This window comes from Polaromonas sp. P1_F2, assembly GCF_056405735.1.
This window is the reverse complement of sequence record NZ_JBFUBN010000001.1, coordinates 1-112,132: the sequence shown is the minus strand read 5'-3', so window position 1 is coordinate 112,132 and position 112,132 is coordinate 1. Positions and strand designations below refer to the sequence as shown.

Here is a 112,132-nt window from a genome sequence, read left to right as displayed (position 1 = left end):
CCGCAAGACCCGCAACGCGCTTTTTTCCAATATGAGCGACTTCGAATCGTCCGGCGAGGACGGAGATTTCGATCTTCTGGAAACTTTAGAGACCCTGACCAACTCAGAGGGTACGGAGAGCGCCCAGGATGCCACGGAGCGGGCGCAAATATTGCATGAGATCGAGCTGCAGGTAAAGGAATTGCCGGGCCGTCAACGGGAAGCCTTTCTGATGCGTTACTGGGAGGAAATGGACGTCGCTGAAACAGCAGCCGCCATGGGCTGTTCAGAGGGTAGTGTCAAAACGCACTGTTCACGCGCAGTTCACGCTCTCAGCAAAGCCCTGAGCGCCAAAGGTATAAAACTATGACTAATTCACTACAAAAAAGAGCCGCCATCCTCCAGGACCGCTTTGGCCTGAAAACCGCCTCCTACCTGTCCGCAGGTGCGGCAGACCTGCCTTACGACATTTCCGAGCGCTTGCGCGCCGCGCGCTTCCAGGCTATCTCCAGCCGCAAGATCGCAAAAACCGAAACCGCCGGCGGTGTCGTCGGCAACGGCGCCAGCGCCGCCCTCACCTGGGGCTCCGACGACGGACTGAGCTGGTGGGCACGTATTGGTTCAGTGTTACCGCTTGTTGCGCTGGTCGTGGGGCTGCTGGTCATCAATTCGATTCAGAACGACAACCGCGCCCAGGAGTTGGCCGAAGTCGACGTGGCGCTGCTCACCGACGAACTCCCACCCGCGGCCTTTGCCGACCCCGGTTTTGTCCAGTACCTCAAAGTGACTCGCCAAGCCCCTACGGTCCAATGAGCCGCCCAGCAGCCGCCCGACTCATCCCCCTGCCTCTTGACCCTTCAACCCGGTTGAAGTTGCAATGGCTGTCGCTTGGGCTCGTGGTGGCCGCCCTGCTGGCACTGCCGGTTTTCAGTTTTGCCCAGGCGGCCAAGCCCGCAGCCACTGCTAGCGCTCCCGGCGCCGCCAAATCGGCCGCCAGCGCGCCTGCCAAAATCACCGTCTCCAAGCCTACCTGGGCTGAGCTCAGCCCCATGCAGCAAAAGGCGCTCGCGCCCCTAGCCTCAAGCTGGAACACCATCAGTGAGCAGCAAAAACGCAAATGGCTGGAAATCTCCAAAAACTACCCTTCGCTACCCCCTGAAGGACAGGCCAACCTGCACAGCCGCATGAACGAATGGGTCACGCTGAGCCCCCAGCAACGCGCCCAGGCACGGCTGAACTTCGGCAAGACCAAAGAGCTCTCCAAGCAGCTCACGCCTGAAGAGAAAAAAGCCAAATGGGAAACCTACCAGGCCCTCAGCCCAGAAGAAAAAGAAAAGCTGGCGGCCAAGGCCAGTCCCAAGCCCGCCGGGGCCGCGACCGCCGTCAAGCCGGTGGCGCCCCAGAAGCTGGCGCCCGTTCCGCCGCACCCGGTCAAGGCCAGCAGCAAGGCTGCGCCTAAAATCAATGCTTCCACCCCGGCGGCAGCCGCCCCCGCAGCATTGCCTGCCAGCGCCCCAGGCGCAACGCCCCAGCGTTGACATACCGCCGGCGGGCAAGCCGGCCGGATTTATTGGCCGCTCCGGCAGTCCCCTGCCAGCGAGCACTGAAGAGCAACACATTTGACAGCCACCAATCCCCCCCCAATACCGTCCATCCCCAGGCGCATGGCATGCTGGATGTACGAAGGCATGCTGATGTTCGGCGTGGTTTTCCTGGCCGGCTACCTCTTCAGCACCTTGAGCCAGACCCGCAACGCACTGGACAACCGCCATGCGCTGCAGGCTTTCGTGTTTGTGATCTTCGGCATCTACTTCGTATGGTTCTGGGCAAAAGGCCAGACACTGGCGATGAAAACCTGGAACATCCGCGTGGTCGACGTCCACGGCGCCCCCATCTCCCAGAAGCGCGCCCTGCTGCGCTATGTGCTGAGCTGGTTATGGTTCCTGCCGCCACTGGCCGTCAGCTGGATGCTGGCGTTGCCGGGCCGCGAAGGCGCCGTGCTGGTGCTGGGCTGGGTCGCCATCTGGGCGATCCTGGCGCGCTTTCATCCGCAAAAGCAGTTCTGGCACGATGCCTGGGCGGGGACCCGGTTGATCACCTGGGTGGCGCCTGAAAAGCCCCGCCGCAAGGAAAAGTCGAAGGTCACGGCCGGTAATGATGTGGCCGAGCAGCCCTAACATCAACATGCCATAAAGCTGCGCGACAATCGCCCCATGCCCGAACAAGTCCCGCTTTCCGCCTCCGTGCCAGCCTCCGTCCATGCCGCCTCCCCGATACCCCTCGATGAGCCGGTCAATCCCCAAAAGCACCGCAAGGGCCTGAGCCGCGTCTGGCACGCCACGGGCTATTCCATCGCCGGCCTGCGCGCCGGCTGGCATGAAACCGCGTTTCGCCAGGAAGCCATCGCGTCCATCGTGCTGATCCCGGCCGCCTTCTGGCTGGGCCGGAACTGGGTGGAAACCGTGCTGCTGGCCGGGACGGTCATCCTCATCATGATCGTGGAACTGCTCAACACCGGCATCGAAACCGCCATAGACCGCATAGGCCCCGAGTGGCACGACCTTTCCAAGCGCGCCAAGGACATGGGCAGCGCCGCCGTCCTGCTCAGCCTGCTGCTCTGCGCCGGCACCTGGGCCCTGGCGCTCTTTCAGCGATTTTCAGCATGAACAACGACAGCACCGCAGTGACAGAAAACTCCAAGCCCGCCTTCTCCCTTTGCGTTTATTGCGGCTCCCGCCCGGGCGACAATCCCGAATTTGCCGCGATCGCCGCCCTCGTCGGCACCTGGATAGGCACCCACGGCGGGCAACTGGTCTACGGCGGCGGCCGCAACGGCCTCATGGGCATCCTGGCCGATGCCGCGCTGGCCGCGGGCGCGCGAGTCGTGGGCGTGATCCCCAAGGCGCTGGTCGAAAAGGAATGGGCCCACACCGGCTGCACCGAATTACACATCGTGGAGAACATGCACGAACGCAAACGCCTGATGGCCGAGCATGCCGACGCATTCCTCGCCCTACCGGGCGGCATAGGCACGCTGGAAGAGTTCTTTGAGGTCTGGACCTGGCGCCAGTTGGGCTACCACGACAAGCCGGTCGGGCTGCTCAACATGGGCGGCTATTACGACAGCCTGCTGGCCTTCCTGGCCTCATCGGTCAAAGCCGGCTTCATGAACGACTGGCTGATGGACCTGATACGCACCGGCAGCGAAGCGGAGCCTCTGCTCGAAATCCTGGTGCAGGCCGCCGGCATGACACCCGCCGCAATGCGACTGGACCAGATTTAAGCGGTTTGGCGGCGCTCAGACTGCCGCTTCGTCTTCCTCGCCCGTACGGATACGCACCACGCGCTCCACGCTGGTGATGAAAATCTTGCCGTCGCCGATCTTTCCGGTGCGGGCGGCGCGCACGATGGCGTCCACGCAGCGCTCCACATCCTCGGTTTTCACGACGACTTCGACCTTGACCTTGGGCAGGAAGTCGACCACGTACTCCGCGCCGCGGTACAGCTCGGTATGGCCCTTCTGGCGGCCGAAGCCCTTGACTTCAGTGACGGTCAGCCCGGTCACGCCGCATTCGGCCAGCGCCTCGCGGACTTCTTCGAGCTTGAAAGGCTTGAGGACGGCGGTAATTTGTTTCACTGAATATCTCCGTTGGTTTTAAATCTCGTCATAAAGCATTTGAAGTCTGCGAGGAGCTCCCCTACCAGCAGGGGCCGCGGAACCGGCTTTGCCGGGCCGCAGGCGCAACGGCCCCCTCGAGGGGCAGGGAGCTACGCGAAGCGAGCGACCGTGGGGGCCATCACTGTCGAAATCTGCTGGTTATAGGATAGCGCCAATCTTTGCCAAAGCTCCTGTGGGTGACCCTGATACCCACAGGCGCCTGCCGCCGCTTGTATTCGTTGATGCGGATCAGTCGCGCCACGCGCTCCACCACCGCGCGGTCAAAACCGGCGGCGATGATGCCTTCAGCGCTCTCGTCATTTTCCATGTAACGCGACAGGATGGCGTCCAGCACCTCGTAGGGCGGCAGACTGTCCTGGTCGGTCTGGTCGGGGCGCAGTTCGGCGCTGGGTGGGCGCGTGATGATGCGCTCGGGAATCGGGTTGCTGCCGGTGCCATACGGGTCGTTGGCATTGCGCCAGCGTGCCAGCCGGAACACCGAGGTCTTGAGCACGTCCTTGATCACCGCGAAACCACCCGCCATGTCGCCGTAGAGCGTGCAATAGCCGGTGGCCATCTCGCTCTTGTTGCCGGTGGTCAGCACAATGGAGCCGAACTTGTTGGACAGCGCCATCAAAAACACCCCGCGTATACGCGCCTGGATGTTTTCCTCGGTCGTGTCTTCCTTCAGGCCCTTGAACTCGCCGGCCAGGGACGCCTTGAAGGCCTCGAACTCGGGCACGATGGAAATCTCGTCGTAGCGCACCTTCACACGTTCGGCCATCTCGCGCGCATCTTTCCAGGAGATGTCGGCTGTATAGGGTGAAGGCATCATCACCGCGCGCACCTTGTCCGCGCCCAGCGCATCCACCGCGATCGCCAGCACCAGCGCCGAGTCGATACCGCCCGACAGGCCCAGGATGGCGCCCGGAAAGCCGTTTTTGCCCAGGTAATCGCGCACACCCAGCACCAGTGCATCCCACAGGTCCGCCTCGTGGCTGCGCTCGGGCGCCGTTTCCGCCGTTAAGGTGACGACGTCCTTGACGCGCTCGGCGCCGATGGCAAACAGCTTTTCCCTGAAGCTCTCGGCCCGACCAGCCAACGCGCCGTCGGCCTGCAGCGCAAAGGAGCGTCCTTCAAACACGATTTCGTCCTGCCCGCCCACCAGGTGGGCATAGACCAGCGGCAATCCGGTGGCCAGGCAGCGGTTTTGCATCATCTGCTCGCGCTCGCCGCCCTTGCCGACGTGGAAAGGCGAGGCATTGATCACCACCAGCAGCTCGGCACCGGCCTCTTTGGCCAGGCGCGCCGGCTCTTCGAACCAGGCGTCTTCACAGATCAGCAGGCCTATGCTGACGGCCTCATCCCCCTCCCCCGCCTGGAACACGCAGGTGCCCTGGCCGGGCGTGAAGTAGCGGCGCTCGTCAAACACCTGGTAATTGGGCAGCTCGCGCTTGGCGTAGCTTTCGATGACACGGCCCTCGCGCAGCACCCGCGCCGCGTTGTGGCGCTGCTGCACTTCCACGCTTTTGGTGCGCAGGCCCTTGCCGTTGTCGCCGTGGGTGGGTGTGCCCACCACCACCGTCAGGCCTTTTAACCCGGCCAGCTCGCGGGCCACTTGATTCACGGCATCATCACAGGCCTGGATGAAAGAGGGGCGCAAAAACAGGTCTTCGGCCGCGTAGCCGCAAATCGCCAGCTCGGGCGTCAGCACCAGCCGCACACCGTCCTGGTAGGCGGCGCGGGCCGCCTCGATGATTTTTTGCGAATTGCCCGGCATGTCTCCCACGCAATAGTTCAACTGGGCAACGCAGATTTTGAGTGGCATGTAGAAGTAAAACCCCGAAAAACACGTGAAAAACGACTCAAACGATTATGTCATCCGCGTGCTGGATTCGCCGCTGAAGGTCAATGCATCCGAGTGGAACGCCCTGCTGGCGGCGCAAAGCCCGGGCGAGGCCGCCAACCCTTTCATGCGCCATGAATACCTCGCCGCACTGCACGAAAGCGGCAGCGCCAGCCCCGACACGGGCTGGACGCCCTGTTTCGTCACCCTCTGGCAAGGCGGTAGCCTGGCCGGCGCCTGCCCGCTTTACCTCAAGGCGCATTCCTACGGCGAATACGTGTTCGACTGGGCCTGGGCCAATGCCTACCAGCAGCACGGCCTCGACTATTACCCCAAGGCCGTTGCCGCCGTGCCCTTCACGCCCGTCCCCGGGGCCCGGCTGCTGGCGCGCAACGCCGCCGAACGCGCGCTGCTGGTGCAGGCACTGCTCGCCTGGTGCGGGCAGGAAAAGCTTTCGTCGCTGCACCTGCTGTTTACGGCCGATGAGGACGTGGCCGCCTGCGAAGAAGCCGGCCTGATGCGGCGCCACACGGTCCAGTTTCACTGGAAAAACAGCGGCTATCGCGATTTCGACGATTTCCTGGCATCCCTCAACCAGGAAAAGCGCAAGAAAATCCGCCAGGAGCGCCGCAAAGTCCACGACGCCGGCATCACCTTCCGCTGGTCGCTGGGCAAGGACATCAGCCGGGCCGACTGGGATTTCTTTTATCGCTGCTATGAACGCACCTATTACGAGCACGGCAACGCGCCCTACCTTAGCCGTGATTTCTTCCAGCGCATGCAGGACACCATGCCCGAGAACTGGCTGCTGTTCATCGCCGAACACACGGCCGACGGCGGCAAACCCCGGCCCATCGCGGCCAGCCTGATCGCCGTCAGCGCATCACCGGCCGGCGCATCGGACACAGCCAATCCTCCGCTGACCGCCTACGGCCGCTACTGGGGCGCCCTGGCCCGCGTCGACTGCCTGCATTTCGAGGCCTGCTATTACCAGCCGCTGGAATGGTGCATCACGCATGGCTACCAGCGCTTTGAGGGCGGCGCCCAGGGCGAGCACAAAATGGCCCGCGCCCTGCTGCCCGTCAAGACCACCAGCGCCCACTGGCTGGCCCATCCCTCTTTCGCCGACGCGGTCGAGCGCTTCCTGGAGCGCGAGGGCGCCGGCATTGAAAGTTATATGGAAAACCTCGAACGGCGCAACCCGTTCAAGGCGCACCCTCCAAATGGATGAGATACCCTCTCCTTCCTTGCACTGCAGACATTCAAAGCGTTGCAAATAGGTGAATGTTGGCCGCGACGATGTCCTTGGCGTTGCCCGGCTTCAGCCATTTCAGTATCCTCACCGTTCCAAATGTTTCCTATTGAAAGAATTTCGATGAAAAAAGTTTTCTTGGCCGGCGCAATCGCCGCAGCGTTCGTGGCGATGCCGGCTTCGGCCCAGTGGTATGTCGGCGGCGGCGTGGGCTCGTCCAAAATCAGCGGTGCCGATGGAGTTTCCGCGCCCCTGCAGCTCACCGGCGCCGACTCGAGCAAGGCCTCCGTCAAGATTTACGGCGGCTACCAACTCACCCCCAACTGGGGCATCGAAGCCCAGTATGCAGACCTCGGCAATCGCGATTTCGCGATCCGCAACCTGGCCGGCGTCCAGCTCGCCACGGGCAGCCTGAAAGCGACGCAGTTCAGCATCGCCGGCACCGGCACGCTGCCGCTGGCAAACAATTTCTCGCTTTTCGGCAAGCTGGGTATCTCCAACAACCACGGAAAGATCGCGGCCGTCGGCGTGTCCGACCGCGGCAGCAAGACCTCGCCCCTGATCGGCGTGGGTGCGGTGTATAACTTCACCCCGAAGCTGGCGGTGCGTTTCGAATACGAAGACTTCGGCAAGTTCTCCAATGACGGCGGAGCAAGCGGCGGTGCGATCCGCGCCGACAATTTCGGCCTCAGCCTGCAATACGCATTCTGATCTGGTAATCTTGCTGTCCTGAAAAAGCCGGGTGAGTCCCGGCTTTTTTCATCCAGCCGCCCCTTCATCCTTCACGTCACGCGAGGAATCCAAATGGCCCCCGCTCCCACTTACATCGTCAACCTGGTCGAGTGCCCCACCCTCAGCGCCGAACAGCGTGCCGCCGCCGAACTGCGCTTTCGCATGGCGCTTGAATTCGCCGTCGGCGGGCCGGAATACGTGCTGCCTTCTCTTCAGGCCTATATGCTGGCCCAAACTTTGAACGAAGGCCTGCCGCTGGAGGATGCCTCCCAGGCGGAAGAGCAGGTCATTGCGCTGTGGCAGAACGCCGAAACCGACGCAATTCTGGCCGCCATGCGGCCGCTGGGCGACAACCTGGACAACGCGCGCTTCGAGATCCTTCCGATCTGAAACCCCGCCATACCGACCTCCGCACCATGAGCAGCGCCGCCATCCCGCTTCCAGTCCCTTCCGCAACCGGCGCGCCTGCCGCCAACGACAGCGCCGTTGGAACGCCATCATTGCTGGGCCGCCCCCACGCCCGCCGCCTGCGCGAGGTCTACCGCTCCGCCGGCTGGCCTTGCCAGGACCTGCTGGAGATCGAACTGCTCGCCACCGGCATGCTGCAGCGCGTGGCCGGGCCCGCGGGCCATGAGACCTTGCGCGTCACCGACGCGGGCATTGCCTACCTGGCGGCCACGCTGTTGCGCAACCGCTCGGCCCTGTCCAAACATGAAGCGCTGGTCGAACAGGTCGCCTGCGAAATGGTGCGCGCCGGCCGCATCGCCTGGCGCGGCCTGGGCTTGCGCGCGCAACTGCCGCCGGACACCGAAGGCGGCAAGGCGCGCTGGGGCATCGTCAGGCCCGACGTGTTTTCCATCCGCAACACCACGGTGCAGGAATACGTGGACCCCATCGTCCATGAGATCAAGGTGCATCGCTCCGACCTGCTGGGCGACCTGCGCCGCCCCGAAAAGCGCGCCGCCTACCTGGACCTGGGCGGCGAATGCTGGTACGTGCTGGGCTGCGATGCCAAGGGCCGGTCCATAGGCGCAGCTGATGAAATCCCGCTGGAATGCGGCGTGATGTTGATGGAAAACAATCGCCTGGCCGTCGTTCGCGCGGCGCCCCGGCGTGCGCGGCAGTCCTTGCCGCTGGGCGTGTGGATGGCGCTGGCCAAGGCAACGCCTGTCGCCGGGCTCAATGACGATGAGCAAGGCATGCTGGGCGACTGCGAAGCTTGAACGCGATCACAGCCGTACGCTGAGCCCGGCGCGACACGCCCGGCTACGGCAAACCCTAGTGCCGCGCCTGCTCCCGCTCGGTTAAGGTCTCCCCACGGAGACAATAACCATGAAATCCCTGACCGGCCTGGACGCGACCTTTCTCTATCTTGAAACCCCCGAGATGCCCATGCATGTGGGCTCGCTCAATCTCTGCGAATTGCCGGCGGGCTTCAAGGGCAGCTTCCACAAGGCCGTCAAAACCCACATTGCCAAACGCATGCACCTGGCGCCGGTGTTCAGCCGCAAGCTGGTGTTCATGCCGCTGGACCTGGGCCACCCGCTCTGGGTGGAGGCCGATTCGGTCGACATCGACTTTCACATCCGCCGGGCCGATCCCACCAAAAGAGGCGCGGCGCCCATGACGCTGGCCGAGGTACACAAGCTCTGCGCCCAGTTGCACGGCGAGGTCATAGACCGCGACTACCCGCTGTGGGAGTTCTATATCTTCGACCGCATCCAGCTGCCCGAATCCCAGGGCGGCGGCATCGTGGCCGGCTTTTTCTCCAAAATCCACCATGCCGCGCTCGACGGAAAAGGCGGTGTCATGCTGGCCAATGCCATGCTGGACCTAAGCCCGACGCCGCGCGAAGTGGCCCCGCCCGACCCTGAACGGCGCCGCAAGCTGGAGTCCGACCTCAAGCTGGGCAAGATGATCGGTTCGGTGTTTTCCAGCTCGCTTGGCCAGTTGGCCAAGGTCGCCAAGTCGCTGCCTGCCGCGGCCACCACCTTCGGCAGCACGCTGGCCAGACAGTCCATGGGCAGTTCGGCCACCGGCGTCAAAGCCAAGATGCCCATGAAACTGGCGCCGCCCACCCCCTTCAATGCCGGCATCGGCACGGGGCGCGTGTTCGTCACCGCAACCATCCCGCTGGGCGAGACCAAGGCCATGGGCAAGGCGGTGGGCGGCTCGTTCAACGACATGGTGCTGTGGATCTGCTCGACCGCGCTGCGCAACTACCTCACGCAGCACCACAGCCTGCCGAAGAAATCGCTGGTGGCCGCCATGCCGGTGTCGCTGCGCGAAGCCGGCGCCACCGATGCCAGCAACCTGGGCAACCAGGTCAGCATGAGCCTGGTTGAACTCGGCACGCACCTTGCGCACCCGCTCAAGCGCATGAACGCCATCATGGCCTCCACCGCCAAAGTCAAGACCTCCATGCAAAGCCTCAAGGGCCTGCTGCCGACCGACTACCCTTCGCTGCTGGCGCCCTGGCTGGTGGGCGGCGCCGCCAAAATGGCGCTCAATGCCTACGGCAAAAGCGGCATGGCCAGCCGGCTGCCCATGGTCGCCAACCTGGCGATTTCCAATGTGCCGGGCCCTCCGGTGCCGCTGTACCTGGCCGGCGCCAGATTCCTGACCTTCCACCCGCTGTCCATCATCCTGCACGGCCTGGCACTCAACATCACCATCCAGACCTACGCCGGCCATGTGGATTTCGGCATCATTGCCGACAAGAAGGCGCTGCCGCATGCCAAGGACCTGGCCAAGGCGATTGAGGAGGCCTTCACCGAGGCGCAGTCCTTGATGGCCAGCTCGGCGCCTGCCGCTGTTGCGCCTCAAAAACCCGCCAAGCCCGCGGCGAAAAAGACCACCCGCAAGGCGCTCCCGGTAAAAACCCGCAAGGCCGCTGTCACGAACGTGACGAAATCCCGCGCGAAGCCGCCAAAGTTAGAGGCGCCTCCCTCTGTAAACAAGCGTAAGCGCCTCCATACTGTTTGAGTCAGAACTCCAAAAGACAATCAATGCCCCACGCCATGGCAAGCCCGTCATCCAAGCGAAATTCTTCCGCCTTTCAGGACTCCCAAAAACCAGCCCCGCACGATGTTCCGCCCAGCGCCTGGCTGCTCGCACTCGAGCTTCGCGCGTTCTGGGAATTCGGCGCCCTGCTGCCCGCCTGGCCGCTGCTGGCCCGCGCGCCGCGCGGCGACGGCCATGCCGTCATGGTGTTCCCCGGCCTCTCGGCCAACGACGCCACCACCGTGCCGCTGCGCCACTACCTGCAATCACTCAACTACAAACCCTGGGGCTGGGAACAGGGCTTTAACTTCGGCCCGCGCGCCGGGGTGCTCGAAGAGGCCCGCGACAGCCTCAGCCGCACGTTTGAGGCCACAGGCCGCAAGGTCAGCTTGATCGGCTGGAGCCTGGGCGGGGTTTATGCGCGCGAGCTGGCCAAGGAAATGCCGGACAAGGTGCGCTGCGTGATCACGCTGGGCACGCCCTTCGCGGGCTCGCACAAGGCCACCAATGCCTGGCGCATTTATGAACTCACCAGCGGCCGCAGCGTGGAGCGCGAATCCGACAACTACGACCTGCCCGCCGCCCCGCCGGTGCCGACCACCAGCATCTATTCACGCAGCGACGGCGTGGTGGCCTGGCAGGCCAGCATCCAGGCGCCCAGCGCCGCCAATCCGCAAACCGAGAACATCGAGGTGCTGGCCAGCCACATCGGCATGGGCGTGAACCCCAGCGCCTGGTGGGCCGTGGCCGACCGGCTGGCCCAGCCCGAAGGCCAATGGAAGCCCTTCGCGCGCGAGGACAAGGGCCGGCTCCACGGCCTGGTCTATCCGGAGCCGGCGCAAGGAACTTGAAACCGCGCCGCTGGAATAAAAAAGCGCCTGCAGGCGCTTTTTTTGTTCAACCCGGAAGGGTCTGGATCTTAGGCCTTGGCGTAGTTGGCGATGCCGTCGGTGATTTCCTTCTTGGCCGCGTCCGGGCCTTCCCAGCCCAGCACCTTGACCCACTTGCCTTCTTCCAGGTCTTTGTAGTGCTCAAAGAAGTGGGAGATGGTTTTCAGGCGCAGCGGGTTCATGTCTTCGGGCTTTTGCCACTGGGTGTAGAGCGAGCATTTCTTGTCGATGGGCACGGCCAGCACCTTGCCGTCTTCGCCCGCCTCATCTTCCATCTTCAGGATGCCGATGGCGCGGCAGGTCACCACCACGCCGGGGATCAGCGGCACCGGCGTGATCACCAGCACGTCGACCGGGTCGCCGTCGCCGCTGATGGTCTTGGGCACATAACCGTAGTTGGTCGGGTAGTGCATGGACGTGCTCATGAAGCGGTCCACAAAAATCGCGCCGGACTCTTTGTCCACCTCGTACTTCACCGGGTCGGCGTTCATCGGGATTTCGATGATCACGTTAAAGGATTCGGGAACGTTTTTACCGGGGGAAACTTTATCGAGGGACATGGTCGCTTGAGGTTTGTGTTGAAGGGAAAGAAATGAAAGGAAAGGAAAGGAAATGAATGAAGACTTCAGGCCGCATGGACAGGCGCTTGGAGTAATAAGCAATCGCTACCGTTAGCTCGGTATTTACCCTCATTTTACTGATTCAGGGCTGACGCATCGCGAACTTGTCACGTTTTCGCGTTAAATTTCCCGAGTTGGCCAATCGACCTTGTCTCCATACGTGACACAGGCAACGAGGAAGCAACGCAGCGGGGGCACCGCTCGCGTGGCACCCCCTCCAAGCGAAAAACAACGTAGGAGAATTTCAATGTCAGCTATGACAGGCAACTCGGCGCTCATTCTTGCGCTGGTCTGCGGACTGATCGCCGTCGGGTACGGCATCTGGGCACGCAGCTGGATTCTTTCCCAGGACGCAGGCAATGCGCGTATGCAGGAGATTGCAGCCGCCATCCAGACCGGCGCTGCCGCTTACCTTGCGCGGCAATACAAAACCATCGCCATCGTCGGCGTCGTCCTCACGGTGCTCATCGGCTTCTTCCTTGACGGCAAGACCGCCATCGGCTTCGTGGTGGGCGCGGTGCTTTCGGGCGCCTGCGGCTTTATCGGCATGAACGTCTCGGTGCGCGCCAACGTGCGCACCGCGCAAGCCGCCACCAAGGGCATAGGCCCCGCCCTGGACGTCGCCTTCCGCGGCGGCGCCATCACCGGCATGCTGGTGGTGGGCCTGGGACTGCTGGGCGTGACCGGTTTTTACTGGTTTCTGGTGGGCAACGGCAACTACACACCTGACCTGAAGCTGGCCAACCTGCTGAATCCGCTGATCGGCTTTGCCTTCGGCTCCTCGCTGATCTCCATCTTCGCCCGGCTCGGTGGCGGCATCTTCACCAAGGGCGCCGACGTCGGCGCCGACCTGGTGGGCAAGGTCGAGGCCGGCATCCCCGAAGACGACCCGCGCAACCCGGCGGTGATTGCCGACAACGTCGGCGACAACGTGGGCGACTGCGCCGGCATGGCCGCCGACCTGTTTGAAACCTACGCGGTCACGCTGATCGCCACCATGGTGCTGGGCGCCCTGTTGCTGTCCAGCGCGGGCGCCACCGCCGCGGTGTATCCGCTGGCGCTGGGCGGCGTGTCCATCATCGCCTCCATCATCGGCTGCTTCTTCGTCAAGGCCTCCCCCGGCATGAAGAACGTGATGCCGGCCCTCTACAAGGGCCTCGCGATCGCCGGCGTGCTGTCGCTCATCGCCTTTTTCTTCGTCACCAGGTGGCTGATGCCCGATGACGCCGTGACGGCCACCGGCACCCAGATGCGCCTGTTCGGCGCCTGCGCGGTCGGCCTGGTCCTGACCGGCGCGCTCTGCTGGGTGACAGAGTACTACACCGGCACGCAATACAAACCCGTGCAGCACATCGCGCAAGCCTCCACCACCGGCCACGGCACCAACATCATTGCCGGCCTGGGCGTGTCCATGCGCTCCACCGCATGGCCCGTGATTTTTGTCTGTATCGCCATCCTGACGGCCTACGGGCTCGCGGGCCTCTACGGCATTGCGATTGCCGCCACCTCCATGCTGAGCATGGCCGGCATCGTGGTCGCGCTGGACGCCTACGGCCCTATCACCGACAACGCCGGCGGCATCGCTGAAATGGCCGAACTGCCCAGCAGCGTGCGCGACATCACCGACCCGCTGGACGCTGTTGGCAATACCACCAAGGCCGTGACCAAGGGCTATGCCATCGGCTCCGCCGGCCTGGCCGCGCTGGTGCTGTTTGCCGACTACACGCACAAGCTTGAAGCCTATGGCAACGTGATCAGCTTCGACCTGAGCAACCCCAAGGTCATCGTCGGCCTCTTTATCGGCGGCCTGATTCCCTACCTCTTCGGCGCCATGGCCATGGAGGCCGTCGGCCGCGCCGCCGGCGCCGTGGTGGTTGAAGTGCGCCGCCAGTTCCGCGACATCAAGGGCATCATGGACGGCACCGGCAAGCCCGAGTACGACACCGCCGTCGACATGCTGACCACGGCCGCCATCAAGGAAATGATGATCCCCTCGCTGTTGCCCGTGGTCGTGCCCATCGTGGTCGGCCTGGCGCTCGGCCCGCAAGCCCTGGGCGGCCTGCTGATGGGCACCATCGTGACCGGCCTCTTTGTCGCGATCTCCATGTGCACCGGCGGCGGCGCCTGGGACAACGCCAAGAAGTACATCGAAGACGGCAACCACGGCGGCAAGGGCTCGGAGGCGCACAAGGCCGCCGTGACCGGCGACACCGTGGGTGACCCCTACAAGGACACCGCCGGCCCGGCCGTGAACCCGCTGATCAAGATCATCAACATCGTGGCGCTGCTGATCGTGCCGCTGGTGATGAAGTTCCACGGCGGTCCCGCGCAAGCCGCGCCCAGCGCTCCCATGGCCGAACCCGCCGCCGTGAGCGCACCGGCCGCCACTCCCACGGCTCCTGCCATGCCGGCCCCGGCGCCCACGCAAGCGCCCGCCGCAGCTGCCACGCCAACGCCGGCTGCACCCGCTTCCCGCTAACCGGATAAAGCGGCTGCGGCCCCAAGCAAAAAGCCCTGCACTGCAGGGCTTTTTCTTTATACGCACACAGCAGGCTGCAGCGGCGTGGCCGCCAGCCGGTCAAGCCGGCATCAGTTGGCCCGCCCCTTGTCCAGCCTCCAGCAACGCCGGCGCCGCGAGGAATTCAAAGCGGCGAATCTCGCTCAGCGCTTCGCTGAGCGTCATCTCACCGGATCGCATCAGGCACCCGGTCAGGTGCTCCGTCAGGCCGGTGTATTGCGCCAGGACAGCCTTGGTTTCGCTGAAAAGCCGTTCGCTCTGGGCTTCCATGATGCTGCGTGTTTCCTCGTCCGGCGGCGCCGTGCCGCCGTCCTTGACGAGCGCGGCATAGTTCAGCCGGGTCTTGCGGTACATGCCCATTTCCGCCACCGCATGGTGCAGCAGCCGCGTCACGCGCGTGATGTCGTTGTGGGCGCCGCCCGTGGTGCCGTCCTCTCCGAAGAAAAGCTCTTCATTGGCCATGCCGCCCAGCAGCACGCGCACTTCATGCTCCATGTCGCCTTTGGTCTTGAGGAGATTGCTGTCCTGTTTGTGCAGCACAAAGCCCAGCGCGTTGTTGCGCGGATTGGCTTTGAGTGAAATCTTGATGGTGTTCATGTCGGCTTGCAGGGCATCCCAGTTGCCGCCTGCCAACTTGCGCTGGTGGTGAAAGTCCATCAGGAAGTGGCCCCACTCGTGCACGGCGATGATGCGCCGGTCCCGCTCGCGCTCCTTGGTGGTGTTGTCGTTGACGTTGCCGACCAGCACGCGTTCGGCGGCCTGCATCAGGGTGTGCGCGCCTATCATCTGGCCCGACTGCACGGCGATGATGCCGGCCTGGTTGACCATGGTCTCGAGGTCCGCCGGGCTGCAGCCTTCCGTCAGCTCGACAAAGTGTCGCAGGTCCATGTCCGGCAGCACCTTTTCCGCGCGCTGGCGCAGGTAGTGGCCGGTGATGGCCAGGCGCTCCTGCTGGTTGGGCATGCGGAAGTCGACCTTCATCTGGAAGCGGCGCAGCATGGCCTCGTCCATCTGCAGGTTGGCCGAATTGAAATTGGAGGCCACGATCCAGATGATTTCGGCATCCGACTTGGTGCGCACGCCGTCCAGGATGGCCAGCAGCATGTTCTGCGTGTCGTCGTCGTATTTCCGGTTGCCGCCGCGCCGCATGAAAAGGTCTTGCGCCTCGTCGAGGAACACGATGCAGCGCTTGCGCCGCGTGGCCAGCGCCAGGATGCGCGACAAGGTGTTGGAGCCGCCGGCGACATAGCCGGTTTCCAGGTTGGCAGCCGAATGGAAAAGAATCGGCAGGTTCAGCTCCTTGGCCAGGTAGCTGGCCAGCTTGGTCTTGCCGGTGCCCGCCGGGCCGCTGAACATCACGTTGAAGGGCTTGTTCACACCATACGCCGCATATTCAAGGCGGCGTTCGTACTGGTCGCGGATCTGCGCGACCTCGGCCTTGATGTCGTCCATGCCGACCAGGTCCTCCAGGTCGCCGCTGATTTGTTGCGGGGAAATGAACTTGAGGGACTTGCGTTGTCCGCCCACCTGGAACCACAGGAAGGCCAGCAGGCCCACGGTCAGGGCGGCCGACACCAGCGCGCTGGCGCCGCCTTTCCAGGCGTCCTGCTCGGATTGCGGACGCGCCTCGCCGAAACGCTGCTCGAGGCGCGCCAGCATCTCCTTGCTGGCGCCGTCAAGCGCGGCCTGCGGTACAAAAGCCAGCTTGCCGCCCCAAGGCGCCGTCACGGCTTTGTCAGCCAGTATCTTGGTCTCCATGTCCGAAGGGTAATAGGCGTATTGCCGGCCCTCCGACTCGACCAGCACAAAGCGCTCGGAAACAGTCCAGAGAATCGGACGGTAAATGATGGTGATGCGCGCGACCGGGTGGGTCTCGAGAAAACTCAGCACCGAGCCGCTTCCGAAGACCACCGGCAACGTGGTGTTGTAAGCCCAGGCCGCCTCGGCGCCTTGCCCCGCCGCCGTCATCGCCTTGACCTCCAGGCTCAGCTTCTCCTGGCGCTCCAGGGTGGACCAGGCGTAGTAGCCGCTGGCGGGAATCATCAGGGCAACACCCAGCACGGCCAGCTTCATGCCCAGGGTCTGGATTGCCAGCCAGTCGCGCAGGCGGGCCGCCAGGGCTTTCAGCCAGGCTTGCACGCCGGAGCCGGCGGTGGGTGCATCGCCGGCGGGAGCGGCTTCGGTCGCGCATGAGGTGGGATCGGTCATCGCAGTGTGTGTCCAGATTGTGGCCCGCAGTTGCCGGCTGCGGCCGCGGTTTGCGCCCGCGGGGCGCAATGTGGGCACCGTTCCCGTTTGTAGGAATTGGCGAGGTGCGTGTGTAGGTTCAATCCTACAGAAAAGCCCATTTCCTCACAGCAAAAATGTTGTAAACGGGGCGTCCGCGCACCACGCCAAGACGTGAAAAACACACGCTTTTTTTAACCGTTACCTTCGGCCGGCCGCGAAGGTCTCGGCCGGCGCCCGCGCGGCCGGTTTCAAGCAAAATCAGGCGATGCAGCTCAATTACATCGCCAACGCCTCCCTCCCCTCCGTCTCTGGCAAGACCATTCCCGTCATCGACCCGTCCGACGGCCAGGTGTTCGACGAAATCCAGCGCAGCAACGCCCACGACATCGACACCGCCGTGCGCAGCGCGCGCGAATGCCTGGAACTGGTGTGGAGCCGCTTCAACGCCGCCGAGCGCGGGCGCCTGCTGATGCGCCTGTCGGCCAAGGTGGCCGAACACGCCGAGGAACTGGCCCAACTGGAGCAGCGCGATTGCGGCAAGCCGACCAAACAGGCGCGCGCCGACGCGGCGGCCCTGGCGCGTTACTTCGAGTTTTATGCCGGCGCCTGCGACAAGCTGCACGGCGACACCATTCCCTACCTGGACGGCTACAGCGTGATGACCTGGCGCGAGCCGCATGGCGTCACCGGCCATGTGATCCCCTGGAACTACCCGATGCAGATTTTCGGCCGCAGCGTGGGCGGCGCGCTGGCCGCGGGCAATGTCTGCGTGGTCAAGCCGGCCGAGGATGCCTGCCTTTCCCTGCTCCGCGTAGCGCAACTCGCCGCCGAGGTCGGCTTTCCGGCCGGCGCCATCAACATCGTGACCGGCTACGGCCATGAGGTCGGCGACGCGCTGGCGCGCCACAAAGGCATAGACCACATCAGCTTCACCGGCAGCCCGGCCGTGGGCACGCTGATCCAGCAGGTGGCGGCCGAGCGGCATTGCCCGGTCACGCTGGAGCTGGGCGGCAAAAGCCCGCAGATCGTCTTTGCCGATGCCGACCTGGACGCCGCGATTCCCGCCATCATCAACGCCATCGTGCAGAACGCCGGGCAGACCTGCTCGGCAGGTTCCCGCCTGCTGGTGGAGCAGGCTATTTACGAGCCGCTGCTGCAGCGCCTGGGCCATGCCTTTGAAAACCTGCGCGTCGGCCCCGCCGCCATGGACCTGGACGTGGGCCCGCTGATACGCCAAAGCCAGCAGCAGCGCGTCTGGGATTTCCTGAGCGACGCGCACGTCGCCAACATCGCCATGGTGGCCCAGGGCCAGATCGTCGACGAAGCCCCCGAGACCGGCTTTTACCAGGCCCCCACCCTGCTGCGCGACGTGCCGGCCACACACCGGCTGGCGCAGGAGGAAGTCTTTGGCCCGGTGCTGTGCGCCATGAGCTTCAAGGACGAAAACCACGCCGTGGAACTCGCCAACGCCACCCAGTTCGGCTTGGTCGCCGGCATCTGGACACGCGACGGCGCGCGCCAGTTCCGCATGGCCAGGCGCGTCAAGAGCGGCCAGGTCTTCATCAACAACTACGGCGCCGGCGGCGGCGTGGAGCTGCCCTTCGGCGGCGTGAAGTCCTCGGGCTACGGACGCGAAAAGGGCTTCGAGGCGCTATACGGCTTCACGACCTTGAAGACCGTGGCGGTGCGGCATGGATAAATTAAAACTTTGGGCGATGGCCGGTGCGATGCTTGCGTCACTTCTGGCACAGCCTGCACATGCAAACGACTCCACCGCCAGGGTCGGCGCCGGCGGCCTCGAGCTGGTCAGGTCGGACGCCATTCGTATGGCGGAAGAAATACTCGAAATTTCTCCCACACGCATACGGGTTCGCTATAAGTTTTTGAACGACAGCCAAACCGATGTGAAAACCATCGTGGCCTTTCCAATGCCGCGCTTTGGCTGGAACCCGGGAGAGGCGCAGCTGGACGCGAACGTGGGCCCCATGAGTTCGTTCGAGACTCGCGTCGATGGCCAGAAAATCAGAACAAGTGTGGATACCAAGGCGTTCCTCAAGGGAAAAGACATCAGCGCATTGCTTCGAGCCCAGGGTTACACGGAAAAAGACATGGTCAACGCGATGAGTTGCAACTTTGGCGCAGTCGGCGGGCAGCAGTGCGTCGCGGACTCCGTCGTCAAGCGGATTCCGGGCATTACAGAAGGTGGCAGCCCCCGTTTCAGCGTCCAGGAGACCGCCTGGTGGGAACAAAATTTCCCCGCAGGAAAAATGGTGGAAATTGAACACAGCTACCAACCCAAAGTGGGCCAGGTCTACCAAATCCACACCTACAACGGTAAGCCGGATGACAGCGCTTTGCTCAGGCCCTGGGTGCCGGGCGGCAACTCAGGCACTGAAGACGGCCGCAGGGCATGCACCCATGAAGGCGGCGACGACGCCGTCATCTCCAAAGCCAACCGGCTTCAGAAATTAAATGACGGCGAGGTCTGGGTGACCCTGAATGATCTCGAGTATGTGCTGGGTACTGGCCGTAACTGGAAAGGGCCAATAGACAGTTTCACGCTCCGGATCGAAAAGGCGTCACCAGACCAGATCGTCTCGCTTTGCTTCCCAGGAAAATCGCGACAAGTGGATAAACGCACGCTGGAATTCAAAGCTACGCGATTTGTACCGCAGGATGGCCTGGTCGTTTACTTCTACACGGTCAAAACCGCCGGTCAAATAAATCGAGAGCCACAAAAAAAATGACCTGACTGTCCCGGTGTGTCCCGGTGCCGGGATGTAATAAGCTCACGTATCAGTTCAATAATTCAAAACACCTGGAGACAAACCCATGCGGGTCAAAGACAAATCCATCATCGTGACCGGCTCCGGTGGCGGTATCGGTGAAGGCATCGCCCGGCGGCTGGCGGCCGAGGGGGCCAAGGTCATCGTCAACGACATCAACGTCGCCCTGGGCGAAAAAGTGGTGGCCGCCATCGTCAAGGCCGGCGGCACGGCTTCCTTTTTTGCCGCCGATGTGACGAAATCTGCCGAGGTCAAGGCGCTGGTGGACGCCGCCGTGCAGCGCTACGGCCGGCTCGACGTGATGGTCAGCAACGCCGGCTGGACGCACCGCAACCAGCCTGCGCTCGACGTCAGCGAGGACGACTTCGACAAGTGCTATGCCATCAACGTCAAAAGCATTTACCTGGCCACCATCCATGCCACGCCGGTGTTCCGCAGCCTGGGCGGCGGCAGTTTCATCAACATCGCCTCCACGGCCGGCGTGCGCCCGCGTCCGGGCCTGACCTGGTACAACGGTTCCAAGGGCGCCGTCATCACCACCTCCAAATCGCTGGCGGCCGAACTGGGGCCTGACAACATACGCGTCAACTGCATCAACCCGGTGTTCAACCCCGACACCGGCCTTTCCGCCGATTTCGCCGGCGGCCCACTGGACGAGGAGCGCAAGGCGCGCTTTCGTGCCAGCATCCCGCTGGGGCGCTTTTCGACCGCGCTGGATGTCGCCAATGCGGCGCTTTACCTGGCCAGCGACGAAGCCGATTTCATCAGCGGTGTATGCATAGAGGTCGACGGCGCCCGTTGCGTCTAGCCAGGCCGTCCCGTGATACCGCCTATCCTTTGGGGATAAGGGCTGAACTTTGCCGCCTGGGCTAGCCAATGGAGTAAATTCTCCCCTTGGGCCCCTCACGATGACGACCGAAAAAATCATTCCGCTGGCAGATATCCGCTACGCAAGCCGCGTGCCGCACATCCCTGCCCGGCTGGCGGCGCCCACCGGCCTGTTGAGCGACACGCGGGGCCGGCCGCTGCGGGATTTGCGCATCAGCGTGACCGACCGCTGCAATTTCCGCTGCAGCTACTGCATGCCGCGCGAGGTGTTCGACAAGGACTACGCCTTCCTGCCGCAGACCTCGCTGTTGAGTTTTGAGGAAATCACCCGCCTGGCCAAGGTCTTCGTGGCGCACGGGGTCGAGAAAATCCGCCTCACCGGCGGCGAGCCGCTGCTGCGCAAACACCTCGAGGTGCTGGTCGAAATGCTGGCGAAGCTGCAGACGCCGCAGGGCAAGCCGCTGGACATCACCCTGACCACCAACGCCTCGCTGCTCGCCAAAAAAGCCCAGTCGCTTAAGGATGCCGGCCTGCAGCGCGTCACCGTGAGCCTGGACGCCCTGGACGACGCCACTTTCCGCCGCATGAACGACGTGGACTTCCCGGTGGCCGACGTGCTCAAGGGCATCGAAGTCGCGCAAAAAGTCGGCCTGGCGCCGCTCAAGGTCAACATGGTGGTCAAGCGCGGCACCAACGATGCGGAAATCCTGCCCATGGCCCGGCACTTCCGCCACAGCGGCGCCGTGCTGCGTTTTATCGAATACATGGACGTGGGCGCCACCAACGGCTGGCGCATGGACGAGGTGCTGCCGTCAGCGCAGGTGGTGGAGCGACTGAACGCCGAGTTCCCGCTCAGCGCCATCGACCCCAACTACACCGGCGAGACCGCCGAGCGCTGGCGCTACGCCGACGGCGCGGGCGAGATCGGCGTGATCAGCAGCGTGACCCAGGCTTTTTGCGGCGACTGCAACCGGGCGCGGCTGTCCACCGAAGGCAAGCTGTTTTTATGCCTGTTCGCCAGCCAGGGCCAGGATTTGCGCGCCCTGCTGCGCGGCGGCTATGCCGACGAGCAGATCGCCGCGGCCGTGGCCCACATCTGGCAAGGCCGAGACGACCACTATTCAGAGCTGCGCGCCGCGCTGCCCGCGGATACCAGCATGCCCGACAGCAGCGGCAAGCGGGTCGAGATGAGCTACATAGGCGGATAACGTGACCAGCAACAGCCACAACGCGACACTGCACGCCGAAGCCATCACCGGCCTGATCCTGGCCGGCGGGCGCGGCTCGCGCATGGGCGGTGTCGACAAGGGCCTGCAGAACTTCAACGGCGTGCCGCTGGCCCTGCACACGCTGATGCGCCTCTCCCCGCAGGTCGGCGAGGTCATGGTCAACGCCAACCGCAACCTGGCCGCCTATGAATCCTTCGGTGTGCCGGTCTGGCCCGACAGCACCGGCCTGGGCGAATTCGCGGGGCCGCTGGCGGGTTTTCTCACCGGCTTGGAACGCTGCGAAACGCCCTACCTGCTGACCGTTCCCTGCGACACGCCCCTGTTCCCCGATGACCTGGTGGCGCGCCTGGCCGAGGCTTATGTGCGCGATGGCGCCGACTTCGCCGTTGCTTCCGCGCCCGAGGAAGACGGCCAGCTCAGGCCGCAGCCGGTGTTTTGCCTGATGGGCACCCACATGCTGGAAAGCCTGGTGCGCTTCACGCACGCAGGCGGCCGCAAGATAGACGCATGGACGGCGCAGCACAAGACCGTGGCCGTGCCCTTCGACCGGCCCGGCGATGACGCGCACGGCTTCTTCAATGCCAACACCCTGGCCGAGCTGCACCAGCTCGAATCGCGCCTGCCGTGAAGACGCTGGACCAGATCGCCGCGGAGCTCCAGGGCTACGACCCGCAAGCCCTGTCGGCCGGCCAGGTGCTCGACTTCCTCTCCCAGCTGGTGGTGCCCGTCCAGGACGCTGTCAGCCTGCCGCTGTTCGAAGCCCTGGGCCGGGTTCTGGCCGAGGACGTGGTCTCGCCCTTTGACGTCCCGCCCCACGACAACTCGGCCATGGACGGCTTTGCCTTTGACGGCAGCCGGCTGGCCCCGGGCACCACGCTGGAACTGCGGGTGGCCGACGGCACGGCGCTGGCCGGCAAGGCCTGGCAGGGCAGCGTCCAGCCCGGCCAGTGCGTGAAGATCATGACCGGCGCCATCATGCCGCCCGGCCTGGACACTGTGGTGCCACAAGAGTTCGTCAAACAGCTTCAAGACAGCGAAGGCACACGCATCAGCATTCCGCCCGGCCTGCTGCGCGCCGGCGACAACCGCCGCCTGCGTGGCGAAGACCTCGCGCAAGGGCTGCCGGCGCTGCGCAAGGGCGAGATCCTTACGCCGGCGCGGCTGGGACTGGCAGCGTCGCTGGGCCTGCCCACCCTGCCCGTCTGGCGGCCGCTGCGCGTGGCCTACTTTTCCACCGGCGATGAAATTCTCTCGCTCGGCGAAGCACCGCGCGAAGGCGCGGTCTACGACAGCAACCGCTACACCGTCTTCGGCATGCTGAGCCGCCTGGGCTGCCAGGTCATCGACATGGGCGTGGTGCGCGACGACCCGGCCCTGCTCGAAGCCGCTTTCACCGAGGCCGCCGCGCGGGCCGATGCCATCATCACCTCGGGCGGCGTCAGCGTCGGTGAAGCCGACTTCACCAAGGCCATGATGAAAAAACTCGGCGACGTGGCCTTCTGGCGCATCGCCATGCGGCCCGGCCGCCCCATGGCTGTGGGACGCATCCCGCCCGCAGAAGGCCAAGGCGGCAAGCCCAACGGCGCCATCCTGTTCGGACTGCCCGGCAACCCGGTTGCCGTGATGGTCACCTTCTTGGCCTTTGTACGCCCCGCCCTGCTGCAGATGATGGGCGTCAGCGCCGCGCCGCCACCGCTGCTCAAGGCCCGCAGCACGGAAACGATACGCAAAAAAGCCGGCCGCACCGAATACCAGCGCGGCTGGGTTTCAACAGCGCCCGACGGCTCTTTGCAGGTCAAGACCACCGGCAGCCAGGGCTCCGGTGTGCTGCGCTCCATGGCCGAGGCCAATGGCCTGATCGTGCTGCATCATGCGCAAGGCAACGTCGCAGTCGGCGACGAGCTTGATGTGCTGATGTTTGACGGCGTCCTGTAGGTCCAGTCGAATGCCGCGGCGCCGGCGGCCCTAGTCGTTCCGCGGCTCCGGTAGCGGCGGCAAGTCTTCGTAGCCGAAAAAATAGGGCACCACCCGAAAGCTCATCAGCAGGCCGCCGTTTTCCGGCGTGGTGCTCAGGCGTTCATAGTCATGCGCGGCCAGGTGCTGTATTTTTTCGGCATCGCGTTGCCGGCTGAAAACACCGTGGCGCCACTGATAAACCTCATCGAGTTTTTCCTGGTAGGTGTAGTGATGCTGGTTGTCGTTGTAATAGTCGTCAAACCGGTTACCGCCCAGATAGATCGCGTTGGAGCCTTCATAGCCTGTCTTCTGGCTGGTGCCCGGGTCGGTGTTCAGGAAATATGCCCAATCGCCCGGGACAAAGTTGCCGGCCGCAACACCGCCCACCATGCGCAGGACCTTGCCCGGCCGTTCAAGCTCCAGCGGATCAAAATCAGCTTCAAAACTCCACATGCGGCCGGGTTCCAGGTCGACCAGCGGCTCACCGTCGGCCAGCAATCGCCGCTCCACGGTGCGTGCCCTGCCAGCGTCACCCTTGACACGGCGAAAGTAATCCAGCGCGCCTTGGGCAAAGACCACCTTGGTCGCGGCGTAGCAGCCTATCTCGTACTTCCCCTGCTCAAAAAACATGTCATTGAGCGCTTGATGCAAAGGGGTGCGGAGTTTGGGCGTTCCATTGACCCAATAGCGGGAATTCCACTTGGCAGGACCGCCCTCGGGCCAGCCCCATTCCAGCACCTCGGCCCAGATCACGGTGTTCTGGCGGATGCCAACGTGGTCGACCAGGGCCTGCACATCGCAGGCCCTTCCCCTGAACTCGGTCAAGCGGCCCGGGTGCAGCAAGGCCAGCAGGATCTCTTTCTTCGAGACTGTCTTGAGCTTGCGTGTCTTGTTGTTTTTCACGGGCACCAGCACCGTCTCGTCCTTGATGGCCAATTCCGGACGTTGCGCCAGCAACAAAGTGCTCACGGCCGCGCCTGAGCCCAGCAGGGAATACGTCATGCTCCCTCGCGGCTTGTCGAGGGTTTCCTGGACCAGCCGGGCCGGAATGCCGAGCCGCTGGAGATACCGGAACATGTCGGGGCTGAGTTGCGCCAGCTGGGAGGGTGAACAGAAAAACTGCAGGCCATAGGCCCCCGCGACGGCCGTCTCCTGCGCCCGCGCGGAAGCCGCCAGGCCGGCCGCCAGCAGGAATGGAATCAGGAAAGAAGCAAGGGTACGGATTCGGCCCGCAGGGTGTGCGGTCAAACCGGCTTTCTCATCACCATGCCAGGAGCCCTGTGCGGCGTGTGCGGCGTGTGCGGCATCTTGGGGTCATTTCGCCACGTACTCCGGGTGCTCAAGGTGTTCATCGGGCTGCTCTTTGGCAATGGTCTTGTTCGCGCCCGGAATGGCCTTGCGGGCAAACAGGGTGTACATCGTGGGCACCACGAAGACGGCCAGCAAACTGCCCAGCGACATGCCGCCCACGATCACCCAGCCGATCTGCGTACGGCTTTCGGCGCCGGCACCGTGTGACATGGCCAGCGGCAGTGCCCCCAGCACCATCGCGCCGGTGGTCATCAGGATGGGGCGCAGGCGCTGGGACGAGGCCTTGACCACGGCGTCTATCATCTCCATGCCCTGCCCGCGCAGCTGGTTGGTGAACTCGACAATCAGAATGCCGTGCTTGGTGATCAGGCCGACCAGCGTGATCAGCCCGATCTGGGAATACACATTGAGCGAGCCGCCCGTCCACTTCAGCGCCAACAGGGCGCCCAGCATGGACAAGGGTACCGACAGCATGATCACCAGCGGGTCGATAAAGCTCTCAAACTGCGCGGCCAGCACCAGGAAAATAAACAGCAGCGCCAGCACAAACACGATGGCCAGGGCGCCCTGCGAGTTGCGGAATTCGCGCGAGGTGCCGTTGAGGTCGGTGCTGTAGCCGGTCTTGAGCACCTTGGCGGCGGTCTGGTCCATGAACTTGAGCGCTTCGCCCAGCGAGTAATCGCCCGAGAGGCTGGCGGTAAACGACACCGAGCGCCGCTGGCCGAAGTGGTTGAGTTCGCGCGGCGAGACACTTTCACGCACCTTGACCAGCGCCGACAGCGGAATCATGGCGTCGTTGCGGCCGCGCACATAAATACGGTCGATGTCGTCGGGCGTGGTGCGGCCGCTGGCCTGGGTCTGCACGATCACATCGTACTGCTCGCCGTCGCGCTTGTAGCGCGTCACGTTGCGCCCGCCCAGCAGGGTTTCGATGGCCTTGGCCACCACCTCGACGCTCACGCCGAGGTCGGCGGCCTTGTCGCGCTCGACTTCAATCCGAAGCTCGGGCTTGTTCAGGCGCAAGTCGACGTCGACCGAGACGATGCCCGGGTTCTTGGCGATCTCGTCCTGCATCTGGCGCGTGACGGCATTGAGGTTCTGGTAGCTGTCGGAGGTCTGGATCACGAAGTTGACCGGGCGGTCGCGAAAGCCCTGGCCCAGCGAGGGCGGCGTGATGGTGAAGACGTTGACACCCGGCAAGGCATTGAATTTGGGCTGCAGTTCGCGCGCCATGTCCATGGTCGAGCGCTTGCGTTCGTCCCAGTCCACGGTGCGGTAGACCACGCTGGCCTGGGCCACGGTCGGGTTGCCGACGTTGCCGAAAATCCGGTCGAACTCGGGAAACGGCTGGCCCATTTTTTCGAGGGCCTGGGCGTAGCGGTTGGTGTAGTCCAGCGTGGCGCCGTCCGGTGCGGTGACGTTGGCCAGGATGACCCCGCGGTCCTCCATGGGAGAGAGCTCCCGCTTCATGCCGGGAAAAACCAGCGCGATGGCCAGCGCGCTGAGCGCCATGACACCGATGACGATCCAGCGCGCCTGGAAGGCAAAGGCCCTGAACTTCTGGCCCCAGCCCGGGGTGTCGCCCGAAGGTTCCCAGCGCTTGGTGACCACCCATCGCAGCACCGAGCCGTACCGGTCTGAGATTGACGTCAACACCCGCTCCATGAAGCGGTCAAAACGATTCGGCTTGGGGTTGTGCTTGAGCAACTGGGTGCACATCATGGGCGTGAGCGTGAGCGCCACAAAGCCCGACACCACCACCGCCCCGGCCAGCGCCAGCGCGAACTCCACGAACAGCCGCCCGGTGCGGCCCGGCGTGAACGCCAGCGGTGCGTACACGGCGACCAGCGTGGCCGTCATGGTGACCACCGCGAAGCCGATCTCGCGCGCGCCCTTGATGCCGGCCGAGAACGGGTCCATGCCCTCCTCGATGTGGCGGAAGATGTTCTCCAGCATCACGATGGCGTCGTCCACCACCAGGCCGATGGCCAGCACCAGCGCCAAGAGGGTCAGCGTGTTCACGGTAAAACCCGCCAGGGCCATCATCGCGAAGGTGCCGATCAGGCTCACCGGGATGGTGATGATGGGAATGATGGAAGCGCGCATGGTGCGCAGGAACACAAAAATCACCAGCGCCACCAGGATGATGGCCTCGGCGATGGTGCGGTAGACGTTCTTCACGGACCGGTCGATGAACACCGAGTTGTCGTTGGCGATATCGATCAGCACGTCGGGCGGCAAATCGGCCTTCAGCTTGGGAATGGCCTCGCGCACGCCTTTGGACAAATCCAGCGGATTGGCGGTGGCCTGCCGGATCACGCCGATCGCCACGGCCGAGCGGCCATTGAGCCGGACGGCCGTGCGCTCGTCGGCGGCGCCCTCTTCCACCCGGGCCACATCACGCACCTTGACCGAAAAGCCGTTGACGTTCTTGACCACGATGTCGCTGAACTGGCCGGGCCTGACCAGGTCGGTCTGCGAGGTCACGCTGAATTCGCGCTGCTGCGACTCGATGCGGCCGGCCGGCAACTCCAGGTTGCTGCGGCGGATGGCATCCTCGACGTCCTGCGTGGTGAGGCGGTAGGAGGCGAGCTTGTCGGTGTCCAGCCAGACGCGCATCGCGTACTTGCGCTCGCCGAAGATGCGCACGTCGGCCACGCCGGTGACGGTCTGCAGGCGCGGCTTGACGATGCGGTTCACCAGGTCGTTGATCTGCAGCGGCGTCATCGACTCGCTGGAAAACGCGATCTGTATCACCGGAAAGGCGTCGGCCTCGACCTTGGCGATCACCGGCTCTTCGATAGCTTGCGGCAGGCGGTTGCGGACACGCGAGGTGCGGTCGCGCACCTCGGCGGCGGCGGAATCGGCGTCCTTTTCGAGGCGGAAACGCACGCTGATCTGGCCCTGATCGGCGCGGCTGATCGAGGTGATGACATCCACCCCGTCAATGCCGGCGATGGAGTCTTCCAGCGGCTTGGTCACCTGGGATTCGATCACTTCCGCGGACGCGCCCACATAGCGCACGCTCACGGTCACGACCGGCTCGTCGATCTTGGGGTATTCGCGTACCGTGAGGCGGTTGAAACTGACCGCCCCTATCAGCACGATCAGCAGCGACAGCACGGTGGCGAAGACCGGACGGCGTATGGAGACTTCAGCGAGTTGCATAGGGTGTCTGTGAAAGCTTCTGGCCGGCCGGCGCTCAGGCCGGGTCGCGCGCCGGCGGGCCGGACGGGCCGCGCTCGGCCGGTGCCACGCCGCGCACCGGGACCAACGCGCCGGGAGCCTCCGACACCACCACGCCGCAGGGATTGGGGCCGGCCAGGGGGGCTTGCTGGGCTGCGGGGGACGCCGCGGTCGCGGCAGTCTTCACCGGCGCGGCGGCCTCGGGAGCTGTGGGGGCGGCTGTTGCCGGTGAAGCGGGGGACGCCGCCGATGCGGCTGAAGAAGCGCCGGCGGCTGGTTTTCCATTGCCCGCGCGGCTGGCGGCATTCGCGGCCAGGTCCACCACGCTCACCACCGTACCGTCGCGCTGCACGCGCTGTTGGCCGGTTGCGACCACGATGTCACCGGGCTCCAGGCCTTCGAGAATTTCGACCTTGCCTGGGCTGCGCAGGCCGACCTTGACTTCCACGCGTTTGGTGATGCGGGTCTGCCCGTTCGGGCCCTCCAGCAGCTTGATGACGAACTGCCGGCCACCCTGCGGAACAATCGCTTCCTCCGGTATCACCCGGGCGTTCTCACGCACGCCGAACACGGTGTTGACGCGGGCGAACATGCCGGGGCGCAGCTGCAACTGGCGGTTGTCGATGCAGCCGCGAATGCCGATGGAGCGGCCGTTGGCGTCGATCAAGGGATCGATGGCCTGGATCTGCGCGTTGTACTTGCGGCCGGGCAAGGCGTCGATGTCGAGCATCGCCGTCTGGCCGCGCCTGACCTTGTTCTGGAAGCGCTCCGGCAGGCGGAAATCGACAAAAATCGCTTCGATGTCCTCGATGTTGACGATGTCCGCGCCGTCCTTGAGGTAGTCGCCGACGTTGACCAGGCGTATGCCGGCGATGCCGTCAAAAGGGGCGATGATTTTCAGGCGCGCCGCCGTGGCCTTGGCCAGCGCCAGCTTGGCTTCGGCCACCTGCAGGTTGGCCGCGCTTTCATCGAGGGAGCGCTGGCTGATGAAATTTTGCGCCACCAGTTCCTGGTTGCGCTTCTGGTTGGCCAGGGCGATCGAGAGTTCGGCCTGGCTTTGCTGCACCTGGGCCAGCGGCAGCTGGTCGTCGAACTGCACCAGCACCTGGCCCTTGCGCACACGCTGGCCGTCGGTGAAATTGAGCTGGGTGATGCGCCCGCTGACCTCGGGCCGCAAGACCACGCCGCGGCGCGAGCGCAAGCTGCCCACGGCCTGCGTGTCGTCCGACAGCCTGGCGATTTCCACCCTGGCGGCTTCCACCGTGACTGGTTTTCCTGCATTGGCGCCATTGCCACCGGCACCACCGCTGCCGGCAGCCGAAGGCGCAACCCCGGCGGCATCCAGCGCCTTGGGTTTCTGGAGCCACCAGGCGGCCCCCGATGCGACCGCTATGCCCGTGACGGCGACCGCTGTGTAGAGTGCTTTTGATGCCATGGGGAGGAAAACTTGTTATACAAAGAGATACAAAGTTCCAATGTAGCAGGACACCATGGCGCGCGCAGCCTTTTCCGTCCTCTGCCAGGGGCAAGCGCGGTAGCTTTACAACGGCTTTACGAATCGGCCGGCGCGGCCGCGAAGCCGTGGATGCTACGTACGCTTATGGTGCGTGCCCGGGCACGGGGATGTACGGCGGCCGTCCCTGCTTGGTGCCTGTTTTCGCGCGCATGTTCCCGCTGCGCTCCCTGGCCCGCGCAAGCCGTTGTTACAAGCGGCCCAGCGCGCGTTCCACGCCCTTGTTCGCCAGCGCGTCGGCGCGCTCGTTGCCGGGATCGCCGGCATGGCCTTTGACCCAGCGCCAGTCGATCTTGTGGCCGCTGCCGCTCACCAGCGCATCCAGGCGCTGCCACAGGTCCACGTTCTTCACGGGCGCCTTGGCCGCCGTGCGCCAGCCTCTAGCCTTCCAGCCGTGGATCCACTCGGTAATGCCTTTGCGCACGTACTCGCTGTCCAGGTACAGTGTCACGCTGCAGGGCCTCTTGAGTGCCGTCAGCGCCTCGATGACGGCCATCATTTCCATGCGGTTGTTGGTGGTGCCGAGTTCGCCGCCGAACAGCTCTTTTTCGGTGCCGCCCTGGGACAGCAGGACACCCCAGCCGCCGGGTCCGGGATTACCCTTGCATGCGCCGTCGGTGTAGATCACGACGGGCTGGGGTGTGGCTGCTGGGCTGGTGGATAAATCGGTCATGCGTTGGGTTTGCTTTGTAAAACGAAAACGCCGGGCCCATGCCCGGCGGTGAGAAAAGAAGAATCAGCTCAGGCCGGAGGCCGCAAGCGGACAGCCGGCTCCTTGTTGGCCACCGCGGCCGGCGCCGCGGCCGGCGCCTTGCGCGTTTTCCACGCGGGCTCCAGCAGCCGGACGCCCCGCACGCGTTTGACCGCCGCAAGAAAGTACACCGCGCCGAAAATCGGCCACCAGCGCTCGCCTGCCGCGTCCATCCATTCGAAGCGGTCCAGCCAGGCCTGGCTGGTCAGCGCCGGTCGGTAGCAGCCGAAGCGCCCCGACTCTACCTCAAAGTCCAGCAGCCTCAGCCAGTCGCGCAGCCGCCAGTAGCCGATGAAGTCGCCCGTGCTGGGCAAAAACAGCTTGTCGTAACCCCAGCGCTGGTACAGGTGGCCGCGCCGCTGGCGCAGGCCCCAGAGGCTGGTGGGATTCAGCCCGCTGATGACCACGCGGCCCTCGGGCACCAGCACGCGGCTGACTTCGCGCAGCGTGGCGTGCGGGTCGCGGCTGAGTTCCAGCGTGTGCGGCAGCACCACCAGGTCCAGGCTGCTTTCGGGAAAGGGCAGTGCGCCCGAGTCGGTCAACAGGGCCGCGCGCCGGGAACTTGCCGCGGGGGCGGCAGTCGCACCAAGGGCCGGTGAAGGCGCGGCGGCAGGAGCAAGGGACTCGAGCGCCAGCCATTTGTGCGGCATGCGGTTTGCTTGCAGGGCATCGAGTTCCGGCAGACCCAGCTGCAGGGCGTGGTAGCCAAACACGTCGCTCACGGCCTCGTCGAAATGCGTGCGCTCCCAGCCCAGCAGATAAGCGCCGGGCGGCGTCTTCAGCCAGTCGGTCAAACCTATAATTTCAGAGCTCATCGAACCACCGCATGTTCATCGAAACCACCGCATGTATTTGATTCCCATCCCCGCCTTTGACGACAACTACCTCTGGTTATTGCATGACGGCAAACGCGCCCTGGTTGTGGACCCGGGAGATGCGGGGCCGGTGCTGCGCGCCCTGGACGAGCACGCACTGCAACTGGAGTCGATTCTAGTCACGCACCACCATGCGGACCACACAGGCGGCGTGGATGCCCTTCGTGAAGCCACGGGCGCCCAGGTCTGGGGCCCGGCCACCGAGCGCATTCCCCAGCCTTACACACACCTCAGGGGCGGCGATACAGCACAAGCCCTCGGCCTCAGTTTCGAAGTCATCGACGTGCCCGGCCACACAGCGGGCCACATCGCCTATTACACGCAGGACGTCAACGGCCAACCCCTGCTGTTCTGCGGCGACACGCTGTTCTCGGGCGGTTGCGGGCGCCTGTTTGAAGGCACCCCGGCGCAGATGCTGGCTTCGCTCGACAAGCTCGCCGCCCTGCCCGGCAACACCGTGGTCTGCTGCACCCATGAATACACGCTCAGCAACCTGCGTTTCGCGATGGCGGTGGAGCCCGGCAATGCCGACCTGGCGGCCTACCAGGCCCGATGCATACGCCTGCGCGAGCAGGGAGTGCCGACCCTGCCGAGTTCGATAGCGCAGGAATTGCGGATTAATCCCTTCTTGCGGACGCGGCAAGCCACTATCATGGCGGCTGCCCGGCACTTTGATGCGTCGGCCCGTGACGAGACCACCGTATTTGCCGCCATCCGGCAGTGGAAAAACCAATTCAAATGACGCCACATTCCCGCATCACTGCCGCTTCAGCCTCTTCCTCCTTGTCTTTTTTCCGCATTGTTTCGCTGGCCGCCATCCTCGTCACGGCGCTGCTGGCGGGCTGCGCCACGCAGCAAGCCCCCGGCTTGCCCAGCGACCCGGTGCTGATCACCGGCGGTAGCCCCGCCGCCAAACCTCTGCTGCCCAGCGGCCCGCTGCAGGCCATCACGCCGGGCCAGGCCGGTTCGCACCAGAATGTCGCCTCCACCGAGCCGCCCAAGGAGCTCTGGGACCGCATACGCCGCGGCTTTGCCATGCCCGACCTGCAAAACGAACTCGTCACCGACCGCGAGCAGTGGTATGCAAGCCGGCCCGACTACATCCAGCGCATGACCGAGCGCTCCAGCAAATACCTGTTCCACATCGTTGAAGAGCTGGAGCGCCGCCAGATGCCCACCGAGCTGGCCCTGCTGCCCTTCATCGAGAGCGCCTTCAACCCGCAGGCCGTCTCCAGCGCCAAGGCCGCCGGCATGTGGCAATTCATGCCGGCCACCGGCAAGTATTTCGACCTGAAGCAGAACGCCTTCCGCGACGACCGCCGCGACGTGCTGGCCTCCACCCGCGCCGCGCTGGACTACCTGCAAAAGCTTTACGGCATGTTCGGCGACTGGCACCTGGCGCTGGCCGCCTACAACTGGGGCGAAGGCAGCGTGGGACGTGCCATCGCCAAGAACCAGAGGGCTGGCCTGGGCACCACCTATGCCGACCTGAACATGCCCGCGGAAACCCGGCTCTACGTGCCCAAGCTGCAGGCCGTCAAAAACATCGTCGCCAACCCGCAGGCCTTCCGCACAGAACTGCCGCTGATCGAAAACCACCCCTACTTCCAGCAGGTGCTGATCACGCGCGACATCGACGTGGCTCTGGCCGCGCGCCTGGCAGACGTGAAGATCGAGGACTTCAAGGCGCTGAACCCCTCGGCGCACCGCCCCGTCATCATCGCCGCCGGCACACCGCAGATTTTGCTGCCCTGGGACAACGCCACGGTGTTCCAGCGCAACTTCGAGGCCTACACCCAGGGCCAGTACGCGAGCTGGACCGCCTGGACGGCCCCCAGCACCATGAACCCGGCCGAGGCGGCGCGCCGCACCGGCATGAGCGAGGCTGACCTGCGCGGCGTCAACAACATCCCGCCGCGCATGCTGATCAAGGCCGGCTCCACCCTGCTGGTGCCGCGTTCGGCCAAGGTTGAAAACGACGTCACCTCCCACATCGCCGATACCGCCCAGGTGTCCTTCGCGCCCGAAATCGTCACGCGGCGCACCACCGTCAAGGCCCGCAAGGGTGAATCGGTGGCCACCATCGCCAAACGCTACGGCCTGAGCGCCGCCAGCGTGGCCGAATGGAACAACGTCAGCGCCTCCAGCGCCTTCAAGGTCGGCCACCAGGTGGTGGTGTTCCTGCCGGTCAAAAGCCATGCCGCTTCGGCCGCCCGCGGCAAAGGAAAAAGCAGCGTGAAGGCCGTCAAGCGCAGCACGGCCAAGCCCATCGTGAAATCCAAAAAACGCTAAGGCCTCAAGAGCGGTTCAGGGACGCCACGGCTTGCAGGTCCACCGCCTGCGCCCTTAGCGCAGCATCTTCCCGCAGCTTGAACTTGGCCACGCGGTGCGTCGGCGTATGCGGCAGCGATTCGACCAGCGCCACATAACGCGGCACCTTGATCGCGGCCAGCCTCTCGCGGCACCACTGGGCGATCTCCTCATGCGCCAGCGCCATGCCGGGGCGCAGCACCACGGCCACCAGGATTTCGTCTTCGCCGAGCTCGGAGGGCACCGGGATGGCGGCGGCCTCCAGTACGCTGGGATGGTTGCCGATCACACGGTCCAGTTCCGCGCCGGAGATGTTTTCACCGCGCTTGCGGATGATGTCCTTCTTGCGCGCGACGAACCAGAAAAAATTGTCTTCATCGACATAGGCCAGGTCGCCCGTCAGGAACCAGCCGTCGCGAAAAGCCGCGCGTGTCTGCGCCTCGTCGCGGAAGTAGCCCTGCATGACGATGGGCGTACGCACCACCAGCTCGCCCACCTGCCCCGGCGGCAAAAACTGCCCGTCGTCGCCGGCGATACGCAACTCGGCCAGCGACACGGCCGGATCCGGGTGGCGGCTGGGCCGGCCCATGCTGCGCACCTTGTGCGGCCCGGGAAAGGGGTTGTTCAGCGCGCCCGGGATTTCCGACATACCGTAGCCTTCGATCAGGGTCGGCACATGGAACTCGTCCTGGAAGACCCGGAAGGTTTCCTCGTCGAACGGCGCGCCGTAAATTTTCCGTAGCTTGTGGCCCGGCACATATTCGCTGCGCGGCCGCCGCATCAAAATGCTGCTGGCCGCCGCGATGGTGTTGACTTCGGTCGCGCCGGTTTCCTTCACCGTCTGCCAGAACTTCGATGCGGAGAATTTCGGCTCCAGAATCAGCGTCGCGCCCGCCGCCAGCGAGCCGGCCAGCGAATAAAAAATCGCATTGATGTGGAACAGCGGCAGCACGCACAGCAACCTGTCGTCGGGCTGCAGATACATGCGCGCGACAAAACCCTCGCCGGCCGTCAGCAGGCTGCGCTGGCTGTGCATCACGCCCTTGGGGAAACCGGTGGTGCCCGAGGTGTAGATGAACACGCAGGTGGCGTCCGGGTCGTCCAGCGGCTCCGGGGCTGCTACGGACGCCGGCACATCCGCAAAACCGGTTTCGTTCAGCATCAGCCAGGGCGTGGCGGCAGGACCTGTGCAGGCGACCTGCACGGTCGGCAAGGCGGCCCCTGAACAGATGACGCCGCAGACCTCCGCATGCTGAAGCACATAACGCGCCTCTTCCACGCCGTAGTCGGGATTGACCGGCACCATGATGGCGCCCAGCCCGGCCAGCGCAAAAAAAGCGAACACGCTGGACGGATGGTTCAGCGACATCACGCCGACCCTGTCGCCCTGTTTCACACCCTTGCCGGCGAGAACGGCCGCGGCACGCCTCACTTCTTCAAGCACCTGCGCATAGCGGAAGGAGCGCCCCTGGTAAACGACGAATTCGCGGTCGCCGGCGACGGCCGCGCGGCTTTGCAGCATGGAGGCCAGGGTGCCGCCGTGCGGCGGGTAGAGCTTCAGGACTTCAAGCGGTGGCAACATGGGTCAATCACCCTTGCCGCCAGCTGTGCCGTCGGTTTTTCCGCGAAGCTTGCCGCGCGCATGCGCCGTGGCCTCGTCCTCGGCCCGGTGCCAGAGCTCCATGGCCATGGGGTGCAGGGCTTCTTCCAGCACATGGCCGACCAGCCCGACCGCGCGGGCCATCACGCCCAGGCCGTGCGAGACATTCCAGGACAGGCCCATCTCGCAGCACAACGCGCCTATGGCGCCGGTGGCGTTGACGGGTAGCGGCTTGCCATAGGCCGCGCCGGCCGCATCGGCGACGCATTGCATCAGCGCCACGTAGCGGCCATGGAAACCGGTCTGCTGCGCAATCGCAAACAGCCGCAAGGTGCGCGGGTCCACCGGCTTGTGGATGGGGTGGCCCAGGCCGGGGATGATTTTTTTCTCGGCCCTGTGGCTTTGCACGATCTCTTCGGCCAGGCCGGCCAGCGACGCATCAGCAGCCGCGCCCTGCCCGCCACGTCCCTCGGGCAAGGCGGCAGCCAGCATGCGGGCCGAGCCTTCTGTGGAACCTACAAAGACGCTGCCCAGGCCCAGCAGGCCGGCCGCGACGGCCGCCTGCAAAGCTTCGGGCGCGCCCGCATAGGTCATGCGTGCAGCCAGGGTGGACGGCACGATGCCGTGCTCCACCAGCGTGACCAGGATGGCGTTGAACATGCGCGACTCGTTCGCGTCGGGCAGGCGGCCCGTGACTTCGAGGAACGCCATGTCGCCGAAGTTGACCTCGCCCATCAGGTCATTGCAGAGGTCGTAGCCGTGCACGCCTATGGCGTCGGGCGAGGTCCAGGCGATGTCGGAGCGCAGGGCGGTGGTTTTTTTCATCGTGGGGTTCCCAGGGGTAGCTGGAGTTATTCAAGTTTGGCGCCGGAAACCTTGACCTTTTGCGCACCGAGTTCGCGATCGGACTTCAGGAAGGCCGCGAACTGCTCGGGCGTGTCGCCCACGGCCTCGAAGCCCAGCGGCTGCAGGTATTTGCTCTTGAACTCTGCGGTGTTGATGACCTGGCTCAGGTCGCGCGCGAAGCGGGCGCTGATCTCGGGCGGTGTGCCCTTGGGCGCGACCACACCGAAGTAATAGGACGCGTCAAACGTCGGGTAGCCGACCTCGGCGAAGGTCGGCACATTGGGCGCGGCCGGCTGCCGGTTGCGGCCCGACACGGCCAGCGCCTTGATCTTGTTCGTCTCCAGGAAAGGCGCGACACCGCCCGTCACCGCGAACATCGCGTCGATGCGGCCGGCCATCAGTTCCTGCACGGCGGGCGGCAGGCCCTTGAAGGCCACGTGCTCCATCTGCAGGCCGTTGATGCTGTTGAACCAGGCCGAGGCCAGGTGGTTCACGCCGCCCGCGCCTATGGAGCCGTAATTGAACTTGCCCGGGTTGCGCTTGACCTGCTCAATGAACTCCTTGACGTTGGCGGCCGGGAAGTCGGGTCGCGTCACCAGCATCAGGTTGCCGACGGCCAGCTTGGCGACCGGCACGAAGTCCTTGACCGGGTCGTAGGGAATCTTGGGATAGAGGTTCTGGTTCAGGCTGTAGGCGCCGTCGGAAGCCACCAGGAAGGTATAGCCGTCGCCCGGGCTTTTGGCCACGATGTCGGCCGCGATGATCTCGTTGGCGCCGGGCTTGTTGTCCACGATGAAGGGCTGGCCCCAGCTGTCGCCCAGCTTCTGGCTGATGGCGCGCACCATCACGTCGGCGGGCCCGCCGGCGCTGTAGGGCAACACAATGCGGATCGGCTTGGTGGGGTAGCCCTGCGCCTGCGCGGCGCCCGCAAAGGCAAGTCCGGCTACGGCGCACAGCAGGGTCAAACGGCGTCCTGAGTTCATGTCATGTCTCCTGGTTTTTGTCGATGTGGGTTATTTCTCATCAAAATAAGTCCTATATATGAACTTACTTTTCAGTCCCAATTCTAAAAATCACCAGCATTAGAACCAAACAAAAGCCAGCCATGGGCAGTCCACTTTCAAGAGAAAGTGATTTTTCGTACGTTATTTGGACTTCTTAGCTAGCACCCTTTATGCTCCACCCATGAAGCACGAAACCACCGACACGGACAGTACCGCCGGCGCACAGACCGTCGACAGGGCCTGCGAACTGCTGCGCGAAATCGCCCGCACCGGCGTGGGAGGCATCCGCATCCTGGACCTGTGCCATGCCACCGGCCTGAGCCGGCCCACGGCGCACCGCATCCTCCAGTCGCTGCAGCTGGCCGGCCTGGTGCGACAAAGCCCGGAGACCCGGCGCTATGCGCTGGGCAGCGGTTTGTTTGAACTGGGCATGGCGGCGCCCAACCCGGTCACGCAGTTTCCGCAGGTGCGCAGCGTGGTGGAAGAACTTGCCGCAGCCACCGAAGACACCGTCTACCTGATGTTGCGCAGCCACGATGACGTGCTGTGCCTGTGGCGGGCGCAAGGCGCCTACCCCATCAAGGCCAATGTGGTTGCGCTGGGCGATCGCCGCCCCATAGGCGCCAGCGTGGCGGGCCTGTGTCTGCTGGCCGCCCTGCCCGAAGCCGAGTCGGGCCGGCTGGTCACGGCCAACAGCCCCTACCTGCCGGCGTTTTGCCGCATGACGCCCGAGGACGTGACCCGCCACGTCAGCGAGGCGCGGGACAAAGGTTATTCAGTGGGGGTTAACGCCGTAATGGAGGGCGTGACGGCGGTGGGCATGGCGGTGCCCGGAAGTTACCAGCGTCCCTGCATGGCGCTCAGCGTGTCGGCGATTTCCTCGCGCATACCGCCGGAGCGCATTCAGGCGCTGGTGGGCCAGCTCAGGCGCAGCGCGGCCAAAATCGCCGCCATCACGGGCAGCGACAGCGCGGCCCGCCAGGGGCCTGCCGCTAAAGCTTGAGGGTGCCGACGCCGAACAGGCCTATCAGGCCGATGACGATCAGGTAGATCGCCACGATGTAGTTGAGCAGGCGCGGAATGATCAGGATCAGGACGCCCGCGATCAGGGAAACAAGCGGGCCTATGCTGAGAGAAAGGTTCATGGCGTTTTCCTTGGAGTTTTGGATGCCGGCCTGCCCGCCTCCCCTTGCGCGGCGGCAAGCAGGCACGGAATGGCGCAAGTCCGGCCTTGACTGTAAGCAGGCAAGCAGCCGGAGACTGTAGGACGACAGGAACTTGCGCTACAGGGAAAGGGGATGCGCAAAGCGTCAGAGCTTTTCCGTCTCGCCGCTGCGCGGCTGCCACTTCATGAGGCGTTTCTCGAGCCGGCCCACGATGCCGTCCAGCACCAGCGCGAAGGCCGTCAGCACCACGATGCCGGCGAACACGGTGTTGACGTCGAAGGTGCCTTCGGCCTGCAGGATCAGATAGCCCACCCCGCGCGCCGAGCCCAGGTATTCACCCACCACCGCGCCGACAAAGGCCAGTCCCACCGAAGTGTGCAGGCTGGAGAACACCCAGCTCGTGGCGCTGGGCAAATACACGGTGCGCAGCAGCTGCCGCTGGTTGGCACCCAGCATGCGGGCATTGGCCAGCACCACCGGGCTGACTTCCTTGACGCCCTGGTATACGTTGAAGAACACGATGAAAAACACCAGCGTGACGGCCAGCGCCACCTTGCTCCAGATGCCCAGGCCCAGCCACAGCGAGAAGATCGGCGCGAGGATCACGCGCGGCATGGAGTTGGCGGCCTTGATGTAGGGATCCAGGATGGCGCTGGCCGTGGGCGCGAGCGCCAGCCACAGGCCGCAGGCCAGGCCCAGCACCGTGCCTATGCCGAACGCCAGCACGGTCTCCAGCAAGGTCGTGCCCAGGTGCAAATAGATGTCGGCATTGCCGGGCAGCCCGTCGGGAAACAGCGCGCTGGGGCCGAAGCCGAAAGGCATGAACCAGCCCCAGACCCGGCCCGCCACCTTGATAGGCTCGCCCAGGAAAAAAGCGATCTTCTGGTCACGCGACGCCGCGTGCCAGACCAGCAGGATGACGACCAGCAAACCGATTTGCCAGGCGCGCAGGTTTTTTTCAGAAGGATTGATATGCCGCCACATGCTCAGGCAGCCTTCTTCAATTGCTGCGTATAGCCCTTGAGCACCTCATCGCGCAGCACGTTCCATATCTGCGTGTGCAGCTCGACAAAACGCGGCTGGTGGCGCACCTCGGCCACGTCGCGCGGGCGCGGCAGGTCGATCGCGAACTCGCCCATGGGGTGCGTGCCCGGGCCGGCCGACAGCACGACTACGCGGTCGCTCATGGCGATGGCCTCGTCGAGGTCGTGGGTGATGAAGAGCACCGCCTTCTTCTTGGCGGCCCAGAGTTCCAGCACCTCGTTTTCCATGAGCTGGCGGGTCTGGATGTCGAGCGCGCTGAAAGGCTCGTCCATCAGGATGATGTCCGGGTCCAGCGCCAGCACCTGGGCCAGCGCGGTGCGCTTGCGCATGCCGCCCGAAAGCTGGTGCGGGTAGCGGTCGCCGAAGCCGCCCAGGCCCACGCGCTCCAACCAGGCCTGCGCCTGGCGGCGCGCCTCATCGTCGGGGACGCCGCGGTACTGCAGGCCCATCATGACGTTGGCCAGCGCGCTGCGCCAGGGCATCAGGGCTTCCGTCTGGAACATATAGCCGGCACGCGTGTTGATGCCGGCCAGCGGCTGGCCAAAAACCCTGACCTCGCCCGACGAGGCCTCGAGCAGGCCGGCGCCTATGTTGAGCAGGGTCGATTTGCCGCACCCCGTGGGCCCGACGACCGACACGAATTCACCGGCCCGTATGCGCAAGGTGGTGTCGCTGACCGCCGTGTAGCGCTGGCCCGCATCGTCGCGCGAGCGAAAGGTGCAGCTGATGTCGATCAGCTCCAGGGCGTAGGCGTTGGCGGGTTCTGGCATGGCGGGAGCTTACAGCAAGCTGCCTGCACGAGGCAGGCAGCTTGGGGGATTCGTTCCGGCGGAAAGCTCAAGCCTTAAAGCGCTCTTTCGCGCGGCGTGAAAACTCATTGGTATACGTTTTGGCGAGATCGATCTTGTCGGCCTTGACCGTGGGGTCAAAGCTCGCCAGCGCCTTGAGCGCCGTGCGCGCGCTGTCGTCGGAAATGATGCCGTCCAGCGAAATCGCCTCGCGCACCTTGTTGAAAGATGCCAGGTAGAGTGCACGGTCGCCCAGCAGGTAGCTCTCGGGCACGGTCTTGATGATGTCACCCGGGCCGGCCGTCTGCAGCCACTTGAGGCCGTGCACGATGGCATTGGCCAGCGCCTGGCAGGTATTGGGATTCTTCTGCACGAACTCCAGGGGCGCATACAGGCAGCCCGCCGGCATGGAGCCGCCGAACACCTCCACCGTGCCTTTGAGCGTGCGTGTGTCGCTGATGATCTTGACCTCGCCCTTTTGCTCAAGCATGGTCATCACCGGGTCGGTGTTGCTCATCGCGTCGATCTGGCCCGAGCGCAGCGCGGTCAGTGCGCCGGCCGCCGTGCCCACGCCGATAAAACTCACGTCGCCGGGCTTGAGGCCCGCGCGCGACAGCACCAGGTTGGCCATCATGTTGGTCGACGAGCCCGGCGCCGACACGCCAATTTTTTTACCCTTCAGGTCGGCCAGGGTCTTGTAGTTGGGCATGTTCTTCGTCGAGATCCCGAAGGCGATCTGCGGCGCCCTGCCCTGCAGCACAAAGGCCTGGAACATCTGGTTCTTGGCTTGCAGGTTGATGGTGTGCTCGAACGCGCCCGAACACACGTCGGCCGAGCCGCCCACCACGGCCTGCAGCGCGCGCGCGCCGCCGGCAAAATCGCTGATCTCGATGTCGAGGCCCTCAGCCTTGAAGTAGCCCAGCTGCTCGGAGATCGTGAGCGGAAGGTAATAAAACGCAGCCTTGCCGCCGACCGCAATCGAGATCTTGCTCTTCTCGGGTTTGGGCTGGGCGCGCAGCGACGGGAATGCCAGCGTCGCCACAGCCAGCGCGGTGCCGCCGGCAAAGCCGCGGCGGGAAATCAGGGGATGGCGGTTCATTCAAAGCCTCTCTTCTTGTGGATGGCACAAGCTTATCGAGACGTAAAAAAACCCGCATCGGGGTCATCCCGTGCGGGTTTTTACCAAAAATCATGCGCTGCGGTTACCAAAGGTTACCGCCCGCGCCACTCGTCAGCGATAGCCGGAAAAAAGGATGCAGATGTTGATGAACAGCGCGACCGCCCAGACGGCCGAGCGTGCTTTGGCCAGGTCGGCCACGTACATCATGATGTAGGCGATGCGCAGAAAGACAAACAGCAGGGCCAGGATGTCCAGCCGCGTCTGCCCGGCTTGCAGCAGGTGCGCGATGATCACCGCCGCGAAGAAAAACGGCAGGGCTTCAAAGGTGTTGTGCTGGGCCGCATTCGCGCGGCCGCGCCAGTCGGTCTGCCGCGCCAGCCAGCCGCGCGGGTTGTGGTTGTCATAGCCGCCGTCGCGCCGCGGCGTGCTCGTCATGCCGTACTTGGCCAGCGCCGCGCAGGCGATCGGCAACAGGGCCGCGATCAGGACACACCAATAGGCAATGGTGAAGCGTGCGAATGTCATGGGTGGGTTCCTTTCGTTTGTTGTTGTGTCGTTGCGGCCGTTGCGATCATGGCCCGGCCGCAATCAAAAAAATAGCGCCGCCCCTCAGCGGCGGTCCACCAGCGCATGGGCAATCGTGCCCAGGTCCACGTATTCAAGTTCGCTGCCCACCGGCACGCCGCGCGCCAGGCGCGTCACCTGCACCCCGCGGCTCTTGAGTGCCTGGGCAATCACGTGCGCCGTGGCCTCGCCTTCGGCCGTGAAGTTGGTCGCGAGGATCACTTCCTGCACCTCGCGCGAGGCCGGCGGCAGCGCCTCGCCGCGCTCGTCCTTGGGCACGACGCGGTCGAACAGCTTTTGCAGTCCGATGTCGTTGGGGCCTATGCCGTCCAGCGGGCTGAGCTTGCCCATGAGCACAAAGTACAGGCCCTTGTAGGCCAGCGTGCGCTCCAGCGCCGCCTGGTCGGCCGGCGTCTCGACCACACACAGCTTGCTGCGGTCGCGCTGCGGGTTCGCGCAGGTGGTGCAAAGCTCTTGCTCGGTCAGGGTGTTGCACAGGCTGCAGTGCCGCACGCTGCCGACCGCATGCTCGAGCGCGCGCGCGATCTGCAAGGCGCCGGGCTTGTCATGCTGCAGCAAATGAAACGCCATGCGCGCCGCCGACTTGGCGCCCACGCCCGGCAGCTTGCGCAGCGCCTGGGTCAGGCCTTCGAGAGCATTGGAATCAGCCATGGTGGAAGTTAATGCGGCGCAAGCGTGTGCCTGCACGAGATCAGCCGGGGCCGCGGAACCGGCTTTGCCGGGCCGCAGGCGCAGCGCCCCCTCGGGGGGCAGAGAGCTACGCGCAGCGAGCGAACGTGGGGGCCCACAGTTTTAGAAGGGGAGCTTCATGCCGGGTGGGAGGCCGGCTGTCAGCTTGCCCATCTTTTCCTGGCTGACTTCCTCGGCCTTGCGCACGGCGGCGTTAAAGGCCGCGGCCACCAGGTCTTCCAGCATGTCCTTGTCGTCGGCCAGCAGGCTGGGGTCGATCTCGATGCGCTTGACGTCGTGCTTGCAGGTCATGGTGACCTTCACCAGGCCGGCGCCGGCCTCGGCCGTCACTTCCACAAAAGCCAGTTCGTCCTGGGCTTTTTTGAGGTTGTCCTGCATGGCCTGGGCCTGCTTCATGAGGCCGGCGAGTTGTCCTTTGTTAAACATGGGGTCTTCCTTTTGAATCGTGAAATCGGGGAGTTTGGGCGGTGTCGGGGCGCCTGGAATGCGTACTTACGAATTGTCTTTGATCATATCGATTTGGCGGCCAGCGGCCGTATGCTGCCGGGGACAATTTTCGCTCCCCAGTCGCGCATCATGTCCTGCACCAGCGGGTCGTTTTGTATCAGTTCTTCGGCCGCGCGCTGACGTTCGGCCGCGGCGGCGCCATTGCGGCGGGCCGGGGTGTCGGTGACGGGGCCGACCTCCACCACCAGCTTGAGGGCCGGGTCGCCCACATGGATTTGCAAAGCGATCTGCAGCTTTTCGCGCGCGGCCGCCTGGTTCAGCGACTCGCGCTCCACCCGCAGCGTCCACAGCGCGCCGTCCTGGCTGCGCAGCTCCGACTGCAGGCCCAGCTCGCGCGTCAGGGCCGCCACGGCCTCGGCCGCGACCATCTGGTTGACGGTCTGGCTCCAGGCTTCGCCCAGGGGCACCGGCACCAGCGGCGGGGGCGTGGTCGAAGGCGCGCTGGCCGGAGGGCGCTGTGGCTGTTGCGGGGGCGCAGCCTGCACCGGCGGCGGCTCCGGCATGGCCGGGGCGCTGGCGGTGACATGGGGCGCGGCCTGCGCGCGCTCAGCCTGGGCAGCCGGCGGCTGGGCTGCCGGAGGCGCTGCAGGTGGCCGTCTTTCAAATGCAGGCGCCGGGGCCGGCGCTGCCGTCGCAGGTGCGGCGACCGGCGCGGGCGCAGCAGCCCGCGCGACCTCAGGCTGAGGCTTTTTTCCGGGCTCGGCGGCACCCCCCGCATGGGTGCTGGCCGAAGAAGCCGAGGGTTTGAAGGCCAGCAGGCGCAGCAGCACCATGGTCAGGCCCGCGTATTCGTCAGGCGCCAGGCCCAGCTCGCCACGGCCATGCAGGCACAGGCTGTAAAGCAGCTGGGTCTCGTCGGCCGGCAGCGCGCGCGCCAGCCGCGCCGTTTCGGCGATGTCCGGGTCGGCATCGTCGCCGCCCTCACCCATCTCAGGCACCGCCTGCAGCACCGCCATGCGCTGCAGCACCGTGGTCATTTCCTCAAGCGTGGAGGCCGCGCTCAGGCCGTTGAGCCGCAACGCTTCCGAGGTTTCCACCACGGTCTTGCCGTCGCCGCGCGCCAGCGCGTCCAGCAGGCGGTACACATAGCTGCGGTCCACGCTGCCCAGCATGGTGCGCACGCTGGTTTCATCGAGCGAGCCCGAGCCAAAGGCGATGGCCTGGTCGGTCAAAGACAGCGCATCGCGCATGGAGCCGCGCGCCGCGCGCGCCAGCAGGCGCAGCGCCTGCGGCTCGGCCGGTACATTCTCGACGCCCAGCACTTGCGTCAAATGCTCGAGCACGGTTTCGGGCGCCATGGGCCGCAGGTTGAACTGCAGGCAGCGCGACAGCACCGTGGCCGGCACCTTCTGCGGGTCCGTCGTGGCCAGCACGAACTTCAGGTATTCGGGGGGCTCCTCCAGCGTCTTGAGCATGGCGTTGAAGGCCGTGTTCGTGAGCATGTGAACTTCGTCGATCATGAAGACCTTGAAGCGGCCCACAACGGGTTTGTAAACCGCTTGCTCGAGCAACTGGGCAATCTCGTCGACACCGCGGTTGGACGCGGCATCCAGCTCCGTGTAATCCACAAAACGCCCGCTGTCGATGTCGGTGCAGGCCTGGCACACACCGCAAGGCGTGGCCGTGATGCCGCCCTGCCCGTCCGGCCCCAGGCAGTTCAGCGACTTGGCCAGGATCCGCGAAATCGTCGTCTTGCCCACGCCCCGCGTGCCGGTGAACAGGTAAGCATGGTGCAAACGCTTGGTAGCCAGCGCATTGCCCAGGGCCTGCACCACATGCGACTGCCCCACCATTTCAGAGAAATTTTTGGGGCGGTATTTGCGGGCTAGGACGAGATAGGACATGGAACGATTCTAAAGCGCTATCACCACTCTACTCACAGACCTACGTCAAGTCCCACCTCAGCTTTTGTCTTGCAACTAAAATGGTGGAAGAGATCTCGCGACCCCATTTCCACATCCTTCAGTCGAGGGTGAATCGGCTCCGCCTGCTAAAATATTTGCCAACGCCGTCAATGACCAGCAACCATCGCTAAGTTGCTTCAACTCCTCATCTCCAACTTACCCCGGAAATTTTATGCCACAGATTGAACAACGCCTGCAAACCTTGATGCGCGATGTGTTTGACAACGATGAAGTCATCTTTGACCGTGAGTTGACTGCGGATGATGTTGAAGGATGGGATTCACTTGCGCACGTACATTTAATTGTTGCAGCGGAACGCGAATTTTCAATTCGAATCACTGCAAGTGAAGTGCATAGGCTAAAAACTGCGGGTGATCTGGTTGACTTGGTTCAGGCAAAAATCCAGGGCAACTAAACTTCGTTAACTAAAAAATGCCAAGCCTTCGGTCAAAGATCCACACGGCAATCGAGGACAGTCCACGGGAAGCTCTCTCCTTAATTCTTGATGCCTTGTCCGCACAAGACTTCAATCCAAGTCAAGCCCCGATGCTGGCTCGAAGTCTAAGCAAGATTTCACTTGAAACGTTCGTAGAAGCTGGGTTCTTAATCAAGAAAATAGCGGTCCTGTCAGGGTATACATTTCAGGCAGTACAGCCATGGCTTCAACTGCAGTTGTTGAAACGCGGAATTTTTGCGCAATTGTGGGTTTCCGAGTATGGCCTGCATGAACAAGCGATTCTTTCGCAAGACCGTGAACTGCAACTATTCGCCCCCGATCTTTGTTACTTTTATGTTGGGCGAGAACATCTGCATTTTGAAGAACTCGAATCTGAAATCGAGCGCTGGCTTTCGCTTTGGAAAGCAGCGCATCACCTCCTGGATTGCGAAATCATTGCCAATGATTTTGAACTCGAAGACATCGGAGCATTCGGTAACTACGAAGTCAAATATGCCAAAAGCGTCACCAACTACATCCTGGACGTTAATCGAGCACTTGCCCTCCAAGCTCCGTCGTACGTTCATTTCAACGGCGTGTCTGCGATGGCCAGATTCCACGGCGGGAGAGCATGGCGTGACGATCGGCTATACGACCTCTCCAAAATTCCGGTCGCTGAGCCATTTTGGACGGTCTATGCAGACAACTTAGCCGCCGTCATCGCTGGCGTATACGGCAAGAACAGAAAATGCCTGGTGCTCGATCTCGACAACACACTTTGGGGGGGCGTGATTGGCGACGATGGAATTTCTGGAATTCAAATTGGCGAGGACTCCAGCGGAGGCGAAGGATTCAGAAGATTTCAGACCGCGATCAAGGCATTAAAAAATAGGGGCATTCTGCTTGCAGCCTGTAGCAAGAATGATCTCGATACAGCGCAAGAGCCCTTTCTCAAGCGCAGCGAAATGGTTTTAAAGCTTGAAGATTTCAGCTACTTCTGCGCAAATTGGCAGCCAAAGGATCAAAACCTAATAGACATTGCGGCCGCCCTGAACATTGGCCTGGATTCCATGATATTTGTGGATGACAATCCCGCCGAACGGGAGATAGTTCGCCGGAGCCTGCCGCAAGTGGCCATTCTCCCCCTACCCGACGATCCCGCAGAATATGCTCGTGCCCTCGGACAATGCAAGTTGCTTGACGTTGTCGCATTGACTCAGGAGGACATGAATCGCACCGCGTCTTATCGGTCAGCAGTTGAACGGAGTTCTGCTCAGCTAAAAGCTGGCGATTACAACGAGTATTTGCGCGACCTCCAAATGAGAGGCAGTGTCTCACCATTTGATGAAATCAATATCCCCCGTATAACTCAACTAATAAACAAGACCAATCAATTCAATCTAACGACACGCCGGTATACAGAAACGCAAATTCGAGGATGGATGAACGATGCATCGGCATTGACTTTCATGGTAAGGCTCGAGGATCGTTTTAGCCAGTACGGCCTGATTTCCGTATTTATGGCAACTGTAGAAAAGCAATATCTCAGCATCGACACCTGGCTAATGAGCTGCAGAGTATTGAAAAGAGGGGTCGAGCGTCTACTTTTCAAGCGCATCCTGCAAAGCGCCTTAGACCTGTCTCTGAAAAAAATAATGGGACGCTATGTGCCCACCGCAAAGAATGGAATGGTTGCAGAACTTTATCTTGAACTCGGCTTTACCCTTGAAAAAACCGACCCTGATGGAAGTACGTTGTGGGTCTTCGACCTCAGTGCCAAAGAAACCATCAATGCCCAATTGAACCACTCAGTGTTTGTAGCGTCTTGATATGAAGTTCAGCGAACAGCAACTGACGACTTTTGCGCAACTGTCGCACGACATCAATCCTCTTCATTTGGATGAGCAATACGCTCACTCCACCCCTTTTGGGCGCCGCGTCTTCTACGGCTGCGCTGCCGTGCTTTGGTCGCTTGGTCATTGGGCAAAAGGACGCGCGTTTCAGTTGGAATTCATAAAGGTGAATTTCAAGAAACCCTTATTTCTGGATGAAGAATATCAAGTTCAAATCGAAGACAAAGGGCATCAAGTCGTCGTTCGTATCCGGAAGAATGCAAGCATTCGCATGAGTTTGAGCTTTACTTGGGCGAATGCTTCATCTGCAAGCATCGAAATGCGCCCAAGAAAATTCTCCCCCCTGCTAGCGGCCAGGGCCGGAATTAACTTTAAGGATGACATACCTGAAATCATAGAAGAGGCCAGGCGCTATCAGATTGATATCAATGCAATTGAGAAATTAGCAAATGACTTCGAGTTGCGGGTGGAGCAACTCCCAATGCACCAGATTGAGGCGATATGCTGGGCGAGTTATTTGGTTGGCATGCAGATTCCAGGTCGACAGGCTTTGTTCACCAATTTCGAGTTTACTTTCGACAACAAAATCGAAGCCACACAGTTCAACTTGAGCGCCCTAAGTGCGGAGCTTCACCAACAATTCAATCACATCGAAATTACAGGGATGGGAGCGGGCATAGTCTCATTCAACATTGTCTCGTGGGTTCGTCCCGAGCCCGTTCGATTTGACTTGTCGACCTTGCAAGCAGCAATCGGAATATCAAATAAATTCGCTGGAAAGACCATACTTGTCACTGGAGCAAGCCGCGGACTGGGTTCAGTCCTGGCGCGCGCCTTTGCGCTTCACGGCGCTGATGTAGTTGTTAACTATCGATCAAACACCGCTGAAGCCTTAAGCATAAAACAAGACATAGAGTCACTAGGAAGAAAAGCCACGCTAGCTCAAGGCGATGTCTCTACCTCTATTGGCGTGGAGGCAGTTCTAGGAACCATAAAAAGAAATGCCATCGAAATCGACGTACTCATCAATAGTGCGTTACCCCCACCGATTGCCGCGAGCCTGCCGGAGCAATCGGAAGAAGACGTGTTGGCTTATGTATCCATCGCTTTGGGCATTACCGTACGAACTAGCTACGGGTTGCTTCAAGTACTTAAGCCAGGCGGGACATTTCTAACGATTTCATCGATTTTTGTCGTGCATCCAGAACCAAAATTCAGCGCCTATACGGCTGCGAAATGTGCAATTGAGGGCTGGATTTGTGCGATCGCAAGGGAAATTCCGTCGAAAAACTTTGTTATCGTGCGCCCCCCTCGTATGCTGACCGACATGACAAATGCCTCACAATCCTCTCGCGGTTATGCGTCGGCCAGCGAAGTTGCATATCAAATCATCTCTGCAATGACTCCGGGAACCGCGCCTGGAAATATGAAATACCTTGATCTACCGGAAGCAAAAAGAGAGAACATCGATGAATGAACAAAGTCAACTGCTTGCAGATTTCCCGGAAGATTCATCATTAAGAGTCTTGATCGACGCCACCCTCAAATTGTGGCCCGAACATAAAAAATTCCTCGGTCGTGCGCTGATCTCAAGGACTGCGCAAGAACTGGAGGATGCTCATGAATTCGCCGAACTCATTTTGAGGATAGCCGGAGATCACCTGCCAAAATATATTGAGAGCTACCGCTGGATGTGCGAGGAATTCACTCGTGAGCAGTTGCACTTCTCAAGAACTGGCACATATCGGTTCTCTCTCCTCAATCAAGTCGAGAGCTCAGTTTATGGCAAGCCGGACTACATGACGAAATACATGGACGGTTTATTAATCTCGCAACTCTATTGGAGCAACCATCGGGGCGCAGCCAGCCTGCTCAAGCGCAGCTTCTTTTCCTCAAATAAACCCAATAGTCGACATCTGGAGATTGGCCCTGGACATGGATTGTTTATGTATTTTGCGGCCAAATCCGGGCGAGTGTCTCGCCTTTCGGGCTGGGATATTAGCGACACATCATTGAAATTGACTCAACACTGTCTCGACAAACTAGGCATCAAGATGGAAATTGACTTCAGTTTGCGGGATGCCGCCGCTGGAACGGTTACAGAAACTTTTGACAGCATAGTGCTGAGTGAAGTATTGGAACATGTAGAAGACCCACTCTCTTTACTCAAAGGTGTCGCTAAAAATCTTTCCTCAGACGGTCGGATTTTTATCAATGTCCCGGTGAACTCGCCCGCACCGGATCACATTTACCTGCTCAATTCGCCGGCCGAAGCTACCGCGCTTGTCGTGGCTTCCGGTTTGAAAATCATCGAAAACCATTTGTTTCCTGAAACGGGAATGACGGTTGAACAGGCTGTGAAAAGAAAAGCCACCATCTCATGCGTGATCATCGCTTGTCCATGACAAGTCCTAGACGCTATCTACTCGCGTTTTTTCTAACGGCTATTGTTGTCTCAGCGAGCCTTATTGCGGCGGGTCAATATAGTCTGCGTGCCAATACAGATAACTATCTGGCAAGCCTTCGTGAAAGCAGCTCGTTTGGCTGTGCAACCGCCGGTTTGACTCAATCAGAGTTATTTTTTATTGGCGACTCTCACAGCTATGCTGGATGGAACTTCAACAATGTGAGCCAGCTCACGGGAACGCCGAATATCTCAGCTTGCATGATGGGGGCTCTGTATCTCGAAACACTGCCAGCAATCATGCAGAAATTTCGCGAAAATAATGGCTACCCAAAGAAGATCGTCTACGGTACCAGTATCTGGCAATTCACCAATCGCAAGGGGAAGGAAGCCCAGCTGGCTCAGCACACAAATCTACTGAATACCTTTCGTTCCCGATATAACTTGGCTTCAGCCAGGGACATGATCAAGCTCGCATATAAGTGGAAAGAGCATCCGGAAACCAGCCCGGGAAAGGCATTGCAAAGAACACTGTCGACTCATTTCATCAAGGTTGAATCAACTCGCGAATCGTCCGCCACCGGCCTAATAGAAAAAGAATCGACAGAGTCAAAATTGATATGGAAAGAGAATCAAAAGAGCATTGTGTTCGAGGCAAACATAAAAGAAAAGATTGATGCTTTTTGCAAATTAATAAATCGGGAAGGTATCGATCTGTATGTAATTGATCTTCCGGAAAGCCCATACATGATGGCTAATTACAAAAAAGAAGATCTGCGAACCTACGAGCAAATACTTCAACAATTTCGGCAATGTTCACAGAACATAGTCATGAGTGACGCCGCATCTTATGGCCTTGGCAATCGCCATTTTATCAACCGCTCGATGATGGATAGTTTTCCCTATGAGTCTCTTCCAGACGGCACATCCGGCATATCGCTACCCTATCTGTACGACATTGATCATATGAACTTAATCGGCGCTACCAAGTTCACACAGATTGCAGTGAAAAGACTCGGCCTATTGAAGGAAAAACCAGCCTATTAAAATTGGAAGTAAATAAAATTCACTGTTTTTTCGCCTATTCCAATCAGAGAAAACACCGCGCCTATACCTGCAGCACACCCCCACCATACATTCGGTCGCCATTTTAAAAAACGGTGCAACTGACTCAGCTTGGGCCGCAGCTTTTTATCCAACTCTAATTCTTGAGAATAATCAGCCATCCACCACAAGATATTGGGCAGGAATAAGACTATCGCAATCCATGGCAGCACTGCGATATAGGCGTTAACAATCGAGCCGGAGGAAAGCGTGTTAAGGCCGGAGTGCATTGTTCCAGTGCTCCCCCCAGTGGAGGAAAGCATTCCTTGCAAATATATCCATGCACTTCTTGGCGTATCAGCCCGAAAGATGACCCAAGCAACAACGACGCAAAAGAAGGTCAAAACTTTGGATGCGACTCGTCGAACAAGATTTCCTGTAGCGGAATTGGTCTTTTTTATCCATCTTCGGCAGACTGACTGCCATAGGTAATGCACGCAGATATAGACACCCATGAGCAGCCCAAAAAGAACATAGTTATTGCCTGCCCCGTGCCAAAGGCCTGCAATCACCATTGTTAGCATAAGTGCAGGATAGACACCCCAGCCCCAACCCCGGCGCGCTGTAAATAGGGCAAGTGGGGTAAAAAGGTATTCGCGCAAGAATTGCGACAAAGTGACATGCCATCGCCGCCAAAGGTCACTTATATTTACTGCCTGATATGGGGAGGCAAAATTTACGGGCAACCGAATATTGAATAGCAATCCCAAGCCGATTGCCATTTCTGAATATCCTGAAAAGTCGTAGTAAATTTGGACAATAAAGGCGAGTATCCCAAGCCAAGCCTCTAGAAAAAAGGGTTTAACGCCTTCAGAAGCAATACTGAATGTTGCATCTGCATAAGGAGCCATTTGATCGGCAACCAGCACTTTTTTTGCTAGTCCAATGACGAAGAACGTCAAGCCGACACTGATGTTCACTATTTGTGGCCGGAAAAACTCCGAAGACTGAAACTGTGGCGCGAGACTTTTGTGGTGAACGATCGGCCCGGCAATCAAATGTTGGAACGTGGTCACAAACAACATGTAATCCAAGAGACTGTATTCCTTCACCTTTCCTGAATACGCATCAACCAAATATGCGATTTGCGTAATTGTGAAAAAGGAAATTGCCAACGGAAGCACGATATGTTCGGCTCTCAATGTACCGGCGGTAAGTGCATTTATCGTTTCAATGAAAAATCCGGTGTATTTGAAGTAGCTAAGCGCCAGAAGATTTAGCGAAACGCCGATAAGAAGCAAAGCCTGCCTCAATTTATCCGTCGCTCTTTCCCCGGGAGACAGCCAACGCCCCAATGAAAAATTCAATAGGACTGAGCCTAGTAGCAATGGCAAATAATTGGCGTCCCAATAACCGTAAAAAAACAGAGAAGCCAAGACCAGAAAAAGTGATGCGCTTCGCTTGTACCCAAAAGCACCGAATAGAAAGAAACCGGCCAATGTGCAGGGAAGAAAAAGGAAAATGAAGTCGTAAGAATTAAATAGCATGTGCGCCCAAAACTGGTCTGGCAGGTTGGCTATCCTATGCGAGTTAGCACCGGTAGCGTTTTGAATCGATAAATAATACAACCACCGAGATCAAGGTTTGAAATGCCTAGTCTTTTAGTGAACGCGCTGAAGAAATTATCTTCGCGAGAGGCTAAGGCCATAATTGGCAAAAGCTGAACACGATTCATAAAAGCTTCGCCGATATATCTATGGCCACCGCAGCGATGCGGTTTGTAGCTGGTAGGCCCTTGAATCTTCCTCCCCTGCCCTTACAATAGCTATTGACGGGCCTTCCCGCATGGTAAAGCGGCCAACCGGGTCAGGTGGGGAACCAAGCAGCCCTAACTGTGGAGCCAGTGCCGGGGTCAAGGCTCGTCACCTTATTCACCTCAAATCCGCGTTTCTTGCGGGTTTTATTCCCAGAGCGGCGTTCAAAAGACCTCTCGCAGGCTCCACCGGCAGCAAAGCGCCTATGTACCGGATTGCAAATCCGGCCAGCCTGGATATCGTCCCGCTACAGTCGCTGCTCAACGTGGCGCATTAGCCCCTCGCAAGCATCCTCCACCAAGTCCAGCACATGCTCAAACCCGTCCTTACCGCCATAGTAAGGATCAGGCACCACCGGGCTGTCATGCGCCAAGCAAAACTCCGTGAGCCTGCGCACTTTGTGAAGATGCTCAGCGGGACATTCCTCCTGCACCAAAGCCAGGTTGTCCCAGTCCATGGCCAGGATCAAGTCGTGGTGTTCAAAATCCGCATCCGAAATCTGCCGGGCCCTGAGGCCTGAGAGGTCATAGCCTCGTTTGGAGGCATGCGCCTGTGAGCGCTCGTCGGGCGGGTTGCCGGGATGGTAGTTGTGCGTGCCGGCTGAATCGACCTGCACTTGGCCGCCAAGGCCGCGATCCAAAACCTTCTGTTGGAACACGCCATGAGCTGTGGGGCTCCGGCAGATATTGCCCATGCAGACAAAGAGGACGGAATACGGCTTCATCAATTTGACGACGGGGCTACTGGGCTGCCTCTTCAATCGCCTCTGTCGTCTGCAGCGCATGCTGCGCGATCTGCGCCGAGGCCAGTGCCAGCGAGGCCAGTGCGTAAGTGCCGCTGATGATGCCTTTGTAGGCCACTTCAGCTGCAATGGCATCCTGGCCCAGGCCTTCGGTGGCGGCGACGATGCAGGCCTCGACGCTGTCCAGGCCGGCATCGCCAAAGAGCTCTTCGCCTTCGTAGCTCACGCGGTACTCGAACTCTTCCTGCATCATGGGTTCGATGTTGAAACGGACAATCATGGCAAGCTCCTTTTTATTGGTGACATCACTTTTTTCCGGCTCGAAGGTCTGCTTGTCGACTCAACGCCGGTTCATTTAGCAAGCTGGTGGAAGGCGTCGCGGTGTTCACGCATGAATTCACGGCCGGCCTGGATCTGCTCGTCCAAAGCGGGGTTGTGGGGCGTGATGGCGTAACCGTCCGGCGTCTCCGTCAGGAACACGGACTCGCCTTTTTCAAGCTTGAGCCGCTCCAGCACCTCGCGCGGCAAGATCACGCCGATGGCATCGCCAATTTGGGTCAGTTTGAGAGTGTGCATGGCATACGCCTTTTAGTTATAGCGAATGTAATACCAATCCAAACCAGGGTTTTGCACCACCCTGGTAATGCCCAAGGCCAGCAAGCAAAGAAGCTCACTAATTAGCAGCGCTTGAATCCCCTGACCATCGGGCTACAAGCCGAAGTGCGCAATGACGCCCTGCCCCGCGGCGCGGCCACTGGCAAAACAGGCGGTCAGCAAATAGCCGCCCGTCGGCGCTTCCCAGTCCAGCATCTCGCCGGCGCAGAACACGGGCTGGCTGGGGCCCTGGAGCTTTTGCAATTGCAATGTCGCATCCATGGCCTCGAACATCACGCCGCCTGCCGTGCTGATGGCTTCGTCTAGGGGGCGGACAGCCGTGACGCGCACCGGCAAGGCCTTGATGCCGGCGGCCAGGCGCACCGGGTCGGCGATGGCGTCCTTGCCCAGCAGTTCGTAGAGCATGGCGGCCTTGATGCCGTCGAGGTTCAAACGGCTTTTGAGGTGGCTGGAGAGGGAACGCGAACCGCGCGGATGGCGCACCTCGACCAGCACCTGTTCGGCTGATTTGTCGGGCAGCAGGTCCAGCATGAAGGTGGCGCTGCCGTGGGCGGCGATCTCGTCGCGCAGCAAATGGGACGCGGCATAGACCAGGCTGCCTTCGACGCCGGTGGCGGTGGCGATGAACTCGCCTTTGCGACTGAAGCTGCGGCCGCGGGAGTCGGTGAAATGGATGGCGACGGACTTGAAGGGCTGGCCGGCGAAGCGGCTGGCGAAGTGTTCGGTCCAGCCGGCGTGGGGCTGCGGGCTTTTGCCTATGAGTTCCTGCAAAAATTCGCGGCGGGTTTCGCCGGGTTCGGCGACTGCCTCTTGCAGCTGCGCAGGGCTGTCGGGCCGCGCCGCGACGTCAAAGCCGCAATTCGCAGGCAGCAGCGGCGCGACCGCCACGCCGCGCGCGGCCAGCAGCGGCACCCAGGCGCCGTCGGAGCCGAGCCGCGCCCAGCTGCCGCCGCCCAGGGCCAGCACCACGGCATCGGCCTGCGCCAGCACCTCGCCGGCGGGCGTTGAAAACTTCAGTGCGCCGTCGTCGGCCCAACCGAGCCAGCGATGCCGCATGGAAAACTTCACGCCTGCACTGCGCAGGCGCTGCAGCCAGGCGCGCAGCAGCGGCGCGGCCTTCATGTCCTTGGGAAACACGCGGCCGGAGCTGCCGATAAAGGTTTCCACGCCCAGGGCCTCGGCCCAGGCGCGCAGCTCGGCCGCACCGAAAGCGGCCAGCAAGGGCTGCAGTTGCGCGGCGCGCTCGCCGTAGCGGCTCAGGAAAATCTGCGGCGGCTCGGAGTGCGTGAGGTTGAGCCCGCCTATGCCGGCCAGCAAAAACTTGCGTCCCACCGAGGGCATGGCGTCGTACACCTGCACGGACACGGCAGCCCCCGCGCCGGCCAGCGCCTCGGCGGCCATCAGCCCGGCGGGGCCGCCGCCGATGACGGCCACGCGCAGTGCGGCGGCGGGTGTTGATTCAAGAGAGGATGCGCCAGGTGTCAAGGGGATTCCGCGTGCAGCGGTCACAGGTTAAGCAGAGAAGAAAAACCGAAACGTTCGCGGTGGCGAAGGGCAAAGCGTCAAAGGCGGACGCGCCGGGTCGGAACAGGGATGACCCGATTATTACAGGGGCGCGACAAAGGCTCGCCGGGGGCGGCATGGCGCGTGCACATTTCGCGCGAACAGACCTCTTCAAAAAGGCCTGGCGGAGCGCTCCGTGATTTCCTAGCAACAGGTGCGGACAGTAAAAACACCCCACTCTTAGTACGAACAACTTAAGCAAATCTCAAAATCTGAGACTGGCCCGAAAAATTGTTGGATGAAGCTCGTGGTCCTCACCAAAGTGCCGCATACCCCATGCTAGGATTAATAAGCGTGCTTACCATCTCGGAAATCGCGCGTCCCAAAAACCGGAGACCCGATTGAACAAGCCGACCGCCCTTCCCCCCGCCCGCAGGCGTTTTCTTCAGCAATGCGGGACGGCCGCGGCGGTCTTCGCGGCGCCTTCCTGGGCCCAGTCCCGCACCTTGCGCCTGGGCACCACGGTGGACCAGACCGGCCTTGAAAAGGGCATAGGCGGCGACCTGGTGAAAGGCGCTTCGGCCTATTTCAACGCACTGAACAAGGCCGGCGGCATCAACGGCGCCAAGGTCGAGCTGGTCACGGCGGACGACCAGTTCAAGCCGGACCTCGCCAAGGCCAACGCCCTGGCCTTCCAGGCCGACAACTCGGTGCTCGGCATCCTGAGCCCGCTGGGCACGCGCCCCTGCGCGGCCATTGTGGAGACCATTCGCGATTTCGCGGTGGTGGGCCCGGTGGCCGGCGCCGCGGCGGTGCGCAAGAACAGCCCGCCCAATGTGTTCTGGGTGCGCGCGACCTTCGACGCCGAAATCGAAAAACTGATCCACACCGCCGTGACGCTGGGCACCACGCGCATCGGCATCGTGCACCCCAAGGACCCGCTGGGCCTGTCCATCCTGGCCTCGTTCCAGAAGGTCATGGCCGAGGTGAAGCTGGAGCCGGCGATCATCGCCACCACGCCGACCAACACCAGCACCGACGTGGAACCCGCCGCCAAGGCCATCGCGAAGGCCCAGCCGCAGGTGGTCATCATGGTGCTGTCGGGCGTGGCGCCGCTGTTCGTGAAAGCCTTGCGCGACGCGGGCGGCACCAGCACGGTCTACGGTTTATCCAACGCGGCCAGCGCCGTCAACATCGCGGCCATGGGCGAGAAGGGGCGCGGCGTGGGTTTCGCCATCATCGTGCCCTCGCCGGTGTCCAACAAAAACACGCTGGTGCGCAGCTACCAGGCCGACATGCAGGCCAGCGGCTGGAAGGACTACACGCTGTTCGGCCTCGAGGCCTATGTCAATGCGCGGGTAATGGCCGAAGGCCTGCGCCGCGGCGGCGCCAAGGTGACGCGGGACTCACTGATCAATGCGCTGGACGGCATCACCAATTTCGACCTGGGCGGCATGCGCGTCAGCTACGGCAACGGCAACCGCGTGGGCAGCACCTTTGTGGACGTGGGCGTTGTGGGATTTGACGGCAGGCTGCTGACCTGAGCCAATTACGAAAGGCTGAGGTAGGGTGAGGCCGGTTGGCCCCCACCCTAACCCTCCCCCAGCGGGGGAGGGGATCAATATTCCCCAGGTCTTTGTTCCGCTCTCCGTTTGTTTGTGTTGCTCCTTCCCCCGCTGGGGGAAGGCAGGGATGGGGGCCTGCGACCTCCGCAAAGCCGCCGCCGGCCCTTAAGCCACCTCGACGACTGTTCCCTGCCCTGCCAGGAGCCACTAGCCGGGCCTACATAGGCGGTGCAAAGCCGTTGCGCCCGACGATCACGCGCAGCGCGGTCGGCTTGCCGGCCTGTTCCTGCGCGGTGATCATGACTTTGGCACCGGGCACCAGCAAGACGTTCTCATCGGCCTTGCCGGGCTTGAAGGACACCACGGGGGCATTGGGCGGCACGATGACGGTTTTTTCACCGTCCTTGTAGCGCAGCGTGAGCTTTTGCCCGCCGGGCACTGTGGAGGGCGCGGCGGCCAGGTCGGCCACCGTGGCATTGGTCATGGTGCTCTCGGGCCGCAAGTCCCAGGGGCGATGGCCTTCACCAGTGCCGCGCGCGGCCTCGGGAAACACCACCACTTCGAGCGCCAGCTGGCTGCCGTCGGCCTGCGGCATGGCGGCCGTGCCTATGTAGCTGCCGGGCTTGATGTCGGCCAGTGCCAGCGGGTAGACCTCGGAGACGTCCATCGCGGCGGGCCGCACCAGTGTGATGACTTCACCGCTGCGCTCCCTGACGGTGAGGCTGGTGGCGTCGACTTTTTCAATCGTCGCACGCAGGCGCAGTGTGGGGTTGGCGGGCGCCTGCGCCATCGCGAGGGGAATGGCGGCCAGCAAGGCCAGTGAAACCGTCAGATGCTTGAACTTGAACATGGTTGCCTTTCAATCGGCAGGGATGCCGGGCAAGTTTGGTGAGATCACTCCACCACGACCACAGTTCCCTGTCCCGTGAGAAAAGCCGCCTGGACCGGTGCGCCCGGGTAAATGCGCTGGACCGCCGCGCGATAGGCCTGCAGCTGCGCGACCAGCGCGGGCTGCCGCTGCGGGGCGACAGCCGATTTGTAGTCGAGCACCCACCAGTGGCCTTCATGGCCGGCGTCCTTGCGCTGCACCAGGCGGTCCAGCCGCAGCGCCTGGCCGGCGTGGACCAGGTCGACCTCGTTGCCCTGCCAGGCCAACACCTCGGGCCGCCAGACCCAGGCGCCCTCGCCCGCCAGGATGCGGCCGGCCAGCGCGGCCGACTGTGCGGCCTGGGCCGGGCTCAACCTGAATTCACGGGCCGCGGCCGCCACCTGTTCGGGTAACAGCGCGCCGCCCCATTCGAGCAATCGGTGCATGCCCTTGCCTATGCGGGCTTTCAGGGAATCCTCATCCACATGCCCGGAAGCAGGCGGCTCGGGCATCAGGCTTTCGGGCAACTCCGGCAATTCGGGCAGGTAGAACACGCCGGCATCCGCAGCCTCAGGGCGCAGGCCGGCGCTTTCGTCGGCCACGGGCGCGGGTAATTCGGCCAGCAAGCCCTGCAGGCGCTGCCACCAGCTTTCGGTGGTGGCGCGGTAGGGTTCTATGGAGGAAATGACCAGGGTGTGGCGCGCGCGCGTAAGGGCCACATAGAGCGCATTGAGTTCTTCGCGCTTGCGCGCGGCCTGCTCGGCGGCCAGGGCCTCGGCGGCGCAGGCCGGCGGCCGGCTTTCACTGACCAGGAACACAAACTTGCGCGGCTCGGTTGCCTCGCCGGGCCAGTCGACCAGCACGCCCATGCTGTCGGCATTGCGCTCGACGGTGTCGGTGTCCAGCAGCAGCACGGCGTCGGCCTCCAGGCCCTTGGCGCCGTGGATGGTCAGGAGGCGCACCGCCTCGCTGCTGACGGTAGCCGGCGCCTGCGTGCCGCCGGCCTTGAGGGCGCGCACAAAACCGTAGGGTGTGGCGTAGCGGCCGCCGTCCAGCTCCAGCGACACGCCGAGCAGCGCGCGCAAATTGGCCAGCACCGCGCCACGCTGCGCGGCCGGCGCCGCGGCGCCAAAGCGGGCCAACACATCGCCGTCGTCATAAATGCCTTGCAGTGCGTCGTGCGGCGGCAGGCTGTCGAGCCAGCCCTTCCAGCGCGCGAGTATTTCGCCCAGGCCTTGCAGTTCGGGCGTCAGCAGTTCTTCTTTTTGCAGCAGCGCGTACCAGGGCGCGCCGTGTTCGCGCTGCAGCAGGGCGAGTTGCACCAGCTCGTTGTCAGCCAAGCTAAAGAGCGGCGAGCGCAGCGCGCGCGCCAGCGACAAATCATGTTGCGGCGAGACCAGCACGTCGAGCAGCGCCACCATATCGAGCACTTCGCAGCAGTCAATGAGCTCGGTTTTTTCGCCAACCTGGGCGGGAATGTGCAAGGCCCGCAGTTCATCCTGCAGCGGCAAGAGGCCTGCGCGTTTTCGTGAAAGCACCATCACGTCCTGGGGCCGCAACCCGCCGGCTATCTGCTCTGATATCCATGCTGCGGCTTGCCGCGCCTCGCGCGTGCGCAGGGTTTCCTCGGGCAGTTCGCGCGGCATGGTCAGGCTGTCGCGCCAGCCGGCGGCCAGCGTTGAGGCTTCTTCTTCATCCTTGTTGCGCGGGATAGCCGGCAGCCGGCCCACGGCGCCGGCCAGGCCCGAGGCGGTGGTGTGTTCGCGAAAGCCGTCATAACCGTCGGCCTCGCGCGCCGTGGCCATGGCGGCGTTGACGGTGTCTATGACGGCCTCGGCGTTGCGGCGCGTGTGGTCGCAACTCAGCAAATCGCCGCCCAGGCCGTGCACCACAAAAGCCTGCGCGGCGCGGAACACCTGCGGCTCGGCACGGCGGAAACGGTAAATGCTTTGTTTCGGGTCGCCCACCAGGAACACGCTGGGCGCCGTGCCCGCGCCCGAATAGCCGATGAGCCAGGCATACAGGGCCTGCCACTGCAGCGGGTTGGTGTCCTGGAACTCGTCGATCATCAGGTGGCGTATGCGCGCGTCCAGGCGCTCCTGCACCCAGCCCGACAGCACAGGGTCGGCCAGCATCAGCAGCGCGGCGCGTTCGACGTCGTTCATGTCGACCCAGCCGCGTTCGCGCTTGAGGGCGGTGAACTGCGCGATCAGCACGCGCGTCAGCCGCGCCAGGCGTTGCTGGTATTGCCAGGCGTCGTGCTGCTGGCGGGCGGCGGCCACGCGCAGCACCAGGTCCTGGGCAATGCGCACCTGTTCGATGCCGACGATTTTTTCACCGAACTTGCGCGGCGTGCCTTTTTCGGTCAGCAGGGCCGCGATGGCGGCCGGGATGTCGCCGGCCGTCAGCGCCTGTTCGAGCTCCACGCCCTTGGCCGAAAAAGTCGGTGCACTGGCGCGGCCCAGCGCAATGGCGGCGTCCCTCAGGGCCTGCCGGTGAAAGCGGTTGGTGCTGAGCAGCTCTTCGGGTTCGTCCAGGCCGCCGAATTCGGTGAACTGCGCGGTGAAGGGCTGCACCGAGGCGGCGATCACGCCTTTTTCATCGGCCAGCGTGAACTCGGTGCGCTTGTCGAGCGCGGCCTGCAGGGCCTTGTCGGCCTGGAAACGGCCGTGCGCCAGCACCACGGATTCAAAGTCGGCCTTGAGCGCGGCATCGGCCGCGACCGCCGCATAGAAGCGCCGCCAGACCAGCGCGCGTGCGGGCGCGTCGTCTTCCAGCAGTTCGTAGTTGACGGGCAGCTCGAGCCGCTGCAGCACCGCGACCGGCGCGCTGCGCAGCAAGGCGGCGAACCAGCTGTGAAAGGTGCGTATCTGCACCGAGCGCCCGCTGGCCAGAATGGAGCGGTAGAGGCTGGAGAGCTGCTCGCGCACCTGCTGCGCGGCGTTGCGGCCTTTGGCGCTGCCGAGGTCCAGCCGCACGCCGCGCATTTCAAGCTCGCGCTGCAGGGTGTCGTCGTCAGCATGGGCAAAGGCCTTGAGCCAGTCGTCCAGGCGCTCGCGCATTTCGCCGGCGGCTTTTTTGGTGAAGGTGATGGCCAGGATCTCATGCGGCAAGACCTGCTGCCCGGGCGCGGCGCTGGCGCCGTCCAGCAGGGCGCGCACGATGCGCGAGACCAGCATCCAGGTCTTGCCGGCGCCGGCGCAGGCCTCGACCGCGACGCTGCGGCGCGGGTCGCAGGCAATCGCGTAAAACGCCTCGGCCGAGACCGGCTCGCCGTTGCATTCGTAGGCGGCGGCGTGGGCGATCAAGGTGTTGGACGGTGGGGTCATGCGCCCTCCTCCCCGGCCGTGGCTTCTTCGTCCAGGCTCCAGAAGTCCTTGCGGCATAAACCACGCGCGGCGCAGTAATCGCAAGCCTTGCCTTCGCCCAGCGCCGGCAGGGCCGCGCCGCGTGCGATGCGGGCCATGTCGGTCAAGATGCTGTCTATCAGTTCATCGCGCAGGCCGACGATCTCGGCTTGCTCATAGGTTTTGGTCGGCTCTTTTTCGCCGAGGTTGACGTAGGCTGCGGCCAGGGTGTCGTCGCTCATGAGCGCGGCGTAGAAGGCCAGCTGGGTGTCTTCCTGGCCGTTCTTGATGCGCTCGGCCGTGGTGGAGCGCGGCTCGGTTTTGTAGTCGATGAGCAACGCGTGGCCGTCGGCCTGGCGGTCTATGCGGTCCAGCTTGCCCAGCAAGGTGAGTTCGCCCAGCGGCATTTCGCGCCAGACCTCGGCTTCATCAAAGGTGGCACCGGTCGCTTCATGCCCGGCCAGCCACGTCAGGTAGCCCTCGCGCACGCCTGGCCAGGCGGCGGCAAAGGGCAGGAACTCGCTTTCGCCGAGTGCCAGTTCCTGCGCGGCCTGGTCGGCCGCCGCATTGATCATGATGACGCGGGCGGTCGGGTCGGCTGTGGGCGCCGCCTTGAGCGCCTCATGGAAATGCCGCAGCAGGCTGTGCAGCCAGTTGCCGAAATCGCGCTTGCCGAGTTCGCTTTCCAGCTCCTCGGGCTCCTGCAGCTTGAGCTGGCGCAGCGCAAAAAACCGGTAGGGGCAGCGGCGCAGGTCTTCATAGGCGCTGGCCGAAAGCCGTGTGAGGGGCAAGGCCTCGCCGGTCGGAAAGGGATGCGGCGTGGGCTGGATGTCGACGGCGCGCAGGCTGCGCGGGTCGGCGGCGAGTTCCGTCTCTTCGGGCGCCTCATCGCGCGCCAGCAGCAGTTCCTGCACAAAACCGCTGGGGATCAGGTGTTCGCCGGATTCGCTGGTGCGCCAGAGCACGTCGACCCGCGGCGCCTGCAAGGCGTAGCGCCAGGCCTGGCGGGCTGCGGCGGCCAGGGTTTCGCGCGAGGGCAGGCCCAGCAGTTCGCGCTGGGTGGGCGTCCAGGGGCCGACGGGTTCGGGCGACACGGGCAGGCGAATCTCATCGCAGCCGGGCAGCACCACGGCGCGCATGGGCCGGCCCAGCAGCTGCGGCAGCGGCAGTATCACGACTTGCTCGGCCGGCGGATGCGGCGGCGCGAACTTGCCGCCTTCCAGGGCCTGGTTGGCCCATTGGGTGAAATCATTGAGGCGCATCACCGGCGAGGCCTGGAATTCGGCCTCGGCGCCTTCGTGCAGGCGCAGCACCTCGAGCACGGCCTGGCCAGCCTCGTCCTGCGCCAGTGCATCCCACTGGCCGGCCGCTTGCAGCGCGGCGCGCAGGTCACGCAGCCACACGGCCAGCGGGCGCGCGCGGGCCAGGGGCGCGCGCAGCGCATTGGCTTGCAGGGCCAGCGGCTGGGTGGCCAAAAAAGCCGGCGGCACGATGTCTTCGGCCGCGAAGGGGGGCAGGTCGCGCCAGGCGCGCACGCCGACGCGGCGCAGCTCGGTCTCGGCGGCCGTCACCAGCATGGACTCAAAGGCCGGCGCGTTCTTGAGCCAGTCGAGCACGGCGTCGGTGGAGGCGTCCCAGGGCAAGGCGCGCAGCAGGCTCATGAGGCCGGCGGCGGCGCGCGTGGTGGAAAGCTTCCAGCCGGTTTCGTCGCGCATGGCGATGCCGCGCTCGGCCAGCATGGCGCCGACACGGCGCGTGAGCTGGCGGTCCTGCGCAATCAGGGCGACCGGGCTGCGTCCCTGCGCCAGATGGGCCAGCACGCAGGCTGCCGCGCGGCCGGCTTCGTCTTCGGCGTCCTGGGCGGCGTGCAGCGCGGGCGGCGGGCTGGCCTCAAAGGGAATGCACAAGGGGATGGACAGCGAGCGTTCGCCGAAGTGCGCCTTGAGCGCCTCGGTCAGCGGGTCGGCCTGGAAGCCTTCGAGTACAGCGAACAGCGAGGGCTGGGCCTGGAATAGGCGGTCGGTGGGATAAGCCGAGGCCGCGGCCCAGGCCAGGGCGATGCGGCCCACGGCGGCCTCAAGGGCCAGCACCGGGGAATCCAGGCCCGCACCCAGGGCCAGCGCGAGCCGTTCGCTCCAGGCCCGGCGCCTGGCCGGCATGACGGCGCAAGCGACGCCGGCCAGGCTCCAGGCAGCCTCGACCAGGCGGCCGGCCAGCGCATCCTGTTGGCCGCCCAGCCCGGCCCGGTCCAGCAGCGAGGCGGCCGTCAGCATGTCGACGGCCACGTCCATGCGCAGATCGTCGCCCGAGGGCGTGAACAGGCCCAGTATGCCGCCCAGGCCGCCGGCCCAGTTCATGGTGGTCTCAAAACGCGGGACAAAAAAAGTGTCGCCGGCCTGCGCGGCCCAGGCCTGGCGCGCCTGCTGGATCAGCTGGGCATAGGGCAGCAACACGACGGCCTCGGCCGGGTGCACGCCACGCGCCGCGATCGCTTCGGCCAGCCGGGCCATGGCCTGGCGCCAGCAGAGCGCATCGGGCGGGGCAGCGTCGGTATGAGCAGGTGGCATTACAGGGTTTGGCGACGGGCAACAGGGGGAAGGATCAGGGCGGGCCGCATGCGGATTGAGCGGATGGCTATCAGGGTGATAGCCCCTGCCCGGCCGACCCGGCTACTTGCTTTCTGCCACAATGACTGCAACTTTAGCCCCGTACCGTATCGTAACCATCCTAACCAGACAAAGGAGCCGCCATGGCGAGCGAACTGATCAAACATACCACCGATGCCACCTTCGAAGCCGATGTGCTGCAATCCTCCAAACCCGTGCTGGTGGACTACTGGGCCGAATGGTGCGGTCCGTGCAAGATGATCGCTCCGATTCTTGACGAAGTGGCGAGCGGCTACGACGGCAAGCTGCAGATCGCCAAGATGAATGTCGACGAAAACCGCGACATCCCCGCCAAGTTCGGCATCCGCGGCATCCCCACGCTGATGCTGTTCAAGGACGGCCAGCTGGCCGCCACCAAGGTCGGCGCCATGAGCAAGGCCCAGCTGACCGCGTTCATCGACCAGCAACTGGCCTGAACGTTCACGCGCTGACCGGGAAGCACGGCCCAGGCCGCTTCCCGATCCGCGCAGCCCCTTCCGGCCACCCGCCGGCCCCCGGGAAAACGCCGCGATTTCCCGCCTGAATTTCCTGTCATAATGTGCTTTATTCACCGGTCGGCCCCTCGCCGCACGGTTCGAGTTCCCGGTTTGTAAGCCATCTTCTGCGGCTTCTTTTCAAACCTCCCCCGTTTTCCATCAATGAACTCCGCAAGGAGTAATTCCATGCACTTAAACGAACTCAAGGCACTGCACGTGTCTGAAGTCCTCAAGCAGGCCGAAGCCCTTGAGATCGAAAACGTCGGCCGCATGCGCAAGCAGGAGCTGATGTTCGCCATCATCAAAAAGCGTGCAAAAACCGGCGAGACCATCGTGGCCGACGGCGTGCTGGAAGTGCTGCCCGACGGCTTCGGCTTCCTGCGGGCCCCTGATTCGAGCTACACCGCGTCCACCGACGACATCTACATCAGCCCCAGCCAGATCCGCCGCTTCAACCTGCACACCGGCGACATGATCGAAGGCGAAGTGCGCACCCCGAAAGACGGCGAACGCTACTTTGCGCTGAACAAGCTCGACAAGGTCAACGACGGCCTGCCCGAGGACAACAAGCACAAGGTCATGTTCGAAAACCTGACCCCGCTGTTCCCGCGCGAGCAGTTCAAGCTCGAGCGCGACATCAAGGGCGAAGAAAACCTGACCAGCCGCATCATCGACATCGTCTCGCCCATCGGCAAGGGCCAGCGCGCCCTGCTGGTGGCGCCGCCCAAGTCCGGCAAGACCGTGATGATGCAGAACATCGCCCACGCCATCACCGCCAACTACCCCGAAGTGGTCATGATGGTGCTGCTGGTGGATGAGCGCCCTGAAGAAGTGACCGAAATGCAGCGCAGCGTGCGCGGCGAGGTGATCTCCTCAACCTTCGACGAACCCGCCGCGCGCCACGTGCATGTGGCCGAAATGGTCATCGAGCGCGCCAAGCGCCTGGTCGAACTCGGCAAGGACGTGGTCATCCTGCTGGACTCCATCACCCGCCTGGCCCGTGCGTACAACAACGTGCTGCCCTCCTCCGGCAAGGTGCTGACGGGCGGCGTGGACGCCAACGCGCTGCAGCGCCCCAAGCGCTTTTTCGGCGCGGCCCGCAACATTGAAGAAGGCGGCAGCCTGACCATCATCGGCACGGCCCTGGTCGACACCGGCAGCCGCATGGACGAGGTGATCTTTGAAGAATTCAAGGGCACCGGCAACTGCGAAATCCACCTGGACCGCCGCCTTTACGAAAAGCGCGTGTTCCCTGCCATCCACCTCAACCGCAGCGGCACCCGCAAGGAAGAACTGCTGCTGGCCCCCGAAATCCTCCAAAAATCGCGGATTTTGCGCCAATTCATGTACAACATGGACGAAATCGAGTCCATGGAGCTCATGCTCAAGAACATGAAAGCCACCAAAAACAACCACGAGTTCTTCGACATGATGCGTCGGGGCGGCTAAACAGCCTGGCGCGGGGTATGCCATTGCGGCATTCGCCCGGCGCCCGCCAGTAGCCTGCCGGGTTCGCGGGCCGTTTCATCAATTCCGGCTTGCAGGGCCACGCCATGACCACTGTTCTCCAGACGCTGAAATGCTCAGAATGCGGTAGCGGTGCATTGCGGCGCACCGATCTGAACCAATACGTCTGCGAACACTGCGGCGCGCGGTCGGTCATCGAGGACGGCGTTTCCGACCGTTTGGACCGCGTCCTTGAACAGGTCAAGGACGCCGCGGCCGAACGCCTGGCGGCAGAGCAGTCGCGCAACCTCAGGATATCGGTCGAGAAACTCTTTCAATATGGTTTGATCACGGCCGCGGTGGTCGTGGTCTTGGGCTTGCTTTTCTCCGCCCTGAACCATTTCAGCACGAAGGAACAGATCGCCGACGGTTCGCGCGCCAGCCTCCCGGAGCCGGACCGCGCCATTCCCGTCGGCGGCCTGAAGCTCGACGAAGGGCGCCAGGTGCTGGTCGGAAGCGGCAGTTCGGCAAAAGCCAAGCTACTGGTGATCGCGCGCAACGAGACCGGCAAGCCGCTCGAGCGCCCCGGCATCACGGCGGTTCTGTATTCCGAAGGCGGCAACAAGCTCGGCACCGCCAGCGAAACCCTGCCCGCGAGCCTGCTCGCTGCGGGCGAAACCGCACCGGTGCTGATTGATCTTCCGGGCGACAAAACAGTCACCCGCCACGAGTTGCAGGTGCAGCGCCTGAGCACTCCCCACCGCTCGGTCGAGGGGCCGCGACTGGCGTTTTCGCGCGTCCGGCTCGTGCAGGACGGAAAAAGCGACCTGCGCTTGGCGGGCCGCATCGTCAACACGCGCAAGGACGTGACGCTGGTGGCGTGCGAAGTGCTCGTGACGGCCTACGACGACACTGGGGCCATCATCGGATTTGGCCGCGGCTACGCGCAATCCGGCGAAGTCAAACCAGGCGAACGGACGGCCGTGGATGTGCGCATCCCGCGTTTTGGCGGCAGCGCCGCCGCCGTTGCCGCCTGGGATTACCGCATCAGCTACGCCGTCAAGACCGACGAAAGCAGCCGCATACCGGTCATCAGCGCTGATCGGGTGATACGCACCAACGGCGCACCCGAGACTTTTGGCGCCGGCTTGCGGATGAGCACCGAGGACCTGCTGGCCGAAGACAGCGAACGTTTTGACCTCGGCCAGCTTGAATTGCTGCCGCTTGTGGCGGGCCGGAGCCAGATCCAGCGGCCCCTGTACCTGACCGAGGTGGTGAACCGCAGCAAGGACATGATCGCCGTAGCACCCGGCGGCGTGATCTCGCATTACGACGGCAGCCAGCCTGGCGGCTCCGTTTCCATGGAAGAGATCGCCTACCTGTATCCCGGCGAACGCTTTCCCATCCGGCTGGAACCCCCAAGAACCGGCCGGATCACACAAACGCGCGTCGAATGGAAACCTTCGCGCCGGGCCGCGCTGCCGGGCTCACGCACGCCCCTGATGGTCCAGGTGGAAGGAACACGCGCGCAAACCGGCAGCGTGCTGCTCAATTTCAGCCAGCGCTTCAGCTACAAATATGTCGAGGTCAAAGGGAGCGTCAAAAACGCCGGAACCGCCATTGTGCGCAAGCCGCGGGTCTGGATCAGCTTGCGCGACCGCGACGGCCGGCTGACGGGTTTCAGGCGGGTCGACAACCTGCCGGCCATCGCGCCGGGGGAAAGCGTGCCATTTCAGGTGGATGTCGAACAAAACGGCGGGGATTTCCAGGCAGTCAGCTCGTTTTACCAGAGCACCGAATAGTCCCCGGAGCGGCCTGGGTGCCGGCGCCCGGCAAAACGCCCTTGCCGGGCGCCAAACCAGCACCTTGTTGGTGCCCCAACTTTTATGCGATAATGTGCGGCTTAGCGGAAAGTGCCCAGGACTGGCTTGTGTGGCTCCCGCATCGAACAAGGAAAGATCATGAAAGAAGGCATTCACCCCAATTACCGCGAAGTTTGTTTCCTGGACCTGTCCAACAACTTCAAGTTCGTCACCCGCTCCTGCGTGAACACCAAAGAAATGGTGAAAATGGACGACGGCCGCGAACTGCCCCTGTACAAGCTCGATACGTCCAGCGAATCGCACCCCTTCTACACCGGCACGCAAAAATCCGTCGACAACATGGGTGGCCGCGTCGAGAAATTCCGCAACCGTTTCGGCAAGACCACTGCCGCCGCCAAAGAGGCCGCGCCCGAAGCTGCGAAGTAAGCTGCGAATCCTTTCGCCAGCCTGCAAAAAGCAGCCTGAATTTCAGGCTGCTTTTTTTTCGGCAAAATTTGCCGGAAACCGCAAAACCCCGCGGCCCGGTTTGACGCAAAATCAGCGCTGGCCCTGGATACCGGACTGACGGCCATTCCCGCCACCCTCGCCTTTCGCCGACCCCAACCGTTTTGAACAAACCTTCACCCGCCATCATTGCCCAGTCCGCCGTGCGCCGCCTGCCGCGGCTTGCGCTGCTGCTGTTCTGCGCGGCCTACGTGCTGCCGGGCTTCCTGGGGCGCGGCCCCTGGAAAAACGAGGACATCGCGGCCTTCGGCGTAATGCGCGAACTGGCTTCCACGGTGGCCAACTGGCTGCAGCCGCAGTTGCTGGGCCGGGCCACCGAATTTGACGCGCTGGCCCCCTACTGGCTGGGTGCGATCGCGATCAAATGGCTGCCTTTCCTGGACCCGGCCCTGGCGGTGCGGGTGCCGTTTGTGGGCCTGCTGGTGCTGACCTTGCTGGCTACCTGGTATGCCGTTTATTACCTGGCCCGCAGCCCGCTGGCCCAGCCGGTCGCCTTCGCCTTTGGCGGCGAGGCCGGCCCGGTGGACTACGCCCGGGCGATCGCCGATGCCGGCCTGCTGGCGCTGATCGCCAGCCTGGGCCTGGCGCAGCTCTCCCACGAAACCACGCCGGCACTGGCGCAACTGGGCTTCACGGCCCTGGCCTTCTACGCCATGGCGGCCAGCCCCTATCGCCGCGCCACCAAAATCTTCGGGCCGGCCTTCGGCCTGCTGGTCGGCCTGGCCGGGCTGACCCTGAGCGGCGCCCCCACGCTGGCCCTGCTGCTGGGCGCGGGCGGCGCGCTGGTGGAATGGATCCACATGCACTGGGGCACCGACCAGAAAGACCCCGCGGCCAAACAACAGTCCTGGCACTGGGTGCTGCTGATCACCAGCATCACGCTGGGTGTCTCGCTGCTGGCCTATGGGCTGGACCTCTGGCGCTGGCGCATCCACCTGCCTGGCTCTGACGACGCCACCGCCTGGCGGGACTGGCGCAGCCTGGGGCGCCTGCTGCTGTGGTTCACCTGGCCGGCCTGGCCGCTGGCGATGTGGACGCTCTACCGCTGGCGCCGACAGCTGGCCAGCCGCCATGTCGCCCTGCCGCTGTGGTTTGCCACCATGGCCGTGGCCGCCACACTGACCACCACAGCCTCCGACCGCAGCCTGCTGCTGAGCCTGCCCCCGCTGGCAGCGCTCGCCGCCTTCGCACTGCCCACACTCAAGCGCAGCGTGGCTTCGCTGATCGACTGGTTCACGCTGCTGTTTTTCACCGGCTGCGGCATCATCATCTGGGTGGTCTGGATCGCCATGCAGACCGGCGTGCCGCGCCAGCCCGCTGCCAACGTGGCCAAGCTCGCGCCCGGCTTCGAGCCCAGCTTTTCCTGGCTGGCCTTTCTTTTCGCGCTGGCCGCCACTCTCGCCTGGACCTGGCTCGTCAAATGGCGCGCCGGGGCGCAACGCGCGGCCGTCTGGAAATCGCTGGTGCTGCCGGCCGGCGGCGCCACCCTGTGCTGGCTGCTGCTGATGACGCTCTGGATGCCGCTGCTCGACTATGCGCGCAGCTTCGCACCCATGTCGCGCCAGATCGCCAGCTTGGTAGACAAAAACGCCTGCGTCGAAATCTACGGCATCGGCAGCGCCCAGGCCGCCGCCCTGCAATACCACGGCAAGCTTGAGTTGCGCCAAGCCGGCGCGCAGGCTAGCTGCCCCTACCTGATCGTCGACGTCGAAGCCCAGCCCACGCTCAGCAACACGGTCAACCTGCCCGACTGGGCTTTCCAGGCGACGGTGCGCCGGCCCACCGACAAGACCGAGAACGTGCTGCTCTACAAGCGGATCAGCCAGGACACTCCGGCCAAAGCACCGGCTCCTTCCCGCCGCGCCAACGGCAAAGCCAGACCTTGAGCGAACTCAAGGTCATCAGCCGGCACGCGGGCACGGTGCTGGTCGGGCAACTGGCCATCATGGCCTTCGGCGTGGCCGACACCGTGATCGCGGGCCGCTACAGCGACCAGGCGCTGGCCGCGCTGTCGGTGGGCTCGGCCCTCTATGTCAGCGTGTACGTGGGGCTGATCGGCATCGTGCAGGCGCTGCTGCCCATCTGGTCCGAGATGCTGGGCGCGCGGCGCCATGACGCCGTGGGTGCTTCCGTGCGGCAAAGCATGTACTTGTGCGCCTTCATCGTGGCGGTGGGCATGGCCGCAATGCTGTTTCCCGGCGCGCTGCTGCGCTGGGCCCAGGTGCCCGAGTTGATGCGCGATGAAGTCCAGCACTACCTCGCGGTGCTGGCCTTCGCATTTGCGCCCACGCTGCTGTTTCGCATCTACAGCACCTTCAACCAGGCGCTGGGCAAGCCACTACTGGTCACCTGGCTGCAGGTCGGTGCCCTGCTGGTCAAGATCCCGCTGTCGATCTGGCTGGTGGCCGGCGGCGCCGGCGTGGAGCCCATGGGCGCCGTGGGCTGCGCCTGGGCCACGCTGATCGTGAACTACCTGCTGCTGGTGCTGGCCGTGCTGATGCTGCGGACCCGGCCGATGTACACGCCTTACCGCCTCTGGGAACGCATGGAGCACCCCGACTGGTCGCAGATCGGCAATTTCGCCCGGCTGGGCATTCCGGGCGGGCTGGCCTACCTGGTGGAGGTGACCTCTTTCACGCTGATGGCCCTGTTCATCGCGCGCTTGGGCACGGTCGCATCGGCCAGCCACCAGATCGCGTCCAGCGTGGCGGCGGTGCTCTACATGATGCCGCTGTCGATGGCCATCGCCTGCAGCGCGCGTGTGTCCTTCTGGATAGGCGCGGGCCGGCCGGACTATGCCAAACGTGTGGTGCTGCTGGGGCTCAAGCTCACCGGGGTGGCGGCGCTCACGCTGGCGGCGTTTGTCTCCATGGCCGGGCCCCTGCTGGCAAGCTGGTACTCGGGCAGCCCCGAGATCGTCGCGCTGGCTTCGTCGCTGCTGGTGTGGGTGGCCTTCTACCATGTGGCCGATGCGACGCAGGCACTGACCGCATTTTTGCTGCGCTGCTACCGCATCACCATCGTGCCGCTGGCTCTTTATGGCGTGTTGCTGTGGGGCCTGGGCTTGCTGGGCGGCTACCGCCTGGCCTATGAGGGCATCGCCGGCCATCCGGCCACACAATCGGCGGCCAGCTTCTGGGCCGCCAGCACGGTGGCCATCGCACTCGTGGCGGCCTGCTTCCTGGGCCTGCTGTGGCACGCCGTCAGGCGCAGCCTGCGGGTGGCGCCGGCGGCGCAGGCCACGCAGGCCTAAGCGGCCTGCACCACCTGAACCCGGCGCACGCGTACGGCCGGAAAGACGATGGAAAAGCACGAGCCCTGTCCCGGCTCGCTTTCAATCTGCAATTCGGCGCCGTGGCGCTGTGCCACGTGCTTGACGATGGCCAGGCCCAGGCCGGTGCCGCCGGTCTCGCGTGAACGGCTGCGGTCTATGCGGTAAAAACGCTCCGTCAGGCGCGGCAGATGTTCGGGCGCGATGCCGGGGCCGCTGTCCTTGACCTTGAATTCGCCGCGGCCGTCTTCCAGCAGCGTCCAGCTCACGCGCACCATGCCGCCCTCGGGCGTGTAGCGCACCGCGTTGGTCACAAGGTTGGACATGGCGCTGTAAAGCTCTGTCTGCACGCCGGCGATTTCCGACGCCGGGCCGGCATCAAACTCCAGCCGGTGCCCCTGCGGCGCGATCACCGCCGACAAGGCCCTGGCTTCCTGCTCGCACTGGGCCAGCAGCGCGCCCAGCGTCATCCAGTCGGTGGCGCCCGGAAAAGGGCTGCCTTCCAGGCGCGACAAGGTCAGCAGATCGCTGACCAGGGTCTGCATGCGCTGCGACTGCTGCGACATCAGCGCCAGGTAGCGGGCGCGCTCGGGCTCCTTGAGCGGCAGGGTCTGAAGGGTTTCGATAAAGCCGGACAGCACCGTCAGCGGCGTGCGGATTTCGTGCGACACATTGGCCACGAAATCGCGGCGCATGGCTTCGGCCAGCTCCACGGCCGTGATGTCGCGCGACAGCAGCAGCTTGCGGTCCTTGCCGTAGGAATGCACATGGACCGACAGCTTCACCGGGCGCGCCGGCGTGCTGGCGCTGCCCGGAATCACCACATCGTGCTTGAAGTTGCCCGCCGCCACGTAGGCCTTGAAGGCCGGGTCGCGCACCAGGTTGGCGATGTGCTGCAGCACGTCGCGCTGGGCATCGAAGCCGAAATGCTGGCTGGCCATCTGGTTGCACCACTCGATGCGGCCCTGCGCATCGAGCAGCACCACGCCGCTGGGCGAGGCCTGCATGGCCGCCAGGAATTCGTCGAGGCGGGCCTGGCTTTCCTGGTATTGCTGGTCGCGGTTCTTGAGCAGGCGGCGGGTCCGGTCCGCGACCTCCCCCCAGACGCCGGGGATGCTGGGCGCGCTGCCCGCCATCACGGCCGGGGTGTCGTTGTTTTGTTCGGTGCGCAGCCAGCGCAGCAGGCGGTTGATGAAGAAGCTGTCGATCACCAGCCAGACCATGGCCCCCACCGCCAGGCCTATGCCCAGCCCGAAGCTCAGGCCGTTGACGGTGCGCGCCCAAAAGCCCAAGCCGCCGCCAACAATCATGCAGGCGGCAAAAACAATCCAGCGACTGATCATGCGCTGGATTGTGCCGCAGCGACCGGGTTGTTGGCTGCCATCGCGGTCAGCCGGTAACCGGCGCCTCGAACGGTTTCCACCATGGTGCCCGCAGCGCCCAGGGCCTCGCGCAGGCGCTTGACGTGGACGTCGACGGTGCGTTCTTCAATGAAGACGTGGTCGCCCCAGACCTTGTCGAGCAGGGAGCTGCGGCTGTGCACACGTTCGGCGTGCTTCATCAGGTAATGCAGCAGCTTGAACTCGGTCGGGCCCAACTTGAGCTCCTGGCCCAGGTAGGAAATTCGGTGCGTGGCGGCGTCCAGGACCAGTCCACCCACCGTCACACTGTCGTTCACCGACTCGGGCGCGCGGCGACGCAGCACGGCGCGTATGCGCGCCAGCAGTTCCTGGGTGGAAAAGGGCTTGGTGATGTAGTCGTCGGCGCCGGCATCCAGCCCGGCCACCTTGTCGGGCTCGTCGCCGCGCGCCGTCAGCATCAGGATGGGAATGCTCTTGGTGCGCGCCTGCTTGCGCCAGTGGCGGGCCAGGGCCAGGCCGCTTTGCCCCGGCAGCATCCAGTCGAGCAGGATGGCGTCGGGCAGCACGGCGTCGAGTTCGCGCTGGGCCGACACGCTGTCTTCCGCCACCACGGGGTCGAAGCCGCCATGCCGCAGGTTGACGGCAATCAACTCGGCGATGGCCGGCTCGTCTTCAACGATCAGTATGCGTGGCAGGTGTTTCATTCCGTCTTTACTTTACTGCAGACTCGATCTGCTCCATCGGGGTATGGCGCACGTCGGCGCCCTTGACGATGTAGATGATGAACTCCGCGATGTTCTTGGCATGGTCGCCCACGCGCTCTATGGCCTTGGCCACGAACAACAGGTCCAGGCTCGGCGAGATGGTGCGCGGGTCTTCCATCATGTAAGTGATGAGCTTGCGCACAAAACCGTCGAATTCCTGGTCGATCTGGTCGTCTTCCTTGAGGATGGAGACCGCCACCGCGGTGTCCAGCCGGGCAAAGGCGTCCAGCGCCTTGCGCAGCAGGCCGGAAGCCAGCTCCGCCGCGATGCGAAGGTCTGACGAAGGCAGGGCCCGGGCCGATCCGCTCTCGATGATGGACTTGACCATGCGCGCGATCTTCTCGGCTTCGTCGCCGGCGCGCTCAAGGTTGGCCGTGGTCTTGGAAATCGCGATCAGCAGGCGCAGGTCGCGGGCCGTGGGCTGGCGCCGCGCGATGATGGACGACAGCTCACGGTCGATGTCGATTTCCATCGCGTTGACGCGCGATTCGGTTTCGATGACCTGGTTGGCGCTTTCGGCGCTGAACTGGGACAGCGCATAAATGGCCAGGCGAATCTGTGACTCGACGAGGCCGCCGAGTTCCATGACGCGCGAAGAGACGCCATTGAGTTCGCTGTCAAACTGCGTCGATAGGTGTTTATCAGGCATATGTGCTCCCTAATCCGTATCAGCCAAAACGGCCGGTAATGTAGTCTTCGGTCTCTTTGCGCTTGGGCTTGAAGAACAGGTCTTCGGTGGCGCCGAATTCGACCAAGTCGCCCAGGTACATATAGGCCGTGTAGTCGCTGCAGCGGGCAGCCTGCTGCATGTTGTGCGTCACGATGACCACCGTGTATTCGTTCTTCAGTTCGGCGATCAACTCTTCCACTTTGGCGGTGGAAATAGGGTCCAGCGCCGAACAGGGTTCGTCCAGCAGCAGCACTTCAGGCTTGATGGCGATGCCGCGGGCAATGCACAGGCGCTGCTGCTGGCCACCCGAGAGGCTGGAGCCGCTCTGGTTGAGCTTGTCTTTGACTTCGGTCCACAGCGCGGCCTTGCGCAGCGCCCATTCCACGCGCTCGTCCATGTCGGAGGCGTTCAGGCTTTCAAACAGCTTCACGCCGAAAGCGATGTTGTCGTAGATCGACATCGGGAACGGCGTCGGCTTCTGGAACACCATGCCGACCTTGGAGCGGATCAGCGCCACGTCTTTTTTCGACGTCAGCAGGTTCTCGCCGTCGAACATGATCTCGCCTTCGGCGCGCTGTTCGGGGTAGAGCTCATACATGCGGTTGAAGATGCGCAGCAGCGTGGACTTGCCGCAGCCCGAGGGGCCGATGAAGGCGGTGACCTTCTTTTCCGGGATTTCCAGGTTGATGCCCTTGAGGGCGTGGAACTTGCCGTAATAGAAGTCGAGGTTCTTGACCGAAATTTTCGATTGCTCGCGTTGTGCGGTGATGGTGTCCATCTTTGACCTTGTTGTGTTGTGTGGCTGTCAGTTTTTGGCGCGTGTCAGCACGCGCGCCAGGATGTTCAGGCCCAGCACGGCCATGGTGATCAGGAACACGCCTGCCCATGCCAGTTGCTGCCAGTTCTCATAAGGGCTCAGCGCGAACTTGAAGATCGTCACGGGCAGGCTGGCCATGGGCTGGTTCAGGTCCGAGGTCCAGAACTGGTTGTTCAGCGCCGTGAACAACAGCGGCGCCGTTTCACCGGCGATCCGGGCGACGGCCAGCAGGATGCCGGTCGTCACACCGGCGCGCGCGGCGCGCAGCGTGATGCTGGTGATGACCTTCCACTTGGGCGCGCCCAGGGCGTAAGCGGCTTCCCGCAGGCCCGGCGGCACCAATTGCAGCATGTTCTCCGTGGTGCGGATGACCACGGGAATCACGATCAGCGCGAGCGCCAAGACACCGGCCCAGCCCGAATAGGACTTGAACTGCGACACGACGACCGTGTAGACGAACAGCCCGATCACGATGGACGGCGCGGACAGCAGGATGTCGTTGACGAAGCGCGTCACGGAGGCCAGCATGCCCTTGGTGTTGTACTCGGCCAGGTAGATGCCCGCCATGATGCCGATCGGCGTACCCACAAAAGTGGCCAGCAGCACCATCAGGAAGGAGCCGTAAATCGCATTGGCGATACCGCCCTCTTCATTGGGCGCCGGTGTCATCTGCGTCAGCGTGGCCCAGGAGAGGCCACCCACGCCCAGGCGTATGGTTTCCCACAGAATCCATGCCAGCCAGAACAGGCCGAAGGACATGGCTGCCAGGGAAAGAACCAGCGCGATCCGGTTGACCCGCTTGCGCCGGGCGAACTTTGCCAGGCGTGCGTCTTCTTGCATCACGGCGCTCATGTTTTAACCCCTTCACTTTTTCGCAGCTGGGCCAGCAGCAGCTTGGACAGCGACAGCACCACAAAGGTGATGAAGAACAGCACCAGGCCCAGGTAAATCAAAGCAGCCTGGTGCAGGCCCTCGCCGGCTTCGGCGAACTCGTTGGCCAGCGCCGAGGTGATGCTGTTGGCCGCCTGGAACAGGCTCAGCGAGTCGAGCTGGTTGAAATTGCCGATGACGAAGGTGACCGCCATGGTCTCGCCCAGCGCGCGTCCCAGTCCCAGCATGATGCCGCCGACCACGCCGGCCTTGGTGTAAGGCAGCACGACCTTGGAAACGACTTCCCAGGTGGTGGAACCCAGCCCGTAGGCCGACTCCTTGAGCAGCACCGGCGTGACCTCGAACACGTCCCGCATCACCGAGGCGATGAAGGGAATGATCATGATGGCCAGGATGATGCCGGCCGACAAAATGCCTATGCCCACGGGAGGGCCCGACACCAGCGCGCCCAGGTAGGGAATACCGGTCAACAGGCTTTGCAACGGCTGCTGCACATAGGTGGCCAGGATGGGCCCGAACACCAGCAGGCCCCACATGCCGTAGACGATGGACGGCACGGCGGCGAGCAGCTCGATGGCGGTGCCCAGCGGCCTTTTGAGCCATGCGGGCGACAGCTCCGTCAGGAACAGCGCGATGCCGAAGCTCACCGGCACCGCGATGAGCAGCGCGATCAGCGAGGTGGCGAGGGTACCGTAAATCATGACCAGGCCGCCGTACTCGCCCTTGACGGGGTCCCAGACGCTACTGGTCAGGAAGCCGAGGCCGTATTTGCTGATCGCGGGCCATGCCCCTATCACCAGCGACACCAGGATGCCGGCCAGCAGGGCCAGCGTCAACCAGGCCGCGCCTTGCGCGGCCCAGCCGAACAGCCGGTCCGCCAGGGGACTTCTGCGCACGGCATTGCCGGGGGGAGGATTGGTCATGTCGCGTCCGGTCGCTTTGGCCGGGTGGTCAAAAGCGGCCCGGCTAGCCGGAAGTGTAGAGGACACGTGAGAAACCCCTGTGTTTTGTAAAGACTGCGGAAATCAGCAGGCTGCGCTTATTTATAGGCCACCGTCTTGCCGGATGCGTCCTTGATGTCGCCCCAGGCTTTTTCGATGATGGTCTTCACGGCGGCTGGCATGGGCACATAGTCCAGGTCGTCGGCGGTCTTGTCGCCGTTTTTGTAGGCCCACTCAAAGAACTTGAGGGAAGCGGCGGCCTGGGCGGGCTTGTCCTGGACTTTCTGCATCAGGATGAAGGTGGCGCCGGTGATGGGCCACGAATCCTTGCCGGGCTGCTCGGTCAGGATCTGGTAGAAGCTCTTGGACCACTCGGCACCGGCCGCGGCGGCCTTGAAAGCGCCGTCTTCGGGCGACACGAAGTTGCCGGCCGCGTTCTTCAGCTGGGCAAAGGTCATCTTGTTTTGCTTGACGTAGGCGTATTCCACATAGCCGATCGAGTTGGGCAGGCGGCCGACGAATGCCGCCACGCCTTCATTGCCCTTGCCGCCCGCGCCCACCGGCCAGTTCACTGCCGTGCCCTCGCCCACTTTGGACTTCCACTCGGCGTTGACCTTGCTCAGGTAGTTCGTGAAGATGAAGCTGGTGCCGGAACCATCGGCGCGGCGCACCGGTGCGATGGCCGCGTCAGGCAGGGGCAGCGTGGGGTTCAGCGCCTTGATGGCCGGGTCGGTCCACTTGGTGATCTTGCCGAGGTAGATGTCGCCCAGCACCTGGCCGCTCAGCTTGAGCTGGCCGGGGGTAATGCCCTTGATGTTGACCACGGGGATCACGCCGCCGATCACGGTGGGGAATTGCATCAGGCCTTTTTTGGCCAGTTCTTCATCTTTCAGGGGAGCGTCGGATGCGCCGAAATCGACGGTCTTGGCTTCAATCTGGCGCAAACCGGCGCCGGAACCCACCGACTGGTAGTTGATCTTGACGCTGGTGGCCTTGTTGTAATCAGCGGCCCACTTGGAATACAGGGGGGCCGGGAAGCTGGCGCCGGCGCCGGTCACGTCTTGGGCGCTGGCCAGCGTGGCCAAAGAGGCGAAGGCAAGGCCCATCGCGGCCGTCAGGGAAGCTTTGAAAGTCAGGTTCATCAGAACACCTCTGGGTTGGAAATAGTTGGGATTGCTTGGGACTGCTAAGGAGATGCGTCGACTGTAGGAAGCTTGTGTGACAAGCTTGTGACAAATATGACAGCCTCCCAGGGGGCATCCGCCCCTGGGGAGCGTCACAAAAGCTTCAAATTTCCGTCACGAATCTGTCACCGGGTGCTCCTACGCTTGGCCCTGTCTTTATCAGGATTAATCAGGAGAACTTCCCATGCTGAACCGCCGCTTTCTGGTCCTCACCGCCGCTGTCGCCGCCCTCGCCGGCTGCGCCACCCAATCCACCCCGGTCTCTGTCGCCGACACCATTGCCTCCCAGTCCCAGCTCAGCACGCTCAACGGCCTCGTGGCCAAGGCCGGGCTGACCGACACCCTCAAGGGCACCGGCCCTTACACCGTGTTCGCCCCCACCAACGAGGCTTTCGCCAAAGTGCCCGCCAAGACCATGGACGAGCTGGCCAGGGATCCGGCCAAACTCAAGGCCGTCCTGACCTATCACCTGATTCCCGGCAAGGTCATGGCCGCCGACGTCAAGAACGGCAACAGCAAGACCGTCAACGGCGCCAATGTGGCGCTTTCCAAGGCCGGCGAATTCGTCACCATCGAGGACGCCATGGTCCAGACCGCCGACATCTCCGCCACCAACGGCGTGGTGCATGTGGTGGACGCCGTCCTGGTTCCGCCCGCACGCTGATATTGATACCTGCGCAAGGCCGCGCGCCTTGCTTTGCCCCGCTTCAGGCCCCTGGCTTTCCCCGAAAGCAGGGGCCTTGACAGTTTTACCCCTGCATCTTCCCGACACCTGACGGCGGATACACCGCCAGGAGCCTCGCCATGCCCATGCCCTTGCCTCAACCTCTCTCCAACCGCCGCCGGCTGCTGCAACATGCCGGCCTGCTGGCGGCAAGCACCGCCGTGCCCGCCTGGGCGCAATCCGCCAGATCCGCCTCGCGCAGCCTTGTCGTGGCGCAGGTCGTGGATTTTTCGCAGGCGCAACAAGACGTTTCCAAGGATTTTTTGATCGGCTCGCGCGCCGCCTGGCAGGACATCAATGCCAAAGGCGGCATTCGCGGACGCCGCGTTGAGCACCAGACGCTGGAAACCGACGGCACGCCGGCCAGCCTCAAGACAGCCCTGGACTCGGTGAGGGACAACTCCGCCTGCGTGGCCCTTTCCGGCAGCGTTGGCGACTTCGTGGCCAGCCAGATCGTCGACCTCTCCCACAAAGGCGGCCTGCCCATGGCGCACGTGGCCCCGTGGCTGCAGAACTCCAGCCTCGAGATCGACGACAAGACCTTCCCGATCTTCGCGGCGCGCCAGGAACAGATGGCCTACGCGCTCAAAAGCCTCTCGACCATGGGCCTGAAGGAGCTGGGCGCGATTTACGCGACGGCCCAGGACTACAGCGCCTACCACGCCGACGTAGAACGCATCACCGCCGCCCTGCAGCTCAAGCTGCAGTCCTTCAAGGGCTCCGACGACCTGCGCGCGCTGGGCCAGAAACTCACGCCCCGCACGCCCGCCGTGCTGCTCTTTGTGGGCGGAACGCCCGAACTCGCCGAATTCACCCAGGGCCTGGAAAAGCAGTCCCGCCAGCGCTATATCGTGGCCCTGGCCGACGTTAACCTGCAGACCATGCTGCAGATGGGCGCAGCGCGCAACACCCCGGTGATCGCCACCCAGCCCGTGCCCCTGGTCAACGCCAGCCTGCCGATTGTCAGGAGCTACCGCGAAACGCTGGCGCGCCTGTTTGACGAGCCGCCCGCGCCGCTGAGCCTGGCCGGTTTCATCGCCGCGCGCTACACCTATGAAGTGCTCAACGAAGTGGACGGCGCATTGAACCGCCAGAACGTCCTGGGCGCTTTCCAGCGCCGCGGCGCCATGAACATGGGCGGCTTCAGCGTGAGCTTCAGCCCCCAGCGCCGCAGCAGCACCTACGTCACCCAGAGCATGATGACGGTCGACGGCCGCCTGATCGGCTAGGCGGCCCGAAATGCTCATGCGGGTCCCGCGCGAACACCATGCCGAGACCTTAAACTCAGGCATGCAAAATGGAACGCTGCTCGCCGCTGTGGACCTGGGGTCCAACAGCTTTCGCCTCGAAATCGGCCGCTTTGACCACGGCCGCATACACCGCACCGAATACCTCAAGGAAACCATCCGCCAGGGCAACGGCCTGGACGCCGACCGCAACCTGACCCCGGACGCCATGCAGCGCGGCTGGGACTGCCTGGCGCGCTTCGGCGAACGCCTGGCCGGCTTCAAGAAATACCAGGTCCGCGCGGTCGCCACCCAGACCCTGCGCGAAGCCCGCAACCGCGAGGAATTCCTAGCGCGCGCCCACAAGATTCTCGGCTTTCCCATCGACGTCATCCCCGGCCGCGAAGAAGCCCGGCTGATCTACCAGGGCGTGGCGCACCTGCTGCCCCAGTCCGATGAACGCCGGCTGGTGGTGGACATAGGCGGGCGCTCCACCGAGATGATCCTCGGCAAGGGCCTGGAAGCGCGCACCATGGAGTCCTACCGCGTCGGCAGCGTGGCATGGTCCATGAAGTATTTCCCTGATGGGCAATTCACCCCGCGCGCCTTCGCGACCGCCGAGGTGGCCGCCAAGGCGGTGCTCGACGAAGCCGTCAATGCCTACCGCGCCGGCGCCTGGGACGCGGCCTACGGGTCCTCCGGCACCATAGGCGCCGTCAGCGACGTGTTGACGGCCGCGGGCTGGCCCGCGGGCCTGGTCACGCGCGACGGCCTGGACTGGCTGCTGGACCGCCTGCTCAAGGCACAAAGCGCCGAACGCCTGAAGCTCGACGGCATGAAGGACGACAGGCGCGCCGTCATAGGCGGCGGCGTCAGCGTGCTGCGCGCCGTGTTCGACCTGCTCGGCATCTCCCAGATGGAAGCCGCCCAGGGAGCACTGCGCCACGGCGTGCTCTACGACCTGGTGGACCGCGAACACGACCTGACGGACCTGCGCTCCACCACCGTGCAGCGCCTGGCCGGCAAATTCAGCGCCGATGCCGTGCAGGCCCAGCGCGTCAGCAAGGTCGCGCGGCACTTGTTCGTGATGGCCGGCGCCGGCCTGCCCGCCGCCGATTCCGCGCGTTTCCAGCGCAAGCTCGAGTGGGCCGCGCAGTTGCATGAAATCGGCAGCCAGATCTCCCACAGCGACTACCACAAGCACGGCGCCTACATCCTGGACAACGCCGACGCGCCGGGTTTTGCCCTGCCCGAACTGCACCGCATCAGCCTGCTGGTACTGGGCCACCGCGGCAAGCTGCGCAAGCTCGAGGTCAATTTTGAAGACCGGGTGTTCATCCAGCAACTGCTGTGCCTGCGCCTGGCCGTCATCCTCTGCCACGCCCGCCGCGACCCCGACCTCAAGGGCCTGCAGCTCGAATGCGGCGCAGAGCCTGGGCGAATTTTTGTGCTGAACTGCCGCGCCGGCTGGGCCCAGGCCTTTCCGCAATCAGCCCACCTGCTGCAGGAAGAAGTGCTGGCCTGGCAGAAGACGCCGTGGACGCTGGTGGTGCCCGGCCCCTGAGCCCCCTCTTTCGCTGCCGCCCGGCTGCGGCTTGACCGCTTTTGATCAAACCGTATAAACTGTATATACGGTTTATTCGACCGTTCACTCAAAAGGAAAAAGGATCAATCCATGGCAACCCGCAAAAAAGCAACTGCGAAACCCGTCACGCCGACTACGGCAACGCCCAAGGCGCCTGTGAAAGCCGCGACCAAACCCGCTCCGAAAAAGGCATCCCCCGCCAAGGCCCCGGCCGGCAAAGGCGCGGCCAAGAAAGCCCCGCTGAAAAAAGCCGGCGCCAAAAAGCCCGCAGCCAAGCCCCAGGCAAGCGCCAAGCCCGTGAAGGCCGCGAAACCCGAGAAAACCAAAAAGCCCAAGCTGGTGCGCGACAGCTTCACCATTCCCAAGGCCGAATATGTGGTGCTCGACGACCTCAAGCAGCGCGCCGCCAGGCTGACCCGCCCCGCGAAGAAAAGCGAGCTGCTGCGCGCCGGCATCAAGCTGCTGGCCGGCATCTCCGATGCTGCTTTCCTGACCGCGCTGGAGCAGGTTCCCGCGATCAAGACGGGTCGGCCTACGCTGGGTTCTTAAGCAACGCAAAGGCAACTTCCAGCGCTCGCAAGAGTGCTGGATTGCTCACGGAGCCGCCTTCCGCCGGGCTTTGAACGCCAGGTAAACACTGCTCCCCATCACCAAGACAAACAAGGCGAGTGCCATTGCCTCCACGGGGGTCGCCGTCCCGTCAAATACCATGCCCACCCACCGCGGCGGGTATAGAGGAAAGAACGCGAGCGCAACCAGCACCGGGAAATGCGCGTGCGGCGGCTGTAACGCCAGTAAAAAAGCGGCTGCAAGCAAGCTCGCCAGCAAATATCCGATGACGATAAAAAATGCGGCTTTCATGGCTGAATTTCCGGCATTGAGCGATTTGCAGGCATAGCTTTCAAAGCTTGGGGTCTGGAAATGGCAGCTTATCCTGCGAGCTGCTAGGCTGGGCCACCCATTTGCCACTACGGCGGTAGAAATCGGCTTGGGTTTCTGAACTTCCCGCACCTATCTTCAAGGCCACCGTGCAAGCGACTTGCCCTGGGTACTTGGCCTCAACAGCCGGGATGCAGGTGCCCAGCTTGACTTCGGCATTTTTGTACTCTTTCATATCCAGCATCTCAAGGAGTGCTTGCGTCGCCTCTTGTGTGCTGGGCAATGCGGGTGTGCCAGCTTGCGTTGCGGGCGGAATGACGGCCGCGGGTTGCGACGATGTTTCGTTGCAGGCGGAGCAAAGAAGCAGTGTTGACAGGATGACGGTGTAACGCATGACGAATTCTTTCTTGTTGTGCTTGATTCAAGGGCCGGCTTGGAACGCATTGTGGCCGAGCGCTGCCGCGATTGGAAATGCGAATGCCGCAAGAATAATGCAGAGATACACCCGATCCTTGGCCACCGAAGGCTGGACAACGCCCGTATACCAGACCCACCCCCATGAGACGGCGATGAAGATCACCGCGCCAGCAAGAAAGGAATGCATCGAGCTTGCGCTGGAGACTCCCCACATGGCGCCGGCGATGAGCGCACTCGCGCAAGCGGCGCCGGTGGTGGTTTCAGAGGGTTTCTGAGCGTTCGCCGGTTCTGGCGTAGTTGCCTGCGCTTCCCAGATCAGGCCGGCAACAAGACCAAGTATGGCCAGGACGATGCCCTGCAGGGCACTCAGCCAGGGAAACAGATGCACCAGGGCAATTGCCAGCGCACTACTGCCAACAAGACACAGCATGACGCGCCAATGCAAGACAAGAAGAATGAGCGCAAATACTCCGTCGAGATCCATTGAGCTTGATGTACTTTAAGGTTTGAGATGACCGGCGGCCAGGCCGAACGAAGCGCCTTCATCTGGGAAGGGTCAGGCCTCAGCTCAGCTTCAAGCATTGATGCTCGGCAATTTCATCAATAGTTCGTTCTTCAATCTTGTGCGACTTGCCCATGCCAAGCTTTGTCCCAGTCGAATTCACAACACAATCAACTTTCCACGCGTTGTCCTCGAGCCGCATCAGGTAGCCAAAGAAATCGACCATTTCTTCACCATTGGACTTCCAGCGCTTTTGATAGAAGATCCGCCCGACGTTTGCCCGCCCTTCGGCCTTCACAAAATCAAAGCCGTCCAGGCTCGTCGAGTACTTCGATACCCGCTGCAACGCGGCGCCGGCCTCGCTCTCGGGAGTTCCGGCTTTGCGCAGATTCCCAAGGGTCTCGTTCACAGCGACCTTTGATCTGACCTTTCGATAGGACGCGAGGTTTCCAGTCTTTTCCGCTTCGAGCATGCCTTTGTAGGCGGCCTCGGCTTGAACCACGAACTGATTTGATTTTTGCGTAGTATTTGCAGCGGCCGCAGGCTGGCCAGACGCATTGCCCAGTGCACAGGCAAGGACTGCGAGCGTTAGAACCTGTCGAATATCGTTTCTCATGTAACTCCGCCTATTGAGGCCTAAGGGTGAAGGTAACCGGCTGCCGGAGTGCGCAGAACGGGGAACGGAAAACGAAATGGGCGGATGTGTCGCGCCACGTCGCAAGAAATTGAAGCAGGGCCAGTGCACCAAATGTACAGCGGTGCCCTCAGTCGAGATGTGCGGCTATCGAGGCAAGGGAATCATGCGGTCTAAGGCTTTAGAGGGGAAGAGAAAAGAGGTGTGACCTGGCTTACCCCGGAACGCCCTCTCGATTGAGAGATCGGGTGCGCGGTATGTCAGGCGTTTGTCGCTAGGGTTTGTCTGGCCTTGCGTCAGTAACAAGCCGCAAGAATGACATGAGGGCCTCTTCTGCCAGTGTTCCGTGTTGCTTTCCGTCGTAATCAACATCCAGCAGGCTCGCAGGCCGATACCTGCCGGAGAGGTATGCGTGAATGCGCTCGACGCGTTGCGTGTTTTCAAGCGTCCCAGGTTTCAGGTTATCGGGAGCTATGTGCATTGCCACGAGCGACAGGAACTCTTCGTCGGTGAGTTCCGCAAAGGCCTTTCCGAAATATGCCCGCGCGGCGGCCGCATAGCCATGGACAGGCTGCCCATTCTTGTTGCCCAGGTAGCAGATATTCAGGAACAACTGCAATTGATCCTTCTTGGAAACCAGCGAATCCAAGGCGTATTGCGCAATCAACGTTTGGCGAACTTTGGCGATGCCTTGCTTGAACCCATCCGGGAAGTAAATGAGCTTGACCAAACCTTGAGTAATGGTCGTCATTCCTGCGCCGGGAGTTTCAAGATCGACGCCGTGATGCCGAATAAACGCCGGATCCTCGATCGCCAACAACATGGCTTGCCTCTCTTTGGATAAATCAGCAAGTTTCAGTTGGGCCCCAAAACGCTTCGAGGTTTCGGAAACCAGCGACGGCGTCGCAACTCGCGCAGCCCTGACTTCGTTGGCGTAATAGCCGGCTACGGCAATCAAGGCTAGCGCACCTGCACCCGAGAGCCATAGGACCGTGCGAATGATGGCTTGACCGATCTTCATGTTGTGGCTGACGTCATTCTGCTTGGCGCCTGCTCATTGGGGAGGAAACTCAGGATAGGCAGGTAATTGGTCAGCGACGTGAAGCCAGGGCAAGCGCTTGGACTCCCAGTAGTGAAAAGTGGGAGGAACCAGGCTTGGTTCATCGAGGCTGCCGATCGTCAGGTCGATGAGCCCCGGGATGTACTCTGCCGTGAAGCAGATCTGCGTACCACAGTGAGAGCAGAAACCGCGCTTTGCACCCGCCGATGATTCATAGATCGTGGGTGGCGTCGCGAGAAACGAGACCTGGGAGAGCTCATACATTGCCCAGGCGACTGCCGGCGCCGCATTGGCTCGCCAGCACATGGTGCAGTGGCAGAGTGCCGCCATCACCGGATTCCCTGAGATGCGGTAGCGGACTGCTCCGCATTGGCAACCACCATCAAGCTTTTGATCTGGCATGAGAGCTCCTATTGGCGTCTGAGCTGAAGAGGACCCGGACAACACCATTCCGCAGCGAGGCTACCTCCTGCAGTTGTGGGTCCACGTCGATTGACGAAGAACAGCATAGCTTCAGCGAGGTTCTCCGCAGATCTGCTGCAATGGAGGATCCGCGCTACTCATCATTGGGTTCGGGGGAACCTGACTGCGAATCTCGGCGGCTCGAATGCGAGCTTGTTCCGCTCGCGATGGGCCTCCACCGCGTTGCCAAGCCGGTGAGGCTTCCTCCAACAGCCCCGCCACCAGTAGCGGGCTGCGCTTTTGGTAGGCAGGCTCCAATTTTGACACTGCGGTGATGTAAGACTGGGCCGCCAGTTCAAACCGCCCGGCCTGATAGGCCACGCGCGCAGCCTCGCGCACTATGCGGCCTTCTCTAAATTCATCTTTGACAGGCATGAGGTCGTTCTGTTCACGAGCAATTGCGAGCATCCGGAGCGCCAAATCGTAGTCCCGGCAGGTGTACGCAATTGCCTTTCCTGTTTCCCAAGCCACACGCGATCCCCATTCGGGAGACCAGCCAGGATTTTCTTCCAGCGTCTTCCACGCCGCCGCGAACCGCGGGCGAGCCCCTGCATAGTCCTGGACCTGAAAACGCCTGCGTCCATCCATGAACTCTAATTCGGAGACTTTCCACGCTGGCTGATTTGTCTGCGCGATGCTTTTTTCAGCGCCCACGAACAATGCTGCGGCCGCAGCCAGGAGAACCAGATATCTTTTCATGTGGAGAGCATTGAAAGAAGGCATTGGCGGATGAGGGGGGTCCACAAGCCAGCGAGTTTGCTTGTGGACATCCCCTCAACGGAGGGGTCGGCGGCCTTGCGTATCACAGCGTGCCACCTTCGGGCCAGTTCTTCCAGTGCGTGTTCGGTTTCTTCAAGGGCTGATACGCGGAAACATTGCCATGAACCAGGACTTCGGCCAATAACTTGAATGTCGCGTTGGTACCCGGACGCTCACCGTTGACAAGATCAGGATGGTTCCATTCCTCAAGCTGCATCAGGAGTTCCAGCTCCGGCGGAACGCATGCGCGGCGTTCGTCGGCGGCTGCGAGGACACTGGTGCGTGCCGAGGCAGCCAAGAAGCGGCAGAACTCGAATATGGAAACGTTCGGTGAATTTTGAAGAGCGACCTCATATTCGACGTACCGGGAGAGCGCTGGCGTATCCACCGGGTTGCCTCGGAGCAGCACCGTGTTTTTCCCGCCGGCCAAGAGTTCCGAGTTCTCTGAGTCCAGCCAGTCGCCCTCTTCAATCGGATAGATAAAGGTTGACTCGTTGTGTTCGTTGTTCGCCAAGTAGGCCTCGTAGGCTTGGGAACTTACATAGTCTTCCGATGATTTCCCACGGCGAAGCCGACTCGCGAATGTGTGGAGTTGGATGTCCGGAAGGCCTGCCCTTGGGGAGAAGCCGAAAACCTCGATCACCATGGCCCAGTCTTCTGGAGAACGATAGAGCGAGAGCCGAGTTGCTGCTGGGTAGACATAGCCGTTATCCAGCATGGGGAACGTGAAACTCTCGCCGCACTTGTCCAACGCGGAAAGTATGTCTTTGGGATGCCAGTTCATAGGGATTGCGGCTTTGCATTCAACGTAAGGCCGACTTGCGCCCCGGCGGAAGGCGTTTCTTTGACAGACAAGTCAAACTCCACCCTTGACCAATCCAAGACTGCGCAGATTTTCCTGCAACTCAGCGACGGTGCTCCACGGCAAGATCGGAGAGTTCGCCCGCTCATCGGGAGGATTGGACGGCAGTTCATCAGACCATCCGCCGCAGCCGACCAGCGGAAGCAGCGGCCGTTTGTGCAGCCAGGCCAGGTGAACCTCGGATTTGGTGCCGGCGCGGCCACCGATGACGATACAGGCATCGCCGGCAAGGGCCATCAGCAGATTGCGGGCGTCCCCCATGCCACAGGGCAGCACCACCGTGGCGGGCCAATCCGGCGCGGGCATCTCATCTGGAGGCACGATGCTGAGCACCAGGCCATTAGCCTGAATGGCACGCTCGGCGGCAACCCGGGTTGCGGGGCTGCCGCATCCGCTCACAACGGTGATGGCCAGTTTGGCCAGGGCCTCGCCGGCCTCCCCGGCGAGCTCGTAGGCGCGGGAACCGGGCTCGGCGCTGCCGAGTATGCAAACTTGGGGTTTTCGGTGGGAAACGATCATGGTGGGGCGAGTTTACGACCTGACGTTTGAGATAAGGGGGGCGTGACCCGCTTACCGAGGAACGCCTCCGACTCAGCGCTACTCACCATGGCATTCCTAGTCGGCCCGAGCTGACCTCTCGGAATAGCAGCGCAATAGCCACGATGGCGGCGAGGACCGAATAGAACACTACCCGCTTGCGCCGGCGTTTGCTTTCGCACTCATAGCACTCGAAGTAGGTGCCGGCATCCTCCCCGGCGATGCGGTCGACCATGACCCGAATCGATCTTGGAGAGAACAGCGAGTCGGCGCTCTCGCGCTTGAGCGAACCATACATCGGGCCAAAGAACTGCCGGCACCGACGGCAGCACCGAAGATCCTCTTGAGCCAGCAGTTGTGCAATGTCGTCGTTCATCGGCGTCTAACGTGAAGATGGCCGGATCACCAATACACGCGGCGAAGCCGCAGCCCGCTGTTGTGGGTCTGCGTCTGACAAGTTAGGGGGCACGTTGGCGTACTTCATTGGACAACTCCCATGACCCGGAGAATCTTCACAAATGCCTCGTCCTCCGACCACCTTGGGTCAGCAGCCTTCCGTCGCTTGGCGAGAGCGAGTGCCTCCGGAAAGCGCTTTGATCTATCCAGGGCGTATATCGCTTCATTCATTCCCCAAGCTTGGCGCAGTACGGCCGGATCGCGATCAATCGCCTCCTGCGCATACTGAACGCAAAGTGCATCTTGCGCGGCATGGTAGGCAGCGACGGCATTGTTCAGGTAGAGCACAACTATCTGCCCGTTTGATTTGGAAATCGCCAGGTCGCCGTACTTGATGGCCTCCGAAAATTGCCTCGAATCCATCAAGACCCTCTGCATAAGATAGGGCCCGCCGTGGGAGTTCGGATGAAACTCAATGAGGCGCGTTGCGACTGCTTTGGCGTCCCCCAGCCGAGACTGTCGAAGGTGGATGTCACCCAGGCCGAACAGCAGGCCTTCGTGACGTGGATCGATTTGGAGCCCGGCGGTAGTAATTGTGCGCGCCTTCTCTACGTCACCCGACTCAAAGTACTTTCTGCCCAGGCGAGACAGATAGGTCGTATCCCGAAGGCAGTTCTGTCGCGACTGCTCAAGGCGCGCAACGGATGCAGAGTGTGGCAGTGACTTCGCCTCCTGCCACGCGGCTTCGCAGTCAGCCTGCGCGTGGGCCGCATTCCAAAAGAGCGCGGCGGCTACAGCGAACAGTGGAATACGAGGCGTGACGATCAACATTGAGGAATGCTCCTTAACGTTTGACTTAAGCGGCGCTGTCAGGTTTCCGCTTGCTGGACCAGGCCGGGGAGCGGGCTCGGTGCCTGCACTATAGCCTTGGCATCAAGAGAATTTGGCCATACCAGGTCGTTTTTTTCTACCGGCATGGTCGCAACGGCCACACGGTGCATCCGCGAGACAAGAGCGAGCGTCGGGGAGATGCTTTCGTCGCGATGCCGGCTCCGCGCCGGCTCCGCGCCGGCTCAGAGCACTTCCGGCGACTGCACAGTCACCACCACGGTCTGGTTGTGGCCTTCGCGGTCGCGGCTGCGCAGCCACCAGAGCGCGCCCTTCTTGACGGGGCAATCGCTGGCCTGCAGGCCCAGCAGTTGCGCGATGGTTTCGCCGAGGATGGGCTGGTGGCCCACCACCAGGATGGGCGACTTGGCCAGGGGCCACTGCACCAGTTCCAGCAGCTGCGCGGCCGTGGCATCGGGCGCCAGTTCGTTCCTGATCTTGTATTTGCGGCCCAGCGCCAATGCGGTCTGCTCGCAGCGGCGCGCCGGGCTCACGAAGATGCGCGCGCCTTCGGGCAGCTGGCGGTCCAGCCAGTTGGCCATGCGGGCCGCCTGTTTCTCGCCGCGGGCCGTGAGCGAGCGCTCCAGGTCGCTGCCGCCTTGTGGGTCACCTTCTGGCCAGTCTTCCGCTTCCGCATGACGCCACAAGATGAGGTCCATGTCATTTGTCCTGGTGTTGGGGGGCGGTGTAGCGGGCCATCAGGGCCGCCTGCGCCCCGTGGCGCGGCAGGTCGCCCTGCGGGCTCACGCGCAGGTAGCTGCCGTCGGGCTGCAGGTCCCAGGCGTCGCGCCCGTCGTGCAGGTAGGCCACCAGGCATTCGTCGATGATGCGCCGTCGCAGCACCGGGTCGGTCACCGGCCAGGCCAGCTCCACCCGGCGCAGCATGTTGCGGTTCATCCAGTCGGCGCTGGAGAGCAGCAGCGTTTCCTCCTCCGCGCAGCGGAAGTAGAAGACGCGCGAATGTTCGAGAAAGCGGCCGATGATGGAGCGCACGCGGATGTTGTCTGTCACGCCCGGGACCTGCGCCGGCAGCATGCAGGCGCCGCGCACGATCAGGTCTATCTTCACGCCGCGCTGCCCTGCCCTCACCAGCGCCAGCATCAGGTCCTCGTCGGTCAGCGCGTTCATCTTGGCGACCAGGCGCGTGTCCTTGCCCTGCAAAGCGGCTTCGCCGAGCACGTCGATTTTTGCGATCAGCTTGTGGTGCAGCTGGAACGGAGCCAGCAGCAGGTGGTGCAGCTTGGGCAGCCGGCTCTGGCTGGCCAGGTGCACAAAGACGTTGTCGATGTCCGCAGTCGTCAGCGGGTCGGCCGTCAGGTAGCTCAGGTCGGTGTAGAGGCGCGCCGTGCGCGGGTTGTAATTGCCGGTCGACAAATGGGCATAGCGCACCAGGTGCTTGCCTTCGCGGCGCGTCACCAGCAGCATCTTGGCGTGGGTCTTCAGGCCCACCACGCCGTAGACCACCTGCGCGCCTATCGACTCCAGCATCTCCGCCCAGTTGATGTTGGCCTCTTCGTCAAAGCGCGCCTTGAGTTCTACCACCACGGTCACTTCCTTGCCGCGCCGCACGGCTTCACGCAGCAGCACCATGAGTTCCGAATCGGCGCCGGTGCGGTAAATCGTCTGTTTGATCGCCAGCACCTGCGGGTCGTTGACGGCCTCGCGCAGGAAGGCAAGCACACCCTCAAAGCTCTCGAAGGGCTGGTGGATGGACACGTCGCCCTGCTTGAGCCGCTCGAAAAAGGACTGGCCGGGCTGCAGCTGCGTCGGGTAGCAGGGGCGGTAGCTGGGGAACAGCAGCTTGGGGTCGTTGACCAGGTCCACCAGCTGCGTCAGCCGCACCAGGTTCACCGGGCCGTGCACGCGATACAACGACAGCGTCGGCAGGTTGAACTGCTTCAGCAGGAAGTTGGCCAGGTATTCCGAGCAGCCCGCTGATACTTCGAGGCGCACGGCCTGGCCGTAGTGGCGCTGCTCCAGACCCTGGCGCAGGGCGGTGCGCAGGTTTTTGACGTCGTCCTCGTCCACCGCCAGGTCGGAATGGCGGGTGACGCGGAACTGCGAAAACTGCCCGACCTCGCGGCCGGGAAACAGCTCGGCCAGGTGCGCGCGTATCACGCTGGAGAGCGACACGAACAGCCGGTCCTCCTTGTGGTGGCCGCGCGTCGGCATGTGGATCAGCCGCGGCAACACCCGCGGCACCTTGACGATGGCGATGTCGTTCTCGCGGCCGAAAGCGTCGTGGCCGCCCAGCCGCACGATGAAGTTGAGCGACTTGTTGGCCACCTGCGGGAAGGGATGCGACGGGTCCAGCCCGACCGGGATCAGCAGCGGCCGCACTTCCCGCTCGAAATACTCCTTCACCCAGCGCCGCTGGGCCGGGTTGCGCTCGCCGTGCGAGACCACTCGTATGCCCTGGCGCTCAAAGGCCGGCAGCAGGTCGTCGTTGTAGAGGGAGTACTGGCGCGCCACCATGTCGTGCGCGGCGGCCGACAAGGCCTTGAAAGACTGCACCGAATAAGGCGCTTTTTGCTCACCGGCCTGGGCCGCAGTCAGATGGGGCGCGGTGCGGACTTCAAAAAACTCGTCCAGGTTGGACGACACAATGCACAAAAACCGCAGCCGCTCCAGCAGCGGCACGTCGGGGCGCTTGGCCCAGTCCAGCACCCGCTCATTGAAGGCAAGAATGCTGTGGTCGCGGTCCAGGAACTGGACGCTTGGCGCGGCAGCGGCCACCGAGGCGGGAGAAGTGGGCATCAACAAGGTGGTTACATGTCATTAAACGTAAGTCACAGTGTTGACTTCTTTCATGACAGTGGCGTGACAGTACTTTTGACTGATGGTGCACCGGCCTGAAAAGGCTGGCAAGTACTGCCCTTGCTGGTGTCGGGGTTGAGCTGGGCGCTGTTTCTGCCCGCAGATACGAGGAAAGACTCGAACAATTGCGCCGCATGGCCCCAACTGAAGTCCAATGCGCGCTGGCGCGCCTCGTGGCGCGGTACGGCCAGCGCACCGTAACAAGCCTGTTGCAAATCTTCGTTCATGACACCGCCGTGACAGCTTCCGTCGGTTTTTCCCAGCACTTCCAGCGGGCCGTCGACCGGATAAGCCGCCACCGGCGTGCCGGCGGCCATGGCTTCCAGCATCACCAGGCCAAAGGTTTCCGAACGGCTGGGGAATACAAAGACGTCGGCCGCGGCATAGACCTTGGCCAGCTCGTCGCGGGCCAGCACACCCATCCAGCGGACCTGGGGATAGCGCTGCTTGAGCGACTCTTCGAGCGGGCCGACGCCGCACACCACCTTGGTGCCCGGGATGTCCAGCTTGAGGAAGGACTCGATGTTTTTTTCGTAGGACACCCGGCCCACAAACAGCGACACCGGGCGCAGCAGCGTGCCCATGGGCGGGTGCAGGCGCGGCTGCGGCTCGAAGCCGAAGAGCTCCGTGTCCACGCCGTGCGTCCAGCCGCGCAGGTTCTTGAAGCCGCGTTCTTCCAGCATGCGCAGCACGCCCTGGGTGGGCACCATCACGCCCGATGAAGGCCTGTGGAAATGGCGGAACAGCGCATAACCCCAGGACAGCGGGATTTTGAGCGCCGCATGCAGGATTTCGGGGAATTTGGTGTGGAAGGCCGTGGTGAAACGCAGGCCGCGCTTGAGGCAATAGCCGCGCGCCGCCCAGCCCAGCGGGCCTTCGGTCGCGATATGGATGGCTTCGGGCTGGAAGGCGTCGAGCTTTTCGGTCAGCCCCCGCTTGGGGCGCACCGCCAAGTCTATGCCGGCATACCCTGGGCAAGGCCGTGTCTTGAAAAGGTTGGGGTGTATCACCTCCACCTGGTGGCCCAGCTCCGCGAGTTCGCGCACCAGTTCCACCAGCGTGGTGACGACGCCATTGACCTGCGGCTGCCAGGCATCGGTGACGAGAGCGATCCTCATGCGACCACCGTGGAAGCTGCGTGGCCGCGGCCCTGAGTCTCGTGGGCCGGCGCCCAGTGCACCAGCTCCAGCGTGCCGTCGAAGTTTTCGACCAGCGCGGTGCGGCTTTCCACCCAGTCGCCGTCGTTGCAGTACAGCACGCCGTTGATGTCGCGCATTTCGGCACGGTGGATGTGGCCGCAGACCACGCCCTGGTGGCCGCGCCGGCGCGCCTCGTTGGCGACCGCCACCTCGAAGTCGGTGACGTAGTTGAGCGCGCTCTTGACCTTTTGTTTCAGGTAGGCCGACAGCGACCAGTAAGGCAGCCCCATGCGGGCGCGCAGGCTGTTCAGGTGGCGGTTGAGTTTGAGCGTGAATTCATAGAGGTTGTCGCCCACGTAGGCGAGCCACTTGGCGCACTGCACCACCGCATCGAAGTAGTCGCCGTGGATGATCCACAACTGGCGGCCATCGGCGGTGGTGTGCACGGCCTCATCGATGACCTCGATGCCGCCGAACTGGTTGCCGATAAATTCACGCGCAAACTCATCGTGGTTGCCGGGCACGTAGATGATGCGGCAGCCCTTGCGGGCGCGGCGCAACAGCTTTTGCACCACGTCGTTGTGCGACTGCGGCCAGTACCAGCGGCGGCGCAACTGCCAGCCGTCCACGATGTCGCCCACCAGGTAGAGGTTGTCGCTGGGGTGGGCCTTCAGGAAATCCAGCAGGGCCGCCGCCTGGCAACCGGGCGTGCCCAGGTGGATGTCGGAGATGAAGATGGTGCGGTAGCGCTTGCGCAGCGAATCGTCATCGTCGTGGTCGTCACCGCCCCCGCCGAACCCGTTGCCCAGCGCCCCCATGGCGTCAAACATGCTTCGCATCAGGCCTCCGTGGCGTTGCCCGGCACCGGTTTGCCGGAGAAATGCTTGAGGTAGCGCGGCGGCAGGTCCGCGATGCGCATCATCATGGGCAGGTCGGCCGAGTTGAAATCAGGGTCCCAGGCCGGCGCGCCCAGCACCTTGGCGCCCAGGCGCAGATACCCCTTGATCAGCGCGGGCGGCTCCACGTCGAGCGTGTCGTCGAGTTTTTCCACCGGCAGGGCCAGGCGCGGCGTGACGCGGTATTCGATGGCGGCCAAGTGCGTCTCGCGCACCTGGCGCCAGATGCTGGCGGCCGCGTGGCCGTTGGACACGCCGTTGTGCTGCATCGGGATGCTGGCGCAGCCGATCATGGTGTCGAGCTGGTTGCGCGACATGAATTCGGCCAGCGCGCCCCACAGCGCCAGGATGACGCCGCCGTGGCGGTGATCGGCGTGCACGCAGCTGCGGCCCAGCTCGACCATGCGCTCGCGCAGCGCGCGCAGCCGCGTCAGGTCGAATTCGGTGTCGCTGTAGGTGCTGCCCACGCGCTTGGCCTGGGTCGGCGTGAGCACGCGATAGGTGCCTATGACTTCCTGGCTGTCGGCGTCGCGCACCAGCAGGTGTTCGCAGTAGTCGTCAAACAGGTCCACGTCGTGGCCGGGCAGCGTCTTGGACAGCGTGGCGCCCATCTCGAGCGCGAAGACCTGGTACCTCAGGCGTTGCGCCTGCCGGACCTCGTCCTGGTGCCGGGCCCAGCCGACCGAGATTTTCCCCACGGGAGCCCTTTGAACAGCGGCTGGACCGACAGCATGACCGCTTTGATGAAGTGACCCCCGTGGCATTGCGACTGGCGACAATGCAAAGGTGGGATTGGGCAGTTCTTTCATGGCTAACTCCTTGTTTCCTGTGTCTCGACAACTTCGGTTTTGACCAGCTCAGCAAGCTCACTCACTAACTCACTTACTCACTTACTCACTCGGACCCGCGGTTTTTTCCGCCTGTAAAAAAGCCCCATCAAGGGGCTTCGACACTCAATCAGCAGCGGCCAGCGAAACCGCCTTGCCGCGCCGCCCCAGCCCGGCCATCAGCGCCGGCCGCGCGTTCGACAGACCTTCCAGCCAGGGCCGGGTGCCGGCCTTGAAGCGCAGGCCGCCGGGACTGTTGGCCAGGGCCTGGGCCGTGCAGCGCAGGATGCGCAGGCACTGCTTGTTCAAATCCTGGATGCCGGCGCCCAGGCCGCGGGCCGCGACGGCGTCCTGCCTATCATGTGTCTGTGAGTGGAGTCCCATCGGGTGCTCAGTCATGCTGGTCATGACGAGATTCTGGGAGCGGGGGGTGACGCGTTCGTGTCAGTTCAATGGCAGTTGTGTGACACGCCGCGGCAGGCCTGGAGAAGTAGCTGGAAAGCCACAGGCCGGGAAGGAAACGGAAGGGAAATCCGTAAGGGGAACAACAGCGCGCGGGGTCCGCGCGCCTGGTCAGGGCAATGCCGGGCGGGACTAAGCCCGCGTGATGCGCTCTCCGCGCTCATTGATGACCTGCTCGCCGTCTTCCTTGCTGAAGGCGCCGCGCTGCGGCAGCGGCAGGATGTCGAGCACGGCTTCCGAAGGACGGCACAGGCGTGTGGCCAGCGGCGTCACCACGATGGGCCGGTTGATCAAGACGGGGTGGGCCAGCATGGCATCCAGCAGTGCGTCATCGCCCTGCCCGTCCAGGCCGAGTTCCTGGTAGATCGCCTCTTTTTGCCGGACCACATCACGGATCGGTACGCCCATCTGCGCAATCAGCTCTCGCAGCGTTTCGCGCGTGGGCGGGGTCTTCAGGTACTCAATGATCTCCGGCTCCATGCCGGCGTTGCGAATCAGCGCCAGCACATTGCGCGAGGTGCCGCATTGGGGGTTGTGATAGATGGTGATCTTAGGGGCGGATGGCATGCGTTTTAGCTCCTGGTGAAGGCGATTTGAAGGGCGTAGTTGCATCAATTCAATAATTCAATTATATTTGAATTATGGAATCCTCAATACAAGCCCCCCTAGCCACCACCCTCGATGAAGGCGCCGCCGTCAAGGCACTGGCCGCCCTGGCCCAGGCCCAGCGCCTGCGCGCTTTTCGCGCCCTGGTGGTCGCCGGCCCCGAGGGACTGACACCGGGCGCCATCGCCGAACAACTGGGCATCGCGCCCAGTGCGCTGTCTTTCCACCTCAAGGAACTCTCCAATGCAGGCCTGGCCGGTAGCGAAGCGCGTGGCCGCAACCTGATCTACCGCGCCAACTTCGGCCAGATGAACGCCCTGCTGGGTTATCTGACCGAGCACTGCTGCGAAGGCGGCGCCTGCGAAGTCGATCCCAAGGCCGGTTGCGCCACCTGCTAATCCCCCCTCACCACCACCCCAGGAGAGCCCCATGAAACGCTTCCATGTCCACGTCCATGTCAAAGACCTCGAAAAGAACATCGCCTTTTATTCGGCCATGTTCGACCAGCAGCCCGCGCGCACCGAAGCCGACTACGCCAAATGGATGCTGAGCGACCCGCCGGTTAACTTCGCCATTTCCACGCGCGGTGACGCGCCCGGCGTGGACCACTTGGGCATACAGGTCGACCAGGCCGAAGAACTGGAAGCCCTGAAGGCCAATGCGACCCGCGCCGACATGACCTTGCTGGACGAAGGCCCCACCAGCTGCTGCTACGCCCGCAGCGACAAATACTGGCTCACAGACCCGCAAGGCATCGCCTGGGAACAGTTCCACACGCTGGGCAGCATCCCGGTGTTCAGCGAGGCGAAGCCCGCAAACGCCTCGGCCTGCTGCGCCGCGGCGGACGGCAAGGCATCGCGCGCGGCTCCGGCGTGCTGTTGAACCCCGCCACGACCAGCCGCGACGCAAGCCCTGGCGTGCCACCGCTGGCGCGCCAGGCGCTCGCGGAGTTCGTGGGCACAGCCGCCCTGCTCTGCGCCGTTATAGGCTCGGGCATCATGGCCGAGCGCCTTTCGGCCGGCAATATGGGTGTGGCCCTGCTGGCCAACACGCTGGCCACGGTGTTCGCGCTGTATGTCCTGATCGAACTGCTGGGCCCGGTCAGCGGCGCGCACTTCAATCCGCTGGTGACCCTGGTTCTCGGGTCTCAAACCAAGGCCTCCGGCAAGCGCACGCGAAGAACCCTGCTTTTCATCGCCAGCCAGTTGCTGGGCGCGGTGGCCGGCGCCTGGCTGGCCCATGCGATATTCGACATGAGCCTGCTGCAGTTCAGCCACAAGATACGCAGCGGCAGCGGCCAGTGGCTGGCCGAGGCCGTCGCGACCGCCGGGCTGATCCTCGTCGTGCTGCGCGCTCCCGCGGCCAGGGCGCCGGCCATGGTCGCCTGCTACATAGGCGCGGCCTACTGGTTCACCGCCAGCACCTCGTTTGCCAACCCGGCGGCCGTGCTGGGCCGCATGCTGTCGGACAGCTTTGCCGGCATCGCGCCGGCCAGTGCGGCGGGTTTTGTGGCGGCGCAAGCCGTGGGCGCGCTGGCGGGCCTGGCGCTGCACCGCGCGCTGGGCGGGGCGCAGGCCGCGAGCGACAAGGGCTAAAGCTTTGCTACGCTTGCGACCGTGACCGTTTCAAGCCGCACCGCCACCATCGTCCAGCTGGGCATCGCCCAGACACTGGCCTGGGCTTCCAGCTACTACCTGCCCGCCATCCTCGCCGTGCCCATGGCGCGCGACCTGGGCGTCAGCACACCCACGGTGTTTGCCGCCTTTTCGGCCGCGCTAGTGGTGTCGGCGCTGCTCGGGCCGGCCGCGGGCAAGGCCATTGACCGGCATGGCGGCCGGCCGGTGCTGGCCGCCAACAGCCTGGTGTTTGCCGCCGGCCTCGTCGTGCTGGCATTGGCGCAGGGGCCGGTGGGCTTGTTCGCCGGCTGGGTGATCCTGGGCGTGGCCATGGCCGCCGGTCTCTATGAAGCGGGCTTTGCCGCGCTGGTGCACCTGTACGGCAAGGATGCACGCGGCGCCATCACCGGCATCACCTTGTTCGCCGGTTTTGCCAGCACCGTGGGCTGGCCGCTGTCGGCCTGGCTGGAGCTTGAATGGGGCTGGCGCGCCACCTGCCTGGCCTGGGCGGCGCTGCATTTGCTGCTGGGCCTGCCGCTCAACTGGCGCTTGCCAACTTCGCCTGTGGCGCCGGCTCCCGCCGAAACCCCTACGGATACAGCTCAACCCGAAGCGGCTGCCCCGACCTCATCACACAGCGCCACCCGCACCGCCGTGCTGCTTGCGCTGGTGTTCGCCGTGACCTGGTTTATCAGCACCGCCATGGCCTCGCATTTGCCGCGCCTGCTGCAGGCCCACGGCGTGCCGCTGGCCACCGCGCTGGTGTTCGCCGGCCTGGTCGGCCCCGCCCAAGTGGCCGGCCGGCTGCTCGAATACGGCCTGCTGCGCAACATCCACCCGCTGGTCTCGGCGCGCGTGGCCGGCAGCCTGCACACGCTGGGCGCCATGGCCTTCCTGTTTTTCGGCGTGCCGGCCGGGGCGGTCTTCACCTTGCTGCACGGCGCCGGCAACGGCGTGCTGACGATTGCCAAGGGCACGCTGCCGCTGGTGCTGTTCGGTGTGCGCGACTACGGCGCGCGCCAGGGCCTGTTGATGGTGCCGGCGCGTTTTGCGCAAGCGACGGCGCCCTGGCTGTTCGGCCTCGCGATTGATTCTTTCGGCGCGGGCGCGCTGTGGTTTTCAGCGGCGTTGGGGCTGGTGGCGTTTGCGGCCTTGATGCTGCTGTACGACCCTGCTTCGGCCAGGCTTCAGTCCAGCCACTTCTGAAAAAACCGCGCCTGCCCCATCGCCGGGTCCAGCTGGTAGCCGGCAAAACCCACGCGCTCGTACAGCTTGACCGCACCCACATTGCCCTGCAGCACTTCCAGCGTCAGTTTGCAGGCGCCGCGCTCGCGCGAGATCTCGGCCACCAGCGCCAGCATTTTTTCACCTATGCGCTGGCCGCGATGGCCGGGCAACACGGCCACGTCGTGGATATTGACCAGCGGGCGGCAGGCGAAGGTCGAAAAGCCTTCGATGCAGTTGACCAGGCCCACGGCTTTGTCGCCGTCGAAGGCGAGCACGCTGAAGGCCTGCGGCCGCGCGGCGAGTTCCTTGACGAGATGGGTTTTGGCGAAGTCGCTGAGCGGCTTGCCGCCGCCGGCCGGGTCTTGCGCGTAGCTGTCCAGCAGTTGCACCAAGGCGCGCGCGTGAACCGGGTTCGCGTAGTCGGCGCGGCAGACATTCAGGGAAGGAGAAACAGAAATAGGTTCAGTCATCAGGCGATTTTAGGAACATCGGCTCGCCAGGGCCTGTTAACGCCATTTATGCAAATGCGAATGGGGTGAAAACGGCGCCAATCAAGGCGCGCGACGACGCGCAGACCGGGTGTCTGCGCTAGGAGCGCAACGCCGAGTGGCGCCGTTTTCACCCCATTCCCTCCGGGTTGCGATCAAAAAGGCCTTGCGCGGCGTTGCAAAGCCTTGACGGGGTCTACCCCGCCTGCGTTTTGCGCCTTGCTCAAGGCCTTTTTGACTCGCAACGCATCTTGCATAAATGGCGTTAACAGGCCCTAGGGCAGGTGAAGCCCGTAAAGCCTTGCTGCATTGCCGCCCATCACCGCCGCCTGGGCCGGCTCGTCCAGCCCCTCCAGCAACTGCCGCGAGGTGATCCACCACAGCGCGTAGGGAGCGGCCAGTTCCAGCACCGGCCAGTCGCTGCCCCAGACGACACGATCGGTGCCAAAGCTTTGCAGCACATGCTCGCACCAGCGCCGTACCTCGCCCGGCGCCGGGCCTGGGCCGGCTTCGGTCAGCAGGCCGGAGAGCTTGCACATGGCCTGGGTCTCCGTGGCGATGCGCGCGAGGGCGTCGGCCCAGGGCTGCCACTCGCCCGCCGCGATGTCGGGCTTGGCGCCGTGGTCTATCACCATGCGCAGTTCGGGGTGGCGGCCGGCCAGGGTCAGGATGTGCGGCAGGTGCGCGGACTTCACCAGCGCATCAAACACCAGGCCGCAGCCGGCCATGGCGCGCAGGGCCGGGGCGGCTGCGGGCTGCAATATCCATTCGGGATCGGCGATGTCCTGCAGCATGGGCCGCAAGCCCTTCAGGCGCGGGTGCCGCGCCAGCGCCTCTATGCGGGCCGGCGCGTCGGGCGCCAGGAAATCCACCCAGCCGACCACGCCCAGCACGGCCGGGTTGGCATCGGCCTGGGCCAGCAGGAACTGCGTTTCCGCCTCGGTGGGCGCGGCCTGCACCAGCACACCGCCGCGCACGCCGTGCGGCCGCGACTGCGCCTGCCAGTCGGCCACGGCCACGTCGCGGTAGATGGGCGCCAGGGCCGGCGTGAGCCAGCCGTAGTCGCCGCGCGCGAGTTCCCAGCAGTGAAAGTGCGCGTCAATTTTCATCATGGTGTGGGGGCATCCGCTGGCAAAAGGCCCTGGGCGCGCAAATCCGCCCAGAAGGCCGCTGGAATTATGTGCTGCATCATCGCCACCGCGTCGGCCCATTCGGCGACCTTGCGCGCGCCCAGCATCACGATGTCAACGGCCTGGTGGGCCAGCGGAAACTGCAGCGCCGCCGCGCGCAGCGGCACGCCGTGCGCCGCGCAGACCGACTCGATGCGGGCCGTGCGCTCCAGCCACTCGCGGGCGGCCGGCGCATAGTTGAAGCTGGCCGTGCCGCCGCGCGCACCGGTCGCCAGAATGCCCGAATTGAACACGCCGCCCAGCGCGACGCGCACGCCGCGCGCCGCGCACTGCGGCAGCAGCGCGGGCAGCGCGCTGTGGTCCAGCAGGCTGTAGCGCCCGGCCAGCATCAGCACGTCCAGCCCGGCTTCGCGCAGCACCTGCAGCACCACGTCCACGTCGTTGGTGCCCAGGCCGATGGCGCGTATCAGCCCTTCGTGTTTCATCTCGCGCAGCGCGGGCAGGGTTTCATCGAGCAACTGCCGCAGCACGGCGGGCGCGCGCTCGCCGTGCGTGGCCACATCCGGGTCATGCACATAGACCACGTCCAGCCGCGGCAGGCCCAGGCGCTGCAGGCTGTCCTCCACGCTGCGGCGGGTGCCGGCCGCGCTGAAATCCCAGGCCTGGTTGAAGGGCAGGATGTCCACATAGCCGTGCTGGGCGCGCGCCGCGTTCGCATCGGGCCGCAGCAGCCGGCCGACCTTGCTCGACAGCACATAGCTGTTCCGCGGGTGGCCGCGCAGCGCGTCGCCCAGGCGCCGCTCCGACAGGCCGTGGCCGTAATGCGGGGCGGTGTCAAAGGTCCGGCAGCCGTCGGCCCAGGCGGCATCCACCAGCGCCCGGGCCTCGGCGTCGCTGACGGCGGCAAACAGGTTGCCCAGGGGTGCGCCGCCCAGGCCCAGCCGCAGGCCGCTTTCTTCACAGGCGGCAAAAACAGGGGCCATGTCCACGGTCGTCGTCATATTTTTGTTCTTTCAGGGTTAGTCCTGATAAAAGTTTAGCCATGTTACGACTAACATGTCAGTCATCAACAGCGGGAAATCCCGATGTTTTGCAAAAACCGAGGTTTCCCGGCTACCACTACTTCCGCCTTCCATGCTTAAAAACATCCCGTCCCTGCTCACGCCCGATGCCCTGCACGCCTTGGCCAGCATGGGCCATGGCGATGACGTGGCCATTGTGGATGCTAACTTCCCGGCCGCCCAGGTGGCCCGCAAAAGCGGCGCCCGGCTGGTGCAGCTGGCGGGCGCAACCGCGCCGCAGGCGCTGGCCGCGGTGCTGCGGCTGCTGCCGCTCGACGATTTTGTGCCCGATGCCGCCTGGACCATGCAGGTGGTGGGCGACGCATCCGCCGTTCCCGCGCCGGTCGCCGAATTCGCCACCGTGCTGCACCAGGCCGGCGAGCGCCCCGCGGTGTCGCTGGAGCGTTTCGCGTTTTATGAACACGCGCAGGGGGCCTTCCTGATCCTGCAGACCGGCGAGCAGCGCAAGTACGGCAACATCCTGCTGCGCAAGGGCGTCATCTCCTGCGACCACGCCTGAAGCCCGTGAGCACGGCCTCCCCTTCCGCTCCCGTCAGCCTGCGCGCGCAGGCCTATGCCAGCTTCCAGCGGCAGATCGTCGACGCCAACATCCGCCCCGGGCAATTTGTCTCGCAGCGCGAGCTGATGCAGCTGCTGGGCATGCCGCTGGGCGCGGTGCGCGAACTGATCCCGCGGCTGGAGGCCGAAGGCCTGGTCAAGACCGTGCCGCAGCGCGGCCTGCAAGTGGCCCACGTGGACCTCAAGCTGATCAACAACGCTTTCCATTTGCGCGGCCTGCTGGAGCGCGAAGCCGCCAGCCGCTTCGTCACCACTGTGTCCGACACCGACCTGGCCGCCATCGAGCAGGCCCACCTGAACATCGTGAGGCGCGCGCGCAAAAAAGCCATCGACGACGCACTGCTCGAAGATGCCACCACGGTGGACTGGGGCCTGCACGACCTCATGATCGACACGCTGGGCAACGAGCTGATCTCCGAGGTCTACCGCATCAACAGCCTTCGGGTGCGCCTGATCAAGCTCGAAGCCTCTTCCCTTTCCCCGGAGGTGCTGATTCCCGCGATGGAAGAGCACCTCTGGTTCATCGATGCCCTCAAGCGGCGCGACGCACAAGCCGTGGTCGACCGCCTGGGCCATCACATCGAGAGCGCGCATCGCCGCGTGCTCGGCCTGCCGCGGTCCGAAATACCGTGGTCTCTGGAGATCCCTGAATGACGAGTTCCTTTCCCGCCGCCGAAAAATCGTTTCGCGGTATCTGGCCCGCCCTGCTGACGCCGCTCACGGCCGGCCTGGACATAGACCACGCCAAGTTCGCCGCCCACTGCAAGTCGCTGATCGCCAGCGGCTGCCCCGGCGTGACGGCCTTCGGCACGACGGGCGAAGGCCCGTCCTTCTCGTTGGCCGAACGCAAAGAGGCCATCGACCAGTTGATCAAGAACGGCATCCCCGCCGCGCAGATCATGGTCTCCACCAGCTGCGCCGCCCTGCCCGAAACGCTGGATCTCACGCGTCACGCCGTGAAAGCCGGCGTGCACGGCTGCCTGATGCTGCCGCCGTTTTTCTTCAAGGGCGTGTCGGACCAAGGCATCATTGACAGCTACCGCTACGTCATCGACGGCATGGCCGGCACGCCCTTCAAGCTCTACCTGTACCACATCCCCCAGGTCACCGGCGTTGCGCTGTCGCACCATGTGATCGCCACGCTCAAGAAGCAGTACCCCGACACCATCGTCGGCATCAAGGACAGCGCCTGCAGCACCGAGCACTCGGTGGGCCTGGCCAATGCCTTCATGAAAGACATGACGGTCTACGTCGGTTTTGAACTCGACCTGCCCGAGATGGGCAGGCGCGGCAGCACCGGCGCCATCAGCGGCCTCGGCAACTTCATTCCGCGCCTCGTCAAACGCCTGGTGACTGAGCCCGAAGCGCCGGCGACGCCCGCCGAACGCGAACGCGTGAGCAAGCTCATGGACCTGATAAACGGCTATTCGGCGATGCCTGCGCTCAAAGGCATCATGGCCACGCTGAGCGGCGATCCCGCCTGGCTGCGCGTGCGCGCGCCGCTGGTGGCCCTGACCGGCCCCGAATACCAGGCGCTGGAGAAAAAAGTCACCGCTTTCGGGATTGATACAAAATCCGAATGAGCGCCGCTAAGTGCCGGATAAGCGCTGAATGCCGACCCGGGGCCTGAAACCCCCATACGATTGACTAAAAAATGGAGACAACCATGAAGACTTCCCTCTCGTCCACCCTTCGCCGCAGCCTGCTGGCCGCCGCCTCCGCCACCTTGCTGATGGGCGCGCTGCTGCCCGCCGCCCAGGCCCAGAACAAGATGGTGCTGCGCGTTTCGACGCCCGCGGTGCCCGACGACTGGCATGCCAAGATGTGGACGGTCTTCAAGGACAATCTTGAAAAAAGCGCGCCCGGCGAATTCGACGTGCAGATCAACCTGAACGCCTCGCTGTTCAAGCAGGGCACCGAGCCCGCCGCCATGGCGCGCGGCAACCTCGAACTCTCCTCCATCTCGGCCTTCGACATCGCCAAGCTGGTGCCCGAATTTTCAATCTTCACCGCCGGCTACATCGTGCGCGACCCCGACCACCAGCAAAAGGTGTTTTCCGGCCCCATAGGCACCGAGATGTTCAAGACTGTGGCGGAGAAGATGGACGTCACGCCGCTGTCCACCGTCTACCTCGGCACACGCCAGGTCAACCTTCGCGAGGCCCGCAACGTCAAGGTGCCGGCCGACCTCAAGGGCGTGAAGCTGCGCATGCCCGGCTCCAAGGAGTGGCTGTTCCTCGGTGAAGCGCTGGGTGCCACGCCCACGCCGCTGGCTTTCGGCGAGGTCTACCTGGGCCTGAAGACCGGCACCATCGACGGCCAGGACAACCCCCTGCCTTCGGTGCGCGCCGCCAAGTTCTACGAGGTGACCAAACAGATCGTCATGACCAGCCACCTGGTGGACGGCATCTTCATCGCGATCTCCAACAAGGCCTGGAACGCCATGAGCCCGGCGCAAAAGACCAAGGTCACGGCCGCAGCGCATGCCGCGGCCGCCTATAACAACGAAAACCGCATCAAGGAAGAAGGCCAGTTGGTCGATTTCTTCAAGAAGGAAGGCCTGCAGGTCACCACACCCGACGTGGACGCTTTCCGCAAAACCGTGCAGGCGACCTACCTGAACTCCGATTACGCCAAGGTCTGGCCCAAGGGCCTGCTTGAGCGCATCAACGCGACGAAATAAGCCTCGCGGCAAGCACCACGACAACGCCCATGAAAAGCTGGCCCCAGAAAGCCGCCAATGTGATTGGCGGCGGACTCTTCCTGACCCTGTTCATCGTCTTCGTGATCCAGATCACGGCGCGTTTTTTCTTCAGCAAGCCTCTGGCCTGGACCGATGAAGCCGCGGTGATCCTCTATGTCTGGGTCATCCTGTGGGCCGCCGCCGTGGTCGTGCCTGAGCGCGAACACGTGGTGTTCGACCTGGTCTGGAACAGCGTGCCCTACCGCGCTCGCCAGGCCATGGCCATCGTCGGCAACCTGCTGGTCGGCGGCCTGGCGGCCTGGGGCATCCCGGGCTGCTGGGACTACGTGCATTTCATGGCCCGCGAGGGAACGCCCGTGCTGGGCGTGTCCTTCCAGTGGGTTTTCATGCCTTTTGTGCTGCTGCTCGCCGCCCTGGCGCTGCGCTCGGCCTGGGCGATCTGGAACGCGATCCGCGGCAAGGGTCTTGAGGCGGAATTGCGCATATGACACACAGTATCTGGGTATTGGTTGGGGTGCTGGCGGGCGGCATGCTGCTGCGCATGCCCATCGGTTTTTCGATGATCGCGGCCGGCATAGGCTACCTCGTGGTCAAGGGCCAGGACGTGGGCCTGGTGGCCGAGCAGATCGGCAACGGCCTCTACAACAGCTATGTTCTGCTGGCCGTGCCGCTGTTTGTGTTCGCCGCCAACATCATGAACGCGGGCACGGTCAGCGAGCGCATTTTCGACTTCTGCCGCATCCTGGTGGGCCGTATGCGCGGCGGGCTGGCGCAGGTCGACATCCTGGTCAGCGTGATCTTCTCGGGCATGAGCGGCAGCGCCATCGCCGACGCGGCCGGCCCCGGCCTGGTCACGATTCGCCAGATGCTCAAGAAGCCCGAATACACACGCGGCTTTGCCGGCGCCGTGGTGGTGGCCAGCGCCACGCTGGGGCCCATCATCCCGCCCTCGATTCCGATGGTGATCTACGCGCTGGTTTCCGGCGCCTCGGTGGGCGCGCTGTTCCTGGGCGGCGTGGTGCCGGGCTTCCTGATGGCCGGGCTCATGATGGGCGTGGTCGCCATCATCGCCAAGAAACGCAACATGCCGCGCGACGAACCCGTGCCGCGCTCCGAGTGGGCCGGCCTGATCTTCCGCGGCGCCCTGCCGCTGTCCATGCCCATCGTGCTGCTGGGCGGCATTTATTCGGGCATCTTCACCCCGACCGAGGCCGCCGCCGTGGCCGCCCTGCACGCGCTCATCCTCGCGGCCCTGGTGTTCCGGGCCCTCACCTGGCGCAGCTTCTGGGGCGTGGTGATGGAATCCACACGCGCCAGCGCCGTGATCACCATGATCCTGGCCGGCTCCTTCATGCTCAACTACGCCTTCACCGCCGAAGGCGTGCCGCAGTCCATGGCCCTGTGGGTCGACAGCATGCATTTCTCGCAGATCGGCTTCCTGCTGATGGTGAACGTGATGTTCCTGGTGCTGGGCTGCTTCCTCGACGTCTCGGTGCTGCTGCTGGTCTTTGTGCCCATGCTGCTGCCCGCGGCCAAGCTGCTGGGCGTGGACCTGGTGCACTTCGGCGTGCTGGTGGTGCTCAACATGATGATCGGGCTGATCCACCCGCCCTTCGGCATGCTGCTGTTCGTGACCAAGGCTCTCACCGGCATTCCCATCGGCGAGATGATGAAGGAAGGCTGGCCCTTCCTGGTCATGTTGCTGCTGCTCTTGCTGGCCATGACCTGCTTTCCGCAAATTGTTTTGTGGTTGCCTCAGACAATGGGCTACGGAGCCAAATAAATGACAGCCAAGGCCGAGGAAGCCGCCGATGTCGTCTGCGTCGCGAGCTGGAACGCCGACCTGATCTCCAAGGTGGCGCGGCCGGTTGCCCGTGGCGAGACGCTGATGGCCTCCGCCTTCAGCATCAGCCCGGGCGGCAAAGGCAGCAATGCCGCGGTGGCCGCCGCGCGCCAGGGTGCGCGCGTGACGCTGATCGCCCGCATCGGCGACGACGACTTCGGCCGCATGGGCATGGAACTCTGGCAGGCCGAGGGCATCAACACCCAATATGTCGAGCAGGTCGCCGGCGAGCGCAGCGGCGTCGCGCAAATCCTGGTCTATGAGGACGGCGACAACAGCATCGCCGTCTACCCCGGCGCCGGCACCGGCCTGGGCGCGCGCCACGCGCAGGCCGCGGCCGCGCTGCTCGCCGGCTGCCGTGTCGTGATGGCCTCCTGCGAAGTGCCGGCTGAGGCCACGCTGCAAGCCTTTCGCCTGGCCCGCGCGGCCGGCGCCCTGACCCTGCTCAATCCCGCGCCCGCGCGCCCGCTCAGCGACGAGCTGCTCGCGCTGGTGGACGTGCTGACGCCCAACGAGAGCGAACTCTATTTGCTGGCCGGCGAGGCGCATGCCGGCTCGGCCGACCAGGCCGCCGCGCGCCTGCTAAGCCGCGGCGCCCGTGCCGTGCTGGTCACGCTGGGCGCGGCCGGCTGCCGCCTCTACCAGGCGGGGCAAGCGCCGCATTCGATACCGGGCCGCCCCATGACCGTGCGCGACACCATAGGCGCGGGCGACACCTTCACCGGCGCGCTCGCGGCCGCGCTGGCACGCGGCGAGGCCCTGCCCATCGCCATGCAATGGGCCAACGCGGCGGCGGCGCTCTCCGTAACGCGGCACGGCGCTATCGACGGCATCCCGCGCCACGCCGAAGTCGCGGCGCTATCAAAACAGTAGCCCGCAAAACCGCCCCGGCGTAACGCCCGCCGCGGTGTAGGCCGGGCGCCGCTTTACCGTACGTTTACCGGCCTCTTTCGGGCCGTATACCTGCGCCCACGGGCTTGCAGTGATAATTCCTGAGCGCTGTTTGAACAGGCCCCCAGGGCTTGGCACCAACAGCGGCCAAGACCCGCACCCAACACAAAAAAATGCCGCCTCCACCTCTCCTGGTGGGCGCGGCGGGCACCCAAGGACAGCCGATGGACCCGAAAGCCGAAACGCCGCAGCCCGGCGCCGAAACCCCAGCCCGCAAACGCATCAGCCGCCGCGCGTCCATCATCGGCAGCATCATTGCCCTTGTCGCCCTCGCCGGCATAGGCTGGCTGGCCTGGCACCTCACCCACCCCTCCGCCGACGCCGCCGCCGGCGGTTTTATGGGCGGCAGGCGCGGGGCGCCGGCCACCACGGTCGGCGTGGCCACCGCCGAGCGGGCCAGCATCCCCATCGTCCTGGACGCCCTGGGCACCGTCACCCCGCAGGCCACCGTCAGGGTCAGGCCGCAGGTTACGGGCGTGATGGAAAAAGTCCTCTTCAAGGAAGGCCAGATGGTCAAGGCCGGCGAGCTGCTGGCCACCATAGACCCGCGCCAGTTTGAAATGGCGCTGATGCAGGCCAGCGGCCAGCGCCAGCGCGACGAAGCCCAGCTCGACAGCGCGCGCGTGCAACTGCAGCGCTTCAAGACCCTGCTGGAACAGGACTCCATCGCCCGCCAGGAGGTCGACACCCAGGCCGCGCTGGTCAAGCAGCTCGAAGGCACGGTCGTTGTCGACAAGGCCAACGAAGGCGCGGCCCGCCTCAACCTCGGCTACACCCGCGTGGTCGCGCCGGTGAGCGGCCGCGTCGGTTTGCGCACCGTGGACATCGGCAATGTGGTGAGCAACGGCGACGCCAACGGCATCGCCCTGATCACCCAGATCACGCCCATCGACGTGGTCTTCGCGATCCCGCAGGACCAGGTCGGCGAACTGCAGCAGAACGCCGCCAAAGGCGTCGCCATGCAGGTCACCGCGCTCGACAGGACGCGCGCCGTCACGCTGGACACCGGCAGCTTTGCCTCGCTGGACAACCAGGTCGACATCACCACCGGCACCGTGAAGGCCAAGGCCCGCTTCAACAACAGCCAGCTCAACCTTTACCCCAGCCAGTTCGTCAACGTGCGCCTGCAGGTGCGCACCATAGACAACGCCATCGTGGTGCCGGTGACGGCCCTGCGCATGGGCAGCAGCGGCGACTATGTCTATGTGGTGAACGAAAAGGAACGCACGGTGTCGCTGCGCCCCGTCAAGCGCGGCCAGGCCACTGTCGACAAGGTCGTGATCGCCTCCGGCCTGGAAGCCGGCGAGCGAGTCATCACCGAAGGCGCCGACCGGCTGAAGGACGGCGCGTCCATCGTATTGCCTGGCGATGCGCCCGCCGGCGGCGCGCGCGGCCCCGGCGGCGGCAAGCGGCAACGCGGCGCGGCCTCCGCGCCGGGCGCGGGGTCTTCCGCACCGGCAGCTTCCACACCCGCGTCAGGCGCCTCAGCCCCGGCAGCGGCTACAGCAACCGCCAGCGAAGGCCCCACCGCCGAACAGCGCAAGCGCATGCTGGACCAGGTCAAGGACGACCCGGCGGCCCTGGAGCGCCGCCAGCGCTTCCTCGCGGCCCTGGACGCCGGAGACCCCGCCGCACTGGAGCGCTGGCGCAGCATGAGGGAGAAACGCCAGGGCGGCGAACGGCCGGCGCAATGACGGCCTCTCGTCGCCAGGATTGCCAAGCATGAGCCGCCGGGCCGCCCCCAAGGTGAATAGCACCGCAGTGCGCAGCACGAAGGTAATCTTATGAGTCCCTCACGTCCCTTTATTCTGCGCCCGGTCGCCACCTCTTTGCTGATGGTGGCCATCGTGCTGGCCGGGCTGGTGGGTTTCAAGTTCCTGCCGCTGTCGGCCCTGCCCCAGGTCGACTACCCGACCATCCAGGTGCAGACGCTGTATCCCGGCGCCAGCCCCGAGGTCATGGCCCAGACCGTCACCGCGCCGCTGGAGCGCCAGTTCGGCCAGATGTCCGGCCTGCAGCGCCTGAGCTCCACCAGCGCGGCCGGCGTCTCCATCGTCACGCTGCAGTTCGGCCTGGGCATCACGCTGGACGTCGCCGAGCAGGAAGTGCAGGCCGCCATCAATGCCGGCGGCTCGCTGCTGCCCGCCGACCTGCCCGCGCCGCCGGTGTATGCCAAGGTCAACCCGGCCGACGCGCCCGTGCTGACGCTGGCCATCACCTCCGACACGCTGCCGCTCACCGAAGTACAGAACATCGTCAACACGCGCCTGGCGCTCAAGATCAGCCAGGTCAACGGCGTGGGACTGGTGTCGCTGAGCGGCGGGCAGCGCCCCGCCGTGCGCATACAGGCCGACACGCGCGCCCTCGCCTCCTACGGCCTGGGCCTGGACTCGCTGCGCACCGCCATCACCGCCGCCAACGCCAACGGCGCCAAGGGCAGCATTGACGGCCCCACGCGCTCCTATTCGATCAACTCCAACGACCAGCTGGTGGCAGCAGCCGACTACCAGCGCCTCATCATTGCCTACCGCAACGGCGCGGCCATCCGCGTCTCCGACGTCGCCCAGGTCGTCGACAGCGCCGAGAACATCAAGCTCGGTGCCTGGTCGGGCTTGAAGCCCGCCATCATCCTCAACGTGCAGCGCCAGCCCGGCGCCAACGTGATCGCCACGGTCGACGCCATCAAGGCGCGCCTGCCCGAGTTGCAGGCCGGCCTGCCCACCGCGCTCAAGGTCGACGTGCTGAGCGACCGCACCACCGGCATACGCGCCTCGGTGCTGCACGTCGAGATCGAACTGGTGCTGGCCGTGCTGCTGGTGGTGCTGGTGATTTTTGCGTTTTTGCACAGCCTGCGCGCCACCGTCATCGCCAGCCTGGCCGTGCCGATCTCGCTGATCGGCACCTGCGGCGCGATGTACCTGCTGGGCTACAGCCTGAACAACCTGAGCCTGATGGCGCTGACGATTGCCACCGGCTTCGTGGTCGACGACGCCATCGTGATGATTGAAAACATCTCGCGCTACATCGAGGAAGGCGAGGCGCCCATGGCCGCCGCCCTCAAGGGCGCGACGCAGATAGGCTTCACCATCATCTCGCTGACGGTGTCGCTGATCGCCGTGCTGATCCCGCTGCTCTTCATGGGCGACGTGGTGGGCCGGCTGTTCCGCGAGTTCGCCGTCACGCTGGCCATCACCATCCTGATCTCCGCCGTGGTGTCGCTCACGCTGGTACCCATGATGTCGGCGCGCTGGCTCACGCGCCACCCCGAAGGCGAAGTCGAAGGCGGCCGCTTCGGCCAGTCCATGCAGCGCTTTTTCGACAAGGTCATCCACCACTACGACCGCTGGCTGACCTGGGTGCTCAAGCGCCAGGGCCTCACGCTGCTGGTGGCGCTGGCCACGCTGCTGCTCACGGTGCTGCTGTACGTGCTGATCCCCAAGGGCCTGTTCCCGACGCAGGACACCGGCCAACTGCAGGCCCGCATCGAAACCGCTCAGTCGGTCTCCTACGCCCGCATGGCCGGCCTGCAGCAGGCGGCCGCCAAGGCCATCCTCGAAGACCCGGACGTCGAAACGCTGAGCTCCTTCATCGGTGTGGACGCGGCCAACAACACCATGCTGCACACCGGCCGTATGCTGATCAACCTCAAGTCCAGCCGCAGCGGCAGCCAACAGGAGACCATGGACAGGCTCAAGGAGCGCGTCGGCAAGGTCGCCGGCGTGACGCTCTACCTGCAGCCGACGCAAGACTTGACCATCGACGCCGAAACCGGCCCCACGCAGTTCCGCGTCTCGCTCGAAGGTTCGGACAACGCCACCGTGGTGCTCTGGGCCAACAAGCTCGCCGAGCGCATGCGGCAGCTGCCCGGCGTGCGCAACGTCGCCTCCGACGCCGGCTCCAGCGGCGCATCGGCCTACATCAACGTCGACCGCGACACCGCCTCCCGGCTGTCGGTCACCACGTCCTCGATCGACGACGCGCTCTACAGCGCCTTCGGCCAGCGCATCGTCTCCACCATCTTCACCGAGACCAACCAGTACCGCGTGATCCTCGAAGCCATGCCCGACCCGCTGGCCACGCCGGCGTCGCTGGGCGCGCTGCAGCTGAAAACCGGCTCGGGCAGCACCACGCCGCTCTCGGCCATCGCCAGCATCCGCGAGCAGCCCGCGCCGCTGCAGATAACCCGCGTTGCCCAGTACCCGGCCACGACGCTGGGCTTCGACACTGCGCCCGGCATGTCGCTGGGCCGCGCCGTCGATGAAATCCGCCAGGCCGCCAAAGACATCGCCCTGCCCGGCAGCGTGACCCTGAACTTCCTGGGCGCAGCCGGCGCCTACCAGGCCTCGCTGTCCAACCAGCTGTGGCTGATCCTCGCCGCCGTGATCTGCGTCTACATCGTGCTGGGCGTGCTGTACGAAAGCTACATCCACCCGCTGACCATCCTCTCCACCCTGCCCTCCGCCGGCGTCGGCGCCCTGCTCGCGCTGATGATCAGCGGCTCAGACCTCGGGGTGATCGGCATCATCGGCATCATTTTGTTGATAGGCATCGTGAAGAAAAACGCCATCATGATGATCGACTTCGCCATCGACGCCGAACGCAACGAAGGCAAGTCTCCGCAAGAGGCCATCCATCAGGCGGCCCTGCTGCGATTCCGGCCCATCCTCATGACGACGCTGGCGGCGCTGTTTGCCGCCGTGCCGCTGATGCTGGGCTTTGGTGAGGGGGCTGAGTTGCGGCAGCCGCTGGGGTTGTCGATTTTTGGCGGCTTGATCGTCAGCCAGATGCTCACGCTGTTTACGACGCCGGTTATTTATCTTGGGTTTGATCGGTTGGGGCGGAGGTTTGGGCGCAAGAAGGAGGTTCTTGCATGAGGGCCTCTTTTTGCTTTCCCGCCGGAGGCTCTGTGCTTAGTGCTGCTGGCCGGGGGTTGCCCGGCGGCAACTCACTTTTCTTTTGCTTCGCCAAAAGAAAAGTAAGCAAAAGAAAAGGCGACCCTGGTTGCTGCGTCCCTCCGCTGCGCTACGGGCAACCTGCGGTGCTCGGTCCAGACGGGGTCTCGCTAAACTCGCTTCGCTCAAACAACGCGATCCCTGATCCGTCTGGCCCTGCGCTCCTCGGCGC

Annotated in this window: 107 protein-coding genes and 1 other RNA gene (1 of these 108 cut by a window edge); 52 read left to right on the top strand and 56 right to left on the bottom strand. The window is 63.7% G+C overall.

All coding sequences use genetic code 11. The features are described 5' to 3' along the window. The 6 genes from AC1D0O_RS00540 to AC1D0O_RS00515 all read left to right on the top strand — a co-directional run. Window positions 1-349, top strand: partial view of an RNA polymerase sigma factor gene (locus tag AC1D0O_RS00540; RefSeq protein WP_477652237.1) — the 3' portion only. The gene continues 218 nt to the left of window position 1, outside the view; 349 of the gene's 567 nt are visible here — the last part of the coding sequence; its start codon lies off the left edge, out of view; the stop codon is at window positions 347-349. Next, complete coding sequence (locus AC1D0O_RS00535) at window positions 346-792, top strand: DUF3619 family protein (protein WP_477651606.1); 447 nt, start codon at window positions 346-348, stop codon at window positions 790-792. The genes AC1D0O_RS00540 and AC1D0O_RS00535 overlap by 4 nt, the downstream gene beginning before the upstream one ends. Further along, complete coding sequence (locus tag AC1D0O_RS00530; RefSeq protein WP_477651605.1) at window positions 789-1,517, top strand: DUF3106 domain-containing protein; 729 nt, start codon at window positions 789-791, stop codon at window positions 1,515-1,517. Before AC1D0O_RS00535 ends, AC1D0O_RS00530 begins: the two co-directional genes overlap by 4 nt. A gap of 105 nt (window positions 1,518-1,622) precedes the next feature. Then, window positions 1,623-2,156 carry an RDD family protein gene (locus AC1D0O_RS00525; RefSeq protein WP_477652236.1) on the top strand — a complete coding sequence of 178 codons (534 nt, stop codon included), beginning with the start codon at window positions 1,623-1,625 and terminating at the stop codon, window positions 2,154-2,156. Window positions 2,157-2,192: 36 nt separating this feature from the next. After that, entirely contained in the window at window positions 2,193-2,645 is a 453-nt protein-coding gene (locus AC1D0O_RS00520; protein WP_477651604.1) for a diacylglycerol kinase, read from the top strand. Beyond that, complete coding sequence (locus tag AC1D0O_RS00515; protein WP_477651603.1) at window positions 2,642-3,262, top strand: LOG family protein; 621 nt, start codon at window positions 2,642-2,644, stop codon at window positions 3,260-3,262. Before AC1D0O_RS00520 ends, AC1D0O_RS00515 begins: the two co-directional genes overlap by 4 nt. Before the next feature lie 15 nt (window positions 3,263-3,277). Here AC1D0O_RS00515 and AC1D0O_RS00510 read toward each other — a convergent pair whose 3' ends face one another. Then, window positions 3,278-3,616 (bottom strand): P-II family nitrogen regulator, encoded by a 339-nt coding sequence (locus tag AC1D0O_RS00510; RefSeq protein ID WP_007869659.1) that lies wholly within the window; start codon window positions 3,614-3,616, stop codon window positions 3,278-3,280. 160 nt (window positions 3,617-3,776) lie between these two features. Further along, the gene (locus AC1D0O_RS00505) at window positions 3,777-5,465 is read right to left on the bottom strand and encodes an NAD+ synthase (RefSeq protein ID WP_477651602.1); all 1,689 of its coding nucleotides are present in this window, start codon (window positions 5,463-5,465) and stop codon (window positions 3,777-3,779) included. Between the two features lie 25 nt (window positions 5,466-5,490). On the opposite strand from AC1D0O_RS00505, the gene AC1D0O_RS00500 reads away from it, so the two are divergent. The 6 genes from AC1D0O_RS00500 to AC1D0O_RS00475 all read left to right on the top strand — a co-directional run bounded on the left by AC1D0O_RS00500 (window position 5,491) and on the right by AC1D0O_RS00475 (window position 11,321). Beyond that, window positions 5,491-6,714: a GNAT family N-acetyltransferase gene (locus AC1D0O_RS00500; protein ID WP_477651601.1), complete on the top strand. Its 1,224-nt coding sequence runs from the start codon at window positions 5,491-5,493 to the stop codon at window positions 6,712-6,714. Window positions 6,715-6,858: 144 nt separating this feature from the next. Then, window positions 6,859-7,446, top strand: a complete 588-nt coding sequence (locus AC1D0O_RS00495) for a porin family protein (protein WP_477651600.1) — start codon at window positions 6,859-6,861, stop codon at window positions 7,444-7,446. Window positions 7,447-7,539: 93 nt separating this feature from the next. Continuing rightward, window positions 7,540-7,857, top strand: a complete 318-nt coding sequence (locus tag AC1D0O_RS00490; RefSeq protein WP_477651599.1) for a hypothetical protein — start codon at window positions 7,540-7,542, stop codon at window positions 7,855-7,857. A gap of 26 nt (window positions 7,858-7,883) precedes the next feature. Continuing rightward, window positions 7,884-8,690 carry a hypothetical protein gene (locus AC1D0O_RS00485; RefSeq protein ID WP_477651598.1) on the top strand — a complete coding sequence of 269 codons (807 nt, stop codon included), beginning with the start codon at window positions 7,884-7,886 and terminating at the stop codon, window positions 8,688-8,690. Between the two features lie 109 nt (window positions 8,691-8,799). Continuing rightward, on the top strand, window positions 8,800-10,452 hold the full coding sequence (locus tag AC1D0O_RS00480; RefSeq protein ID WP_477651597.1) for a wax ester/triacylglycerol synthase family O-acyltransferase: 1,653 nt from the start codon (window positions 8,800-8,802) through the stop codon (window positions 10,450-10,452). 35 nt (window positions 10,453-10,487) lie between these two features. Further along, the gene (locus AC1D0O_RS00475) at window positions 10,488-11,321 is read left to right on the top strand and encodes an alpha/beta hydrolase (protein ID WP_477651596.1); all 834 of its coding nucleotides are present in this window, start codon (window positions 10,488-10,490) and stop codon (window positions 11,319-11,321) included. A 68-nt stretch (window positions 11,322-11,389) separates the two neighbouring features. On the opposite strand, the gene ppa is transcribed toward AC1D0O_RS00475, so the two are convergent. Further along, window positions 11,390-11,920 (bottom strand): inorganic diphosphatase, encoded by a 531-nt coding sequence (gene ppa, locus AC1D0O_RS00470; RefSeq protein ID WP_477651595.1) that lies wholly within the window; start codon window positions 11,918-11,920, stop codon window positions 11,390-11,392. Window positions 11,921-12,236: 316 nt separating this feature from the next. On the opposite strand from ppa, the gene AC1D0O_RS00465 reads away from it, so the two are divergent. Then, window positions 12,237-14,459, top strand: a complete 2,223-nt coding sequence (locus AC1D0O_RS00465) for a sodium-translocating pyrophosphatase (RefSeq protein ID WP_477652235.1) — start codon at window positions 12,237-12,239, stop codon at window positions 14,457-14,459. Window positions 14,460-14,558: 99 nt separating this feature from the next. On the opposite strand, the gene AC1D0O_RS00460 is transcribed toward AC1D0O_RS00465, so the two are convergent. Continuing rightward, on the bottom strand, window positions 14,559-16,706 hold the full coding sequence (locus tag AC1D0O_RS00460) for an AAA family ATPase (RefSeq protein WP_477651594.1): 2,148 nt from the start codon (window positions 16,704-16,706) through the stop codon (window positions 14,559-14,561). 286 nt (window positions 16,707-16,992) lie between these two features. Here AC1D0O_RS00460 and AC1D0O_RS00455 point away from each other — a divergent pair, with 286 nt between their 5' ends. The 6 genes from AC1D0O_RS00455 to moeA all read left to right on the top strand — a co-directional run bounded on the left by AC1D0O_RS00455 (window position 16,993) and on the right by moeA (window position 23,505). Further along, entirely contained in the window at window positions 16,993-18,426 is a 1,434-nt protein-coding gene (locus tag AC1D0O_RS00455; protein ID WP_477651593.1) for an aldehyde dehydrogenase family protein, read from the top strand. Continuing rightward, window positions 18,419-19,474, top strand: a complete 1,056-nt coding sequence (locus AC1D0O_RS00450) for a DUF4424 family protein (protein ID WP_477651592.1) — start codon at window positions 18,419-18,421, stop codon at window positions 19,472-19,474. The genes AC1D0O_RS00455 and AC1D0O_RS00450 overlap by 8 nt, the downstream gene beginning before the upstream one ends. 85 nt (window positions 19,475-19,559) lie before the next feature. Beyond that, entirely contained in the window at window positions 19,560-20,321 is a 762-nt protein-coding gene (locus AC1D0O_RS00445) for an SDR family oxidoreductase (RefSeq protein ID WP_477651591.1), read from the top strand. A 100-nt stretch (window positions 20,322-20,421) separates the two neighbouring features. Beyond that, window positions 20,422-21,549 carry a GTP 3',8-cyclase MoaA gene (gene moaA, locus AC1D0O_RS00440; protein WP_477651590.1) on the top strand — a complete coding sequence of 376 codons (1,128 nt, stop codon included), beginning with the start codon at window positions 20,422-20,424 and terminating at the stop codon, window positions 21,547-21,549. A gap of 1 nt (window position 21,550) precedes the next feature. Continuing rightward, entirely contained in the window at window positions 21,551-22,198 is a 648-nt protein-coding gene (mobA, locus tag AC1D0O_RS00435; protein ID WP_477651589.1) for a molybdenum cofactor guanylyltransferase MobA, read from the top strand. Beyond that, on the top strand, window positions 22,195-23,505 hold the full coding sequence (moeA, locus tag AC1D0O_RS00430; protein WP_477651588.1) for a molybdopterin molybdotransferase MoeA: 1,311 nt from the start codon (window positions 22,195-22,197) through the stop codon (window positions 23,503-23,505). The genes mobA and moeA overlap by 4 nt, the downstream gene beginning before the upstream one ends. Before the next feature lie 30 nt (window positions 23,506-23,535). On the opposite strand, the gene AC1D0O_RS00425 is transcribed toward moeA, so the two are convergent. The 5 genes from AC1D0O_RS00425 to AC1D0O_RS00405 form a co-directional block, all read right to left on the bottom strand. Then, a complete protein-coding gene (locus AC1D0O_RS00425; protein WP_477651587.1) occupies window positions 23,536-24,774 on the bottom strand; it encodes a hypothetical protein in 1,239 nt (412 codons plus the stop codon). A gap of 66 nt (window positions 24,775-24,840) precedes the next feature. Continuing rightward, the gene (locus AC1D0O_RS00420) at window positions 24,841-28,005 is read right to left on the bottom strand and encodes an efflux RND transporter permease subunit (RefSeq protein ID WP_477651586.1); all 3,165 of its coding nucleotides are present in this window, start codon (window positions 28,003-28,005) and stop codon (window positions 24,841-24,843) included. A gap of 34 nt (window positions 28,006-28,039) precedes the next feature. Then, window positions 28,040-29,458: an efflux RND transporter periplasmic adaptor subunit gene (locus AC1D0O_RS00415; RefSeq protein ID WP_477651585.1), complete on the bottom strand. Its 1,419-nt coding sequence runs from the start codon at window positions 29,456-29,458 to the stop codon at window positions 28,040-28,042. 268 nt (window positions 29,459-29,726) lie between these two features. Next, window positions 29,727-30,209, bottom strand: a complete 483-nt coding sequence (gene rnhA, locus AC1D0O_RS00410; protein WP_477651584.1) for a ribonuclease HI — start codon at window positions 30,207-30,209, stop codon at window positions 29,727-29,729. Window positions 30,210-30,277: 68 nt separating this feature from the next. Then, entirely contained in the window at window positions 30,278-31,102 is an 825-nt protein-coding gene (locus tag AC1D0O_RS00405) for a class I SAM-dependent methyltransferase (protein ID WP_477651583.1), read from the bottom strand. A gap of 31 nt (window positions 31,103-31,133) precedes the next feature. Here AC1D0O_RS00405 and gloB point away from each other — a divergent pair, with 31 nt between their 5' ends. Next, window positions 31,134-31,904 carry a hydroxyacylglutathione hydrolase gene (gene gloB / locus AC1D0O_RS00400; protein ID WP_477651582.1) on the top strand — a complete coding sequence of 257 codons (771 nt, stop codon included), beginning with the start codon at window positions 31,134-31,136 and terminating at the stop codon, window positions 31,902-31,904. After that, window positions 31,901-33,454 carry a transglycosylase SLT domain-containing protein gene (locus tag AC1D0O_RS00395; protein ID WP_477651581.1) on the top strand — a complete coding sequence of 518 codons (1,554 nt, stop codon included), beginning with the start codon at window positions 31,901-31,903 and terminating at the stop codon, window positions 33,452-33,454. The genes gloB and AC1D0O_RS00395 overlap by 4 nt, the downstream gene beginning before the upstream one ends. A gap of 4 nt (window positions 33,455-33,458) precedes the next feature. Here the strand turns inward: AC1D0O_RS00395 and AC1D0O_RS00390 are convergent, their stop codons facing one another. From AC1D0O_RS00390 to AC1D0O_RS00380, 3 genes are read right to left on the bottom strand one after another with little or no spacing between them, the layout of a single operon-like run. After that, entirely contained in the window at window positions 33,459-35,054 is a 1,596-nt protein-coding gene (locus tag AC1D0O_RS00390; protein ID WP_477651580.1) for an AMP-binding protein, read from the bottom strand. Window positions 35,055-35,057: 3 nt separating this feature from the next. Then, window positions 35,058-35,897 carry a citryl-CoA lyase gene (locus AC1D0O_RS00385; RefSeq protein WP_477651579.1) on the bottom strand — a complete coding sequence of 280 codons (840 nt, stop codon included), beginning with the start codon at window positions 35,895-35,897 and terminating at the stop codon, window positions 35,058-35,060. Window positions 35,898-35,923: 26 nt separating this feature from the next. Continuing rightward, entirely contained in the window at window positions 35,924-36,901 is a 978-nt protein-coding gene (locus tag AC1D0O_RS00380) for a Bug family tripartite tricarboxylate transporter substrate binding protein (protein ID WP_477651578.1), read from the bottom strand. A 202-nt stretch (window positions 36,902-37,103) separates the two neighbouring features. On the opposite strand from AC1D0O_RS00380, the gene AC1D0O_RS00375 reads away from it, so the two are divergent. After that, window positions 37,104-37,925, top strand: coding sequence for an IclR family transcriptional regulator (locus tag AC1D0O_RS00375; RefSeq protein ID WP_477651577.1), 822 nt, complete (start codon window positions 37,104-37,106; stop codon window positions 37,923-37,925). Here AC1D0O_RS00375 and AC1D0O_RS00370 read toward each other — a convergent pair. The 8 genes from AC1D0O_RS00370 to dnaX form a co-directional block, all read right to left on the bottom strand. Further along, entirely contained in the window at window positions 37,915-38,067 is a 153-nt protein-coding gene (locus AC1D0O_RS00370) for a DUF3096 domain-containing protein (RefSeq protein ID WP_477651576.1), read from the bottom strand. The genes AC1D0O_RS00375 and AC1D0O_RS00370 overlap by 11 nt on opposite strands. Before the next feature lie 165 nt (window positions 38,068-38,232). Next, entirely contained in the window at window positions 38,233-39,072 is an 840-nt protein-coding gene (locus AC1D0O_RS00365) for an ABC transporter permease (protein WP_477651575.1), read from the bottom strand. A gap of 2 nt (window positions 39,073-39,074) precedes the next feature. Further along, the gene (locus tag AC1D0O_RS00360) at window positions 39,075-39,902 is read right to left on the bottom strand and encodes an ABC transporter ATP-binding protein (RefSeq protein WP_477651574.1); all 828 of its coding nucleotides are present in this window, start codon (window positions 39,900-39,902) and stop codon (window positions 39,075-39,077) included. A 67-nt stretch (window positions 39,903-39,969) separates the two neighbouring features. Further along, window positions 39,970-41,019 (bottom strand): ABC transporter substrate-binding protein, encoded by a 1,050-nt coding sequence (locus AC1D0O_RS00355; RefSeq protein WP_477651573.1) that lies wholly within the window; start codon window positions 41,017-41,019, stop codon window positions 39,970-39,972. 132 nt (window positions 41,020-41,151) lie between these two features. Beyond that, complete coding sequence (locus tag AC1D0O_RS00350; RefSeq protein ID WP_477651572.1) at window positions 41,152-41,565, bottom strand: MAPEG family protein; 414 nt, start codon at window positions 41,563-41,565, stop codon at window positions 41,152-41,154. An 84-nt stretch (window positions 41,566-41,649) separates the two neighbouring features. After that, the gene (gene recR / locus AC1D0O_RS00345; protein ID WP_477651571.1) at window positions 41,650-42,276 is read right to left on the bottom strand and encodes a recombination mediator RecR; all 627 of its coding nucleotides are present in this window, start codon (window positions 42,274-42,276) and stop codon (window positions 41,650-41,652) included. A gap of 141 nt (window positions 42,277-42,417) precedes the next feature. Further along, complete coding sequence (locus tag AC1D0O_RS00340) at window positions 42,418-42,741, bottom strand: YbaB/EbfC family nucleoid-associated protein (protein ID WP_411882079.1); 324 nt, start codon at window positions 42,739-42,741, stop codon at window positions 42,418-42,420. Between the two features lie 83 nt (window positions 42,742-42,824). Further along, window positions 42,825-44,666, bottom strand: coding sequence for a DNA polymerase III subunit gamma/tau (gene dnaX / locus AC1D0O_RS00335; protein ID WP_477651570.1), 1,842 nt, complete (start codon window positions 44,664-44,666; stop codon window positions 42,825-42,827). 232 nt (window positions 44,667-44,898) lie between these two features. Here dnaX and AC1D0O_RS00330 point away from each other — a divergent pair, with 232 nt between their 5' ends. From AC1D0O_RS00330 to AC1D0O_RS00310, 5 genes are all read left to right on the top strand, one after another. Next, window positions 44,899-45,141, top strand: coding sequence for an acyl carrier protein (locus AC1D0O_RS00330; RefSeq protein ID WP_477651569.1), 243 nt, complete (start codon window positions 44,899-44,901; stop codon window positions 45,139-45,141). Between the two features lie 95 nt (window positions 45,142-45,236). Next, complete coding sequence (locus AC1D0O_RS00325) at window positions 45,237-46,991, top strand: HAD-IIIC family phosphatase (protein WP_477651568.1); 1,755 nt, start codon at window positions 45,237-45,239, stop codon at window positions 46,989-46,991. 1 nt (window position 46,992) lies between these two features. Next, a complete protein-coding gene (locus AC1D0O_RS00320) occupies window positions 46,993-48,492 on the top strand; it encodes an SDR family NAD(P)-dependent oxidoreductase (protein ID WP_477651567.1) in 1,500 nt (499 codons plus the stop codon). Then, window positions 48,485-49,420: a class I SAM-dependent methyltransferase gene (locus tag AC1D0O_RS00315; protein WP_477651566.1), complete on the top strand. Its 936-nt coding sequence runs from the start codon at window positions 48,485-48,487 to the stop codon at window positions 49,418-49,420. Before AC1D0O_RS00320 ends, AC1D0O_RS00315 begins: the two co-directional genes overlap by 8 nt. After that, window positions 49,396-50,466 carry a hypothetical protein gene (locus AC1D0O_RS00310; RefSeq protein WP_477651565.1) on the top strand — a complete coding sequence of 357 codons (1,071 nt, stop codon included), beginning with the start codon at window positions 49,396-49,398 and terminating at the stop codon, window positions 50,464-50,466. Before AC1D0O_RS00315 ends, AC1D0O_RS00310 begins: the two co-directional genes overlap by 25 nt. Here the strand turns inward: AC1D0O_RS00310 and AC1D0O_RS00305 are convergent. Next, entirely contained in the window at window positions 50,463-52,010 is a 1,548-nt protein-coding gene (locus AC1D0O_RS00305) for an MBOAT family O-acyltransferase (RefSeq protein WP_477651564.1), read from the bottom strand. The two genes, AC1D0O_RS00310 and AC1D0O_RS00305, sit on opposite strands and share 4 nt — an antisense overlap. Window positions 52,011-52,293: 283 nt before the next feature. Here AC1D0O_RS00305 and ffs point away from each other — a divergent pair. Then, window positions 52,294-52,390, top strand: an RNA gene (gene ffs, locus AC1D0O_RS00300) — signal recognition particle sRNA small type. A gap of 134 nt (window positions 52,391-52,524) precedes the next feature. On the opposite strand, the gene AC1D0O_RS00295 is transcribed toward ffs, so the two are convergent. The 4 genes from AC1D0O_RS00295 to AC1D0O_RS00280 form a co-directional block, all read right to left on the bottom strand. Then, a complete protein-coding gene (locus AC1D0O_RS00295) occupies window positions 52,525-53,001 on the bottom strand; it encodes a low molecular weight protein-tyrosine-phosphatase (protein WP_477651563.1) in 477 nt (158 codons plus the stop codon). Between the two features lie 16 nt (window positions 53,002-53,017). After that, window positions 53,018-53,299: a hypothetical protein gene (locus AC1D0O_RS00290; protein WP_477651562.1), complete on the bottom strand. Its 282-nt coding sequence runs from the start codon at window positions 53,297-53,299 to the stop codon at window positions 53,018-53,020. A 71-nt stretch (window positions 53,300-53,370) separates the two neighbouring features. Beyond that, window positions 53,371-53,595, bottom strand: coding sequence for an AbrB/MazE/SpoVT family DNA-binding domain-containing protein (locus AC1D0O_RS00285; RefSeq protein ID WP_477651561.1), 225 nt, complete (start codon window positions 53,593-53,595; stop codon window positions 53,371-53,373). 132 nt (window positions 53,596-53,727) lie between these two features. Then, entirely contained in the window at window positions 53,728-55,119 is a 1,392-nt protein-coding gene (locus tag AC1D0O_RS00280) for a TIGR03862 family flavoprotein (RefSeq protein WP_477651560.1), read from the bottom strand. 419 nt (window positions 55,120-55,538) lie between these two features. Between AC1D0O_RS00280 and AC1D0O_RS00275 the strand changes: the two genes are divergently transcribed. Continuing rightward, window positions 55,539-56,681: an ABC transporter substrate-binding protein gene (locus AC1D0O_RS00275; protein ID WP_477651559.1), complete on the top strand. Its 1,143-nt coding sequence runs from the start codon at window positions 55,539-55,541 to the stop codon at window positions 56,679-56,681. A 238-nt stretch (window positions 56,682-56,919) separates the two neighbouring features. Here the strand turns inward: AC1D0O_RS00275 and AC1D0O_RS00270 are convergent, their stop codons facing one another. From AC1D0O_RS00270 to AC1D0O_RS00260, 3 genes are read right to left on the bottom strand one after another with little or no spacing between them, the layout of a single operon-like run. Then, on the bottom strand, window positions 56,920-57,552 hold the full coding sequence (locus tag AC1D0O_RS00270; RefSeq protein WP_477651558.1) for a hypothetical protein: 633 nt from the start codon (window positions 57,550-57,552) through the stop codon (window positions 56,920-56,922). A 44-nt stretch (window positions 57,553-57,596) separates the two neighbouring features. Continuing rightward, window positions 57,597-60,899 (bottom strand): UvrD-helicase domain-containing protein, encoded by a 3,303-nt coding sequence (locus tag AC1D0O_RS00265; RefSeq protein ID WP_477651557.1) that lies wholly within the window; start codon window positions 60,897-60,899, stop codon window positions 57,597-57,599. Continuing rightward, a complete protein-coding gene (locus AC1D0O_RS00260; protein ID WP_477651556.1) occupies window positions 60,896-63,484 on the bottom strand; it encodes a PD-(D/E)XK nuclease family protein in 2,589 nt (862 codons plus the stop codon). Before AC1D0O_RS00260 ends, AC1D0O_RS00265 begins: the two co-directional genes overlap by 4 nt. A gap of 182 nt (window positions 63,485-63,666) precedes the next feature. On the opposite strand from AC1D0O_RS00260, the gene trxA reads away from it, so the two are divergent. From trxA to AC1D0O_RS00230, 6 genes are all read left to right on the top strand, one after another. Next, window positions 63,667-63,999: a thioredoxin TrxA gene (gene trxA, locus AC1D0O_RS00255; protein WP_477651555.1), complete on the top strand. Its 333-nt coding sequence runs from the start codon at window positions 63,667-63,669 to the stop codon at window positions 63,997-63,999. Between the two features lie 246 nt (window positions 64,000-64,245). Beyond that, window positions 64,246-65,508 carry a transcription termination factor Rho gene (rho, locus tag AC1D0O_RS00250; protein WP_007875125.1) on the top strand — a complete coding sequence of 421 codons (1,263 nt, stop codon included), beginning with the start codon at window positions 64,246-64,248 and terminating at the stop codon, window positions 65,506-65,508. A 104-nt stretch (window positions 65,509-65,612) separates the two neighbouring features. After that, the gene (locus tag AC1D0O_RS00245; protein WP_477651554.1) at window positions 65,613-67,307 is read left to right on the top strand and encodes an FxLYD domain-containing protein; all 1,695 of its coding nucleotides are present in this window, start codon (window positions 65,613-65,615) and stop codon (window positions 67,305-67,307) included. 159 nt (window positions 67,308-67,466) lie between these two features. Next, the gene (locus tag AC1D0O_RS00240; RefSeq protein WP_411879876.1) at window positions 67,467-67,754 is read left to right on the top strand and encodes a type B 50S ribosomal protein L31; all 288 of its coding nucleotides are present in this window, start codon (window positions 67,467-67,469) and stop codon (window positions 67,752-67,754) included. Window positions 67,755-67,936: 182 nt separating this feature from the next. Continuing rightward, a complete protein-coding gene (locus tag AC1D0O_RS00235) occupies window positions 67,937-69,718 on the top strand; it encodes a hypothetical protein (protein WP_477651553.1) in 1,782 nt (593 codons plus the stop codon). Continuing rightward, a complete protein-coding gene (locus tag AC1D0O_RS00230) occupies window positions 69,715-71,085 on the top strand; it encodes an MATE family efflux transporter (protein WP_477651552.1) in 1,371 nt (456 codons plus the stop codon). The genes AC1D0O_RS00235 and AC1D0O_RS00230 overlap by 4 nt, the downstream gene beginning before the upstream one ends. Here AC1D0O_RS00230 and phoR read toward each other — a convergent pair. The 7 genes from phoR to pstS all read right to left on the bottom strand — a co-directional run bounded on the left by phoR (window position 71,082) and on the right by pstS (window position 77,689). Then, a complete protein-coding gene (gene phoR / locus AC1D0O_RS00225; protein WP_477651551.1) occupies window positions 71,082-72,446 on the bottom strand; it encodes a phosphate regulon sensor histidine kinase PhoR in 1,365 nt (454 codons plus the stop codon). The two genes, AC1D0O_RS00230 and phoR, sit on opposite strands and share 4 nt — an antisense overlap. Then, window positions 72,443-73,168, bottom strand: a complete 726-nt coding sequence (gene phoB / locus AC1D0O_RS00220; protein ID WP_431096707.1) for a phosphate regulon transcriptional regulator PhoB — start codon at window positions 73,166-73,168, stop codon at window positions 72,443-72,445. Before phoB ends, phoR begins: the two co-directional genes overlap by 4 nt. A gap of 7 nt (window positions 73,169-73,175) precedes the next feature. Then, window positions 73,176-73,877 (bottom strand): phosphate signaling complex protein PhoU, encoded by a 702-nt coding sequence (gene phoU, locus AC1D0O_RS00215; RefSeq protein WP_411879881.1) that lies wholly within the window; start codon window positions 73,875-73,877, stop codon window positions 73,176-73,178. Between the two features lie 19 nt (window positions 73,878-73,896). Continuing rightward, window positions 73,897-74,676 carry a phosphate ABC transporter ATP-binding protein PstB gene (gene pstB / locus AC1D0O_RS00210; RefSeq protein WP_007871927.1) on the bottom strand — a complete coding sequence of 260 codons (780 nt, stop codon included), beginning with the start codon at window positions 74,674-74,676 and terminating at the stop codon, window positions 73,897-73,899. Window positions 74,677-74,703: 27 nt separating this feature from the next. Beyond that, window positions 74,704-75,567 carry a phosphate ABC transporter permease PstA gene (pstA, locus tag AC1D0O_RS00205; protein WP_477651550.1) on the bottom strand — a complete coding sequence of 288 codons (864 nt, stop codon included), beginning with the start codon at window positions 75,565-75,567 and terminating at the stop codon, window positions 74,704-74,706. Next, window positions 75,564-76,529 carry a phosphate ABC transporter permease subunit PstC gene (gene pstC / locus AC1D0O_RS00200; RefSeq protein ID WP_477651549.1) on the bottom strand — a complete coding sequence of 322 codons (966 nt, stop codon included), beginning with the start codon at window positions 76,527-76,529 and terminating at the stop codon, window positions 75,564-75,566. The genes pstA and pstC overlap by 4 nt, the downstream gene beginning before the upstream one ends. A gap of 116 nt (window positions 76,530-76,645) precedes the next feature. Then, window positions 76,646-77,689 carry a phosphate ABC transporter substrate-binding protein PstS gene (gene pstS / locus AC1D0O_RS00195; RefSeq protein ID WP_477651548.1) on the bottom strand — a complete coding sequence of 348 codons (1,044 nt, stop codon included), beginning with the start codon at window positions 77,687-77,689 and terminating at the stop codon, window positions 76,646-76,648. Between the two features lie 226 nt (window positions 77,690-77,915). Here pstS and AC1D0O_RS00190 point away from each other — a divergent pair, with 226 nt between their 5' ends. The 4 genes from AC1D0O_RS00190 (at window position 77,916) to AC1D0O_RS00175 (ending at window position 81,815) form a co-directional block, all read left to right on the top strand. After that, window positions 77,916-78,395, top strand: coding sequence for a fasciclin domain-containing protein (locus AC1D0O_RS00190; RefSeq protein WP_477651547.1), 480 nt, complete (start codon window positions 77,916-77,918; stop codon window positions 78,393-78,395). Window positions 78,396-78,535: 140 nt separating this feature from the next. After that, on the top strand, window positions 78,536-79,684 hold the full coding sequence (locus AC1D0O_RS00185) for an ABC transporter substrate-binding protein (protein WP_477651546.1): 1,149 nt from the start codon (window positions 78,536-78,538) through the stop codon (window positions 79,682-79,684). A 61-nt stretch (window positions 79,685-79,745) separates the two neighbouring features. Then, entirely contained in the window at window positions 79,746-81,245 is a 1,500-nt protein-coding gene (gene ppx / locus AC1D0O_RS00180; RefSeq protein ID WP_477651545.1) for an exopolyphosphatase, read from the top strand. A 111-nt stretch (window positions 81,246-81,356) separates the two neighbouring features. After that, window positions 81,357-81,815 carry a hypothetical protein gene (locus AC1D0O_RS00175; RefSeq protein ID WP_477651544.1) on the top strand — a complete coding sequence of 153 codons (459 nt, stop codon included), beginning with the start codon at window positions 81,357-81,359 and terminating at the stop codon, window positions 81,813-81,815. 45 nt (window positions 81,816-81,860) lie between these two features. Here the strand turns inward: AC1D0O_RS00175 and AC1D0O_RS00170 are convergent, their stop codons facing one another. From AC1D0O_RS00170 to arsC, 18 genes are all read right to left on the bottom strand, one after another. Next, on the bottom strand, window positions 81,861-82,127 hold the full coding sequence (locus AC1D0O_RS00170) for a hypothetical protein (RefSeq protein WP_477651543.1): 267 nt from the start codon (window positions 82,125-82,127) through the stop codon (window positions 81,861-81,863). 40 nt (window positions 82,128-82,167) lie between these two features. Continuing rightward, window positions 82,168-82,539, bottom strand: a complete 372-nt coding sequence (locus tag AC1D0O_RS00165; RefSeq protein WP_477651542.1) for a hypothetical protein — start codon at window positions 82,537-82,539, stop codon at window positions 82,168-82,170. A gap of 27 nt (window positions 82,540-82,566) precedes the next feature. Further along, a complete protein-coding gene (locus tag AC1D0O_RS00160) occupies window positions 82,567-83,046 on the bottom strand; it encodes a hypothetical protein (RefSeq protein WP_477651541.1) in 480 nt (159 codons plus the stop codon). Between the two features lie 79 nt (window positions 83,047-83,125). Further along, window positions 83,126-83,680, bottom strand: coding sequence for a hypothetical protein (locus tag AC1D0O_RS00155; protein WP_477651540.1), 555 nt, complete (start codon window positions 83,678-83,680; stop codon window positions 83,126-83,128). A 292-nt stretch (window positions 83,681-83,972) separates the two neighbouring features. Next, window positions 83,973-84,719 carry a transglycosylase domain-containing protein gene (locus tag AC1D0O_RS00150; protein WP_477651539.1) on the bottom strand — a complete coding sequence of 249 codons (747 nt, stop codon included), beginning with the start codon at window positions 84,717-84,719 and terminating at the stop codon, window positions 83,973-83,975. A gap of 33 nt (window positions 84,720-84,752) precedes the next feature. Then, a complete protein-coding gene (locus AC1D0O_RS00145) occupies window positions 84,753-85,160 on the bottom strand; it encodes a GFA family protein (RefSeq protein WP_477651538.1) in 408 nt (135 codons plus the stop codon). A gap of 111 nt (window positions 85,161-85,271) precedes the next feature. After that, window positions 85,272-85,943: a hypothetical protein gene (locus AC1D0O_RS00140; protein ID WP_477651537.1), complete on the bottom strand. Its 672-nt coding sequence runs from the start codon at window positions 85,941-85,943 to the stop codon at window positions 85,272-85,274. Window positions 85,944-86,022: 79 nt separating this feature from the next. Further along, window positions 86,023-86,763: a DUF7003 family protein gene (locus AC1D0O_RS00135; RefSeq protein ID WP_477651536.1), complete on the bottom strand. Its 741-nt coding sequence runs from the start codon at window positions 86,761-86,763 to the stop codon at window positions 86,023-86,025. A 72-nt stretch (window positions 86,764-86,835) separates the two neighbouring features. After that, entirely contained in the window at window positions 86,836-87,360 is a 525-nt protein-coding gene (locus tag AC1D0O_RS00130) for an SLOG cluster 4 domain-containing protein (protein ID WP_477651535.1), read from the bottom strand. An 82-nt stretch (window positions 87,361-87,442) separates the two neighbouring features. After that, window positions 87,443-87,754: a hypothetical protein gene (locus AC1D0O_RS00125; protein ID WP_477651534.1), complete on the bottom strand. Its 312-nt coding sequence runs from the start codon at window positions 87,752-87,754 to the stop codon at window positions 87,443-87,445. A 104-nt stretch (window positions 87,755-87,858) separates the two neighbouring features. After that, window positions 87,859-88,605, bottom strand: coding sequence for a tetratricopeptide repeat protein (locus tag AC1D0O_RS00120; RefSeq protein ID WP_477651533.1), 747 nt, complete (start codon window positions 88,603-88,605; stop codon window positions 87,859-87,861). Window positions 88,606-88,847: 242 nt separating this feature from the next. Further along, window positions 88,848-89,321 carry a SixA phosphatase family protein gene (locus tag AC1D0O_RS00115; protein WP_477651532.1) on the bottom strand — a complete coding sequence of 158 codons (474 nt, stop codon included), beginning with the start codon at window positions 89,319-89,321 and terminating at the stop codon, window positions 88,848-88,850. Between the two features lies 1 nt (window position 89,322). Continuing rightward, window positions 89,323-91,419 (bottom strand): polyphosphate kinase 1, encoded by a 2,097-nt coding sequence (ppk1, locus tag AC1D0O_RS00110; protein ID WP_477651531.1) that lies wholly within the window; start codon window positions 91,417-91,419, stop codon window positions 89,323-89,325. A gap of 50 nt (window positions 91,420-91,469) precedes the next feature. Then, the gene (locus AC1D0O_RS00105; protein WP_477651530.1) at window positions 91,470-92,597 is read right to left on the bottom strand and encodes a glycosyltransferase family 4 protein; all 1,128 of its coding nucleotides are present in this window, start codon (window positions 92,595-92,597) and stop codon (window positions 91,470-91,472) included. After that, window positions 92,594-93,457, bottom strand: a complete 864-nt coding sequence (locus AC1D0O_RS00100) for a UDP-2,3-diacylglucosamine diphosphatase (RefSeq protein ID WP_477651529.1) — start codon at window positions 93,455-93,457, stop codon at window positions 92,594-92,596. The genes AC1D0O_RS00105 and AC1D0O_RS00100 overlap by 4 nt, the downstream gene beginning before the upstream one ends. Continuing rightward, window positions 93,457-94,323 carry a GNAT family N-acetyltransferase gene (locus AC1D0O_RS00095; RefSeq protein ID WP_477651528.1) on the bottom strand — a complete coding sequence of 289 codons (867 nt, stop codon included), beginning with the start codon at window positions 94,321-94,323 and terminating at the stop codon, window positions 93,457-93,459. Before AC1D0O_RS00095 ends, AC1D0O_RS00100 begins: the two co-directional genes overlap by 1 nt. A gap of 144 nt (window positions 94,324-94,467) precedes the next feature. Beyond that, the gene (locus AC1D0O_RS00090; RefSeq protein ID WP_477651527.1) at window positions 94,468-94,749 is read right to left on the bottom strand and encodes a hypothetical protein; all 282 of its coding nucleotides are present in this window, start codon (window positions 94,747-94,749) and stop codon (window positions 94,468-94,470) included. A 186-nt stretch (window positions 94,750-94,935) separates the two neighbouring features. After that, window positions 94,936-95,370, bottom strand: a complete 435-nt coding sequence (gene arsC / locus AC1D0O_RS00085) for an arsenate reductase (glutaredoxin) (RefSeq protein WP_477651526.1) — start codon at window positions 95,368-95,370, stop codon at window positions 94,936-94,938. 74 nt (window positions 95,371-95,444) lie between these two features. Here arsC and AC1D0O_RS00080 point away from each other — a divergent pair, with 74 nt between their 5' ends. Genes AC1D0O_RS00080 through AC1D0O_RS00065 form a run of 4 tightly spaced genes read left to right on the top strand, consistent with a single transcriptional unit; the run spans window position 95,445 to window position 98,231 of the window. Further along, window positions 95,445-95,807, top strand: coding sequence for an ArsR/SmtB family transcription factor (locus AC1D0O_RS00080; RefSeq protein WP_477651525.1), 363 nt, complete (start codon window positions 95,445-95,447; stop codon window positions 95,805-95,807). Window positions 95,808-95,838: 31 nt separating this feature from the next. Further along, a complete protein-coding gene (locus AC1D0O_RS00075) occupies window positions 95,839-96,291 on the top strand; it encodes an ArsI/CadI family heavy metal resistance metalloenzyme (RefSeq protein WP_477651524.1) in 453 nt (150 codons plus the stop codon). A 35-nt stretch (window positions 96,292-96,326) separates the two neighbouring features. Further along, window positions 96,327-97,004, top strand: a complete 678-nt coding sequence (locus AC1D0O_RS00070) for an aquaporin (protein WP_477652234.1) — start codon at window positions 96,327-96,329, stop codon at window positions 97,002-97,004. Window positions 97,005-97,025: 21 nt separating this feature from the next. After that, window positions 97,026-98,231: an MFS transporter gene (locus AC1D0O_RS00065; RefSeq protein WP_477651523.1), complete on the top strand. Its 1,206-nt coding sequence runs from the start codon at window positions 97,026-97,028 to the stop codon at window positions 98,229-98,231. Here the strand turns inward: AC1D0O_RS00065 and AC1D0O_RS00060 are convergent. The 3 genes from AC1D0O_RS00060 to AC1D0O_RS00050 all read right to left on the bottom strand — a co-directional run bounded on the left by AC1D0O_RS00060 (window position 98,213) and on the right by AC1D0O_RS00050 (window position 100,871). After that, complete coding sequence (locus tag AC1D0O_RS00060; protein WP_477651522.1) at window positions 98,213-98,722, bottom strand: GNAT family N-acetyltransferase; 510 nt, start codon at window positions 98,720-98,722, stop codon at window positions 98,213-98,215. The genes AC1D0O_RS00065 and AC1D0O_RS00060 overlap by 19 nt on opposite strands. Window positions 98,723-99,015: 293 nt before the next feature. Further along, entirely contained in the window at window positions 99,016-99,849 is an 834-nt protein-coding gene (locus AC1D0O_RS00055) for an amidohydrolase family protein (protein WP_477652233.1), read from the bottom strand. Beyond that, a complete protein-coding gene (locus tag AC1D0O_RS00050) occupies window positions 99,849-100,871 on the bottom strand; it encodes an aldo/keto reductase (protein WP_477651521.1) in 1,023 nt (340 codons plus the stop codon). The genes AC1D0O_RS00055 and AC1D0O_RS00050 overlap by 1 nt, the downstream gene beginning before the upstream one ends. Window positions 100,872-101,004: 133 nt before the next feature. Here AC1D0O_RS00050 and AC1D0O_RS00045 point away from each other — a divergent pair, with 133 nt between their 5' ends. From AC1D0O_RS00045 to AC1D0O_RS00005, 9 genes are all read left to right on the top strand, one after another. Next, window positions 101,005-101,451 (top strand): RbsD/FucU family protein, encoded by a 447-nt coding sequence (locus tag AC1D0O_RS00045; RefSeq protein WP_477651520.1) that lies wholly within the window; start codon window positions 101,005-101,007, stop codon window positions 101,449-101,451. Between the two features lie 5 nt (window positions 101,452-101,456). Further along, window positions 101,457-102,164, top strand: coding sequence for a GntR family transcriptional regulator (locus AC1D0O_RS00040; protein ID WP_477651519.1), 708 nt, complete (start codon window positions 101,457-101,459; stop codon window positions 102,162-102,164). Continuing rightward, window positions 102,161-103,093 (top strand): dihydrodipicolinate synthase family protein, encoded by a 933-nt coding sequence (locus AC1D0O_RS00035; RefSeq protein ID WP_477651518.1) that lies wholly within the window; start codon window positions 102,161-102,163, stop codon window positions 103,091-103,093. The genes AC1D0O_RS00040 and AC1D0O_RS00035 overlap by 4 nt, the downstream gene beginning before the upstream one ends. An 83-nt stretch (window positions 103,094-103,176) precedes the next feature. After that, window positions 103,177-104,193 carry a sialic acid TRAP transporter substrate-binding protein SiaP gene (locus AC1D0O_RS00030; protein WP_477651517.1) on the top strand — a complete coding sequence of 339 codons (1,017 nt, stop codon included), beginning with the start codon at window positions 103,177-103,179 and terminating at the stop codon, window positions 104,191-104,193. A gap of 29 nt (window positions 104,194-104,222) precedes the next feature. After that, entirely contained in the window at window positions 104,223-104,702 is a 480-nt protein-coding gene (locus tag AC1D0O_RS00025) for a TRAP transporter small permease (protein WP_477651516.1), read from the top strand. After that, window positions 104,699-105,997, top strand: coding sequence for a TRAP transporter large permease (locus AC1D0O_RS00020; protein WP_477651515.1), 1,299 nt, complete (start codon window positions 104,699-104,701; stop codon window positions 105,995-105,997). Before AC1D0O_RS00025 ends, AC1D0O_RS00020 begins: the two co-directional genes overlap by 4 nt. Then, window positions 105,998-106,930 (top strand): ribokinase, encoded by a 933-nt coding sequence (locus AC1D0O_RS00015; protein ID WP_477651514.1) that lies wholly within the window; start codon window positions 105,998-106,000, stop codon window positions 106,928-106,930. 242 nt (window positions 106,931-107,172) lie between these two features. Next, window positions 107,173-108,702, top strand: a complete 1,530-nt coding sequence (locus AC1D0O_RS00010) for an efflux RND transporter periplasmic adaptor subunit (protein ID WP_477651513.1) — start codon at window positions 107,173-107,175, stop codon at window positions 108,700-108,702. Window positions 108,703-108,792: 90 nt separating this feature from the next. Further along, window positions 108,793-111,882, top strand: coding sequence for an efflux RND transporter permease subunit (locus tag AC1D0O_RS00005; protein WP_477651512.1), 3,090 nt, complete (start codon window positions 108,793-108,795; stop codon window positions 111,880-111,882). Window positions 111,883-112,132 lie beyond the last annotated feature (250 nt).

Bases quoted from the DNA above. Each gene is read 5' to 3' on its own strand.
- AC1D0O_RS00535 (WP_477651606.1), top strand. From the start codon at position 346: ATGACTAATTCACTACAAAAAAGAGCCGCCATCCTCCAGGACCGCTTT.
- AC1D0O_RS00530 (WP_477651605.1), top strand. From the start codon at position 789: ATGAGCCGCCCAGCAGCCGCCCGACTCATCCCCCTGCCTCTTGACCCT.
- AC1D0O_RS00520 (WP_477651604.1), top strand. From the start codon at position 2,193: ATGCCCGAACAAGTCCCGCTTTCCGCCTCCGTGCCAGCCTCCGTCCAT.
- AC1D0O_RS00515 (WP_477651603.1), top strand. From the start codon at position 2,642: ATGAACAACGACAGCACCGCAGTGACAGAAAACTCCAAGCCCGCCTTC.
- AC1D0O_RS00505 (WP_477651602.1), bottom strand. From the start codon at position 5,465: ATGCCACTCAAAATCTGCGTTGCCCAGTTGAACTATTGCGTGGGAGAC.
- AC1D0O_RS00495 (WP_477651600.1), top strand. From the start codon at position 6,859: ATGAAAAAAGTTTTCTTGGCCGGCGCAATCGCCGCAGCGTTCGTGGCG.
- AC1D0O_RS00490 (WP_477651599.1), top strand. From the start codon at position 7,540: ATGGCCCCCGCTCCCACTTACATCGTCAACCTGGTCGAGTGCCCCACC.
- AC1D0O_RS00485 (WP_477651598.1), top strand. From the start codon at position 7,884: ATGAGCAGCGCCGCCATCCCGCTTCCAGTCCCTTCCGCAACCGGCGCG.
- AC1D0O_RS00480 (WP_477651597.1), top strand. From the start codon at position 8,800: ATGAAATCCCTGACCGGCCTGGACGCGACCTTTCTCTATCTTGAAACC.
- AC1D0O_RS00475 (WP_477651596.1), top strand. From the start codon at position 10,488: ATGGCAAGCCCGTCATCCAAGCGAAATTCTTCCGCCTTTCAGGACTCC.
- ppa (WP_477651595.1), bottom strand. From the start codon at position 11,920: ATGTCCCTCGATAAAGTTTCCCCCGGTAAAAACGTTCCCGAATCCTTT.
- AC1D0O_RS00465 (WP_477652235.1), top strand. From the start codon at position 12,237: ATGACAGGCAACTCGGCGCTCATTCTTGCGCTGGTCTGCGGACTGATC.
- AC1D0O_RS00460 (WP_477651594.1), bottom strand. From the start codon at position 16,706: ATGACCGATCCCACCTCATGCGCGACCGAAGCCGCTCCCGCCGGCGAT.
- AC1D0O_RS00455 (WP_477651593.1), top strand. From the start codon at position 16,993: ATGCAGCTCAATTACATCGCCAACGCCTCCCTCCCCTCCGTCTCTGGC.
- AC1D0O_RS00450 (WP_477651592.1), top strand. From the start codon at position 18,419: ATGGATAAATTAAAACTTTGGGCGATGGCCGGTGCGATGCTTGCGTCA.
- AC1D0O_RS00445 (WP_477651591.1), top strand. From the start codon at position 19,560: ATGCGGGTCAAAGACAAATCCATCATCGTGACCGGCTCCGGTGGCGGT.
- moaA (WP_477651590.1), top strand. From the start codon at position 20,422: ATGACGACCGAAAAAATCATTCCGCTGGCAGATATCCGCTACGCAAGC.
- AC1D0O_RS00420 (WP_477651586.1), bottom strand. From the start codon at position 28,005: ATGCAACTCGCTGAAGTCTCCATACGCCGTCCGGTCTTCGCCACCGTG.
- AC1D0O_RS00415 (WP_477651585.1), bottom strand. From the start codon at position 29,458: ATGGCATCAAAAGCACTCTACACAGCGGTCGCCGTCACGGGCATAGCG.
- rnhA (WP_477651584.1), bottom strand. From the start codon at position 30,209: ATGACCGATTTATCCACCAGCCCAGCAGCCACACCCCAGCCCGTCGTG.
- AC1D0O_RS00405 (WP_477651583.1), bottom strand. From the start codon at position 31,102: ATGAGCTCTGAAATTATAGGTTTGACCGACTGGCTGAAGACGCCGCCC.
- gloB (WP_477651582.1), top strand. From the start codon at position 31,134: ATGTATTTGATTCCCATCCCCGCCTTTGACGACAACTACCTCTGGTTA.
- AC1D0O_RS00395 (WP_477651581.1), top strand. From the start codon at position 31,901: ATGACGCCACATTCCCGCATCACTGCCGCTTCAGCCTCTTCCTCCTTG.
- AC1D0O_RS00390 (WP_477651580.1), bottom strand. From the start codon at position 35,054: ATGTTGCCACCGCTTGAAGTCCTGAAGCTCTACCCGCCGCACGGCGGC.
- AC1D0O_RS00385 (WP_477651579.1), bottom strand. From the start codon at position 35,897: ATGAAAAAAACCACCGCCCTGCGCTCCGACATCGCCTGGACCTCGCCC.
- AC1D0O_RS00380 (WP_477651578.1), bottom strand. From the start codon at position 36,901: ATGAACTCAGGACGCCGTTTGACCCTGCTGTGCGCCGTAGCCGGACTT.
- AC1D0O_RS00375 (WP_477651577.1), top strand. From the start codon at position 37,104: ATGAAGCACGAAACCACCGACACGGACAGTACCGCCGGCGCACAGACC.
- AC1D0O_RS00370 (WP_477651576.1), bottom strand. From the start codon at position 38,067: ATGAACCTTTCTCTCAGCATAGGCCCGCTTGTTTCCCTGATCGCGGGC.
- AC1D0O_RS00365 (WP_477651575.1), bottom strand. From the start codon at position 39,072: ATGTGGCGGCATATCAATCCTTCTGAAAAAAACCTGCGCGCCTGGCAA.
- AC1D0O_RS00360 (WP_477651574.1), bottom strand. From the start codon at position 39,902: ATGCCAGAACCCGCCAACGCCTACGCCCTGGAGCTGATCGACATCAGC.
- AC1D0O_RS00355 (WP_477651573.1), bottom strand. From the start codon at position 41,019: ATGAACCGCCATCCCCTGATTTCCCGCCGCGGCTTTGCCGGCGGCACC.
- AC1D0O_RS00350 (WP_477651572.1), bottom strand. From the start codon at position 41,565: ATGACATTCGCACGCTTCACCATTGCCTATTGGTGTGTCCTGATCGCG.
- recR (WP_477651571.1), bottom strand. From the start codon at position 42,276: ATGGCTGATTCCAATGCTCTCGAAGGCCTGACCCAGGCGCTGCGCAAG.
- AC1D0O_RS00340 (WP_411882079.1), bottom strand. From the start codon at position 42,741: ATGTTTAACAAAGGACAACTCGCCGGCCTCATGAAGCAGGCCCAGGCC.
- dnaX (WP_477651570.1), bottom strand. From the start codon at position 44,666: ATGTCCTATCTCGTCCTAGCCCGCAAATACCGCCCCAAAAATTTCTCT.
- AC1D0O_RS00330 (WP_477651569.1), top strand. From the start codon at position 44,899: ATGCCACAGATTGAACAACGCCTGCAAACCTTGATGCGCGATGTGTTT.
- AC1D0O_RS00320 (WP_477651567.1), top strand. From the start codon at position 46,993: ATGAAGTTCAGCGAACAGCAACTGACGACTTTTGCGCAACTGTCGCAC.
- AC1D0O_RS00315 (WP_477651566.1), top strand. From the start codon at position 48,485: ATGAATGAACAAAGTCAACTGCTTGCAGATTTCCCGGAAGATTCATCA.
- AC1D0O_RS00310 (WP_477651565.1), top strand. From the start codon at position 49,396: ATGCGTGATCATCGCTTGTCCATGACAAGTCCTAGACGCTATCTACTC.
- AC1D0O_RS00305 (WP_477651564.1), bottom strand. From the start codon at position 52,010: ATGCTATTTAATTCTTACGACTTCATTTTCCTTTTTCTTCCCTGCACA.
- AC1D0O_RS00295 (WP_477651563.1), bottom strand. From the start codon at position 53,001: ATGAAGCCGTATTCCGTCCTCTTTGTCTGCATGGGCAATATCTGCCGG.
- AC1D0O_RS00290 (WP_477651562.1), bottom strand. From the start codon at position 53,299: ATGATTGTCCGTTTCAACATCGAACCCATGATGCAGGAAGAGTTCGAG.
- AC1D0O_RS00285 (WP_477651561.1), bottom strand. From the start codon at position 53,595: ATGCACACTCTCAAACTGACCCAAATTGGCGATGCCATCGGCGTGATC.
- AC1D0O_RS00270 (WP_477651558.1), bottom strand. From the start codon at position 57,552: ATGTTCAAGTTCAAGCATCTGACGGTTTCACTGGCCTTGCTGGCCGCC.
- AC1D0O_RS00265 (WP_477651557.1), bottom strand. From the start codon at position 60,899: ATGACCCCACCGTCCAACACCTTGATCGCCCACGCCGCCGCCTACGAA.
- AC1D0O_RS00260 (WP_477651556.1), bottom strand. From the start codon at position 63,484: ATGCCACCTGCTCATACCGACGCTGCCCCGCCCGATGCGCTCTGCTGG.
- trxA (WP_477651555.1), top strand. From the start codon at position 63,667: ATGGCGAGCGAACTGATCAAACATACCACCGATGCCACCTTCGAAGCC.
- rho (WP_007875125.1), top strand. From the start codon at position 64,246: ATGCACTTAAACGAACTCAAGGCACTGCACGTGTCTGAAGTCCTCAAG.
- AC1D0O_RS00245 (WP_477651554.1), top strand. From the start codon at position 65,613: ATGACCACTGTTCTCCAGACGCTGAAATGCTCAGAATGCGGTAGCGGT.
- AC1D0O_RS00240 (WP_411879876.1), top strand. From the start codon at position 67,467: ATGAAAGAAGGCATTCACCCCAATTACCGCGAAGTTTGTTTCCTGGAC.
- phoR (WP_477651551.1), bottom strand. From the start codon at position 72,446: ATGATCAGTCGCTGGATTGTTTTTGCCGCCTGCATGATTGTTGGCGGC.
- phoB (WP_431096707.1), bottom strand. From the start codon at position 73,168: ATGAAACACCTGCCACGCATACTGATCGTTGAAGACGAGCCGGCCATC.
- phoU (WP_411879881.1), bottom strand. From the start codon at position 73,877: ATGCCTGATAAACACCTATCGACGCAGTTTGACAGCGAACTCAATGGC.
- pstB (WP_007871927.1), bottom strand. From the start codon at position 74,676: ATGGACACCATCACCGCACAACGCGAGCAATCGAAAATTTCGGTCAAG.
- pstA (WP_477651550.1), bottom strand. From the start codon at position 75,567: ATGAGCGCCGTGATGCAAGAAGACGCACGCCTGGCAAAGTTCGCCCGG.
- pstC (WP_477651549.1), bottom strand. From the start codon at position 76,529: ATGACCAATCCTCCCCCCGGCAATGCCGTGCGCAGAAGTCCCCTGGCG.
- pstS (WP_477651548.1), bottom strand. From the start codon at position 77,689: ATGAACCTGACTTTCAAAGCTTCCCTGACGGCCGCGATGGGCCTTGCC.
- AC1D0O_RS00190 (WP_477651547.1), top strand. From the start codon at position 77,916: ATGCTGAACCGCCGCTTTCTGGTCCTCACCGCCGCTGTCGCCGCCCTC.
- AC1D0O_RS00185 (WP_477651546.1), top strand. From the start codon at position 78,536: ATGCCCATGCCCTTGCCTCAACCTCTCTCCAACCGCCGCCGGCTGCTG.
- ppx (WP_477651545.1), top strand. From the start codon at position 79,746: ATGCAAAATGGAACGCTGCTCGCCGCTGTGGACCTGGGGTCCAACAGC.
- AC1D0O_RS00175 (WP_477651544.1), top strand. From the start codon at position 81,357: ATGGCAACCCGCAAAAAAGCAACTGCGAAACCCGTCACGCCGACTACG.
- AC1D0O_RS00170 (WP_477651543.1), bottom strand. From the start codon at position 82,127: ATGAAAGCCGCATTTTTTATCGTCATCGGATATTTGCTGGCGAGCTTG.
- AC1D0O_RS00165 (WP_477651542.1), bottom strand. From the start codon at position 82,539: ATGCGTTACACCGTCATCCTGTCAACACTGCTTCTTTGCTCCGCCTGC.
- AC1D0O_RS00160 (WP_477651541.1), bottom strand. From the start codon at position 83,046: ATGGATCTCGACGGAGTATTTGCGCTCATTCTTCTTGTCTTGCATTGG.
- AC1D0O_RS00155 (WP_477651540.1), bottom strand. From the start codon at position 83,680: ATGAGAAACGATATTCGACAGGTTCTAACGCTCGCAGTCCTTGCCTGT.
- AC1D0O_RS00150 (WP_477651539.1), bottom strand. From the start codon at position 84,719: ATGAAGATCGGTCAAGCCATCATTCGCACGGTCCTATGGCTCTCGGGT.
- AC1D0O_RS00145 (WP_477651538.1), bottom strand. From the start codon at position 85,160: ATGCCAGATCAAAAGCTTGATGGTGGTTGCCAATGCGGAGCAGTCCGC.
- AC1D0O_RS00140 (WP_477651537.1), bottom strand. From the start codon at position 85,943: ATGCCTTCTTTCAATGCTCTCCACATGAAAAGATATCTGGTTCTCCTG.
- AC1D0O_RS00135 (WP_477651536.1), bottom strand. From the start codon at position 86,763: ATGAACTGGCATCCCAAAGACATACTTTCCGCGTTGGACAAGTGCGGC.
- AC1D0O_RS00130 (WP_477651535.1), bottom strand. From the start codon at position 87,360: ATGATCGTTTCCCACCGAAAACCCCAAGTTTGCATACTCGGCAGCGCC.
- AC1D0O_RS00125 (WP_477651534.1), bottom strand. From the start codon at position 87,754: ATGAACGACGACATTGCACAACTGCTGGCTCAAGAGGATCTTCGGTGC.
- AC1D0O_RS00120 (WP_477651533.1), bottom strand. From the start codon at position 88,605: ATGTTGATCGTCACGCCTCGTATTCCACTGTTCGCTGTAGCCGCCGCG.
- AC1D0O_RS00115 (WP_477651532.1), bottom strand. From the start codon at position 89,321: ATGGACCTCATCTTGTGGCGTCATGCGGAAGCGGAAGACTGGCCAGAA.
- ppk1 (WP_477651531.1), bottom strand. From the start codon at position 91,419: ATGCCCACTTCTCCCGCCTCGGTGGCCGCTGCCGCGCCAAGCGTCCAG.
- AC1D0O_RS00105 (WP_477651530.1), bottom strand. From the start codon at position 92,597: ATGAGGATCGCTCTCGTCACCGATGCCTGGCAGCCGCAGGTCAATGGC.
- AC1D0O_RS00100 (WP_477651529.1), bottom strand. From the start codon at position 93,457: ATGCGAAGCATGTTTGACGCCATGGGGGCGCTGGGCAACGGGTTCGGC.
- AC1D0O_RS00095 (WP_477651528.1), bottom strand. From the start codon at position 94,323: ATGAAAGAACTGCCCAATCCCACCTTTGCATTGTCGCCAGTCGCAATG.
- AC1D0O_RS00090 (WP_477651527.1), bottom strand. From the start codon at position 94,749: ATGACCAGCATGACTGAGCACCCGATGGGACTCCACTCACAGACACAT.
- arsC (WP_477651526.1), bottom strand. From the start codon at position 95,370: ATGCCATCCGCCCCTAAGATCACCATCTATCACAACCCCCAATGCGGC.
- AC1D0O_RS00080 (WP_477651525.1), top strand. From the start codon at position 95,445: ATGGAATCCTCAATACAAGCCCCCCTAGCCACCACCCTCGATGAAGGC.
- AC1D0O_RS00075 (WP_477651524.1), top strand. From the start codon at position 95,839: ATGAAACGCTTCCATGTCCACGTCCATGTCAAAGACCTCGAAAAGAAC.
- AC1D0O_RS00060 (WP_477651522.1), bottom strand. From the start codon at position 98,722: ATGACTGAACCTATTTCTGTTTCTCCTTCCCTGAATGTCTGCCGCGCC.
- AC1D0O_RS00055 (WP_477652233.1), bottom strand. From the start codon at position 99,849: ATGAAAATTGACGCGCACTTTCACTGCTGGGAACTCGCGCGCGGCGAC.
- AC1D0O_RS00050 (WP_477651521.1), bottom strand. From the start codon at position 100,871: ATGACGACGACCGTGGACATGGCCCCTGTTTTTGCCGCCTGTGAAGAA.
- AC1D0O_RS00045 (WP_477651520.1), top strand. From the start codon at position 101,005: ATGCTTAAAAACATCCCGTCCCTGCTCACGCCCGATGCCCTGCACGCC.
- AC1D0O_RS00035 (WP_477651518.1), top strand. From the start codon at position 102,161: ATGACGAGTTCCTTTCCCGCCGCCGAAAAATCGTTTCGCGGTATCTGG.
- AC1D0O_RS00030 (WP_477651517.1), top strand. From the start codon at position 103,177: ATGAAGACTTCCCTCTCGTCCACCCTTCGCCGCAGCCTGCTGGCCGCC.
- AC1D0O_RS00025 (WP_477651516.1), top strand. From the start codon at position 104,223: ATGAAAAGCTGGCCCCAGAAAGCCGCCAATGTGATTGGCGGCGGACTC.
- AC1D0O_RS00020 (WP_477651515.1), top strand. From the start codon at position 104,699: ATGACACACAGTATCTGGGTATTGGTTGGGGTGCTGGCGGGCGGCATG.
- AC1D0O_RS00015 (WP_477651514.1), top strand. From the start codon at position 105,998: ATGACAGCCAAGGCCGAGGAAGCCGCCGATGTCGTCTGCGTCGCGAGC.
- AC1D0O_RS00010 (WP_477651513.1), top strand. From the start codon at position 107,173: ATGGACCCGAAAGCCGAAACGCCGCAGCCCGGCGCCGAAACCCCAGCC.
- AC1D0O_RS00005 (WP_477651512.1), top strand. From the start codon at position 108,793: ATGAGTCCCTCACGTCCCTTTATTCTGCGCCCGGTCGCCACCTCTTTG.